The organism is Acidobacteriaceae bacterium (assembly GCA_035944135.1).
In the GTDB taxonomy this organism is placed as follows: domain Bacteria; phylum Acidobacteriota; class Terriglobia; order Terriglobales; family Acidobacteriaceae; genus Granulicella.
Window position 1 is genome coordinate 922745 of the sequence record DASZBM010000002.1, and the last position, 115343, is coordinate 1038087.

Below are 115343 nucleotides of genomic sequence, written 5' to 3' on the forward strand. Positions count from 1 at the left end.
AATCACGATCTCCGGGTTCTCAAAGACGTTCTCGGTGACCGGATGGAGGCTGGGATATCTGACGGCGTCGGAGCGGTGGATTCCGGCGATCGGGTACTTCCACGACCTGACGTATGTCTGTGCGCCATCGCCGTTCCAGTACGGGGCTGCGGCCGGGCTGCTGCAGTTGCCGCAGAGCTTTTATCACGAGCTCTCAGTGGAGTACCAGGCGAAGCGCGACAGCTTCTGCGCGGCGCTGTCGCGGGCTGGGCTCACGCCGTCCATTCCGGCGGGAGCGTATTACGTGCTGGCTGATGTCTCGCGGGTGGAGGGTGCGAACAGCAAGGCGAAGTCGCGCAAGCTGCTTGCGGATACGGGACTGGCTGCTGTCGCCGGATCGGCGTTCTTCGGCACTGAGCCGGATGGACGGAATCGCGGCGACCACCTGCTGCGGTTCTGTTTTGCCAAGAAGGATGAGGATTTGGCCGAGGCGTGCCGCAGGCTGGATACGTATCGCCGGTGAGGGGTACCCCCCTCCCCCCTGTTTTTGCGCAAAATCTTCAGACCATTGAGTTTAGGTCCGGACTTAATGTTGTTGCAGAGGCCAGACGGACGCGCCGAGCCACAGCCGTGCCCTCTCTGAGCAGGGGACTTGTCAAGCTGACGATCTGGGAAGAATGTAGGCATCTTCCCGATCAAAAGAGAAAGGACGGCGATGATCGCCGCCCTCCGGTCTGTTTGCTGTGTGGCCGCCTAACAACCCGCGACGATGGATTCGTCGTACGGCAGAGTCAGGAACCGGCGCTGGCCGCAGCGTCCGCCGGCGATGGAGGGGATGAGCATGACTTCGTCGCCGTCCTCGAACTGGTGGCTGTCGCCGCCGAGGAAGCGGATGTCCTCGTCGTTGACGTAGACGTTGATGAACTTGCGGAGATTGCCGTTGTCATCCTTGACGTTCTGGGCGAGCGCGGGGAATTTCGCGTCGAACTCGGCCAACAGACCGCGAAGGTTTCTGGCCTCGCTGGCGAAGGACTTCTGGCCATCGGTGTGGCGGGCAAGCGCTGTAGGCAAAGTGATCTTTACGCTCACCGGGCACCTCCTGCGAGCTCGAACTCTTCCTCGGCATCGGCACTCACGTTCGCCAGCGAACCGTCGACCTCGCGAAGGTACTGGTCGAATTCAGCGAGCCGCGGCTTGACGGCGCGATCCTGGTGGAAGCGACCCGCGAGGGCGTCGGTGGTCTTGAGGCCGTTGCCGGTGATGCAGACGACGGTGAGGTCATCAGCGCCGATGCGGCCCTGCGCGATCAGCTTGGCGGTGACAGCGGTGGTGACGCCGCCGGCGGTCTCCGTGAAGATACCTTCGGTCTCAGCGAGCTCCTGGATGCCGGAGACGATCTCGACGTCGGAGACGTCCTCCGCGAAGCCGCCTGTGGACTGGATCATCTTTGCGGCGAGCGGCCCATCTGCGGGGTTGCCGATGGCGAGCGAGCGCGCAATGGTAAGCGGACGCTGAGGCTCTATGTCTTCACGTCCGTTCTTGACGGCCTGCGAGATGGGCGAGCAGCCGGTCGCCTGCGCGCCAAAGAACTTCACGTCCTTGGGCTCGACGAGACCGAGCGCGACGAGTTCGTCGAAGGCCTTTTTGATCTTGCGGATCAGCGAGCCGCCGGCCATCGGGCAGACGACGTTGTCAGGGAGGCGCCAGCCGAGCTGTTCGGCGATCTCGTAGCCGACGGTCTTGGAGCCCTCGGCGTAATAGGGGCGGAGATTGACGTTGACGAAGCCCCAGTTGTACTCGTCGGCAATGAGCGTGCAGAGGCGGTTGACGTGGTCGTAGTTGCCATCGATGCGGACGAGGCGCGCGCCGTAAATTTGCGTGTTCAGAATCTTTGCGGGCTCGAGATCGGCGGGAACGAGGATGCAGGCCTTGAGGCCGAGGCGCGATGCCTGCGCGGCAACGCTGTTAGCGAGGTTGCCGGTGGAGCTGCAACCGACGACATCGAACCCGAAGGCCTGCGCGTTGGCGAGCGCGACGGAGACGACGCGGTCCTTGAAGCTGAGCGTGGGAAAGCAGACGGAGTCGTTCTTTACGTAAAGATTATTGGAGCCGATGCGCTGTCCCAGGCGCTTGGCGCGGACGAGCGGCGTGAAGCCTACGGGAAGATCGGGCTGGAAGCCCGCGGGGATGGGCAGCAGTTCCTTGTAGCGCCAGATGTTTGCCGGACCAGCGGCTACGCTCTCGCGCGTGAAACGGCCGCGAACCGATTCGAGATCGTAGTGCACTTCGAGAGGAGCCAGGCAGTCATCGCACGCCGATAGGGGCTGGTTGCCGAAGCTCTTGCCGCACTCATTGCAGCGAAGTTCGTAGACGGTACAGGAAGACTCCAAAACGCTCATCAACCACACTCCCGGTGGGCTTATGAGGGGTGTTACGCTGAGACGTTTCTCTTTCGTTGGGAAATCACCGCGTTCGGTGGAGGGAATATGAACGCGGAATGCAGGAAATTGAACCTGCTATACCGAATCTCATGTTCCCTGGATCCCAGGAGAGAGTTGACACCGGTACGCCTTTGTTCTGTCCGGTTGTCGTGGCGTCTCAGGGCTCGTCCCTCAGCCACTCTGCATGAAATTCGACCTGCCTTGCGGCAGATGGAATGTTCTGTTTGTATCACAGGTTGCGGAAGCACGCAAATCCACAAGCAGTTACATGGAAGATTCGGGGACGATCGCCTGGACGCCGTCGGCAAAGGCGGCTGGGTCAAACTCGGTGCGGACGATCTCGTCTGGGCAGTCGGTGAGGTTGGCGACGCGCCAGTTGCAGACAAAGGCGACAAGCTGCTCGGGCTGCGCGGTCTTGATCTCGCTGCAAAGCTTTTCGGCCTGTTCAATGCCGCCGTCGCCTTCGACATCGATGAGGACGAGGTCGTACTCGCGGGCCCAGAACTTGTCGAGCGATTCCTTGAAGCTGAGCGCGGAGTCGACATCAAAGCCCTTGAGACGAAGAACATGGTCGCGAAGCGGGCGAATCGTGTCTCGCGTGCAAACGTGAAGGATGGCGCGTTTTCCCGACCCCTTGGACATTGTTCTCCCTTGCCACTCACAATGGCGCGCAGCTCGACCGAGCAGCGCACCTTCTTCGCTTTTTCGTCCTGAAGCTTCCGTAATGCTTCCACTTTGATCAATCGTTTGTCAATCGCGTGAGCAACCCATTTTTGCAAGCTTGACAACGCCTTCCCGGCGGAAGGAGTCTAATTTGCCGTGGTAAGGAGTTGGGATGAAACTCCTCCAGTCAATCTGCCGTGCTTTGCTCGGCGTCTTCACGTGCGACTGCTACTGGTTGTGGTGAGCGCACTCACTCCGCAGGATCATAGTTAAGGCTCTGGCCGAGCCATCTCTCTACCTCTGCAACTTCCATCCCCTTGCGTTTCGCATAGTCTCCCACCTGATCGCGGTCAATCTTGCCGAGCGAGAAGTAGCGCGCCTGCGGGTGCGCGAAGTAGAGGCCGCTGACGCTGGAGCCGGGCCACATCGCGAACGATTCCGTGAGCTTGATTCCGGTGTGGGTTTCGACATCGAGGAGCCGCCAGATGGTTCCCTTCTCTGTGTGGTCAGGGCAAGCGGGATAACCCGGTGCCGGGCGGATACCGCGGTAGTGCTCGTGGATGAGTTCTTCAGGCGTGAAGGTTTCGGCGCGGCCGTAGCCCCAGGCGTCGCGAACCTGTTTGTGCAGGTATTCCGCGAAGGCTTCGGCGAGGCGATCGGCGAGCGCTTCGGCCATGATGGCGTTGTAGTCATCGTGGTCGGCCTTGTAGCGCATGATTAAATCTGTGAGGCCCATGCCGCTGGTGACGGCGAAGGCGCCAATGGAATCGGTGAGGCCGGTCTCTTTGGGAGCGATGAAGTCTGCGAGCGAGCGGCAGGGTTCATTGCCTTCTCGATTCGCCTGTTGGCGGAGAAAGTGGAAGCGCTGAAGCTTTGTGGCCGGATCCTTGCTGTCGTAGAGCTCGACGTCGTCACCGATGGCGTTCGCGGGAAACAATCCGTAGACGCCATTTGCGGTGAGAAGATTTTCGGCGATGATGCGGTCCAGCAGGCGCTGGCCCTCGTCGAAGATCTGCTGCGCCTGGATGCCGTGGCCCTCGTGCTCGAGGATGCGCGGGTAGATTCCTTTGAGTCCCCATGCGTGGAAGAACGGCGACCAGTCGATGTACTCGCGCAAGGTGTCGAGCGGAACTGCGTTGAGCACGCGGACGCCGGTGAACTCCGGTGTCGCCAGATCTTCGCGGCGCCACTCGATGGCAGTGCGGCGCGCACGGGCTTCCTGGATGGAGACGACAGCCTGTTTGGGTGCGGCGTGACGCTTGCGGATGGCCTCGTATTCGGCTAGATGCTGCGCGTGAAAATCGGCGCGCTGCTCGTCACTGAGCAGGCTTGTGGTCACCGGAACGGCGCGGCTTGCATCGGCGATGTGAACGACGGGTTCGCTGTAATGCGGGGCGATCTTGATGGCTGTGTGTGCGCGACTGGTTGTGGCGCCGCCGATGAGTAGCGGGACCTTGAAGTGCTGGCGTTCCATCTCGCGTGCGACATGGACCATCTCGTCGAGCGAAGGTGTGATGAGGCCGCTGAGGCCGATGATGTCTGCGCGGACTTCCTTTGCGCGCTCGAGGATTTTTTCGGCCGGAACCATGACGCCGAGGTCGATGACTTCGTAGTTGTTGCACGCGAGGACGACGCCGACGATGTTTTTTCCGATGTCGTGCACGTCGCCTTTTACGGTGGCGAGCAGGATCTTGCCCTGCGCTTTGACCACGTGACCTGCGGCGGCAAGCTCGACCTTTTCGGCCTCCATGAACGGCGTGAGATAGGCGACGGCTTTCTTCATCACGCGTGCCGACTTTACGACCTGGGGCAGAAACATCTTGCCCGCGCCGAAAAGGTCACCGACCACGCTCATGCCGGCCATTAGTGGGCCTTCGATGACGAGGAGCGGGCGGCCCAGCTTTTCGCGCGCTTCTTCCGCGTCCTGCTCGATGAAGCTGTCGATTCCCTTCACCAGCGCATGGGTGATTCGGTCCTCGACCGTGCCGTTGCGCCATTCCTCGGTCTTCTTTTCAGCGGCGCTTTCGTTGGCGCTCGCGGCTTTGATCCTCTCGCCATAATCGACGAGGCGCTCGGTTGCGTCAGGGCGGCGGTTGAGGAGAACGTCCTCGACCAGCGCCTTCAGCTCAGGCTCAATCTCTTCGTAGATTTCGAGCATTCCGGCGTTGACGATGCCCATGTCCATGCCGGCGGAGATCGCGTGGTAAAGAAAAGCCGAATGCATCGCTTCGCGGACTTTGTTGTTGCCGCGGAAGCTGAAGGAGATGTTCGAGACACCGCCGCTCACCTTTGCGTTCGGAAGATTCTCTTTGATCCAGCGAGTCGCGCGGATGAAATCGACAGCGTAGTTGTTGTGCTCCTCCATGCCGGTCGCGACGGTGAGGATGTTCGGGTCGAAGATGATGTCCTCTGACGGAAAGCCGAGCTCCGTGAGGATTCGGTACGCGCGCTCGCAGATGCGGATTCTGTCTTCGTAGGTGGCCGCCTGACCTTGTTCATCGAAGGCCATGACGACGACTGCGGCACCGTACTTCAACACTGTACGGGCGTTCTCGCGGAACTTCGTCTCGCCCTCCTTCAGCGAGATGGAGTTCACGATGCCCTTGCCCTGTAGACATTTCAGCCCGGCTTCGATGACCTCCCACTTCGAGGAGTCGACCATGAACGGGACTTTGGCGACCTCTGGCTCGCTGCCGAGCAACTGCAAAAAGCGCGACATCGCGGCGACGCCATCGATCATGCCCTCGTCCATGCAGATGTCGATGACGTTGGCGCCGTTCTCCACCTGCTGGCGCGCGATGCTGACCGCTTCTTCATACTTGCCCTGCTTGATCAGCGAGGCGAATCGCGGCGAGCCGGCTACGTTGGTGCGCTCGCCGATCATGATGAAGACGCCCTGCTGCTGTGTGAACGGCTGAGAGCCGGAGAGCCGCAGCGGCTTGAATGCCTGATCTTCGGCGATGCTCAAGCAGCCACCTCGATCTTCGCGCCGAGTCTGCGCGGTGCCCTGCCTTCGACTGCCTTCGCGATTGCAGCGATGTGCTCCGGTGTGTTGCCGCAACATCCGCCGGCGATGTTGATGAGGCCATCCTGCGCAAACTGGCCGAGGAAGCGGCCCATGTCTTCGGGCTTGAGATCGAAGCCGGTTTCGGAGAGCGGGTTTGGAAGGCCGGCATTCGGGTAGCACGAGATTGCTACGTCTGCCTTGTCCGAGAGCTCCTCAAGAAACGGATACATCAGCTCCGGTCCGAGCGAGCAGTTCAGGCCAACGCTGAGCGGATTCACATGCTTAACGGCATTCCAGAAGGCTTCCGTCGTCTGCGCTGAGATCAGCGTCTCACCGCCGCGCCCGACCGCGGCAGAGATCATTACCGGAAGCTCCTTCTTGTCCTCATCGAAGACCTCACGGATGGCAACCAGTGCGGCCTTCGCGTTCAGTGAATCGAAAATGGTTTCGACAAGCAGCAGGTCCACTCCGCCGGCAATCAGGGCCCGCACCTCTTCCGCATATGCAGCCTTCACCTGGTCGAAGGTGACGACGCGAAAGCCCGGGTCATCTGCATCCGGCGAGTTTGAAAGCGAGACGGTCAGCGGACCGATAGCGCCCGCAACAAAACGCTGCCTGCCGGTTTCATTGGCGACGCGGTCAGCCCATTCCCTGCACTGCCGCGCAGATGTCTCATTGATCTCCCATGCGAGATTTTTGAGTGATTCATCTTCAATGATGCGCTGGTAGAACTCCGGATCCTTTCGGCCCCCACGCTCGCGCGGATCCTCAACGAAGAACTCGCTCTGCGTAATGCTCGTGGCCCCGAAAGTGTTGGTTTCGATGATGTCGGCGCCGGCCTCCAGAAAGCGCCGGTGGATATCGCCGATCATTTTCGGCTGCGTTATCGAGAAGAGATCTCCGTTATTCAGCAGATCCTTGGTCGCGTTCTTGAAGCGATCGCCACGGATATCCGTTTCCTTCATTCCATAGGTGCGGATTGTTGTACCCATCGCACCGTCAATAATCGCGATGCGCTCTTCGAGAATCTTCTCGAGAGGATGTCTTTGGTGGCTCATTTCCCCTCCATTCGCCGGCAACCTTCTCACAAAGCATCGGCGAGCCCGCCAGGCTCGCCGCTCGATCTGCCGCTGATTTCTATGCTCCAGCCGAGCTCAAGCGAGTACCTCTTCTTCTTCTTCTTTTGAATGCGGAAGAGCTGTCGATATAGGCACCAACAGGTCTTCCTTGCGCATGACCATGGTGGTTGCGTTCAGGCTGGCAAGTTCGAATCCGTGACCATGAGTGATGGCGTCAGTCGGGCACGCTTCCACGCAATAGCCGCAGAAGATGCACCGGTTGTAGTCGATGTTGTATACCTTCGCGTAGCGTTCCGCGGAGCTGATGCGCTTCTCGGCTGTGTTTTCCGCGGCCTCAATATAAATGCAGTTGGATGGGCAGGCCGCCGCGCACAGGAAGCAGGCCACGCATTTCTCGAGACCGTTCTCGTCGCGTTGCAGTTGATGCTTGCCGCGGAAGCGTTCCTGGAAGACGGCACCCCGCAGCGGGCCTTTGCCATCCGGATAGTTCTCGACCTCGCTTGGGGCGAAACCCTCGCGAAGCGTGATGCTCATTCCTTTGGCGATAGCAGCGGCATTACGCAGAATCGACATAGTGCAAGTATACGTCCTCTCGTGGCTCAGGATTTAGACGTCGTCGTCCTCGCCGACAGCCACGGCGGTGACGCCGCCCTCCCGCCGTGCCTTGAGATAGCCGCGGATGAATGGCTCCAGGTCACCGTCGAGCACGCGGTCGACGTCGCCAACCTCTACGCGCGTGCGCAGGTCCTTTGCCATCCGATAGGGCTGCAGAACGTAGCTGCGTATCTGGGAGCCGAAGTTGATCTCAAGCTTCGAGTCCTCGAGCTTCTTGCTCGCCGCGCGCTTTTTTTCTAGCTCGAACTCGTACAGGCGCGAGCGAAGCATCTTCATCGCCTTCTCTTTGTTCTTGTGCTGCGAGCGCTCGTTCTGGCAAGCCGCAACGATACCGGTCGGAATGTGCGTGATTCGCACGGCGGAGTCTGTGGTATTCACATGTTGACCACCTTTGCCGCCTGAGCGGTAGGTGTCGGTGCGGAGGTCGTCGGGCTTGATGTCGATCTGGATCGAGTCGTCGATCTCCGGCGACACGAAGACGCTGGCAAAGCTTGTGTGGCGGCGCTTGGCCTGATCGAAAGGTGAGATCCGCACGAGACGGTGCACGCCGGTTTCGCCAGAGAGTAAGCCGAAGGCGTACTCGCCTGTGACAGTGAACGTTGCCGATTTGATGCCCGCCTCGTCGCCGTCCTGCAGCTCGTTGATTTCGGTCTTGAAGCCCTGCCGCTCAGCCCAGCGCAGATACATCCGCATCAGCATCTCCGCCCAGTCCTGGCTTTCGGTGCCGCCGGCGCCAGGGTGCACAGTAACGATGGCATTGAGAGCGTCATTCTCTTCCGAGAGCATCGTGCGCGACTCAAGCTGTTCGACGTACTCACTGAGGGAGTCAATCTCGCGCTTGAGGTCTGGCTCGACAGATGCCTCGCCTTCACGAAGGAGCTCGAAGTAGGCCTCGACATCCTCGCTGCGGCGCTGAAGTTCGGCATCGTAGCTGAGCTGCTCTTCGAGGCGTCGCCGCTCCCGCATCAGCGGCTGCGATTTCGCAGCATCGGCCCAGACGGAGGGGTCGGCTACTTTGGTTTCGACGGCAGCTAATTCTGTTTTCAGGCGGGAGGAGTCAAAGATACTCCCGCAGATCACGCACCTTCTCGCGGACCGGGGAGTAAGCAAATTCGAGATCGTTCAACATAGTCTTAGTTTACTGTGCGATGGCTTGCCGGCGCGAGCGGATCAGGCCGACGATCACGAGCAGCGTTGTGACTAAAGCGCAGATCCAGGCGATCCAGTCACCATAACGTGTGTAGAACGTGAGATCGCCGATGTAGTTGAAGTTCGCTAACAAAGCGCCGCGTACGTGCCGCGACATCTGATCCACGACACGCCCGTACGGGTCGATGGAGGCTGTCACACCGGTGTTTGTAGAGCGCAGGACCCAGCGATGGTTTTCTATGGCGCGCATCCGCACCATGTCCAGGTGCTCCCACGGCGCGCTGGTGTCGCCGTACCATCCGTCGTCGCTCAGGTTCACCAAAACCTGGGCGCCTTTGTCTACAAACTGTCGGATTTCGTCTCCAAATACCGACTCATAGCAGATAAACACGCCATACTTTCTGCCGTGGTCTTCAAAGATGACGCGCTGTTGACCGGGGATAAAAGGAAGGCCATCCAAAAGGTGCCCTGTAAAGAAAAAGAGGGGTTTGTAAGGGACATACTCACCGAAGGGGACGAGGTGAATTTTGTCGTAGCGTCCGCCGTAGCTTCCGTCTTCCCTAAAGAAGCTGGCCGAGTTATAGAGGCTGTAAGTGCCGTCGTTATTTCTCGGCCCTAGACCCAGATCGTCCGACAGAACAGGAGCGGAGGAGGTTTGTGCAAGGTGCTCCATAAAATCCCGGTAGGCCATATCTGAATCAAGGAACGAAGCTGGCGATTCCGGCCATGCGATAAGTTGCGGAGACGAAGTTGCTCCGGACTTGACCGAAAAATCGGGATGCTGACTTAGCGAAGCGAAGGAAGACAGCATCCTGTCCTTGCTCTCCAGATGCTGCCCGGTGCCTGCACCGACGGCCAGATTTTCCTGAACCAGCACGGCAGTGGCGCCGGTCGGCGAGGTCGCGGGCTTTGGTCCATTGAATTGCAGCCATACCGCAATAGCAGAAAGCAAGCAGGCCGCGACTAGCGCGGAAAACCTTATCCCCGCGCGCAACTTAGCCGCCGGGATTGCCCAAAGCATGTTGATTGTTGCAATGACCAGGGAGAGCCCAAATACTCCGGTCCATGGCGCCATTCTGATCAGCGTAAGGTTGTCGATCTGGGAGTATCCCAAGAGGTCCCATGGAAATCCTGTCACTCGGTCCCGCGCAAGCTCGATAGCCACCCAGAGCAGAGGAGAAGTTACCAAAGCTGCAGTGACGTTCCAGGTTCTTCTGGTAACAGCGAAAAGCAGACCAAAGAGGCCGAGATATAAGCCTAGATAGAGCGCGAAAAGAACCAGAACTCCGGCCGATGCGGCCTGCGAAAGGTCGCCGTACAAGTGCATCGTCTGATAAATCCAATAACAATTTCCGAGATACCAGGCGACGCCGCAGATATATCCGAGCAGAGCGCTTTGCGCGAATCGGAGCGGCTGTCCATTGCGCTGCTTTCCAGACAGCGCTAGCAGGAGCGGAACAAGACATATCCAGCAAAAGATTCGCCGCCAGCCAGGAACGGGACCTGCCATCGGAAATGGAAGGATCTGCAAACCCGCTGAGGCTAAAGAAAGCAAGTAAAGATGCAGCGGGATCCTTCGCACGCCCAGAGTCTATCACCTGACACCGGAGTTTCTATTCGAGCACCCAGCGACAGAATGCGTGCATCACAATTAGCAATAGTTTTGAAAATCTTGTAAGTTACAAGATGCACGCGGCCTAAATTGTTTCATTGCTATATACGTTCCATTTGTAGAGACGTGACACTTATCACACTAAATCGCGTGATCGTAGCGGCTTCAGCGCTCCTATCACCATCCAAAAAGAGGACAACTTCATGGATGTAAGTCGCATACTTTCCGAGATTGATGCCGAGATTAACCGCCTTCAGCAGGCCCGCAGCGCTTTAACTGCAATCGCCGGTAGCGGGACGGTCGCCGTTCCAAAACGCGGACGGCCGAAGGGGAGCGTAAATAAGAAGACCACGACGACGACAGGCGCCCGTCGGAAGCGGAACCTTTCTCCCGAAGGCCGTAAGCGCATCGCGGAAGCGATGAAGCGTCGCTGGGCAGAGCGTCGCGCGGCATCCCCGAAGGGTGGAAAGAAAGAATCTTCGAAGTAAATACAGCGTAAAGTCTGCGGGGAGCCTGACCGGCTTCCCGCATCACTTAATGATCGGATTTCAGCGGATCGCAATAACTTCGCGCGTGTTGTCCTTCCCGAGAAAAAATCGGCTACTGCTGAATTTTTCTATCAGTTTTTCAATGTCACGGGGCTGATAGATCTGGCGCACGGGATAATCGCCGGCAGAGGTGACGTGCAATTGGTCGCTGTCCGTTAGCTGATACCGTGAGAACGTCGTGTCCGGGCCCTCGGCTTTTCCATGAAAGAGCGCCAGTAGTCTCCCCTGCGGCCGCAGCACCTTGTGCAGACGTTCAAACATCGCCGGCACCAGCGGCCCTGGCAGATAGTTCGCCGTATCCCATAACAGGATGACGTCAAAGTCCCGTCCGGAAAAGTCGAAGCTGGATTTCACGAACCCTGCGACATCATATACATCCGCACCATCGTCAGACGGCAACTTCCATTCCGGTTTATTGGCGTCCTGAACGACATTGGCCATATAGACGCTGTGACCCAGCGAGGTCAGAAAATTAATGTTTGCGGGAGAAGTTGTTCCGAAGTCCAGCACGCGCAGACTCTCGCTTGCCTTCAAGAAGGCCAGTACGTCCGCCCACCCGCGTGATGGTCGCACCCGATCTGCGCTATGCCCGCCAGATCCCGACGTGCGGTCCTTGCCAAATCTGCTGAACATCGTTCGAGCCTCATTTTGAACGGCCTGGCTTCCACCGCACTATACCTCAAGAGTATCAATGGATTGGGGCGTTGTGGTCCTTTGACTCGTATAGTACGTCTAAACGCAGAGTGACCTACGCACGTCAAATGAAAGCCAGTCTCACGCGGGCCAGCATCCTCACCATGATGTTCGCGATGCTGATGTGGAGTGGGGGGCTTTCTCAATCTGCCCGCGCTCAAGCAGGACCGTCGACAGCCGATCCCGGAGAAGCATTTCCGGCGGGCACACCCAAGTCATGGGCCGAATCCGCCGTCCGGCACCAGCTTGCGATCATCAAGGATGACACTCATCCGATGCGCTACCTCATCCGCAAAGTCGACCGCAAGGGAGACATCACGCGGGAGGTCATCGAGAGCGCCCAGGGAAATGTTGCGCGTCTCGTTCAGCGGGACGGGAAGCCGATCAGCGCAGCGGAAGACACAGCCGAGCGCTCACGCCTGAACAGCATTCTCGACTCACCCGGCGAGTTCCTGAAGCATCAGCAGCGCGAGGGTGCCGGGAAAAATTACGCTCTGCAGGTCATCCAGCTGATGCCCTCCGCGACGCTCTACTCCTATACGCCCGGCCAGCCGCAGCCGCCGGGTGCTACATCGCGGCAGGTTGTCATCGACTTTCGTCCGGACCCCGCGTTTCATCCGCCAACGATGGCGTCAGAGCTGCTCACCGGCCTTCAGGGCCGCGTCTGGATCGATGCCCGGACAGGAACGATGACACACATCCAGGCAAATATTACCCGTCCCGTCAACTTTGGCTGGGGAATCGTCGGTCGAGTTTATCCTGGCGGCCGCCTCGAATTCGAACAGACCTTCGTGGATGGAAAGCGCTGGGCCTATTCCCACCTGGATGAAAACGTGACGGTGCGCGAGGTGATGGTCCGGACCGTCAATGACAAGTCCAGGATGAGCGCCTGGAACTTCCAGCTGCTGCCCGCGCCGATGTCCTATCAGGACGCCGTGCATGCTCTACTCGCCGAGAAGATTCCACTTCAATGACATTTACGCCTGCAGCCGTAGCCGGCGAACCGTCACTCGCTCAATCCGCTCGCGATCGATCTCGTATCCTCGTCCTGGTTTGTTCCATGGGACATCGATCTCGCCCTTGGGCGACACTGTGACGGCGGGTTCAATGATGTCCTCGCTCCAGTAACGGCTCGATGCGGAGACATCTCCTGGAAGCGAGAAGTTAGGCAGTGACGATAGCGCGATGTTCTGCGCGCGTCCTATGCCAGTCTCGAGCATGCCACCACACCAGACCGGGACTCCGTGCTGCTGCGCGACGTCGTGGATCGCAAGCGCTTCGGTGAAGCCGCCCACCCGCCCTACCTTGATATTGATGATCCGTCCGCTGCCGAGCTCCAGTGCTGCCTGCGCATCGCGCCTGTTGCGAATACACTCGTCCAAACAGATTGCGGTCTTCAGTTTCTTCTGAAGCTCGCGGTGGAAGTAAAAGTCGTCGTACCAGAGAGGCTGCTCGATCATCAGCAGGTTGAAACGATCCCACGTTGCGATGCGATCGGCATCATCAAGCCTATAGGCCGAATTCGCATCACAGCTCAGCATTATTTTTGGCCAGCGTTCACGAACGCGCTCGAAGACTTTTTCATCCCAGCCCGGCTTGCATTTGAGCTTGATCCGCTGATAGCCGGCGGCGAGCTCGGTCTCGATCTTTTCCATCTGTTGCTCGATGGTCGGCTGGATTCCGATGGAAACGCCGCAAGGAATCGTCTTGCGCGTTCCGCCCAGCAGCTTTGCGAGCGGCACGCCCTGCCGCATCGCGTCGAGCTCCCACACGGCGTTTTCAAGGGCGGCTTTCGCCATCCGATGCCCGCGCACCTGCTCGAAGATGGCAGGGCAGTCGCGACCGCTCTCGAGCTCAGATTTCAACAGGCGCGGCGCAAGTTCTGTTTCCGCGATGTGCCAGGCGGTATCGATCATCTCGTCGGAGAAGTAGGGATGCTCACCCGCGACGCACTCACCCCAGGCGGATAACTCCTCTGCTTCAATCTCCACCAGCAGAATTCGCCGCCCCGTAGTTACGCCGAAGCTGGTCTCAAACGGATGCGCGAGCGGCATATTAATCTCACGCAACGTCAATGCCTCAATCTTCATGGATATCCCTTCTCTGCCCTTCTCACTTTTTGCTGGCGGCCTTTCAGAACCCGCACGGTTCATCCCATTTGCCCAGCAAGAAAGTACCATCTCCGTCTGTATTCCTTCGATAGCCAAGAACTGAATGCCCGCGCGCGAATGCATCTTCCAGCGCGGCCGCGTTGTTGGCCTGGACCCGGCGCGCCTCTTCACGGTGTGCAGGCGAAGCCTTCCAGTCGTAGATCTCCGCCGGCACACTCACCTGTTCCAGGACCTCAAACTGTGGCTGCTCACCCGCGAGCACGCTGCAGACGCGCTTCGAGCGCAACCACCACTCCGCGTAGACGCGGTCCGTCGGCAATCCACCCTGCAGCGGCGAACTGGACGGCCCATAGAAGTTTCGTTTGTAGCGCCGCACGATCGCGCCCAGCCGCACAATGTTCAGGTGCGCATTCTTTATCTCCAGGGGGTCGAACGTCCACTCCATCAGCTCGAAGCCTCGACTTAGCGCGTCCTCACGCTGCGCCAGCTTGAGCTTTCGTCCGAGGCCCAGATTGCGAAATCCTGGCAGCACACCCACCATGTGCGAGTGCAAATAAGGACGGCCGTGCCGATAGCCCGGAAGCGCCATCGCGAATCCAGCCATAGTGCCGCCCGCGAATGCGCCCATCACCTGACCACCGATGCGCGAGGCCAGCAAAAACATCCGCCGCGGAATGATATCCCCGGGATCGTAGCCCCACACTGCAGTCTCGATTTCAACGCAGGCGTCGAATTCCGCAAGCTCCGTCAGACACCGTATTTCAACAGCGGTGGTGGCCTGCAACGCGTGTTCGTCCGTACCGGTCAACGCTTCTCCTCCAAATCTTTTTGTGTGTTCTTTGCTCTGTCCCACAAAGCCTCAAGCTGTTCTGCAGACATCGCCTCCATCCGCGCGCGCCCGCCCGCCTCCTGCTCCATTGCGGCAAACCGCTGCCGAAACTTCGCATTCGTTCCCCGAAGTGCAAACTCCGGATCGACCCGCAGATGCCTCGACAGGTTTACTGCTGTGAACAGCAGGTCGCCAAGCTCCTCCTCGACGCGGCCAGTCCGCGCACCCGCTGCAAGCTCCTCGCGCAACTCATCGGTTTCTTCGGCCAGCTTGTCGAACAGCCCGTCAACATTCGGCCAATCGAACCCAACCTTCGCCGCCTTGGAGCCCAGCTTGGAAGCCTCGAGCATCGCCGGCATCGACCGCGGCACGTCGGCCATCATCGAGTGCGGGCGTTCCGCTTCATCTCTCGCACGCTTCTCCTCTACCTTGATCTGTTCCCAGTTGCGCAGTACCGCATTCGCGTCCGTCGCCTCGACCTCACCGAACACATGCGGATGCCGCCGAATCAGCTTAGCGCTCAGATTCTCCGCTACATCCTCGAGCGTGAAATAGCCGGCTTCGCTCGCCATCTCGGCGTAGAAGAGCACCTGCAGCAGCAGATCGCCGAGCTCATCCTTCAGCCCCGGCCAGTCCCTCCGCTCGATCGCGTCAAAGACCTCGTAGGTCTCTTCAAGTGTATGGCGCTTGATCGTGTCGAAGGTCTGCTCGCGATCCCACGGACACCCACCAGGCGCACGCAGCTTCGCCATAATCGCCGCAGCCTTGCCCAGCGCAGCCGCCGTTTGAGCTTGTCCCTTAATGTCAATGGCTTGAGTCACATCCTTCAGCTTACTTGACTTGGCCGGTCCGCATCCGTCCTGCATGTCTCGCGTCTAATCTTCAGAGCCCTCCTTCCAGGCAGCCGCAGGCTCGCCGCTCTACACTTGATCTTTGGACCTGAACCTCTGCAATGGATCTCCAGCAGAAAATTCGCACCCTGCCCACCGGCCCCGGCTGCTACCTCTACAAGAACGCCGAGGGCGAGGTCATCTACGTCGGCAAGGCGAAGAACCTTCGCGCCCGCGTGCGCAGCTACTTCCTCGCCGCCTCGCAGGCCAACGCAAAGACCGGATCGCTGATGCGCGAGGCCGTCGATCTTGAATACATCACTGTCGCCAACGAGCACGAAGCGCTGGCGCTCGAAAACAACCTCATCAAGCAGCGCAAGCCGCGCTTCAACATCCTGCTGCGCGACGACAAGACCTACCCTTACATCAAGCTCACGCTCGCCGATCGCCATCCTAAGGTCTTCGTCACACGCCGCCTGCGCAAAGATGGCTCCGCCTACTTCGGCCCGTACTTTCCCGGCAATCTCGCGCATCGCCTGGTCGACGTCATCCACCGCAGCTTCCTCATCCCAAGCTGCAAGGTCGACCTCAACCGCTACCACCCGCGCCCATGCCTGCAGTACTACATCAAGCGCTGCCTCGGACCGTGTGTGGACGGACTCATCTCGACCGATGACTACCGCCAGGTCATCCGCGACGTGCAGCTTTTCCTCGACGGCAAATCCGACGAACTCGAGCGCCGCCTTACCAAACGCATGGAATCAGCTGCCGAGAACATGCAGTTCGAGCTCGCCGCGCGTCTACGCGACCAGCTCGTCACCGTGCACCAGGCTGGCGAGCGCCAGCGCATCGCCTCCGCTGACTCCTCCGACGACGCCGACGTCTTCGGCTTCCACTTCGAAAGCGACATGCTCGCCGTGAATCTCTTCCACATGCGCGGCGGCAAGATCGTCGACCGCCGCGACATGTTCTGGGAGGACCTGCCGGAGTTCGAGTACGACACGGTCGCATCAATCAGCGAAGAAGACGCGGACGCAACGGATCTCGTCAACGAGCCGCACCTCGAACCCAACCCGAACTACCCCGCACCCGAAGTCTTCGCGGACTCCGAAGAGTCCGATCAGCACTCCATCCTCGCGTCGCCATTCGAGTCGGATATCCCCTCCGGCGAAGTTGTCTCCGCCAGCTGCGCAATCCCCGAACTCGCGTCTCGAACCGCAACCCCGGCCGCCACCAGTTTCTCACCGTCCGCATTCTTCTCCGCGCTTCTGAAACAGATCTACCTCGATCAGGCTTACATTCCGCGCCACATTTACGTGCCCGTCGATTTCCCCGACCGCCAGCTGCTCGCCGACGCTCTACGCGAGCGCTCCGGACACAAGATCGAGATCGGCGTCCCGCAGCGCGGCGACAAACGCTCCCTCGTGGACCTCGTCTGCCAGAACGCGAAGCAGTCCTTCGACCAGCGCTTCCGCGTCCTGCAACCCTCCATCAAGGCCATGCAGGAATCCCTGCAGGACGCGCTGACGCTCGCCGAGCCGCCCGCGCGCATCGAGTGCTTCGACATCTCCCACATTCAGGGCGCCGAGACCGTTGCCTCGCTCGTGGTGTGGGAAAAGGGCGCGATGAAGAAATCCGACTACCGCAAATTCAAGGTGAACAGCGTCGCGGGCGTCGATGACTTCGCCTCCATGCGCGAGGTCGTTCTCCGTCGCTATTCGAAGTTCGCGAACGGCGCAACGCCGACCGGCAAAGACTCTACCCTTCCCTCGCTGGTGCTCATCGACGGTGGCCTCGGCCAGCTCCACGCAGCCGCATCCGCGCTCGAAGAACTCGGTCTAACCACTCAACCACTAGCGTCAATCGCCAAGCGCGAAGAGATCATCTATGTCCACGGCCAGGAAGATGAGCCCGTTGTCCTTGATCGCCGCTCGCCTGTCCTGCACGTCATTCAAAAGATTCGCGATGAATCCCACCGCTTCGCCATTACCTACCACCGCAAGCGCCGCGAGATGCGCGACCGCGTCAGCGAGCTCGACGAGATCCCGGGCGTAGGTCCCACCACACGCCAACGCCTCCTCACCCACTTCGGCTCCGTCCGCGCCCTCCGCCAGGCCGCGGAGAAGAACCCCGACGCCCTTCTCGCTGTCACCAACAAAGCCACGGCCGAGAAGATCAAGCGCTTCTTCGCTGGCGAATCGGAAGCTCCCGCCGGCAACAGCGCGCTGGTCCAGATCGAACCCTAATCCGGCTGGCTGCCTCCGAAGGTATTGCAGGCGCTGGGATCGCCGCTGTCGAATCCACGCTTGAACCACATGTCTCGTTGCTGGCTTGATCCGTGGGTCCACGTCTCAGGACTCACCGCGCGTCCAGCCATCTTCTGCAGATGATCGTCGCCCACGGCCGCAGCCGCACTCAGCGCCGCATCCTCATCGCCCGCCTGCACAATCCCGCGCTCCTGCGCCGAGTGCCCCCACACGCCCGCATAGCAATCCGCCTGCAGCTCGGTGTCTACAGAAAGGTGCAGCCGCTGCGAAGGCTCCTGCTGATCCAGCTGCTGGACCTTCTGCTCCGTACCGATCAGGTTCTGGACATGGTGCCCCAGCTCATGCGCGATCACGTACGCCTGCGCGAAGTCGGCGGTACTTCCGCCGAACTTCCTTAGCTCATCCCAAAAGTCCAGATCGATATAGACCTTCTGATCGTTGGGACAGTAGAAAGGCCCTGTCGCGGCCTGCGCCGTCCCGCACCCGGAGTAGGTTGCTCCGCGGAACAGCACCAGCTTGGCGTGTCTGTACGGCGGCCAGCCCTTCTGCTGGAAGATTTGTGTCCATGTCTTCTGCACGTCGTCCAGCGTGAACGAGATTAGGTGCGCGTCGCGGTCCTCGGCAGCACTCTGCTGCACCGGCTCGCCAGGCGTCTGTTGCTGAACTTGTTGTGTCGGGGCTCCGCTTCCGAAGAACGCGCCCAGGAAGTTGTGCCCGGTAATCAGGCTGATGACAAGCAGCACAAGGAAGCCAACGATCCCGAGCCCACCACCGCCGCCGATGCCAAAGCCGCCACCGCCAGAATCGCCTCTGCGATCCTCGATGTCGCTGCTCATTCCGCCTGATTGCCAATCCATACGTACACGCCTCCCTGTCCTAGGATGCACGACAGGTATGGGGCCTCACAGCGTCGAAAAAGCGTCGGGCTACCTGGGCTTTTTAGGTCAGGGCGATGCTTCCGACGGCGGCAACAATGATGGCAACGACCATCAGCACGAACCAACCGATTTTGCTACGCGAAATCACGAAGAGACTCCAGTGGAAAACTTGCCTTCTCAACTGCCTCTTCGTTGTATTCCCTACACCAAGGTCACGGTACTCCCCATTGGCGACATCCCGTTCCCTACCCGTGTCATGCCCTTTGGGTGTTACTAATGGACCACGCCCGCCTGATCCATCGGCCAGTACACAAATGCAGCACGGCCATAGATTAAATCGCGTGAAACCGGCCCAAAGTCGCGGCTGTCGCTCGAAATCGACCTGTGGTCCCCCATCACAAAGTACTCACCTTCGGGTAATACCATTTCCGGCTGAGAGCGGTCGTCCCTGTACCACACGGGCACATAGCGCTCCTTCAGCTGCTTGCCGTTCACATACACCACGCCGTGATCAATCCGGAGATCATCGCCCGGAAGCGCGATAACGCGCTTGATATAGCTCTTCGTCTGGTCATGCGGATACCGGAAGACCACCACATCGCCCCGGTGGATCTCACCAATCCGGTACGCAAATTTGTTGATGAACAACCGGTCCTGGTCTTCAAGCTGCGGAAGCATGCTCGTGCCTTCCACTCGCACCGGCTGGTACAGGAACAGGATGATAAACACCGAAACCAGGACGGAGATGATCAGGTCTCTCGTCCACGGCCGCCATCCATTCTCCGGGCGACGACGCCGTCCACGCACACTCTGGGTCGGCAGCGACACCTCCTCCGGAGTCACACGCCTCTCATTGAGATCAGTGATCTCGTCTTGCATCTTCCTGTCAATCTCCAGCCGCCGCTGATGGCGCTGCGCAGCCACACTCTAGTTTAGACGTACTTTTCCCGCTTTCGCCTCAAATCGGCCCTGTCGCACACTCGCTAGTGCCCTTCCGGCAGCCCCAGGCCCGGAACCATCCCCTTCGCATCCAGCCCATCCGGCGACCACGCATCCACAATCGTCTTCGCCAGCTTCGCAATCAGCATCTCCGCTGAGTTATCCACCGTCCAGCTGTGGTCCTCGTTGTCCCACGTAAAGATCGAGATCACCATCGGCCCGCTCTTTCCCGCCACCAGAGCCACATCGTTCCGCACCGCATTCAGCGACCCGGTCTTGCTCGCCACCGTCTGGTCTCCGCCGTTTGGCAGATATCGCGGGATGGTCTCGCGGTAGAACTGGTCCTTCAGCATCGTTAGCGCGACGTCGCACACCGCCTTGTCCTTGTCGTCCATCGGAGCCCAATTCGCCAATCCAGTCGTCTGTCCGCTAGCCGACGCATCGGTCCTCCTCAGATGACACTCCCCAATCTGCTCCAGCAGCTCCGCCATCTCCCGCGCCGTCGTCTTCCCCAGCCCGAACTTCGCATAGTCCGCCGGCAGCGGTCCCGTCGCCGGCTTCATCACCTTCTTGTACAGGTGCGTGTTCTTCAGCCCCAGCGACTCCACCCGCGCATTTACCGCATCCACGCCAAATCGGTCGATCGCCAGATTTGTCGCCGTGTTGTCACTCACAATCACCATCATCGTCAGCACATCCTTCAGCGTGACAGTCAGCGGCGTATCGAAGAAGTGCAACATCCCCGAACCGTCCACCGCCTCGCCGGGCTTCAGCGTGAGCTTCTCGTCCCAGCTGGCCTTGCCTTCGCGCACATCCACCATCGCGTTGTAGAGAATCGCCAGCTTGATCACGCTGGCCGTCTGCACGGGCTCGTCCGCGTCAATCGCGATCTCACGGCTCGTGTTCAGCTGCCGCGCATAGACCGCGACCTTGCCATGATGCGCCTTGATCAAATCTCCCAGCGCGCTGTTCAGGCCGTCATCGCCGCTCTGCTGCGTCCACGCCGAGCCCACGCCCACCAAAATCATCGCCACCAAACCTGCCAGACAGCCCCGCCGTCTCTTCATCCCTGTGTGCGCCTCCGCTACATAACATCTCCCGAGCAGAGTACATCGAACCTTGCCGTATCCCGTCCAAAGTGTTTGCGTTCACCCTATGCGGTTTTGATTTAGAATGAGCAGTAACGGAATCCTATGGCAACGTTAACCATGCCGTCCCCGACTTCCACTGAGAAGTCGTTTTCATACCCCCTGAGCGACCTGCAAAGCCTTACCACTGAGCTCCCGAATGAAGCTTCCGTTGGCCTGGATACCAAGTCAGCCATCGAGATCGCCCGCATCATCGCTCACGAGGACGCAAAGGTCGCCGCAGCCGTCAAGAAGGCGCTCCCCGAGATCGCCATGGTCATCGACACCGTCGCCCGTTCCCTCCGCGACGGCGGCCGCCTGATCTACGTCGGTGCCGGCTCCTCAGGCCGCATCGCTGCCCTGGACGCCTCCGAGTGCCCGCCCACCTTCTCCACCGCCCCGCAGCAGGTGCAGTACATCATGGCTGGCGGACCCAAAGCCCTCGCCTCCGCCTCCGACGTCAACGAAGATTCCCCCGAACTCGGCCAGCGTGACATCGCCCGCCGCCGCCCCACACGCAAAGACATCGTGATTGGCGTCTCGGCCTCGGGCCGCACGCCCTACGTGATCGGCGCCGTCGACTACGCCCGCGCGCGCGGAGCCAAGACCGCCGCCGTCACCTGCAATCCCAACTCCGAGCTCGCCCAGGTCGCCGATATCACCATCTGCGCCGAGGTCGGCCCCGAGGTCATCTCCGGCTCCACGCGCATGAAGGCTTCCACCGCGCAGAAGATGATCCTCAACATGATCACCACAGGCGCCATGACGCGGCTCGGCTACGTCTACGACAACCTGATGGTGAACGTGCACATGAAGAACGCCAAGCTTGTCGAGCGCGGCATCGGCGTCCTCATGAAGCTCTGCAACATCGACCGCGAGACCGCCATCCGCACCATCAAGGCCGCCGGCAAATCCATCCCTATCGCGGTCGTCATGCTGAAGGCCAACGTCGACAAGATGGAAGCCGTCCGCCGCCTCCAGAAATCCGACGGCAACGTCCGCCTCGCCATCGACGACTCCCGCCTCGAACTCTAGTACCCCAACGAAATCCGCGTGCCACCCGCAAATCCTGCGGCCTACCCGGAAATCCGTGCCCACCCGTCAATCCGGGTGGCCTACCCTTTCGCCGCGCGAAAGGGTGGGGTGTCGCGCGTTAAGACGCGCGATGTCTTTTGTACCGGGTAATACTGCCGAGCGACGGCTAAGATAGACACGCCCACAAACATGCCTGTTCCTACAAGCCATCGCGACAATCTATCCCCGCGAACCGGCCACTCTCTCCTGCGCTCCATCCGCATCTGGCTCGCCGTCGTTATCCTCGGCCTCTTCCTCAGCGGCATCACAGCCTTCCCTCTCCAGCACGAGCTCGACGTCGTCGTCCGCATCGCCACACACTTCCAGCTCGCCGACCACGCGCCTCCACTCAACGCCTGGTTCCTCCGCGTCGACCACGCCCTGGCCGACACCAACGCCCGCTACCCATTTCTCGCCTACGGCACCGACTGGCTCGCCTTCGCCCACATCGTCATCGCGATCGTCTTCGTCGGTCCCTATCTCGACCCGGTCCGCAATAAATGGATCGTCACCTGGGGCCTCATCAACAGCGTCGGCGTCTTCTTCCTCGCACTAATTGCCGGTCCGATCCGCGGCATCCCGCCCTACTGGCGGCTCATCGACTGCAGCTTCGGCGTGGTCTGCGGAGCCATCCTGCTCAAGGTTCACTCGGACATCCGGCGGCTCGAAGCATCTCGAGCCTGACCTCTACTGAGCCGCTGCCGCCGTAAACCTCGCCAGGTCGTGTCCGCTGTCGTCCTGCAACTCCAGTTCCCCGTCCGAGATCTTCCACTGCCGCACCTTCTCCAGCGCGTCAACCAGCTTGTCCTCCGTGTCTGATCCACCCGCACACGCCATCATTGTGCGCGCCGCCCCCTTGAATCGCAGGTGCACTCCGTCCAGTTCATACGGTCCGAGCAGGTTGTTGCACCCGCCCGATCCCGACATTCTGTGGGTGACCGGATTCAGCATGATGAAGGCCGTCCGCGGCGACGTGTGCTCAACGCTGCTACCTTCCACCCAGGTCAGCTTCCACTGCGTTCGCTCGAGCGGCGCAGCCTGCTTTAGCTCCTGTGCATGAACGACGCCCGCCAGCGCCAATGCGAGCCCCGCCTGCACCGCCAGACCCGGAATTTTTGTCCGCATATCAGCCTCCCCACGGCGTAATCTCAATGTCTACTCCGGGCACATGGGCTCCTCGTGATCGGCCAGAACCTGCAGCAGGTTCGCCATCCTTCACACCTTCGTCTGAGGAGGTTCGCTCGATGCAGTCCACCAAAACCACGCTCACTCTTTCGACGGCTGGACTCCTCTTCTGTCTCGCCTGCAACTCTCCCGTCGTGTCCACGTTCGCCTCGGACGGCCCGGCCATGACGACCGATGCTCCCGCGGCCCAGGCATGGACACAGTTCACCGACCCCAACGAGCACGCCTTCACCGTGGACGTGCCTAGCGGCTGGACCGTGCGCGGCGGCCTCTTCCGCTTCGGCTACTCCGACGAACGGGTCATGGTCGACATGCGCTCGCCGGACGGCCATATCAACATCCGTCTCGGCGACGTCTCCCTTCCCAACTACGCCCTGCCGACGCCTCCCTACCATACCCGTGAAGGTGAGGTGTACGATCTCGGCGCCCAGGCCCACCTGGTCGTCGCCCGCTATCGCACCGGGCCCGAGTTCGCCGTCCTCTACGCTCCGTCACGCTTCAGTGCGGTCTGCCACAACCCGCAGTCGGACACATCTTTCCCAGAACTGTCCATCCCGGATGCGGTGCCCATCCCCGCGAGCGCGCAAGCCTCCAGCGGCCAGATCGTCTATCGCTGCCAGGGCGCGGACGGCCCGCTCGTTGCTTTCGCGTATACCAAAACCGTCCTAACCGGCTCCATCTGGCAGGCCAGCAGCGTCGCCAGCTTCTCCGCCCCACCGGACAAAGCAGCCGAGGCCCGCAACCTGCTGGTCCATTCCGCGCAATCCTTCCGGCTGAGCCCTCAGTGGATCGACTATCAAAAGCACATGGACGAAGAAGGCATGCAGTACCAGCGGCAGCGCCAGCAAGGCCGGATGGTCGCGCTGCAACAGCAGGTCCAGCAGTTCGAAGCCAAAATGCGCGCCATGCAGGACCAGGTGAACTCCTTCGAAGCCCACCAGGCCGCCCAGGCAAAACAAGTCGAGGGCTTTACTGACGTCCTGAACGGCGTCACACCCACCACCAACCCGCTCACCGGCGAAACCCGCAAGGTCTGGACCGGAACGCAGGACAACTACTGGGTCAACGGCGTCGGCCAGGTCGTCAACTCACACGATGCCCCCGCGCCCGGGTACACCCACCTCGATACCCCGCATTAGCCCGCCCGTCACTTGACAGAACGGCCCTCCAGGGACCGGCCCAAATCGGCCCTGTCCAGCGCTGCGCCAGCGGTCCATCGCTATTGGCAGAACACCGCAACAACGGTTCCAGTGCCGGCGTGCCCAGGCGAAGGTCCATATCCGGGGCTCGTCTTCACCACAATAATAGCCGGCACATTGCCTGTAATCGCGCTGCCGGACTGGCCGACGGAACTCGACACGATCACTCCCATATACGAAGGAACGCTCGACGGCGGACCAGAGCTATTCCCCGTGCCACTACTCCACCCGCCGCCGCAACTCTGCGGAGCCGTGCTGGCAAAGCCCTTGAACGCATTCGGTGCAGGTCCACCACTCAGCGAGTTGTCCTTCGCCCATTGCGCGCTCCAGAACTCCACCTGCGTGCCTGTCGCCGCATTCAGATTCCCGACAATCATCGACCCCTCCGCCAGGAACGCGAACAGAATTACAGGCTCGGAAACCGTCGACGGCAGATAGTACGCATCGCCGGCGAAGTTAGCCGCCACAGTATCCGGTCCCAGCGGCTGATTCACAAGAATCATGCAGCTCGCCGTTCCGGTCCCATCCGTGGTGCCCGAGCACGTCTGTGCGCTTCCTCCGGTCCCCAGCGTAATCGAGACAGTACGTCCCGCAATTGGCGTTACGCCATCCTCCTTCAACACAGCGGCAAACGTAGTCGAGTGACCATTCGCAATCACGGTCGGACTGGTCGCCGTGAACGCCACAGTGTCTTCCTCTTTGGTCACCGTAAACGGAGTCGCCGCCGAAGCCGGCACATAGAATCCGTCTCCCGCAAAGCTCGCAGTCAACGTATATGGACCCGCCGCCTGGTTCGGCGTCAACGAACAAGTTGCGTTTCCGGAGCCATCTGTCATCGCCGAGCAAGTCTCAGTGCCACCGCCCGAACCCAGCACAAACGTCACTGTCTTATTCGCGAGCGGGTTTCCATCGGTCGTCAGTTGCGCCTGAACCGTCGCCGCATCGTCATAGTCTGAAGTCGTGGCGTTCGCAGCCGTGAATGCAATGGCAGCCTCTTCATGCGTCACCGTGAAGGTGGTGGACACGCTGCTTCCCGCATACGATGAGTCCGCAGCGAACGTCGCCGTCAGCGTGTACATTCCCGCTGGTTGATTTGGTGTCACCGAGCACGACGCGATCCCCGAGCCATTCGTCATCGCCGAGCATGTCTCCGTGCCGCCGCCTGTACCAAGCACAAACGTTACTGTCTTCCCGGAAAGCGGACCCCCGCCGGTAGCAGTCAGCACGGCCTGCATCGTCGCCGTGTCGCTGTAGTCCGAGGTCGTCGCGCTCGCACCGGTGAACGCAATCGCGGACGCAGGCTCAATGTTCACGTCAAAGTTCGCCGAAGGGATTCCGTTCGTTACTACAACCAACTCACTCGCGCCCTGCTCAATACCTGCCGGTACGTCGAAGCTGGTCGAGATGACCGTCGAAGTATCCCCTACTGCCTCAACCCCCATCCGGCTGTGGCCATGCGTGCGCGCATAGACAACATCTCCAGTTCCGTTATTCGTGATCCGCACCAGCGGGTAGTTCGTCGACTCCTGGACATCGTCGCCATAAGAGCCACCCATCGACAGACCGTTGAACAGGTTTCCCGAGATCGCATACGTATTGCCCAGCCCAAGAACGTTCGGCGGCGGCGACGTAATCACCGGCCTCCATGCGTTCTGATAGGTGCCGATGTTCTCGTAAAGATAAACATCGCTCCCGCCATGCGTATACAAAATCTCCCCCGTCGGCAACACTAGCATTCGGCCGTGATACGCGGCCTCGCCGCTGACATTGGGGCCTCCGCTCGTGCTCACCGGGTTCAGCGCCCCTCCCGACAGGGTGAACTCGAAGAATTGCGCTCCCGCAGGGAACGACGTTCCCGACACTCCCGGCGACGCCTCGACCAGCACATTGCCATCCGGCAAAATGGACGCCGGTCCATCAGGAACCGTCAACTGTATCCCCGAGTTCTGTGAAATCGAGCCCAGCGGAAACGATGTAGCCGTCGCCCATGTCTTCGCATTGGTGTCATACGTTGCATTTTGCCCGGATACATTGCCCCCGAAGTAAACCACCACGCCGTCAGGCCGCAACACCGCCGGCCCAACCTCGCGCGAGCCCGTGCCCGTCGACGTAATATCCGCCAGATTCACCGGCGTGTATCCGGGACTGCTCCACGTTAGCGTCGCAGGATCGTAAAGCTCGTAGGCGCTTCCGCCCCCGGTACTAAGGTTCGCCGTGTTATTCGCATCCACCGTCAAGACCGTCCCGTCCGGCAGGATTGTCCATCCCTCCTCGTCGTTGCTGTCCAGCTTGCCACTCGCGGCAACCAGCGTCAGTGTCAAAGCGTTAGGGTCCAGCTTGTAGATCGTGCCCGAGGAATCAATATCGGCGATCAAGGTTGTTCCATCCTGAAGAGTGATCGACTGATTGTCGCTCCCCACATAAGCCGCCGGAACCGAAATGGGCCCCGACCACTGCCCCGTTCCACCGTTGGCTGTGGGATCGAACACATAGCCCAGCGTGGTGGGGCAGTTCGTTACCGGTGGCGGCGGGGTCCTGCACCCCAGATAGCCGTTGTTATATTCGCCGCCAATGACGAACACCCGGCCGTCCGGCAGCACCCCGGAAGCGTAATAAAGAGGACCATATCCCGGCGGATTAGGACTGGGCTGCGGAAGACTCTGCAACGCAGTCCACACGCCGTTCGCGTAGCTGCCGTTCTTCGGCGTCAGACGATTCCACGCGGTGCCCTGTTCCCCCGCCTGGCACATCACCGAGCCATCGGTCAGCAAGAGACACGTACTCGCATTCGGCGCCCCGCTCAGCGCCGTCCACTGTGCATGCGCAAAGCTGCGCCCAGCCGTCAGAACGAACAGAAGAAATGCAAGCTTGGAAATCAGCCGCACACAATCTCGTTTCATCGCATCACCTCTGCGTTGAAGAAACAAGCTGTGGCCCGTTGGGAGTGTGCAGACTTGAACACATTTTCACTGAAGTGTCAAATCTAAACGGAGGGTCGTCTCACGAAAACATCAGGCTGCGTTCGGCATGGCTACAACGCCTTAATGTGCCACGCGGTCGGCGCCAGCAATGATGAACTGCGATCGGGGGTCGCCGGCATTTTCCCCGAATCGGACCTGGCATCCGAACCTATCCGCCGTAACTAATTGGAAAGAATGGCTCCTGAGGTAGGACTCGAACCTACAACCCTTCGGTTAACAGCCGAATGCTCTGCCATTGAGCTACTCAGGATCAGGTGGCAACAGCAGTCTTACAGTGTGAGGAACACGTCGACTGCTCTTGTTTGTTATAACAAATGCCCTTACCGATGGTCAAAGCTTGAAACGCACTACGGAAACAGCATCACTGCAATCGAATAGGGCGTAAACGGACCTGAATCCTTCGCGTCGCAGGCCCCAACCACAGCCGAATGGTACTTCCCGGTCGCCAGCCGCTGGCGAAGCGTCTCCGGCAGCCGGTCCAGCGAGGCAGTCGTAAACCGCATCACAAACCACGGCTTCCGCGCACCCGCGTAGCCCGTTTCCATCTCGCATGTCCGCCGCGCATCGTCGACGTTAGCAAGCAGGTACAGCCTTGACTCTGTCCGTAGAAGCGAAGCAACGGCGGTCTCCTGCTCCTGAAAGCTCAGGCTCTCCACGCTGCGATCGAAATCCTCCACCGCATAAAGCTGCTCGCCCCGCCGCACCACACTGATTCCAACCGAATTCACACGAGGGTCGAGCAGATTCGCCCGGTGATCCGGCGAGTGCATCCACGCGTCATGAATCGTCGGCGCATTCCACGCCTCGGCGACGTTCTCCGCAATGACGGTGAACTTTGCACCTGCGATGTGTCCGCGGCCAGCCAGATCAAGCTCCCCCGGATACTGGTGCGAGATCGATTCCCTCGCCGCCATCTCGCCTGCGTGCCTCTGGGCTGCGCGATACAGCGTCTCATCCCACTTCAGCGGCGGCAATCCACGCTGCTCGCGCTCCGCATTCGCCGCGCTGAACAGATACTGTTCAGCTACCGTCCCCCTGGCTTTGGGTGAAGAGGGCATCGCTGCCACAGCAGGCAGGAGAGTGACTGCCAGAATTGATAGAGCGCGGAGAGCCATTGCTCGCATTAACCCCCAGTGGTCGAGAAAAGTAGCGCCTTTTCATCTCACCACGCAAGAGTTCGTCGGAAAACTCCCCGAAGGTAGTACCGTTACCTTCCGTCCTGAACCAGGTCCGGCAAGCGCTCGCGATATCGAACCATGAGGTTCAACAGCTTACGTGCCTCCCAATACCTCGGCCCGAAACGCTTCGGATCGGCGAGCGTCCGAAACAGCCAGCCCAGATACAGCTTGTCGGCCCACACCGGAATCCCCACCTGGTCACCGCTGAGGAATGCAATGGCTGCTCCGATGCAATGAATCGCAGGCCGATAGGACAGTCGCTGTTTCAAGTAGAGGCCGAGCCGCTCCTGTGTTCCGCCACCTACGGTCACCAAGACGTGCTCCGGTCGCAGACGTTCCAAAAGTTCCAGCAGCCTTGGATCCTCAATCTCCTTGCCGTACATCGGGGCGAGATAAACGCACTCCTCCGGCACCTCGATGCCCTGCATCTTCAGCCACTCGATGTTTCGAGCCGCGCTTACGGGACTAGCCATGATCCACACAACATTCCCCGGCCGGTGCATTTCCGATCTTTGCAGCAGCTCTCGCAGATACAGCAGACCGGATAGCCTTTGAATCTTCTCCCGCGATATCCGGTTCCAGATCATCACCATGAACGCCGAGTCTGGGATGCACACGTCGGCATTCAGCAATGCTTCACGGTAGCCGGCGTTGCGGTCGATGTCCTTGAGGGCGGGCGCGGCAGGGACGACCAGCAGCCCGCCGCGTTCCATTTCTGTCACGGCATCCGAAACCGATCCGCCAAAGAAATCGACGCCCAGAATCGTCACCTTCCGGTGCGCAACGAACTCCGCCATTCCTATTTGCCCGAAGCCCCGCGTTCGATCTCGCCTTCGATCCAGCGGTAGGTCTTCTCCATGCCATCGCGCAGTTTCGTCGAAGGCTCCCATCCGAGGCGTTCCAGGATGAGCGTGTTATCGCTGTTGCGCCCGTTCACGCCCTTGGGCGCGCTCAGGTTGTAATTCCGCTTCAGCTTGATCCCTGCAATGTCCTCGACGATGTCCACGAGCTGATTGATCGTTACAAGCTCGCTCGAGCCGAGGTTGATTGGCTCATCGATGTCGCTCTCCATGATCATCTGCGTGCCTTCCACGCAATCGTCGATGTACATAAAGCTTCGCGTCTGGTGTCCATCTCCCCAGATCTCGATATCGTGTTTACCCGAACGCTTCGCTTCGATCACCTTTCGGCAGATCGCCGCCGGCGCCTTTTCGCGCCCACCGTCCCAGGTGCCGTGCGGCCCATAGACATTGTGATACCGCGCGACGCGCGCCACCAGGCCGAAGTCTTCCTCAAAGTGCCGGCACATGCGCTCGCTGAAAAGCTTCTCCCAACCGTAGCCGTCTTCTGGCAGCGCCGGGTACGCATCGCTCTCCTTCAACGCCACCACATCCGGATTCGTCTGCTTCTCACCGTTGTACACGCATGCTGAAGACGAGTAGAAGAATCGCTTCACACCTGCATCCTTCGCCGCAATCAGCATGTGCGTGTTCGTCAGCACGCTCAGCATGCACAGTGCCTTGTTGTTCTCAATGAAGCCCATCCCGCCCATATCAGCGGCGAGTTGATACACGAGTGACGCACCCTTAGCCGCGACATGACAGCTCGCCTGGTCCTTCAGGTCCAGCGAGAGATTCTCCACACCCTCCGTCACCTGGTACCACTCATCCAACGGTTTCACATCAACGGCGCGCACCACCTCCACGCCGTTTTCCAGTAGGCTCTTAACCAAGTGGCCGCCGATGAACCCACCCGCACCACAGACGACCGCCTTCTCGCCCTTCAAACTCATTCACTCTCCGCGCCTGCGATTTCTGGCTGCTCCGCGTTTCTCATCATTCTATCGCGGCCGTTTGGGCTCGCGTCGGTTCCCGCTCTGTGGGATGCTCCCTCGCCAATGACTTCAATAATGACCGCAACGTCACCGCCACCCAGACATACTGCGAGTCCGCCGGCGCATCGAAGCAGGGCCGCCTCGCTGCGCCGAAAGCTTCGCGCGAACCCGATGGTTGCCGCGGGTGTCATCCTGCTGACACTCTTTACGCTGTGCGCAATCTTTGCTCCGCTGCTGGCACCGCACGATCCCGCACAGCTCGACCTTGCACAACGCCTTCTTCCGCCTACACACGCACACTGGTTCGGCACAGACGAACTCGGCCGTGACGTGTTCTCGCGCACGCTCTATGGCGCTCGCGTTTCGCTGCTTGTGGCGATCTCGGTTGTCGGCTCCTCGCTTTTTGTCGGCGGCATCCTCGGCTGCATCGCGGGCTTCTACGAAGGATGGGCCGACACCCTCATCAATCTCTACCTGACCAACGCGTTTCTCGCGCTTCCTGGCATTCTTCTCGCCGTTGCGATCGTTGCCTTCCTCGGCCCGAGCCTGATCAACCTGATTGTGGCGCTCGCGCTTGCCGGGTGGGTCAACTACGCACGGCTTGTCCGCGGCCAGGTCATGGCGATGAAGCAGCGCGAGTTCGTGCAGGCCGCGCGCTCGCTCGGCGCCAGTGATGTGCGCCTCATGCTTCATCACATCCTGCCGAACATCATTCAGCCGGTGCTCGTACAAGCCGCGATCGGAATGGCTGGCGCGGTGCTGGCCGAAGCCACGCTCAGCTTCCTCGGCCTCGGCGTTCAGCCGCCCACGGCCACCTGGGGCGCCATGCTCAACGACGCCCGCTCTCATCTCTTCGAGTCGCCTTACCTCGTCTTCTTCCCTGCCGCCGCCGTCGCTCTCTGCGTGCTCGCCTTCAACCTCGTCGGTGACGGCCTCCGCGATCTCCTCGATCCTCGCACTCGTATTCGCGAAGGGCTATGAGTGCATGATCGGTGTGATCTCTGACACTCACGGCCTTCTGCGACCCGAAGCCCTTGACGCGCTCCGCGGCGCAGAGCACATCCTCCACGCCGGCGACGTAGGAGACATCACGATCCTCGACCGCTTGCGATCCATTGCTCCCGTGACCGCCATCCGCGGCAACATCGACACCAGCGGCCCAACCGCGCAGCTCCCCGCCACCGAAGCCATCGAGCTCCACGGCCACCTGATCTACATGCTGCACGCAATCGCCGATCTCGACCTGAAGCCCGAGGCCGCCGGCATCTCCGTCGTGATCTTCGGCCACTCGCACAAGCCGTCAACCGACATCCACAAGGGCGTGCTCTATCTCAACCCCGGAAGCGCCGGCCCGCGGCGTTTCAAACTTCCGATCACCGTCGCGCACCTGCACCTCGACGCGAAACCGCGCGCGGAGATCATCCCACTCTCAATTTCGGGTTGAATTACATCTTTGCGATCGCTGCCTTGGGATCCGCCACCGGCTTGGGCTGCTCCTTGGGAACCGGCCGCTGTCCCACAACCGGCGCCTCAGGTGCCGGTACCGGATGCGCTGCAGTTTTCGTCCACGTCAGGGTCACGGTGGAAAGAATGTCCGCCATCCGCTGGTTCAGGGTTTCCAACTGATGTTCGGTAATCTCCTCCGCTCCGCTTGAAATCGCACAGAACGTATTGATCTCCATGTCGAACCGGTAGCAGGCTCCCTTGCGATAGGCGGTGTAAACCTCGTCGCGGGCCTCCACGCAGATATCCCCATGCTCATCATGGCCATGTGTAAACCGCATCCCGCCGATGTCCTGCACGTCCGTGGGAAGGTTCGCCGGCGCCGCCTCCCGGGCACACTCTTCATCGTTCGTATGCGGGGTCACGCTGTAATAGAACACCGCCCCGCTCAGCGTGGAGTACGGATACGGATTGAAGTCCAGGCTCGCGACACCCCGCACCCTCGCATCCGGCGCAGCAGACCGCGCATCGTTATGGAACGTGCTCACAAGCCCGTCCTTGCGCGTCAAACTCCATCCGGGTGGAACCTGAAACTTGACCCCAAAGTGTCCGTCCTTGAAGTCGCGAGGAGCCGCGGTAGCAGGCGGCGCGGTGGGAATCGTTATCTGCTGCCCCACACACGGAAGCGCAGCCACACACGGAATTGCAGCGAGGGCGAGGCCCAGGGAGAGTGTCGCAGAAAGACGCATCGCTCTTATCGTCGCATTCGGGGATCGGTGAACCAATACATCCAATCGGTCAGCAAATTTACTGCGACGTAGGTCAGCCCGACCGCCAGAATGCACCCTTGTACGAGAGCATAGTCCCGATTCGAGATCGCCGAAAGTGTAAGTCGTCCCAGGCCTGGCCATCCGAAGATCGTCTCCGTGACAATTGCTCCTGCAAGCAACGAGCCAAACTGCAGACCCAACACCGTCAAAACCGGGTTCAGCGCATTCCTCAGTGCGTGACGGTACACCACAGTTTGCTCCGAAAGTCCCTTGGCGCGCGCGGTACGAACGTAATCCTGACCTAACTCTTCCAGCATCGATGTCCGCACCATCCGGGTAAGAATTGCCGCCACTCCCAGCCCCAGCGTGATCGCCGGCAGCACGAGATGTTTCAGGAAGTCGACTCCACCGACGCCCGCGCCCGAGACGGGCAACCACCCCAGGCCGATCGAAAATATGACGATCAGAATCGGTCCGAGCGCAAAATTCGGAAAGCTCAACCCAAACAGGCTCCCCACCCCTATCGTTCGGTCCTGCCACGCATCCCGCTTCCTCGCGGAATACACGCCTGCTGGAATCGCAATGCCCGCGCCCAATAGCATCGCCGCGGCGGTCAGCGCGATCGTGTAGGGATACCGCTGCAAAATGAGGTGAAGCACCGAATCATGCAGCCGCAGCGACTGCCCCAGGTTGCCATGCACGATCCCCCGCCAATAGTGCATGTACTGCTCGCCCAGCGGCGCGTCGAGCCCGTATGAGTGCCGCAGCGCTGAAATGTCCGCCGCCGTCGCTCCCTCGCCTAGCATCTGCACAATCGGATCGCCGGGCACGAGATGAATCAGCAGAAACACGACAGTCACGACCAGCCACAGCACCGGCAGGGTCGTCAGCGCACGCTTCAACAAACCGCGTCCCACGCGTCGCACGGCTCGCGTCTTTTTATCCTGAGCGGTCCCGTTCGCCACCGTCATGCCTTCGTTCCCACCGTCCGCGACTCTTCCCTCAATGCGTTCTCCGCCGCAGGATCCAACTCCTGCACGCGAACCTTGGCGATCCTGCGCCGGTCCACTTCGACCACGGTAAACCGGCGTCCGCCAATCTCTACGCTCTCGCCCGGCGCCGGAATATGCCCCAGCCGCGTCAACAGCAACCCTGCCAGTGTTTCGACACCCGCCGCCCGCGGCAGGCGCCAGTGAAGCTGCGTCACCAGGTCCCGCAGGCTCGCATTGCCATCCAGCAGGAGCCCTCCACCCGGCGCCGCCAGCGGAAGCACCTTCGCCGTGTCGAACTCATCTTCCAGTTCGCCGACGATCTGCTCCAGCACGTCCTCCGCCGTTACCATCCCCAGCGTTGAGCCGAACTCATCCACGACAATCGCAAGCTGCCTCCTGCGCTCCTGAAATTCCTTCAGCAGCTCCACTGCAAGCTTCGTCTCCGGAACAACTTGAACATCGCGCATCACCTGCCGGAGCGTCAAGCCGGACTCCGCGGTGTTCCCCATCGACTGGGCCACGCTCCTGAAGTGCATCAGCCTCGCCACGTCCATCGCGTGCACCAGGCCGATGATATGGTCGCGCCCGCGCTCGGGGTCATACACCGGCACACGCGTATGCTGCTCTTCGACAATCCGTCCGCTCGCCTGCTCCAGCGACATATCGGCAGGAAGCGAGAAGATCTTCCCGCGCGGCGTCATGATCTCGCTTACCATCACGTCCTTCAGCTCGATCGCCCGGTGAATCATCTCCTCCTGAAACTTCGGCAGCAGGCCCACGCGACGCGTCGCCGTCGCCATCAGCTTCAGCTCTTCGGGCGAATGCGCAGCCGTTTCTCCCCGCAGCGGCGCACGGAACACTCGCAGCACGATCCCCGCCGATGCGTTCATCACCGTCACCGCCGGTCGCGTCATCCGCAGGAAGACATCCACCGGGCCGGCTACCGCCAACGCAATCCGCTCCGCACGCTGCAGCGCCAGCGCCTTCGGAACCAGCTCGCCCAGCACCACCTCGAAGTACGTGATCAGCACAAACGCGAAGACGATCGCCAGGCCGTGCACAACAACTGGCGACTTCAACTGCGGAATCGACTGTAGCCGCGCGAACACATGCGCCAATCCTTCCGCGATCACCGGTTCGCCCAATGCGCCCAGTGCCAGCGCGGCCAGCGTCACACCCAGCTGCACGGCAGACAAAAACTCGTCGAGGTGATGCTTCAGGTGCAGTACCGTGCGGGCACCGGGCTTGTTTGCAGCGATAAGCTGCTCCACCCGCGTTTCGCGCAGGCCCACCAACGCGAACTCCGCAGCCACAAAGAAACTGTTCGCCAGAATGAAGAAGGCGATCAGACTCCCGTGCACCAGCAGCCACTCAAGCATCTGCCTTAAGCCTAGACGCAGAAAAGCCCGTGAGCAATGCCCACGGGCCTGAACAATTTATTACTAGCTTGCCGACTCGCTAACTGGCTGACCCGCTGTCTTGACATCCAGCACGCGCTTCAGCGTCTGGTCGATGTGCTCCTTGGGCACATAACCGACAATCTGCTCGGACACCTTTCCGCCCTTGAACAGCAGCAGTGCCGGAATACCGCGGATGCCATATCGTCCCGGCGTCATATTGTTCCGGTCGACGTCCATCTTCATCACCTTCAGCTTGCCGTTGTATTCCTCGGCGACCGCATCAACAACTGGGGCCAGCGCCCGGCAGGGGCCACACCACGCCGCCCAGAAATCCACCAATACCGGTGTCTCCGACTGAAGCACCTGCTTCTCAAAATCGGCGTCGTTTACCTCGGTTACAAACTGTCCTGCCATCGCACTCTCCTTCAAAATCTCGGCTCTGCCCTCGCAGAGCCGCTCATCAACCCACTCATAATAGATGCCCACCCGTGGAAAACGATGCAGGATGTGCAAACAAAGGGGTTAGAGCACCTCGCGCTCGACCCCGCCAGCAATCCTCACGGGCACCAGTTCCACCGCCTCGCCGACCACCTGCCGCAGACGCGTCTCTGCCTCCAGCAGCGTCGTCTCAGCCGCCAAAACCACCAGCACCGACGGCCCCGCTCCGCTGAGCGCCACACCTGCAATCTCGCGTTCTTGCGCCAAGGGTAAAAGCTTCTCCAGCAGGCCACATGCCTTCATCCGGTACGGCTGATGGATTCTGTCCTCCATCGCCACGCGGAGGAGGTCCAGCCTCCCCTGCGCAAAGGCTGCCGTCAGCAGCGCCGACCGCTGCACATTAAAAACCGCGTCCTCCCGCGAATAGGTGTCGGGCAACATTGCGCGGGCCTTCTTCGTCGCCAAGCCTTCGCCGGGCATTGCGAGAATCATCTGCCATGCCGGATCGCCGGAAAACGTGGCCGCGGTCAGCCCGTTTTTCTCCGTTATGGCCGACGCCGTAAATCCGCCGTACCAGCACGCCGCTACATTATCCGGATGCCCCTCGCGCTCCGCCGCCTCGCGCAAAATCTCGGCGTCGGTCCACCCAAGCGCACCGAAGTGCGCAGCCAGCGCCACCCCCGCACAGATCGCGGCCGCGCTCGATCCACAGCCCATCCCCAGCGGAATCTCGTTATGAATTCTCAGCCGCAGACAAGGCGCTTCGACCCCGGTCTCATCCATCACGCTGCGAAATACATCCAACATCAAGTTATCGGCAACCACGCCAACAACATCCGCATTTCTCCCTGTAGCCTCAAGCTGCCACGTGGGCGCGATATGCGCTTCCACCGTCAGCCACATCGATAGCGCCAGCCCCACCGCATCGAACCCCGGTCCCAAATTCGCCGAAGTCGCCGGCAGCCGCAGCAGCATCCCACGCTTCTCCAACTCGCGTCCACTCAAGCCAACTGCCCCGCTTCTTTCTCAAGTGCCCGCAGCACAGCATCCGGGTCGGCATCCAGCACCAGCGGCTCCCGCTGCAGCTTCGCAAAGCCAGCTCGCTCCGCCGCCGACGCTCCCGCCATCTCCTCATCCGTCAGCAGATCGCCGCGATGGAACTTGATCGTGTACTCCGAATCCTTCAACGTGTGTCCCGTCAGCAGCAACACAGCAGTCTCTTCCTGCCCCACTCTCCCATCGGCCACCAGCTTCTTCAAGCCGGCCAGCGTAACCGCTGAGGCCGGCTCGCAGCCAATGCCCTCGGCCCCGATTTCCGCCTTCGCCAGCGCAATCTCGCGCTCGCTCACTTGCTCCACCCATCCACCGGTCGCGGCAATCACCTTTGCCGCCTTCTTCCAGCTCGCCGGGTTGCCAATGCGAATCGCACTCGCCCGCGTGTCTGCCTGCACCGGCTCAAGCTGTCCCTCTCCGCCGCGCTGCATCCAGCGGTACAACGGATTCGCGCCCTCCGCTTGGACAACACTGATCTTCGGCACCCGCTTGATGAAGCCCAGGTGCTTCATCTCCAGAAATCCCTTGCCCAGCGCCGAGCTGTTCGCCAGGTTCCCGCCCGGCACAATCAGATGCTGAGGCACCTGCCACTCCAACTGCTCCAGAATCTCGAACGCCGGCGTCTTCTGCCCCTCCAGCCTGTACGGATTCACCGAGTTCAGCAGATAGATCGGCGCGCGCTTCACAATCTCCGCCAGCACCTTCACGCAGCCATCAAAATCCGTCTTCAACTGCACGGTCGTCGCGCCATAATCCATCGACTGCGACAGCTTCCCCCAGGCAATCTTGCCCTCAGGAATCAGCACCAGGCTCTTGAGACCCGCGCGCGCCGCATAAGCCGCCATCGCCGCGCTGGTGTTTCCCGTCGACGCGCACGCCACCCACGTGAACCCGCGCGACACAGCCACACTCAGCGCCGCCGTCATCCCGGTGTCCTTGAAGCTGCCCGTGGGGTTCATTCCCTGATGCTTGGCCAGCAGCCAGTTCAGTCCCAGCGAGCTCGCCACACGAGGCATCTCATACAACGGCGTATCGCCCTCGCGAAGCGTCACCACCCGATCCTCGGCGACAATCGGCAGCAGCTCCCGGAAGCGCCACACGCCGCTCTGGTCCACGGCCATCGTCGAGCTCTTCCGCTCCTGCCACAAATGCTTCAGCGCCAGCGGGTTCGGCCGGTACACCGGCTTATCCGCCTCCGGCGCCCCCACGCTCCACGCGTACTCCACCTCAAACAAGTCGCCGCAATCCACGCAGCGAAAGTTGCTCTGTGCCTGCGCCCCGTCGATGCGCACGCCACATCCCGTGCACAGCAGCCTGTGAACCGATAAACTCATGTGTCTCTCTAGAGTACCGTAGCTACATGCTTCGGGCTCTCTTCGCCGTTATCGCTTTCGCCGTTTTTGGCCCAACGCTCTACGCACAAAAGCAGCTCCAGCTCGCATGCGCCGCTGACCTCCAGCCGGTTATGCCCGCACTCGCCGCGCGCTACGAACACGCCACCGGCGTCCACCTCGTGACGGCCTTTGGCTCCTCCGCCACACTCGCCCAGCAGCTTGCCAACGGCGCGCCGCAGGACGTCTTCCTCTCCGCCGACACCGCCCACGCGCAGCAACTCGTCGACTCCGGCATCGCCCTCGGGCCGCCAACACCTTACGCGCACGGCGTCCTCGTCCTCTGGGCGCGGACCGACTCTCCCCTTCAACCCATCTCGCTGAACACACTCAAAGACCACCGCCTCACCCGCTTGGCTATCGCCAACCCCACACACGCACCCTACGGTCTCGCCGCGCAGCAAGCCCTTCAGCACCTCGGCCTCTACGCGCAACTTCAACCCAAACTCGCCATCGCCGAAAACATCGCCCAGACCGCGCAGTTCGCCGAATCCGGCAACGCCCAGGCCGCCCTCATCTCGCTCACCATCGGATCGAGCGATCACTTCCACCGGCTCGGCACCTTCGTTCGCGTTCCCCCGGACGCCTACGCGCCCATCCAGCAATCCGGCGTCATCCTCAAATCCAGCAAGCAGCAGGAACTCGCGCGCCAATTTCTCGACTGGCTCACCAGCTCGGCCACCCAGCAGCAACTCAAATCCTTCGGCCTCGATCCCGTGAGGTAGTTATCGCTCGCACAACGCAGCGTGTACGATGGCCCGCATGACCGGCAGCCGCATCCTCATGGACACCTTCGGCATGATGATGCAGCTCGGCGAGATTCCTCCACCAGCCTAAGGGCCACAGCCATTACCAATGATCAGTAACTGGACGAAGCGCAAGAAAATCATCGTTGGATTTCTAGCCGTTACCACCATTCCGATGGCGGTCATCTTGCCCAGACTCCTTCTCGAGCTCCATAGCGCGAATAGCGCATTTCGTAACTTTAGCGGCGCACTAATCGCGAAAAACTATGGTGAGGCATACGCCCTGACTTCACCGGAGCTTCGATCCACCACAGACTACAAATCATTCGTGGAGATACATCATGGCTTGAACTCACGGCTAGGAGATCTGACTGAAATTGCGATCGACCGGTCCGAGGTCAAAGATAAAGGGGATGGATGGTACGCGATTTTAGACGCTCAAATGATCTTCGCTCGTGGGCGCCTCCCGTTTACCTTCATCCTTAAGAAAGAACACCGCGAGTGGAAGGTTTACAGCTACCACGAACAGTAAACGGGTCAGCACCAAAAGGTGTTCTTAGCTCGATACAAGGTTCGGGTCCAAACCGCGACCCGCTACACTTCCCCTTATGGACCTCGCCGCGCTCGGCCTCACCCTCCGTCTCGCGACCGTCACCACGCTTTGTCTCCTGATCCTCGGCACGCCCCTCGCACTTTGGATCTCGTCATGCCGCACGATTTCCCGCCGCATCGTTCAAGCCGCCGTCGCGCTCCCGCTCGTCCTCCCGCCCACTGTCCTTGGCTTCTATCTTCTCGTCTGGCTTGGCCCCGCCAGAGCCCCCGGCCGAGCACTCATTCACCTGCTCGGCCACCCGCTCGCCTTCACCTTCAGCGGACTCGTCGTCGGCTCCGTCCTCTATAGCCTTCCTTTCGCCGTACAGCCGCTCGTCCTCGCCTTCTCGCACGTCGACCGCAACCTCACCGACGTCGCCTCCACGCTTGGCGCCTCGCCCCTCACCGTCTTTCGCCGCGTGATCCTCCCTCTTTCGCGCACCGGCTTCCTCACCGCCGCCGTCCTCACCTTCGCCCACACCGTCGGCGAGTTCGGCGTCGTCCTCATGCTCGGCGGCGACATCCCCGGCCTCACCCGCACGCTCTCCATCTCCATCTTCGACCAGGTCCAGGAGCTCAACTACGCCGCCGCCGATCGCACCGCTCTAGCGCTCGTCGCAATCTCATTCCTCGCCCTCCTGCTCGTCTACGTGCGCAGCTCCAACCCGCAGGCCATCGAAGCATGACCACTCGCAGCTGCATGAGCATCGCTCCACCACGCGCGTGGCACCACAGGCTCGACCTCGATTGCACGCTGGGCAGCTTGCACCTCGACCTCGCGCCGCTCGAATTCGCGGCTCCGTGGAGCATCCTCTTCGGCCCTTCCGGCAGCGGCAAGAGCTCCGTTCTCCGAGCGATCTGCGGTCTGCTTCCGCACGCGCATCCGACCCTTCTCCGTTCCAGCGAAGACCACGAAAACAACCTCACTCACCTCCCGCCGCACGGTCGCTCCATCGCCTACGCCCCGCAACAACCCGCGCTCTTTCCGCACCTCACCGTGCGCGACAACATCGCCTTCAGCTCCTCGCTCCATCCACCCGCAAATCCGCAACTCGCCGAAGACGCACTCGCGCTGTTCGAGCTCCACCCCATCGCCCACCGCACCCCCGCGCGTCTCTCCGGCGGCGAGCGCCAGCGCGTCAATCTGGCCCGCGCCTTCGCCCGCCCCAACACCCGCCTCATGCTGCTCGACGAACCCTTCACCGGCCTCGACATCAAGCTGCGCGACCAGCTCATCCCGCGCATGAAGCAGTTCCTCGCCGCACGTTCGATCCCCTGCATCTCCGTCACACACGATGTGGACGAAGCCCTGCTGCTCGACGCCGAGGTCTTCCGCATCGACGCCGGCCGCATCCTTGCCTTCGGGCCGGCCCGCATAATCCTCGCCGACGAGCGCGCCCGCCTGCTCAACGCCCTTCGCTAGCTCCTCTCTCCCCGGCACCAAACCACGTTCGCTCCGCTGGATTTCCCCCAGCGACCGTGTATCTTGTCCTCAATCTCCAATCGGGCCCTGTTGTTCACTCAAAATTCAGCCACAGGCCCACCCATGCTCGATGTTCACGCGCCCCACGACTCCGCCCACACCTGGACTGACTTCTTCATCCACATAGCCACCATCGTGGTCGGCCTGATCATCGCCATCGGTCTCGAGCAGACAGTCGAGATGATCCACCGTCATCGTAAGAGCGTTGCAGCTCAGCAGTCCCTCCACGATCAGAGCATCGCAAATCGCGCGCTGACGCAGCATGACCTGAACGTCATTGCGGAATGCCGAAGCCTTATTCGCAAGAACATGGACGCTCTCGACACCGCTCGAGGCCAATCGACCCTCTCAGTCGCATCCTTTACACCGTTCCTCGCCTCAACTTACACACCGTCGCCCGAAAATAACGCGTGGCTTGCTCTACGCGACACGGGCGGACTGGAGTTGCTACCGCCGAAGCTCGCCCAAGCTTACGGCAAGGTCGATTACATGCGCTCCATCGCGGCATCCTCCAATGAGCTCATCATCACGCGGAGACAGGATGTCCAGGCTATTCTCCATCTCCACAACAGCCCCGCACAGCTCACCTCTGAAGAGCGCGAGCAACTCCTCATCGCCTTCAGCAAACTCGACCAGGCAATGGTGGAGATGCGCAATGCCCTCCTGATATTCAGCGGAGGCAATGAGCTGGCTCTCGCCGGAGCTGAAATTTCGCCCGCATCTGAAGCCCCCATCTTCCGGCAACTGCCGCAGCAGTAATCCGTCAGGAACACCCATGATTGATATCCACACGCCCGACCAACGCACCCACACCTGGACCGACTTCTTCATCCACATCGCCACCATCGCCGTTGGTCTTCTTCTCGCCATCGGTCTCGAACAAGGCGTCGAGTACATCCATCACCGCCGCCAGGTCTCCGAAACCCGCCAAGCTCTCCGCATCGAGCGCGAGACCAATCGCCAGGCCTATGCGCAGGTCGTCAAGGAATTCCGTCGTCAGAACGCGGCTCTGCTCAACAACCTTCTTGTCCTGCACCTTCTCCAGCAGCATCCTGGAGCCCCGGCGGAGCAGCTTCCCGGAATCCTCGTCTGGCACGCGATCAGGGTTACCTTCGCAGAATCCGCATGGAAGACCGCCGAGCAGAGCAGCGTCACCGCGCTCATGCCGCAGGACGAGGTTCGCCGCTACGCCTTACTCTACGAGCGAATCGAGAACGCGAACCGGAACTTCGATGCTGTATGGCCGGCCATCATCAGGGCCCGGCTTTACGGCCTGGAGGACCCCGATCCGTCCCATCTCAGCCCGGCTCAAATCGCCCAGGAGCTCGACGACACACGGGCTGCGCTCGTTCAGCTCTACACCCAGGCCGCCGCCCTCGTGCAGCTCGTCACCGCCGAGAACGACTTCGGGCCGGGCCTCACGAAGGAAGAGCTCAACTCCGATATGCGCGTAACCGAGATCGAACAGGATCCACGTTTCGCCGCCGCCATCGCCCGCACGAACAGCCGTCTGCCGGCAGACAATCGCATTCCCATTCCTCAGTCCGCCTCCGGCTCAAAGTAAAGACCTCCAGCCACTCACGGAGTCACACCCGCATGATCGACGTCCACGCCCCACACGAACGCACTAACACCTGGCGCGACATCTTCGTCCATCTCGCCATCGTCATCGTTGGCATCCTCATCGCCATCGGTCTTGAGCAGACGATCGAATTCATTCACCGCAGCCACCAGCGCCACCAACTCGAAGCCGACCTTCACACGGAAGCCGAGAATAACCGCGCTATCATCGCGCGCGATCTCCGCCTGCAGGATCTCGAGCCCTGGTTCGAGCAGGTCATCAACGCAGTCGACTCCGCGATGCCGCAGCAGGGAAAAATTCACATCACTCTTCCCCTCGCACCCTGCATCCCCGGCTCCGTCGGTACATCCACCGAGCGCTATTTCGCTCCGTCGGAAGCCGTCTGGACAACCGCCAAGGAGAGCAGTCTCGTTGATCTCCTTCCCGTCGAGCAGGCCCGCATGTTCACCCGACTTTCGCACAATTACGATCTCCTCGGCGACAGCCGCAACGAGTTCTATCACCACTGCAGCACTATCGGCGCCATGCAGCACCGCTTCGCTCGGCTCTCCCCAGCTCCCCCAGCCACCGCCGTCTGGACGCTCTCGCCCGACCAGGCCGAGCGTCTGGCACAGGTCGCCTCCGATGCTCGCACTGCCATCAAGGGTCTCTGCTTCCGGCTTCGCTGGTCCGATGTTTACGAGCAAGGCATCCTCTCCGGCGAAACCCGCGCCGACCAGCGAATGATGTCCATGAACCAGGAACGCTTCGAGGATAATCAGGACGCCATCCAGTAGCCGCTCACAGCCACACGCAACGAGGACCGATGATCGACATCCATCCGCCCCAACACGCGCCCATGACACGCCGCGACTTCTTCGTCCATCTCCTCATCGTCGTCCTCGGCATCCTCATCGCCATCGGTCTCGAGCAGGCCGCCGAAGTCATCCACCATCACCACCAGCGTCGGCAATTGGAAGAGGACCTCCGCACGGAGGCGCAGCGCAACGTCGGCACAATCGACGCTAACGAGAAAAACTTTGCAGTCTACATGGCCTGGTATCGCGACGTTCTGAAGGCCGGGAGAGAGGCGAAACCTATGGGTGAATTCGTTAGCTTTGTCATTCCGCCTAGAGTCGACCCCAGGGTCGCCCAGCGACCGATGGACAACGTTTGGCCTGCCGCAACGGCTTCAGGCGCCGTGGCTGTGCTGCCCCGTGAGGAAGTCGAGACCTTCGGAAGAATCAACACCTATGCCGAATTTGCCGATCAAATCGCGGGAGCTCGTCAGGCAGCACTCCTCACCGAGAACGCAGTCCTCAGCCGTCTTGGTCTCAGCCTCGCTCCAGGTACAACCTTGCGAATGACCGCGCAGGACCGGGATGAACTGATGCGCGCCGTCGCAACTCACCTTGAAGGCTATCGCGAGCTAGCCGTCGCAGATGCCACGTGGCAAGGCTGTTCCGAGGCAGTCCTTCACGGCGTCAACTCTATCGATGGTTTTTACCCCTACATCGCGCGGGCCCAGGCCAGCCAACCAAAATGACCGCTCATCATCCGCCCGTCCCCGTCTCATCAGCTCCCACACGCCGCCTTGGAGTTCTCCAGCAATGATCGACATCCACCCACCGCATCACGCCGCCATCACAAGACGCGAGTTCTTCATTCACCTCTTCATCGTCATCCTCGGCATCCTCATCGCCATCGGCCTGGAGCAGGCCGTCGAGGTCTTCCATCACCATCAAGAGCGCCAGGCCCTGATCGATGACTTCCATCGCGAGTGTGCCGACAACCTCAAAGTCTTCGATTTCGATCTCGACGTCATTCACCACGAGTTTGCCTGGGAGCACGCCTCGCTCGCAGCGCTGCGCAATGCCCAGCCGCACGGCGGATACGTCACCGTCACCATGCCTCAACCACCTGCGCAGAACAATCTCCAGTCGCCATCCCGCTCCGTCTGGTCCGTCGCAAAGACCAGCGGCAAGGTCGACCTCCTGCCGGAAAACCTCGCCGAAATCTTCGATCGCGTCGATACCGAGGGCGCGCATTGGAACGATGTGGTCCAGCCCGCCACCACCGCTTTCCAGCGCTTGAAGAGCTTCGGCGATCGCACCGGTTCCCCCCTCAACACCGGAGCGACCATTCACCTCACCCTCGCCCAGCGAGACGACGCCGAATCCATCTTCGACGATCACCTCGTGCAGTTCGAACAGGAGAGGATCTGGATCGCCTGGTGGAAGGGCGCTTCCATTAGTGTCCTTCGCGGCGTCCAGTCCCGCGCTGACATGGCAGAAGACATCAAGCGCGCCAACATCGCTTCCCGTCAACAGTAACGTTCCAGTCATTCGGAGAGCTGCATGATCGACATCCATGCCCCGCACGAATCCGTCCACACCTGGCGCGACATCCTCATCCACCTCGCAATCGTCATCGTCGGCATCTTCGTCGCTATCGGCCTCGAGCAAACCGTCGAATACTTCCACCACCTCCACCAGCGCCACCAGCTCGAGGACAATTTGCGCGACGAGCTCCGCGTCGACCTCCGTCACGACGCCAATGACTTCCGGATTCTCGCCGACATTCGCGCCTATACCGTCGAGCTGAAGTCCGCCGTTACCGCTCGGCGCACTGGCAAATCTTCACCCCAGCCGCCCGCAGCAAATGATCCCCGCCGCCACCGGATTCCACTCGCTCCCTCCATTGCCATCTGGGATGCCGCTAAGCTCGACGCCACCATCACCCTCCTTCCCTCACGGGACATCAACATCTTCAACGGCGTCGTTCTCCAGCACGACCTCACCTTCGCGGCGCTCGACGACTTCCAGCACGCTGCCTTCGCGCTCGAAAGCTTCGAAGAGCGCTTCATCGACGCTCCCGGCGCCTTCGACATGGGCTACCCCGCACCTCCGCCCAACCTTGACGCCATGTCTCCCGCCGACCTCACGCAGTACGAGACCCTCCTCGCCGCCTACATCAAGGCCGTAGACCGCATCAACGTGCGCGTGCACTTCTTCGATAGCGTTATCCGCGCCGTCTTGGACGGTGCCACTGACCGCGACGACCTGACTCGCCGCGCCTTCCCCGACGGCAAGCCGCCGTCCCTCGACATCCCGCCAACTACAGAGAGCGCCCAACCATGATCGACGTCCACGTCCCGCACAAATCCGAACACACCTGGACCGACTTCTTCATCCACATCGGCACCATCGCTGTGGGCATTCTCCTCGCAATCGGGCTGGAGCAGGCCGTTGAACTCATCCACGAGCGCCATCAGGTTCACGAGCTGCGCGAGGGAGCCATCGCCGACGCCCGCATCTACCTCCACGACGTGGACCAGAATCTTGCTGCCGACACTCGGCAGGTCGAAGATCTCACCCGACGGATCCAGGAGGTTCGGTCCGCACTCGACGAGCATCAGCCGTTGCCGCCACCCGCCTATCGTCCGGCGCTCACCATCAGCACCATTCGGCTCGGCAATCTCGCGGCTGCCAAAGCAAGCGGTCTCTTCCATCTGCTCTCGCAGGATGAGATCAACAGTGCTGGAGACGCCGAAGTCGGTGTGGTCAAGGCCGAAGCACTCAAGGAGCGTGCCTTGGAAGCTGCCACAAGGCGCATAGCCTTCGAGCAGCGCTTCCAGTCCAACTTTCCCTCCGGTCCGTCCGATTTCTCGCACATTACGCCGTCACAGCTCGACGAATATCTCGGCCTCCTGCTCGACGAACGTGTCCGGCGCACTGAGACGATCACTTACCTCGAGCTGATGCACCGCGGCACGCTGGCGTACCTGAACGGCCAACGCAGCCTCGAAAAACTCCGCGAAGCTCAAGAGCCAACTTCGCACTGAGCCGCGACACCATCACCAACCTCGATCCACCTCATCGCGCCGCGATGCAAACCTGCGAAGCGCCGCGACGTTAACGGCTCCCAAATAGCTACCGAATTCCGATCATCTTGTGCGTCTGCAGACTCAGCCGCCAGACTGGATTCTGCTGGCAGAAATCAATCGCCGCCGCGAGCGATGCCTTGCTGTCCGGCCCATCCATCGGCTGAATAAAGAAGTGCTTGAACCCGAGCTTCAAATACTCATTCGGATCCGTCTCCTGCGGATACACGACCTTCAGCTCATCCCCACGCGTCACCACCAGCCTTGCATTTGCCTTCGGACTCACACACACCCAGTCCACACCCTCCGGCACAGCAATCGTCCCATTCGTCTCTACCGCAATCCAGAACCCGCGCTCATGCAGCGCCGCAATCAGCGCCGCATCCAGCTGCAGCAGCGGCTCGCCGCCGGTGCACACTACGAATCTCTGCCCACCGGCATTCTTCGGCCACTTCTCCGCAACTGCATTCGCCAGCTCTTCCGCTGACGCGAACTTCCCTCCGCCATCGCCATCCGTGCCGAAAAAATCCGTATCGCAAAACTGACACACTGCCTGCTCACGATCCTGCTCGCGTCCGCTCCATAAATTGCATCCGCTGAATCGGCAAAAAACCGCTGCGCGCCCGGCATTCATGCCCTCGCCCTGCAACGTGTAAAAAATCTCTTTCACCGCGTATGCCATCAGCTCTTCCGATACCTAACCGGGTCACTCGCGGCATTCTCCGCAAACCCCTTCAGCCGCAGCAGACATGCATCGCACGCGCCGCACGCTTCCCCTTCATCTGACGCGTCATAGCACGTCACCGTCATCGCATAGTCCACGCCGAGCTCCAACCCCTTGTGCACAATCTCCGCCTTCGTCATCGCAATCAGCGGCGTATGAATCTCAACCCGCTTCCCCTCGCTGCCAATCTTCGTCCCCAGGTTCGCCATCGCCTCAAACGCCCGAATAAACTCCGGCCGGCAGTCCGGATACCCGCTGTAATCCAGCGCATTCACGCCGATAAAAATATCCGTCGCCGCCAGGCTCTCCGCCCACGCCAGCGCCAGCGAAAGAAACACCGTGTTCCTCGCCGGCACATACGTCACCGGAATCCCCTGGCCCATCTCCTCCACCGACCGATGCTTCGGAATCTCCGCATCGCCCGTCAGCGCCGACCCGTCAAACGCACTCAGATCCACCTTCAGCACAATGTGCCGCGCCACCCCGGCCGCCGCGGCCACCCGCGCCGCCGCCCGCAGCTCCGCCTTATGCGTCTGTCCGTAATCAAAGCTCAGCGCATAAACACTGAACCCCTCCGCCTTCGCAATCGCCACAACCGTCGTCGAGTCCAGTCCTCCGCTCAACAACACAACTGCTTTCTGTTGGCCGCTTCTGCCCATCCAATCAGTTTACCGTCCTCAACACGAGCGCCTAAACTTATAAGAAGACGAGCCGAAGTGGCTCCTGATACAAGATGGAAATTTTCAAAGAATTTCGCTTCGAAGCCGCGCACCGCCTGCCGAACGTCCCCGCCGGCCACAAATGCGCGCGCCTGCACGGCCATTCCTTTCACGTCGAGATCCACGTCCGCGGCGACCTCGACGAAACCCTCGGCTGGATTTGCGACTTCGCCGACCTTAACAGCGCCTTTCGTCCTCTCTACGACCAGCTCGATCACAACTATCTCAACGACATCCCCGGCCTCGAAAATCCCACCAGCGAAGTCCTCGCACGCTGGATCTGGCAGCGCCTCGAACCCACCCTCCCCAACCTCAGCCGCATCGTCGTCCGGGAAACCTGCACCAGCGGCGCTATCTACAACGGCCCAAACCGCTGACCCCCTGAAACAAGAGAATTTGCCCTCACGCATCTTCTCCTTGAATCGCGCGCCATTAGGACGCCAGGAGGACTGGGAGGATTCCCCCGAAGGCTATCCGAAGACCGAACGCTACAAGTGGTGGCGCTGGCACGATGCCTACAGCGTTGAAGATCCCGGTTTAGTCAGCACCATCGACAAAGGCATGGAGATACTGAACCTGTAACGCTTACGCAACCCGACTTACGGGCTTTGCTTGCACGAGAGCACTTCCTTGTTCTTCACATACGTCTCGCAAAGCCCCACCATTCCCTTATTCGGGCAACTGTAGTTCCCTCCACTGCCTGTGCAATGCCCATTCCTTAAAATGTGGTCGACGACCGCGGGCACCAAGGCGCCGCAGCTTGCCACCGCCCCATTCTTGAGCATCGTCTCGCACAACCCGTACATCCCGTTCAGTGGACACAGAAAATCGCTTTGCTGCTCGCTGTCGGCCGTACACCCGCCTTGGGTCAAGGTGTTGTAGGCCACCTGCCTCTCCCTGGTCACATTCTGTCCCTGCCCGCTCACCTGGCCGGTTCCTGGGTTATACGTTGTCTGGAAATCCAGCACGCACGTCGTCCCATCATGGCAGCCGAAATCAATGCCGTTAGGCGGAAGACTGAGTGAGAGTTGAGGAAACCATATCTGCCAATTCCACTGGTCCGACCAGACATCAATGTCCACGAACACCTGCGGATTGATTCCCGGTGTCACTGTAAACCCGAGGTTGTAGACAGGATTCCCCACACTGAAATGGCTGTTATCCGTTCCCCCTGCCGCGCTCACTCCCACCGATATTGTCTGCGGGCTGTGTGTTAGCACCGTCTGCCGGTTTTGCGTCTCATCATGAAACGTAAACTGCAGCTTGTCAGAGTGCAGATTCAGCTTTGCCGCCGGCAGCAGCTGGCCGCCAGCTACGCCATAATTCAGTAGTCCGCCCAGCAGATCTAACCCATTCAGTATGAGCACCGAGTTGATTCCGCCACTTCCCGGAGCCGGCGGCTGAAACTTGCCTCCTGTGAAAGGCGCAGGCAGATAATCCGTGAAGTCCACACCTAGACTGAATCCGGGGTCGACGCTCAAGCCCGGCAGGTTCAAGTCAAAACCCGCGTCGAACCCAATCTGCGCCACGATCTCCTTCGCATCGAACATCTGGCCCTGCGAAAGTCCCGTCGCCGCAAAATCGTTGACATTGCCTTCGATCGGCACGAAATTTGCCGTCACCGTGCCCGTCGCGGAATTCTGCGCATTCACCGCGCCGTGGTATTTCAGATCCATTTGGATCGGGAAGCGCAACCCGAACCCATAATTGAATCCCGCATGAAGCTCTAGTCCGTACGTCGACGAGCACCCGACAATGCACCAGTTGATCGTCACCTGTTCGCCCCAGCTCCACTCATAGTCATTGCCTATCGTGAATCCGGTAAGAAAGTAATCCGTCCCCAGATCGGCATCGCCCGCCTTATCCGCACCCGCGCCGGCACTCACCGAGTGCGCCGGAACCACCCTCAGCAGCTTCGGAAAATTCGGCACACTGCCATTCGCCGGCACGCCGTTACGCAATAATTGCTGCGTCGCGTTCATCTCCCCGGCAGTCCCCGTCGCCAGCACCGTCTCCTTCGGATGCGCATACTTCGACGACGCAGCGTTCGGCACAAACATCACCTCTTCAAACTGCTGCACCCCCGAGTTGATCAGCTCCCCCTTCAGGTCGTCATCGGTCAGCGTCGCCATCCGCGCCGCCTCAGCCTCTCCAACCTGCGCCACAATCGCCGCACGCTGCGTCGGGTTTGCCAGGGCACTCTTTAGTTGCGCAATCCCTTTATTCGCATCCGCCTGTTCCAACGCAATGTTGCGCTGATAGGCCGCCGCCGCCGCCTGCCGCTTTCCCGGATCAGCCACATAACGCGGACTTCCCCGCGTGCCGAACTCCGTCAGTCGCTCGTTCGTCGTGCTCCGCGTGAAACACGCCACACCCGCGCGCGCCAGCTGCGCCTTCGCGCTCGCGTCCGCGCATTTGCCCGGAAGAATCCGATACGTCAGCACATGATGAATCACCAATCCCTGGTCGACCTCGCTGATCTCCGACGTGTTCTCGCGCACCTCCACGTGCTGGGGCATCGCACGCAAACGGTCCGCCACATTGAACAGCGCCTGCGGATTACTCAACATCGGTTGGAAGTCGACCTTTGCTTCACCCAACGTCACCTGTGAGTTCGAGCGCAGACTCTCCAGCGCATACGTCCGTACCACGTGCAAACGCTGCATCGTCTGCGCATGAGTGCCGCCGGTGAGAACGACAGAGTTCGGAACCCTCCCCACATTCATCGCGCGCGCCGGCGCTTGCCGCACATTCGGCTGCGGCGTCGCGCCTGCCTCTGGCGGCGTTCCTGGGTTCGGCCGCACGATCGGCGCCGGATTCGGCGTCCTCGCCTGTGGCGCGGGACTCACATTCCCCGGCGCAGGTTCCGTTGCATTCGCTGCCGGCTCTCGGTTCATGCCCGGCCCTCGCGGCGGTCCCGCAACAAAAATCCTCGCCGCGTCAATCTCCATCCCATGCAGCGCGCCGTAAACCGTCGCGCTGGCGCCCCGTACCAGAGCACTCACTGACGCAGGCTGTCCTCCCTGGCACACAGTCACAGAGTTGCTGTACCGCACCGTGACGGTCTGCGTCCCGTAGCTGATCTGCAGCGTGCTGCCGTCCGGCACACTCGATATCTGCCCAGTAAACTTGCCTTCCCCCGGCCCGCGGTTCATGTTGCTGCACGCGGTCTGCGCGAAGCCCGCTGTACTGATGAGTGTGGGAGTCAGGAGCGCGCAAAACAATGACCTCACCAATGCTGAGGACAGTTTTCTCATGTTGCCTCCTCTAGTTCTTCGTCAGCAGAACGCAGCGTATTCGCTCGCGCCAAGACTCAGGAGGGCCCATCGAACGCAGCGACTTTACACCTAAACCCGCCGAATCGCCTTAGAAAAAATAGAGGGGCGCATAGAACGGCAAACCGCCGCATCGCCTCGTATCATGAGGGCAAGCTCCCGGAGGATCCTTGATGTCCGCCGATTTGGCTCACCCGCCTGCGTTTGTCGCCGCCGCCGCCACCCCAGACACCCGCGAAGTCGCGCGCACGTCCTCTGTGCCTTGGTACATCTGGGCCGGAGCGCTTGCCGTTACCTCAGCCTCCATCGGCGGCCAGTGGGACGTCGCCTGGCATCGCTCCATTGGTCGCGACAGCTTCTGGACACCCGCGCACATGGCCATCTACGCCTGCGGCGTCATCGCAGGAATCGTCGGCCTCTACCTCGTGCTCACCGCAACCTTCGGCAGGTCCGCCTATGCGGCGCGCCTGCGCGAGTTCTCCGTGAACGTCTTCGGTCTGCGCGCTCCGCTCGGTGTCTTCCTCGCCGGCTGGGGCGGCGTGGCCATGCTTACCTCCGCGCCGTTCGACAACTGGTGGCACAACGCCTACGGCCTCGACGTCAAGATCGTCTCTCCGCCGCACACGCTCTTGATTCTCGGCATCCGCGCCATCGACGTCGGCATGATGTTCCTCATGCTCGCGGCCATGAATCGCGCCTCCGATGCCGGCGACGCGAACTTCAAAACGCTGCGTGCGCTCTTTCTTTATCTTGGCGGCTTGCTGCTCGGCGGACAGATGTTCTTCATCACCGAGTACACGCTGGACTTCATGCTGCATCGCGTCCTCGCGTACCTCTGTCTTGCTGTCGCCGTGCCGTTCGTGCTCGCGATGATCTCCCAGGCCTCGCGATTCCGCTGGGCCGCAACAACCATCGCAGCCATCTACGCCGCATCCATCATCGCGTTCATCCTCATCTTTCCGCTCTTCCCCGCGCAGCCGAAGCTCGGCCCGGTCTACTTCCCCGTCACGCACCTCGTTCCGCCCAAGTTCCCCATCCTGCTCATCGCACCGGCGCTCGCGCTCGATCTCTTCTGGCAGCGCACAAGGAATTGGAAGCTCTGGCAGATTGCGCTGCTCTCCGGTGTCATCTTCGTTGCGGTGCTCGTCGCAGTCGAATGGCCCTTCGCAAAATTCCTCATGTCCCACGCCAGCCAGAACCGATTCTTCGGCACCATGTACTTCGACTACGGCACGCCTCCCAACAGCTACGAGCGCCTGCGCCGCTTCTTCCATCCGGATTCCGGCATGACGCTTTATCTCGGCCTGCTGCGCGCTTCCCTCTTCGCCGCCATCTCCACCTGGCTCGGCCTCCTCTTCGGCCGCTGGATGCGTGGAGTGCAGCGATGATCCTCGCCAACTACAAGCGACTGCTCTTTGCATTCATCGCCGCGCTGCTCTTCGCCAGCAGCGCCTACGCGCACGTCGGCAACAAAGACATCTACCAGACCGTCACCGTTGGCCCTTACAACCTCTTCATCACCATCCGCACACCGCTCGTCATCCCCGGCGTAGCCATCATCGAAGTCCGCTCCAGCGGAGCTCCGGTTAGCACCCTGACCATCACCCCACTCCCGCTCACCGGTGAAGCATCGAAGCACCCACCCACTCCGGACGCAATGAAAGTTTCGTCCAGCGATCGCCAGTTCTTCACCGGTTCGCTTTGGATCATGGAGTCCGGCTCGTGGCAGATCCGCTTCGGTATCGATGGCGCCGCCGGAAACGCAACCGCCAGCGTGCCCGTCCCGGCCGTTGCCCGGGGTGTGCTCCGCATGCAGCGCCCGCTCGGCCTCATGCTCGGCCTGCTCGGCTGCATTCTCGTACTCGGAATCGTCGGGATCGTCATGGCAGCCGCGCGCGAAGCACGCCTAGTTCCCGGTGCCACTCCGAATTCCGCGCGACGCCGCCTCGCTCTCATCGCCGGTGCAGCCGCCTTCATCATCTGCGTCGCGATTATCTACCTTGGCGGCAAGTGGTGGAACGTCGAAGCTGCAGATTACGCCGCGGACATACATCACAACTCCGAGCTGCGCGCCACGCTGACCGGCAATCAACTCGCCCTCCTGATTGGAGATCCCGACCCCCAACCTGACGGCCCATGGAAGCCCGTCAAGAACTCCAATCTCCTCACCGATCACGGGCACCTCATGCACCTCTACGCAATCCGCTGGCCGCAGATGGACGCAGTCTTCCACCTCCATCCCGTACCCACCGGCAAGAGCGGCTTCACGGACCCTCTCCCTGCGATGCCGCCAGGCACCTATCACCTCTATGCAGACGTCGTCTTCCCCAACGGCTTCCCCGAAACGGAAACCGCAAACCTCACCGTCCCAGCCGGCATGCCCGCATCGCCACTCGGCAGCGAGGATGCAAGCGCCACGCCGCCGCCACTCTCCTCTGGTGAACTCGGACCCGCCTGCAAACTCCCCGACGGCTACACGATGGCCTGGGACAAACCCGCAACCCTGTCCGCAAACACTCCCTACGATCTCGTCTTCCACCTGCTCGACCCGCAGGGCCGCCCGGCAACCGACATGCAGCCATATCTCGGCATGGCTGGACACGCTGCCTTCGTCAAGACCGACGGCACCGCCTTCGCCCACACCCATCCAGAAGGCTCCGCCGCGATGCCGGCCGTCATGCTCGCCAATGAGTCCGACTCGATGGCCGGCATGCCCGACACGATGAACATGGCCGCCGAGGCAATCTCCTCCACCGTCGCCTTCCCCTACGGCTTCCCCTCCGCCGGCCCTTATCGCATTTTCATCCAGATGAAGCACGGAAACACCGTCGAGACCGGTGTCTTCGACGCATCCGTTCACTAACTCAATCCCGTCCGCATCCAACACACAGTGCCGCTCCCACTTCCATCACCCATCCTGCCCATGCTCGCCAAGCGCGTGGACGAAATCCCCTCCAACGCCGACGCCTGGGTCTTCGAACCCAAGTGGGACGGCTTCCGCACCGTCATCTTTCGCAGCGGCGACGAGCTGCTCATCCAAAGCCGCGACGGCAAGCCCCTCGATCGCTACTTCCCCGAGCTCCGCGATCCCCTCCTCAAGCAACTCCCGCAGCAATGCGTCCTCGACGGCGAAATCGTCATCGCCAGCGACGGCGGTCTCGACTTCGATGCCCTCACGCTCCGCATTCACCCGGCCGCCTCGCGCGTAAAGACACTCGCCGCGCAGCTTCCCGCCTCCGTCGTCTTCTTCGACCTGTTGCAGCTCGACGACCGCGACCTCCGCAACGAGCCCTTCACTACACGCCGCGCCGAGCTCGAACGCATCCTCAAAAACCTCCGCGCTCCCCTGCACCTCACACCCGCAACCCGCGACCGCGACACCGCGCAGGACTGGTTCACGCGCTTCGAAGGCGCCGGTCTCGACGGCGTAATCGCCAAGCCCATCGCCGGCCCTTACACGCCCGACAAGCGCACCATGCTCAAGATCAAGCACGAGCGCGACTGCGATTGCGTCGTCGCCGGCTTCCGCTGGCACAAGGACGGCCAGGGCACCGCCGTCGGCTCACTTCTGCTCGGCCTCTATGACGCCGCCGGCAAGCTCCAGCATGTCGGCGTCTGCGCCAGCTTCACCGCCGCCAAACGCAAAGAGCTCGTCAAGTTCCTCGAGCCCTATCGCAAAGACGCCTTGCGCAACCACCCATGGGCAGACTGGCAAAGCGGAGTCGCACAGGCCAGCGGCCGCATGCCCGGCGGCCAATCGCGCTGGAGCGCAGGCAAAGACCTCAGCTGGGAGCCGCTCCGCATCGAGCTCGTTGTCGAGGTCGCCTACGAGCACATGCAGGGCACTCGCTTCCGTCACCTCGCCCACTTCCGCCGCTGGCGCCCCGACAAGCCCACCGCCACCTGCACCTACGAGCAGCTCGAAGTCGTCCCACCCCTCGAACTCATGACCATCTTCCCCGAGCGCTCCTAACCCGCTCTTCCTAACTCCTCACCCCTAACTCCTAACTCTCTTTGCGCCACTCCCGCGTCGGATCATCATCCGGATCAGGCACACCCTGCGTCGGCCGCAACGCCTCCGGCACATGCCGCAGGTTCACGCGAATCCGATACCACACATACGAAGCCCCGCGCATACGGTCCACCAGCACATCATCCACCGCCAGCAACGCCGCAGCCTCGGCGTGCTGTTGTTTCCAACGCTCCAGTCCCGCCTCCGCCGCAGCTTTGTCCGGACTCTGCGCCACCACGATCAGCGGCATCTTCGGCACCCGCCCCGCCCGCTTCGCCTTCGGCTTACTCTCAGTCCCCTCCTGAGCCGCCGCGGGATCGCCGGTCACACCCTCGGCCGCACCCGCCGCAGCTTTCTTCCGCTTCGACTGCCCGCGAAACCGATGCGCTCCAAAGCCCTCCTCCATCTGATCCGAAAACTTCTTTGCCTTCGACGGAGCCACACGCCTGCCTTCGCCTTCCTGCTTCACAAAGTGCGGCGGCCACGGCGCATCGCCAATCCCCTCCGCCTCATCGCGCGCAGCCATCTCCAGCAGCGCATCCAGCACACCCGCATGCTCATCCATCGCCGCGTGCGGATCACCCACCTTCGCAAACCGCTCCGGCACCGTCAGCACCGTAAACTCCGCCGGATCGCACACCATCACCTCATCCCAGCGCAGCGGCGTACTCACCCGCGCATCCGGCAGCGGGCGCACTGAAAACGCAGAGCACGTCGTCCTGTCCTTCGCATTCTGGTTGTAATCCAGAAACACACCGTGCCGCTCTTCCTTCCACCACTTGCTGCTCGCCAGCGAACACCGTTTCTCCACCGCCCGAGCCAGCGCCAGCGCAGCCCGCCGCACCTCCGTAAAGCTCCAACTCGGCTCAATCCGTATGTTGATGTGCATTCCACGCGATCCGCTCGTCTTCGGCCACGCCACCAGGCTCAGCTCATCCAGTAGCGCCTTCACCTCCATCGCCACCGTGCGCACATCCGCCCACTCCACCCCAGGCTGCGGATCAAGATCCACGCGCAACTCATCCGGATGATCCAGATCCGCCGTGCGCACCGGGTGCGGATGCAGCTCCATGCAGCCCAGGTTCACAATCCACGCCAGCCCCGCGGCATCATCCACCACCACCTCGTCCGCCGTCCGTCCTGACGGAAACGACAGCGTCACCGTCCGCATCCACTCCGGCAAATCGCTCGGCGCACGCTTCTGATAAAACGGCTCCGCCTCCGCGCCATTCACAAACCGCTTCAGGACAATCGGCCGATCCACAATGCCACGCAGCGCACCCGGAGCCACTGCCAGGAAGTAGCGCACGATGTCCAGCTTCGTCAGCTTCACGCCCTTGCTGAAGTAAGGCTTCGACGGGCTGCTGATCCGCACCGTATGCCCCGCAACCTCCAGCAACTCGGAATCATCCGCCTTCGCCATCTCTCCCCTTCCTATCAGCAATCTCGCTTACCGTACCGCCTGGTGTCCTAGGGTACCGGGAAATTTCAACGCTGCGATTCGTTGACTTATTTCTATCCACGGGCCTACAGTGCCACTCATTTCCCAACCCATCCATAGGAGGAGCTGCATCATGAGCGCTACCACCCGCTTCAGCAGACCGGGATTTCCGGGCCCAATCTTCTCCGGTCACGTTTACAAGATCACTGATCCCACGAGCTTCTTCCTGCCCATTCTCGGTGGGCAACAAGGCCCGCCCCAGCAGGGCTTCCAGCCCTGGTCCGGCTTGGAAGTCAGGACGTGGTCGGTCAACGACCTGATTCCGATCCCCTTGCCCGGTGGCTCAGCCCTGACCCAGGCCGACGGCAGCTTTGGCATCACCCAGCCCCCGCCAAACGCCACCGTGCCCGGCGGCACACCCTCGGACGTCCGGTTCATGCTCGTCGTCACAGAAGGTTCGTTCCCCTTCCGCCCGCTGTACCGTTCGGACCTCAGCCTGAGCGTCGGGACTGCCGAGACCACCGAGCTCAACATGTACCTCCTGCCTGAAACAATCGACGTGAAGAACGGCATCACCGCCGGCAACGTCAGCACTGTGCTGAAGGGCTCAGCGCTACCGGGCAACACTCAGATCACGGCCAATCCGAGCGGACTCTCCTTCTCGGGATCGCAATCCGGCGCGGACGTAAAGTTTGGCATCTCCATCGTCCCCGACAGGTCGTTCAACCTCAGCACGTTTCTTGACCTTGCGCTGAGTTCGTGGAATATCCATGTCGGCTGGCCGGCCGACTGGTGCACCAACGCCGACGACATTCTCGTTGAAATCGTGAACGGTCTGCAGGGAGCCGCGACCTCAATGAATTCAGCCGTGCTCACCGACATGGAGAAGTTCTTCGCCGCTGAAGAAGGCATCCCCCTCGGTACCGGCGGCTCCATCCCCTCCATCGTCAAAACGTTCTTCAACTCCGACGTGTCCGTGACCTTCATGGACATCACGTTTCCCACGCAGCACACCTGGTCCATATCCAACACCACCGACTCGACCGTCGTGGTTACAGGCGATCTCTGCGTCGGCTACCCCCGCCACCTGTCATCGGATCCGTCGACCATCCCGGTGTTCGAGGCGATGCGGTTGTCCCGGGCACTGCGCCCTGTGCTCGTCTAGGCTCTTGCCTCTGCTTTTGCTTCTTGCCCGGATCACCACAAAACCGGGTGCCCCATTCATGCGCGGTCTTTTCGCGCATGAGTGGGGTCGAAGTTTCACCCCACCTTCATCAACTCCCGCCGCATGCATTTCTATCTTGCACCGTCCCCATTTCATCTGTACCTTCGCTTTCATCGATTTCCCATCCATCTCCAGACCACGCACGCAGAGGTCTCATGCCCACCACCGCATTGCGGTCATCGTCCGCCGAATCATCCGGCCTCGTCCAGGGTCTCGGCTTCATCCCGGCAACGGCCATCGTCGTCAGCACAATCGTTGGCAGCGGTGTCTTCCTCGTCGCCAGCGCCATGGCGCAGGCTACTGGCTCGCTCCGTATCATCCTTGCCGCGTGGGCTCTCGGCGCCGTCATTGCGCTGTGCGGAGCATTCTGTTTCGCCGAGCTTGGCGCTGCGCTGCCTGAGGCCGGCGGTCTCTACATTTACCTCACCCGCGCCCTCGGGCCCCTCTGGGGATTCCTCTTTGGCTGGATGAACTCGATAGTTGCACTTCCGGTCGCGGTCGCCGCGCTCGCCGCAGCCTTCGTGCGCTTCGCAGGCTTCATCTTCCCCGCCATGATCGCCCCCTGGCTCACCTTCCATTTCGCCAGCCATGTATTCACACTCTCCAAAGCGGAGCCTTCGGCAGCCGCGGTTGTCCTGCTTCTCACCGCGCTCAACTACCTCAGCGTTCGTGTCGGCGGTGCCGTTCAACTGATATGCAGCGTCATTAAGGTCGGGTCCGTCGTCGCCATCGTCATCGCAGGGATATTTTTCGCCAAACCGGCCGCCTATCTCGTAAGCCATCCAGCTGCACTCGGCATAGGGGGCACTCTCACAACCCTGGTCTTAGCGCTCGTGCCTGTCATGTGGGCCTTTAACGGCATTCAAAACCTCGGCTACATGGGAGCCGAGATACGCAACCCCGCCAAAAATATTCCCCGCGCTCTGCTCTGCGGAATTTTGATCGTAAGCATCCTGTATTTTCTAGCGAATTTCACGTACTTCCGCGTACTCTCCGTCAGCCAGGTCGCCTCCTCGCAGCACGTCGCATCGGACGTCATGCAGCTTGTCATCGGTTCGGGCAGCGCGATCTGGCTGACCGTTGCGATCGCAATTTCAGTGCTCGCCACGCTGCATGCCGTCATCATGACGGAGGCACGCATCCCCTACGCCATGGCGCACCGAGGCTTGTTCTTCAAGCTCGCTGGACGGCTCCAGCCGCGCTTCCGCAGCCCCTCCGGTGCTCTGCTCCTCATCGGCACACTGGGCATGCTCATGGCTCTCACCGGCACCTTCGAGGAGCTGTTCTCGCTCTACATCTTCGTCATGTGGATCTTCTTCGCGCTCGGCGGCCTCGCCGTCATCCGCCTCCGCGCCACCGAACCCGACCTCCCGCGCCCCTACCGCGCCTGGGCCTATCCGCTAACGCCCATCATCTTCGCCGTGGCCGATCTCGCCGTCACCGTCAGCCTCTGGATCGCCCACCCCATCCGCTCTTCCCTTGGCCTCCTCCTCATCCTCGCCGGAATCCCCTTCTACGCCTACTGGCGACGCAATCAGGTTGCAACCCCTCCATCCCTCGAAAAACCCATGCCACCTCTCGAAGAACCCACTCCCGCCCTCTAACCTTTCGCGAACGCCCTAAGAAGCGTCATCCTGAGCGCAGCCATTCACGCTCGCGGGAATGGCGAAGTCGAAGGACCCCGACACCGTCAGCGCTACCGATACAGCCAACCCTTTCAACCACGAAATCCACAAACCCGGGTGGCCCAGGTTCCCGACGAGCGTTCTTTCCTCGTTGGGGTGGCTAGGCAAGGAACTTGTTTCTCGCCCGGATCACAACATACCCGGGTGCCCCATTCATGCGCGGCGTCGGGGTCGCCGGCGAGTTTGCTCGCTGGGGTGACAGAGCGCATGAGTGGGCCCGCAAATCACCCCAGCTTCACTGGCTCCCGCTCCAGCCCCACACCAAACCTCTCCTCCACCCCCCGCCGAATCCTGTCCTGCAGCCGCTCAATATCCGCCGCCGTCGCCCCGCCCCGGTTGATCAGCGCCAGCGTGTGCCGCGACGAGATCCCGGCCGCTCCATCCGCAAACCCTTTCTCAAAACCAGCCCGCTCGATCAGCCACGCCGCCGACAGCTTCACCACCCCATCCCCAGCCGGCCAGTGCGGGACCGCCTCGGTTCCAACCCCCGCCGCCACCGCCACCTGACTCAACCGCCCGGCCTCGACCACCGGGTTCTTGAAGAACGATCCCGCACTCCTGCAGTCCGGATCCTTTTCCACAAGCAACATTCCCTTGCTTTTACGAATCTGCCGCACAGCGGATAAAACAGCTTCTAAATCAATAGTTTGTGTCGATTGAGCAAAGTATCGCTTGACGTCCCCGTAAGTAACTTGAGGCGTACCCGAAGGATGTAACCGAAAGTCCACCCGGGTCACTACATACCGTTCCGGCTCGTCCTTATTGAATAAGCTCTTGCGATAGCGGAACTTGCAGGCCTCCCGGTCCAGCTCCACAAACTCGCCAGTCTTCCGGTCAAAAGCCCGCACCAGAACGATGGTCTCCGCGACCTCCTGCCCATACGCCCCGACGTTCTGCACCGGCGTCCCGCCCACGCTTCCCGGAATCCCCGCTAGGCACTCCACCCCCTGCATCCCGGCCTTCACCATGCCGTCGACGAACTCATCCCAGACCTCACCGGCCCCCACTTGGAACAGCCCCTCGCCGCAATCCCGGATGCCCCGGATGCCGATCTGCACCACCAGCCCCGGAAACCCCGCGTCGCTCACAAGCAAATTGCTTCCGCCGCCCAACACGAAAAGCGGCAGCCTCCGCTCCTCAGCCCGCCGGACGGCCTCCGCCACATCCGCTTCAGTCTCCGCCACCGCAAAGAACCTCGCCGGCCCACCCACTCCCAGCGTCGTCAACGGACCCAGCGCCACATTCTCCTGAATCTTCACGGTTCGAGACTAAATGACAGGCTGTCACTCTCACCCCGCAACTCACCTCCAGAAACTCAAAGCTAAACCTCCAATTCCGTCTGCTCGCGCCCAATCCCTTGACGCAACCGGTAGAATAGAAATAGAGAACAAGCGGTCGGGCTGACCGGCAACCGCGCATGGCATCGCGCAACAGAAGTCCAGACCCAACTCACGTGTTCTGAAGACTTTGCGCAAAAAGTACGGGGGGGACCCCCTCTCCCGCAACCAGAATTTCCGAAGGAGTCACCGACAAATGTACCCAGAGCTGATGGTCATCCCCATGCGCGAGGAACTCACCCGCGCCGGTATCGAAGAGGCCCGCACCGCCGAAGACGTCGACAACGCCCTCAAGCAGCCCGGAACCACCCTGCTCGTGGTCAACTCCATCTGCGGCTGCGCCGCCGGCAAGATGCGTCCCGGCGTCCGCCTGGCGCTCCAGCACGCCACCAAGCCCGACCACGCGATTACCGTCTTCGCCGGCCAAGACCGTGACGCCACGGAGCGCGCCCGCAGCTACTTCCAGGGCCAGCCGCCCACCTCCCCCGCCATTGCCATCCTCCGCGACGGCCAACTCGTCTACCTGATGCAGCGCTCCGCCATCGAGACCTCCACCGCCCCTGCCATCGCGCAGGAGCTCACCCGCGCCTTCGACGCGTACTGCGCTAAGTCAGCTGTCTAAGCTCACGGAACAACCCAGCCAGGGGGTGGACGCTAGTCCATCCCCTGACTTTTTCCACAAGCGTTACTCAAGCTCTCGCCCGTGTCCGCCGATGGAGCAGATGTATGACTCCATTGATTCAGGTGATGCCCGTAACGTCATTCCGGCCCGGCAATGTCGCTCCTCAGCCCAAGTCTCCTGAAACCAGGCCTGACGCTCAATTGCTTGTCGGCCCGAGCCCAGCGATGGCTCGACTGTGGGCTCAACTCCGCATCCTCGCTCCCCACTTCCGCGTCGCGCTGCTGACCGGTGAGGCAGGCTGCGGCGCGGATGCGGTCGCACAGGCCCTGCACGACCTATCGTCCTTTGCCGGCACGCCCCTCATCCCTCTCCGTACTGCCGAAGCCGAACGCCAACTCCGCCGCCCCACTGCGCTCCTCGGCAGCGCAAACCGAGGCGCCCTTTTTCTTCCCGATATCGATCGCCTCTCGGCGGCGGGACAGCAGATGCTGTTGCGGTTGTTGAGATTGCGAAGGCATCGCAGGATTGCGATCATCGCCTCGACGAGTGCGGATCTTCGTTCCTTGATGAGCGCAGGCACATTTGATGCCGAGCTGTTCAGCCACCTGAGTGCGCTTCGTCTGCAGATTCCCTCGGTGCGCGAGCGCGTGGAGGACATTCCGCTGCTTACGCATCAGCTCTGTCAGGCGGAGGCCACGCGCCAGGGACGGCGCACTCCCTCCTTTGAGCCGGGCTTTCTCGCAGCGGTCACGGAGTACGGATGGCCGGGCAACTTCCAGCAGCTGCGACCGGCTATGGCATGGATGGTTGAGCATAGCGAGGGATCAATCGGTCCTGCGGACCTGGCTGCTGCGATCGCGGAAGTGCGTACCGAACCCGTGCCGGAGGCTCCGGTCCGCATGGTGCCACTGGATGAGATCGTCCACGAGCACGTTCGCGCTGTTCTGATCGGATGCAATGGCAACAAGTTGCGGGCGGCGGAGGTGCTCGGGATCAGCCGCTCGACTCTATACCGAATGCTCGAAGCTACCTCTATCTCCGGCGCGTCGAATTCCCTGGCGCTGCTGGCGAGCTAATGGCGTGATGCACGAAGGCCTCTGATAGCCTTCGAGCATGAGCTCGAAAGATTCGGAGCAGAATATGGCCGCCGGGCTACGGATTGCGGTGCTCGGCGCGGGCAAGATGGGCGGCATTCTGTTGCAGGCGTTCGTCCGCACGGGCCTGTTCCCTGCACAGCAGATTGCGGCTACGGTGGCGCACGAGCTGCGTGCCGAGGCGCTTACGAAGCAGTTTGGCCTGGCAGTGACGACAGATAACCGTCGAGCGGTTGAAGGCGCAGACATTGTCCTGCTCGCAGTGAAGCCGACGCAGGTGGTTCAGCTTGTGCGCGAGGTGAGCGGTTCGCTCAAGTCCGGCGCGTTGATCATCTCCATTGCGGCGTCAGTAAAGACCGGCGCGATCGAAGATGCGTTAGGAGGATCGCCGGCGGTGATTCGCGCGATGCCCAATACGCCTGCAATGCTGGGCGCGGGAATTACCGCGTTGTGCCGCGGCCGTTTTGTTACGGACGAGCAGCTTGATCTTGCACAGCGAATCTTTTCGACGGTGGGCCGGACGGTAATTGTTGATGAGCGGCACATGGACGCCGTGACTGGGTTGTCAGGCTCCGGGCCAGCGTTTCTTTACATCATCCTGGAATCGCTGGCTGAGGCTGGCGTGAATGTCGGCCTGCCGCGTGAGATTGCAACGCAGCTTGCGGCGCAGACGGCTTATGGCGCGGCGAAGATGGTGCTCGAGACGGGATCGCATCCCGCGCTGCTGAAGGACGAAGTCACGACGCCCGCCGGTTGCACGGTCGATGGCATTCTGGAGTTGGAGGAGGGTGGGCTGCGCGTGACGCTGATCAAGGCTGTAAAGCGAGCCACGGAACGCGCACGGGAGCTTGCAGGCAACTGAAGCGTACGCCCTCAGCGAAGAACTGCGAGCAGGAAGCAGACCATCGATGCGGCAAGAACGACGACGCGTCCGCGGTGAAGCGTATCCCAAGTGTTGTGCTCGCGCAGTGAGGCTTCGGCGGAGCAACTGCCGTGCAGCCGCATCATCCGGTTATTGATCGGCACAAGAAACATGAGTGTCAGGACGATTACTGCAAGCCAAAGTGTGCTGGCTGCGATCAACAGATGTTCGCCGACGCTATGGCGGCGAAGTACCGCTTCCGCGAGGAGCAGCACGAAGCTAAGCGCATACCAGAACGGCATTGCAGCACCGAGCCTTTTCGCAAAGAGGCTGATGGTCTTCATCCTGAGACCGCTATCAAGTCTTTCAAGGATCGGATTTATGAATGCGGAAACCGTGAACTCGGCTCCGATAAGAAGACCGACGCTCAGCGTCGTCACAAGATCCAGGTAGATCATTCCATTTCTCCTGCACTGTGAGACGCGCGCGACTTTATACTGACTCATATGTTTGTACTGACAAATTTGTCAGTATGACCGTTGTTGCATGCAGGAGAAGATGAAGAATGGCCGTTTCCAAGAAGGAGATGTCTCAATGCCCTATTGACGCGATGCTTTCGGTGATCGACGGGCGTTGGAAGGGCACGATCCTGTGGAGATTGTCAGACGGACCGATGCGCACCAGCGAGCTGCGTCGCAGTATCCCGGAGATCACCGAACGGATGCTGATCCGACATTTGCAGGAGCTGGTGCAGGACGGCATCCTGATTCGCCGTCAGGAGACGACGGTGCCCCCGTGCGTGCGCTACTCCATCTCGAAGTATGGGATTACGCTACTGCCGGTGCTGGAGACGATCTGCAGTTGGGGGGGTAAGCATCTGCAACGGGTCAATCGAGCGACGGGGGTGCGCTCGCGCAACTAACAACTGCTTTAGGCGGCGACCTCTTCCGGCGGCGCGCTTTCTTCAATTTCGATCTGTTCCAGACTCTTGCCTTTGGTTTCCGGCAACATTCGGGCTGTCACGAAGAAGCCGATGAGGCTGGCAACGGCCGCCGCGGCTTCAGCTCCCGACAACCCCTTCCAGTGCATCAGGAACGGAAAGAGAAAAACGCCGAGAAAGCCGCCGAGTTTGCCCATTGCGGCGGAGATTCCATGGCCTGTTGTGCGTACGCGCACTGGGAAGATCTCGGACGGATAGACAAAGGTTGTGGCGTTTGGCCCAAACTCCGTGAAGAAGAAGCTGAGACCGTAGATGAGAAGGAATGGGATGGTCATCGCCTCGATGTTCGGAATGAAGGCGAGCAACGCGAACGTAATGGTCATGACGGCGAAACCGAGCAGTTGGATGACCTTGCGGCCCAGCCGATCCATAGTGAAGACAGCGACCGCGTACCCTGGAGCGGCAAACACGACGAAGATTACGAGCTGTGTCAGCGTCTTGCGCAATAAGGAATGGTCTCCGTGCAGCGCGGCAAGCACGAGCGGACTGGAAACGGTATTTCCGTAGTAGGCGGCATCCATCAGAAACCACGCAGCGCTCGCACCGATCAGGCGCCGGAGTAGGCGTTTCTCGCTAATGAGCCGATGGAAGCCCTCCCAGAATGAAAATACTTTGGCAGGGCGGCTGAAGCGAGTGGAATCCACAAGACGCCGGTTACCTGCTTCAAACCTGCCGGTTGCCGCCAGGAAACGGGGAGTCTCTTTGAGGTTGCGCCGGGACCAGTAGACTCCGAGCGCGGGGATCGCGCCAAATCCGAGGAGAAGTCGCCAGATGAGCGCATGGGAGAGATGCGTAGTGAGGAGTGCCGATGCCAAGAGCGGGCCGAGGATCAAGCCGACGGCCTGCATGGTGAACACGAGCGTGACAAGCAGGCCACGCGAGTCCTTTCCGGCATATTCGGCCATAATCGTCGCGGAAACCGGATAGTCACCCCCGATGCCGACACCAAGGAGGAACCGAAGTCCGATGAGCCACCAGATATCTGGCGCAAACGCACAGCCGAGAGCGCCCGCGGCAAGCATCAGAACTTCGAGGCCGTAGATTCGCTTTCGGCCCAACATGTCCGCGAGCCGTCCGAAGAGAATGGCCCCGAAAGCAGAGGCTAAGAGTGCGCTGGATTCCACCAGCCCCTCTTCGAGCCGGGTGACGTGCCAGATGGGCCGGATGAGGGCCATGACAACGCCGATGATGAAGAGGTCATAGGCGTCCGTGAAGAAACCCATCCCTGAAATGAACAATATCTTCCAGTGCTGCCGGGAGATGCGTGCGTTATCCAGATCGCTGAAGTCTGCCGTCGAACGCAGGTGCTCCATGCAGTCGTTCCTCAATTCCTGGAGTTATAGGATGCCCCGCGACGCGGCCGCGGCCAAACCTGAGCCGGTTTGACCTCGATCGAATCAGGTTATGGGCAGCCAGTACATAATGCCATCAATTGGCAGGTCGTGGCGCAGCCAACTAGAACGAGAGTCAGTAGAACTATCGAACCGATCCAGGCGTTCACTTCGTTGCGTCTGGCATGAGATTTGATGCAGTCTTCTTCTCGAGCTCAGGGTGCGGGAAGGGGTTGCGCGGAAGCATCTGATCGCGCATAGCTGCGTTGTAGAGAAAGATCGCTTCGACAACGGCCGCTTGCTTGAGATCATCCGGTGAGAGGCGCTCGTAGGTGTCCTGATTGGTGTGAACGCTGCGCGTCTCGTAATCGCGTGGATCCTGAATGAACTGGAAGCCGGGCAGACCGACGTTGTCGAAGCTGTCCTGATCTGATGAGCCGCTGGGGCGCATAGTGACGGTGGTAACGCCGAGGTCTTTGAGGGGCGCAATCCACTGCTGAAAGATGGGGACTGCGGCAGCGTTGCCGTCCGCGTAGATGCCCTGCAGCTTGCCACCGCCGTTGTCGAGGTTGAAGTAGGCAGAGAATAGCGAGAACTCTGGTTTCGGCGTGATAGGACCGGTGATCTGGCGAAGGAAGACGGGCACGGCTTCCTGCTCGGGCGTGGTTGCGTAGCCGATGGTGGCGAGGTGTTTATCGACATAGCCGAGCGAGCCGAACTCGCCCTGCTCTTCACCTGACCATAGGGCGACGCGAATGGTGCGACGCGGCTGCACATGCAGAGCGGTGAGAATACGCATTGCTTCTATCGCAATAATTGCGCCTGCGCCGTCGTCGGTCGCGCCGGTGCCGGCGATCCAGCTATCGAGGTGACCGCCTGCCATCACGATCTGATCTCTGAGCTGTGGATCCGTTCCGGGAATGTCGGCGATGGTGTTGTAGCCCTGCTCGTGGTCGCCGGTGAACTGCGTCTGCACGTTGAGAGCGAGGCTGACGGGGACCTTGTGCTCGAGCAGGCGCGAGATGCGACCGAAGGCTTCGTCGGCCAGAACGACGGAGGGGATGGGCTGCTTGTGGTCGGGCATGTAAACGCGCTGGCCCATTGCCTCGTTGTTGTCGTCTTTCATGATGCCGCCGTCGCCGCCGTAGCTGGAGACGAGGATGGCAGCTGCGTGCTGGTCGGCAAAGAACTTAGAGATCTTTTCCTTGAAGTTGACTTGTCTGAAGACGTCGGACCAGAAGTCCGGAGTGCTGGGAGAGACGTGCTGCTCCTGGAAATCACCGTTGAGCGGATAGTCGAAGATCTGCTGAAGCTTGGTGTCGTCGTAGTGTTCGAGCAGTGGCTTAGGACTGGGGTTAATCTTCGGTGCCCGGCCATAGAGAATGATCTTTCCGGCGAGCTTTCCTTTCCATGTGTCGAAGTCCTTCTCGTCCCGGAGATACGGAACCGCGATGACGTCGGCTGTGACGAGACCGGGGGTCGCGGGCGACCAGGGCGTCGCCTGCGCGATGAAGACGGCCGTGTCGGGCTTCGTCATGTCGGCGGAGGTTGCGATCTGGCGCCATCCCATGCCGAAGTCGCCCCAGCTTTCGAGGCGAGCGTTGGAGCAGCCCATCGCCGCAAGCTGGTCGCGGGTCCATGCATTCGCCTTGGCCATGTTCGGCGAGCCGGTGAGACGCGGACCGATGTCGTCGAAGAGGGCGGTCGCGTAGTCCATCACACGCGAGTGGTTGAGACCTTCGTCGCGAATACGCGCGTACATTGCGAGGTCGAGAGTCTCTTTATCCGGCTGAAGCTCGGGATGAGTGTAGTCGTAACCGCGAGGCGCGGGTCTTGGAGCGGGTGCAGTCTTGTGGTGTTCACCTTCGGACGCCTGACAAATGCAGAAGGTCAACAGAGCTGCGATGGCGCGAGTCGCCCAAAAGGTTTTACTCAAAATCATCTTTCGTCTCCAGCGAAGTGATACGCGCGTCCTTGCGTTGCAGTTCACATGACAGGGACGATCATCGCCCGCAGGTAGTCGCCGACACACTCGTACAATCAAATCATGGGCACCGCGCATTCCGAGCGCAATCGGCGATCACTCTCCATGTATGCGGCAGGTGTGCTCGGATTCATGATCCTGGTGATTTTGTGGGGAGCGGTGGTGCGCGCGACGGGGTCGGGCGCGGGCTGCGGCGACCGTTGGCCGCTTTGTAATGGTGATTTCTTTCCACATCATCCGCGGATCACGACTGTGATCGAGTACACGCATCGCTCGATGAGCGGGATTTGTACGGCACTGGTTGCGGTGTTGATTGCCTGGACGTTTCTGGGGAGGCCGAAGGGCGATCGCGCGCGGAAGGCGGCAGTGTGGTCGGGAGTGCTGCTGATCACGGAGGCTCTGCTGGGCGCGGTGCTGGTGCTGGGTGGGTACGTGCAGAGCAACGCGTCAGACATGCGAGTGCTGGTGCAATGCATTCACTTCACGAACACGATGCTGCTGCTCGCGGCCCTGACACTGACGTGGTGGTGGTTGCGGAGGGACTCGGCGGGCGGAATTGCGAATCTGGACGGAACGCGTACGGCGGCGTGGCTGGCGATCGCGCTGACGATTATCACGGGGGCGACGGGCTCAGTCGCGGCGCTTGCGGATACGCTGTTCCCTTCACCGTCATTGCGGGAGGGTTTCGCGCAGGATTTCGCGGCAAATGCACCGCTGCTGGTGCGCATGCGGTGGCTGCATCCAGCAGCGGCGGTTCTGGCGCTGGTCGCGGCGATTGTTCTTTGCCGGTATGTCTCTCGAACAGGCGCGCGATGGATTGCCGGGTTGCTGTTGCTGCAGGTTGTGGTTGGGGCGGGTGACCTGCTGGCGCTTGCGCCGGTGACTCTGCAGGTGTTGCACCTGCTCGGCGCGGATCTTTTCTGGATCGCGCTGGTCGCGGTTGCGTCGGAGTTAATCTTCGCGGTCAGGCCGGTCCGCGCGACGGCGGAGCCGGCCATGATCTCAGCGCAGCGTTTGTAAAAGGCCGGCTAGCGCGGGGGGTTGGACTCACTTTCAGGCTTGCCGTCGATCTCGTGGGTCGCCTTTTTCGTGCCGTGCACAGTGTCATTGCCTACGGTCCGGCCGGCGTCTTCCGTCTTGTGGGTCGCGACGACCGTGCCGTGTGCGGTTTCATGCCCGGCAGTACGGGTGCCTTCGGCAGTCTTGTGAGCGGCGACCTTTGTGCCATGTTCGGTATCGCGCGTCGCTGTCCTGGCGCCTTCGGCGGTTTTGTGAGCAGCAACCTTCGTGCCGTGCTCGGTGTCGCGAGCGGCAATCTTGGTGCCCTTCGCGGTGTCGTGGCCCACCGTCTTACCGGCGTCCGCGGTGTCATGACCGGCGTTCTTCATGTCCTGTCCTACGGTTTGAGCGTGGACAACCGGGCCAAAAGCGAAGACGCCAAGCGCGGACGCCAACAACAAGCTCTTCAATTTCATCGTGCTTCTCCTCCGTGTTTCGTTTCTTAGACGCAGGATGGGGTGACGGCGGCAGTGGGACATGTAGACTGCACGGGTTTCACTCTACCAAGAAAGCGCTTACATTGGGCTGGTGAAGCAAGGGGACGTTCCTGTATAGTTGCTCCGTTCCCGAAGCCGAGCATCTCGCGCAGATTTCAGATGAGATTCTTCGCGGGCACAAACAAATGCGCCACGGGCCTTGGCCCGTAGGCTCCCAAGGTGATTCATGCAGCCATTGGCAGCGATGCTGCTCTTTCAGAACCGGCAACTTACGCATCTTTCGCCGGTCGACATCATCATCCTCCTCCTGTACTTCGCGGTGGTCGTATTCATCGGCTTCTACGTAAAGGGGTCGACGAATACCAGCGAAGAGTTCTTTCTGGCCGGCCGCGAGATGACGGCGTGGATCGCTGGATTGAGCTTCGTGTCGGCGAATCTTGGCTCGCTGGAACTGATGGGATGGGCGGGCTCGGCGTACCAGTACGGCATCCTGGCGACGCACTGGTACTGGATTGGCGCGATACCGGCGATGCTCTTTTTGGGCATCGTGATGATGCCCTTCTATTACATATCGAAGACGCACTCGGTACCCGGCTACCTCCAATTGCGGTTCGGCGAGGGAGCGCGGGGACTCGCGGCGATCTCGTTCGGTTTCATGACGATCCTGATGTCCGGCGTGAACATGTACGCGATGGCGCTGGTGATGAAGGTCATCCTTGGATGGGACATCAACTTCTCCATCTGGGTGGGGGCGGCGACAGTCGCGCTGTATGTGATGTTGGGCGGATTGCGGTCCGCGATCATCAATGAGGTGCTGCAGTTCATCCTGATCTGGGCGGGCGCGGCGCTGATTCCGATCCTGGGGTTGATCGAGGCCGGCGGCTGGACGAACCTGAAGGCACAGATCGCAGTCAACGTGGGAAATACCACCTACACGCATATGTGGTCGACGCTCGGGCACTTCAAAGACAACCCCATGGGAATTAACTGGGTCGGCATCGTCTTCGGGCTCGGCGCGATCATCTCGTTCGGCTATTGGACGACGGACTTTCTTGTCGTGCAGCGCGTGCTGAGTGCCCACAACCTGCGTGCGGCCAAGATGGCTCCGGTTCTCGGTGCGGCGTTCAAGATGGCCGTGCCACTTATCGTTATTGTTCCGGGCCTGCTAGCGCTCGGCGTGCTACGTGACCCGAACACGCATCAGATTATTCATCTCGTTGGTCAGGACCAGGTGAGCGCGGCGCACCCGTACAGCTACAACGAGGTGCTTCCGCTGATGCTGATCCGGTACTGCGGACCCGGTCTGCTGGGCCTTGGCATTACGGCTCTCGTTGCGGGCTTTATGAGTGGTATGGCTGGCAATGTTTCGGCGTTTTCGACCGTGTGGACCTACGACATCTACGGCGCGTATATGAACAAGAAGGCGCCGGATAAGCACTACGTGCTGATGGGCCGCTGGTCGACGATTGTCGGCATGCTGATCTCGATCGGAACCGCGTACCTGGTGATGAATGCGGCGTCGATCATGGATTACGTGCAGGCACTGTTCAGCTTCTTTATCGCGCCTTTGTTCGGCACGGTCATTCTGGGCATGCTGTGGAAGCGGGCCACGAACTGGGGCGGCTTCCTGGGATTGCTCGCGGGTACGGCCTCATCGATTGGGATGTGGGTCTACACGAACTTCGGCACTGCGGCACACAAGGCAGACGCGCTGGCACATATCGCACTTTCGCGCGATGCGCAGCCGATGGCCAACGACATGTTCCGGGCGTTGTGGAGCTGGATCATCTGCGTTCTGGTTACGATCATCGTCAGCTACATGACCACACCCAGGCCCGAAGCCGAACTGAATGGGCTTGTGTACGGCGCAACGGTGATTCCGGACGATGGCGCCACCACAATCTGGCAAAAGCCGATATTCTGGGCCTGCGTCGTCGCGGCGGTGTTCGTCGTGCTAAACATTATTTTCTGGTAGAAAAGCGACAGATTTGGGACCGTTCCGGGGATAATATTTCTGGACAACAAACAAGCTGGCGATTGGTAGATTTCGCACGGAACGGAGGGACGCGATGGCACTGGGTACAGGACGCGGAGAACGGCTCTCGATTTGGTTCTTTGTAGGGATCATGACGCTGTCCTACGGCATTGTGCTGTTTCCGTATGGGGCGTGGGAGTGGTTCGGGAACCATGAACCGGGAACGGTGTTGAATAACCTGCACCCGACGTTCTGGTGGGGCCTGCTGCTTCTGCTGTTCGGTGGCTTCTATACATTTCGCTATCGTCCGCGGCCCGGTGACAAGGACGTCGCCTGAGCGCATCAAGGGGTCTGAGCGCGGCCAATTGCCGCATTACGAGGAGTTCACAGCAGTATGGGTAGAGAGATGACAATGGGAGTCGTGGTCGGCAACCGCGGCTTTTTCCCGAGCCACCTGGCCACGAGCGGACGGCTGGAGATTGTCGCTGCGCTGGAGGCTGCCGGCATCAAGCCGATCGTGCTTTCGCCAGAGGAGACCGCGCATGGGGCCGTTGAGACTTATGAGGATGCGAAACGGTGCGCTGAGCTCTTCAAAAAGCACGCAAATGAAATCGATGGCATCATCATTACCCTGCCCAACTTCGGCGAGGAGCGTGGCCTGGCCGACACACTACGGCTGGCTGATCTGCGTGTTCCCGTTCTGATTCAGGCCACGCCGGATTCGCCCGGCAAGATGGGCATTGCCTTTCGTCGCGACAGCTTCTGCGGCAAGATGTCGATCTGCAACAACCTGAAGCAGTACGGCATTCCCTACACGCTGACCACACTGCACACGGAGGCACCGGACTCCGCGGAGTTCAAGGCAGATCTTGCCTGGTTTTCTGCGATCTGCCGAATTGTGCGCGGCTTCCGCAATCTGCGGCTGGGCGCAATTGGCGCTAGGCCGGCCGCGTTCAACACGGTGCGGTACTCGGAGAAGCTGCTGGAGCGATCCGGGATTACAGTGGACACGCTGGATTTGTCAGAGGTGTTCGGTGGTATTTCTCGTCTGAAAGACAACGACGATGCGGTGCAGCAGAAACTGGCCGCGATCAAGGGTTACATTCCAATCAACAACACGCCTGAAGAAGCGCTGCTGAAGATGTCGAAGCTCGGCGTAGTAATCGACAAGTGGATGAGTTCGCATGAGCTGACCATTTCTTCAGTTCAGTGCTGGACGTCGATGGAGGAGTTCTTCGGCGTGGTTCCCTGCACCGTGATGTCGATGATGAGCGAGAAGCTGATCCCGTCGGCATGCGAGGTGGACACGTTGGGCACGCTGTCGATGTACGCTTTGTCGCTGGCGAGTGAGACGCCTTCGGCGTTGCTGGACTGGAACAACAACTACGGCGAAGACCCGAACAAGGCGGTGTGCTTCCACTGTTCCAATTTGCCGAAGCACTTCTTCCGTGAAGGCGTGAAGATGGACTACCAGCTCATCATCGCCGGCACGGTGGGCAAGGAGAACACACACGGCACACTGGACGGGACCGTGAAGGCCGGCGATATGAGCTTCGCGCGATTCTCTACCCTGGACCTCGAGGGCCGGATCGCGGGCTACTGCGGGCAGGGACGGTTCACGGACGACCCGCTGACGACTTTTGGCGGCGCGGGTGTTGTCGAGATTCCTAATCTGCAGAACCTGTTGCATTACATATGCGAGAACGGGTTTGAGCACCACGTTGCGGCGAACTTTTCGCATACGGCGGATGCGGTGTACGAGGCTGCCAGCAAGTACCTCGGGTGGCGGATGCATCGACATCAATAGATTTCCTAGTGCAGCAAGGGCCGCCAATCGGCGGCCCTGCTCTTTTGAGTAAACCATTCAATTACTTCGGTTTTAGGCGCGTTCTGCGCGATGCGCTACCCTTGAAGGAGTATGGCGGCTGGAGCAACAGCGATACGACGGCGGACAGTCAAGCGGAAGAAGGGCGCGGTAGAACCCTCCGTGAATCCGCTGGAGAGTCGTTATCTGAACCGGGACGAGACGTGGCTTGAGTTCAATCGCCGTGTCCTGGAGGAGGCGGACGATCCTACGAATCCGCTGCTGGAGCGAGTTAAGTTTCTAGCGATCACAGCCAGCAATCTTGACGAATTTCTCGAGATCCGCGTGGCCGGCATCCTCCAGCAGATCGAAGAGGACCTGGGCTCCTTTCAGGCCCTGGACGACACAGGATTAACGCTTGTGCAGCGGCTTAAGCGCCTGGGTGAGCACTTGCATGAGTTCACGCGCGAGCAGGCAGTTGCATGGAATGATCGGCTCGCACTGCAATTGGACGCGGCGCAAATCCGGATCGTGCGCTGGCGGCAGCTCTCGCGAGCAGATCGCGCGTTTGCAACGCGTTACTTCGAAGAGCAAGTTGATCCGCTGCTGACGCCGGTGACGATCGATCCTTCGCATCCGTTCCCCCGAGTGCTGAACAAGGCTTTGTGTCTTGCGTTGCTGCTGAGACTGAAGCGTCGCGCCCGCTCCACGACGCCGCCATCGTTGGGCGTAATTACGATTCCGCGTTCGCTACCGACGCTGATTCAGTTGCCGAACGGAAATGGCAGGCATGATTTTCTTCTTCTTGATGAGCTCATCAAAGCGCACGCCGACCGGATGTTCCGTGGCTACAGAGTGCTGGGTATGGGCGCCTTCCGCGTGACTCGCAACAGCAATTTGTACTTGGAAGAGGAAGAGAGCCGCACGGTGCTGGAGAGCGTTGCGGAGGAGTTGCATAACCGGCGCAAGGGTGATGTGGTGCGCATGGAGATCGACTCGGCGGCGTCCGATGAGATTGTCGAGAGATTGAGCCTCAACTTCGAGCTCGACCCCTGGCAGATATTCGCGACGGATGCGCCAGTCAACCTTTCGCGCGTGATGGATCTGTATAACGCGCTCCATATGCCTGATCTCAAGTTCCCGGAGTTTCATGGACGACGCGTGCGATTGAGCAAGAACTCAAATGACATCTTTGACGAACTGCGCAAGCGTGATCTGCTCTTTCATCATCCGTACGACAGTTACAGCGCGGTCGAAAATTTCATTGAGGCCGGCACGACAGATCCGAACGTCGTATCGATCAAGCAGACGCTGTATCGCACGAACGCGAACTCGCCCATCTTTCGGGCTCTGACAGAGGCCGCGCAGAGGATCGATGTAACCGTGGTCGTTGAGTTGATGGCGCGATTTGATGAGGCGTCGAATATCCGCTGGGCGCGCGAACTGGAAGACGCCGGCGTGCAGGTGTACCACGGAGTTTTCGGATACAAGACGCACTGCAAGCTCGCGATGCTCGTGCGGCGCGATCCCGATGGCGAGTTGCGCAGTTATGTGCATCTTGGCACCGGCAACTACAATCCGGTGACGGCGCGGTTCTATACAGACATAAGCCTGCTCACTGCCCGGCCAGAGATTACTGAGGCAGTGCAACGGGTGTTCCGATATCTGACTGCCGAGTGGGACGCGGGACCCGAGGCGTATCGGCCACTGCTGGTAGCTCCGGTAACTTTGGCGACTGATTTTCTGGGGCTGATCGCGCGAGAGACCGAGCACGCAAGAGCGGGCCGTCCTGCGCGGATCATCACGAAGATCAATGCGTTAGTAGATCTGAAAACGATCGACGCTTTGTATGTTGCATCACAGGCGGGAGTCGAGATTGACCTGATTGTGCGCGGAATGTGTACTTTGCGGCCTGGAATTCCAGGTCTCAGCGACCGGATTCGCGTGCGCTCAGTCGTGGGGCGGTTCCTCGAGCACAGTCGAATTTTCTGGTTCCAGAACGGTGACTCTCCTGAAATTTTCTCGGGCAGCGCAGACTGGATGCAGCGAAACCTGTACGAGCGCTGCGAGGTGGTCTTCCCTGTTCTGGATGCTGCTCTAGCGAATCGCCTGCGCAATGAAATTCTTGAGGCTTACCTGCGCGACGATACGAAGGCGCGGCTGATGCAGCCGGACGGCTCTTACATTCGTGCACAACGCAAAGGTGCCGGATTCGCCGCGCAGGATTGGCTCATGGCTCATGCGCTGGAGGCCGAGGCTGAACTGGCGGTTACGGGGTAGTGCCGAGATCCGGCTGGACGGTCATCACGCTGTCGATCCATGGTGCGTAGTACGAGATGCGAGTGTTGTAGGTTTCGTCGTCGTAAACGAAGTAACGATAGTTGGCGAGCGGACCCACGGCGTACAGTCGCCACATCAGTCCAGCGAGGGTCCACAAGCCGTGCACTTTCATCAGAACGGGGCCACCTTCATCTCCGTTGCCGGGCATGCCTTCGAGCGGAAGTGCCTCGCGCTTTGAGTGAAACTGCAGCTTGATCCAATGACCGTCTGCGCTTTCGATGCGCGTAAAGGCGCGTCGCAGTTCGCTGCGATGGGGCGAGGTTGAGTATTCACCGATGAGGCCGTTGCCTGCTGCTCCCTTGCCGATGATCTCCGCATCTTCATTTCTCTCGTCCTGACCGCGGTAGAGCAGAGCCGGCTGAACATCGCTGACTGGATCCTTCAACTCGATCATCGCGATGTCATCGAGGTCACGCTCGAAGAGCAGCAGCGGCGTCGCGTCGCCGGAATAGAGTTCTTTTGGAGTGGGTTTGTAACCGGGATGGATGACGATGCGCGCGACCGGCCGAGTAATGCCGTTGATGGTGACCTCGTGGATGTCTTTGCCATCGACAGCGCTCGCCAGCGTGACTACCCACGCGGGAGCGATGAGGACACCGTGCCCTTCGACGGGAAGATCAGCGAGCGCCGGAAACACTGAAGCTGCGATTTTGTATCTGTCGTCGGGCACATCATGCCGCATGATGATCGCCTGCGCGGTGCCGCAGACAAACGCCAACCCAATCGCCAGCAGACGAGATGCCTTCACGGGAGAACTCCTGGATTGCCCTCAGCATACGCTCGCCGGGCTGTCGTCACTCTAACAATTTCTTGAGCTTGCGTGGCAGCTATGATGAAGTAAGGAGGCTCTCGCCCGCGTGCCTAATTTGAAGCTTTATCTCCCCTGTTTCGCGCTTGCGCTCACCACAGCATGGTGTCCTCCTCGATCGAGCGCGCAACAATCCCAGGCGCACGACCCGTTTGAGAAGAACCTGGAGGCACGCACGGCGGTCAAAGTGCTGCCGAATGGCCTCACGCTTGTCCTTTGCGAGCGTCACGAAGCGCCGGTCTTCAGCTTCTTCACCGAAGTGGATGCGGGCTCGGCGAACGATCCCAGCGGAGAGAGCGGCCTCGCCCACATGTTCGAGCACATCGCCTTCAAAGGGACGACCGAGATCGGGACGAGCAACTACGCGGCCGAGAAGGCGGCGCTGGATAAGGTCGAGACGGCCTACTCGGCCTACGACGCGGAGCTGCGCAAGCGCGTCGGCCAGGATCCGGCCAAGCTGGCGACGCTGAAGAAGACTTTTGACGACAGTGTGGCGGCGGCGGAGAAGTATGTAATTCCGAACCAGTTTTCCGAGATCGCTGAAGAGAACGGCGCTACGGACGTAAACGCGTCGACGGCCGAAGATACGACGCAGTACTTCTGGTCGATGCCTTCGAACCGGCTGGAGCTCTGGGCGTACCTTGAGTCGAGCCGCATTGGTTGGCCGGTAGCACGCGAGTTCTACAAAGAACGCGACGTGGTGCAGGAGGAACGGCGCATGCGCGTCGATTCTTCGCCCGAGGGCCGTCTGGTGGAAGAGTTTCTCGCGGCTGCGTATATGGCGCACCCGTACGGCCGGCCTGGCGTCGGATGGGAGAGCGAAATCTCGCAGGTGTCTGCGACTGAAGCGGACGCGTTTCACAAGAAGTACTACGTGCCGTCGAACATTGTGGTCGCGGTTGTTGGGGATTTCAATATCAAGACGGCGCTTCCGATGCTGGAACGGTACTTCGGCGCGATCCCTGGAGGACCGGCGCCAGAGGGCATGACCACCATTGAGCCGAAGCAGACCGCCGAGCGTGACGTGGTCATGCACGAGGCGACGCAGCCCATCTACCTTGAGGGCTACCATAAGCCGGACTACCGCTCGCCTGATGATGCGGTGTACGACGCGATCACAGATATCTTCTCGAATGGCCGCACCTCGCGGCTTTATCGCTCGCTTGTGCGCGACCAGCGGATCGCAGTGGTTGCGGAAGGATTCAGCGGATTTCCCGGAGTGAAGTATCCGGGTCTGTTCGCGTTCTATGCTGTGCCGATGCAGGGCCACACTGCCGAGGAGATGGCACCTGCGATTCACAAGGAACTCGAAAAGCTGAAGACGACGGACGTCTCTGACGCTGAGCTTGAGCGATTCAAGACGCGCGCACGAGCCGACCTGTTGCGTTCCCTGGGTGACAACTCGACGCTCGCGAATATGCTGGCCGACTACCAGACACGCTACGGCGACTGGCAGGAGATGTTTGGCGAGCTCGACAAAATTGATGCGGTAAGCAAGGCGGACATCCGGCGCGTGGCGCAGCAGATCTTTGTCGACTCAAATCGGACCACTGCACGAATCGAGTTTGCCCCGCCGCATCCACCATCGCCGCCTGTCGAGCCGACACCTCCTCCCGCAACAACCGCGCCTGCGACGACTCCGCTTCCGCCGCCGAGCACAACGCCTGATCAGCCTTCGCAGCCCAAGCCTGCTCAGCCGAACACGCCGGCGAAACCAGTGACTCCGCCAACAACGAATCCACCGGCAAACGCGCCGAAAACGCCACAAGGGTCAGCGGGCAACGGAGGTGCGCAATGAACATCCGCACCTCTCGTGTTTACCTTGCGACTGCGCTGCTCTTGGTTTGTGCTTTCGAACCGGCGCTGCTGCCTGCTCAAACCGCACAACCGATGCAGAATCGACCCGGCACAGAGCCGTGGAAGTCGATTCCGATCCCGCCATTGAACGCCTTCAAACCGGCGGAGCCCACGCGCGTAACGCTTCCCAACGGCGTCCAGCTCTTCCTCGTCGAAGACCACGAACTGCCCTTCATCACGGGCTTCGTGCGCATTCGCGGCGGAAGTCGCGACGAGCCTACAGAAAAAGTGGGCCTCGTCTCGCTCTACGGCCAGGCGTGGCGTACAAGCGGAACTGTAAGCACGTCAGGCGATGTGCTCGATGATCAGCTTGCCGCCAAGGCAGCCAGCGTCGAAACTGGCGGTGCACAGGCGTCTACGTACGTGAGCTGGAACAGCTTGGCGAAGGATTTTGACCCGGTCTTCGCGACTGCACTGGACGTGCTGCTGCATCCGAACTTCCAGCAATCGAAACTTGACCTCGCGAAACGGAGCGAGCTTACGGGCATCCTCCGGCGTAACGACGACGCCTCGGCGATTGCCAGCCGCGAGGCGATTGAGATCGCCTACGGTTCGACCAATCCTTACGGACGCGTCCCGGAGATCGCAACCGTATCGGCCGTCAAGCTGGATGATTTGAAAGCGTGGCATGAGCGGACCGTGGTCGGCGCAAATCTGATTGTCGGCGTGATTGGAGACTTCAAGATTCCGGAGATGGAGGCAAAACTCCGCGCAGGCTTCTCGTCGATTCCGCAGGGCACCCAGTTCCCTGCTGCGAAGATCGATTTCAGCGAGCCGAAGCCGGGCATTTATTTCGCAAACAAAGGCGACGTCGATCAGTCGAATGTCTACATGGTCGGCCTCGGCACAGAGGAGCGCAATCCGGACTTCTATGCGTTGTCGGTGATGAACGAGGTTTTCTCGGGCGGCTTCGGCTCGCGCGTTGTGCAGGAGGTTCGCACAAAGCTTGGGCTGGCCTATGAGGTCGGCGGCAGCTTCGGCGCTGCGTATGACCATCCAGGGCTGTTCGCTGTGGGTCTGGGAACGAAGAGCTCTTCGACGGATGCGGCGACCAAAGCGACCCTGGACGAGGTCCGAAAGCTCCGGACCGAACCGCCGACCGAGGCCGAGCTTCGCAAAGCCAAGGACGACCTCCTGAACAGCTTCATCTTCAACTACGATTCGCCGGAGAAGGTGCTGGGACAGCAGATCACGCTCGCGGTCTACGGATACCCGCCGGACTTCCTCGAACGTTACCGGGCAGGAGTCGAGCGCGTGACGGCGGCTGACGTGGCTCGGGTCGCACAGAAGTACGTACAGCCGGAAAGGCTGGCGATTGTGGTTGTTGGGAACCAGTCAGAGATAACGCCGCCGTTGAACCAGCTCGGGCCCGTGACGCCGCTCGACATCACGATTCCGGGAGCACCGCCGCAGGCCTCCGGCATGCAGTGAGGTTGGGGTGCCGGCTGAATTATCAGCGAGCAGGCGGGCGAGTTTCGGTTCGGAATCCCGCAGCGCTGCGCTCTCGGTGGCGCCAGTGCGACCACCCGAGGAACCAAACTACCGCGAAGGCAATCGCGATGATTGCATTGGCGATGCCTGCTCCGTTGATCAGTCCCTCGAAGTTCGGGGGCGCCCAGGGCTTCACAGTCGCGGCGACCACGAAGGTCATCGCGGCGGTCGCCAAATCGGCAATAACCATAGCCCAACACACCGGCGTGAGCATGATGGAGCGCACCACGGTTTCGGGCGCTCTTGCAAACCACCAGCTCGCGCCGACGACGTTCGATAAAGTAAGAAATGTGAACCACAGCATGTAGACGTCAATGATCGTTCGCGCCCATGCGCCGCCATCCATTGCCACCGGCCATCCGGCACCCTGCATCGATCACCTCGCTATACCGCACAGTCGCAGCCGCTCTCGCTGCCGCGCAGATGCACAATCTGACGAGCCCCAGCTACAGCTCGTCACGATACCAGAATTCGCACCGAACTCGCGGTAAACTAGAAATTGGCGTTCCCGAAAATCTCCTTTCACGCCAGCGGGAGTCCACTTATGCCTCACAAGAACGGTCACAACACTAACGGCTCCGCCGCTTCGCTTCGCCTGAAAACCGGGCTCGCCGAGATGCTCAAAGGCGGCGTCATCATGGACGTTATGAACGTCGAGCAGGCCCGCATCGCGGAAGAGGCAGGCGCCGTCTCCGTCATGGCGCTGGAGCGCGTTCCGGCCATGATTCGGGCCGAAGGCGGCGTCGCCCGCATGGCGAACCCCAAGCTTATCAAGGAGATTATGGCCGCGGTGTCAATTCCGGTCATGGCGAAGGCGCGCATCGGCCACTTCGTCGAGGCGCAGGTTCTGCAGGAGCTCGGCGTCGACTTCATCGACGAGTCCGAGGTCCTGACTCCGGCGGACGAGCAGCACCACATCGACAAGCACGCCTTCACTACCCCGTTCGTCTGCGGTGCGAAAAACCTGGGCGAGGCGTTGCGTCGCATCGCGGAAGGCGCGGCCATGATCCGAACAAAGGGAGAGCCCGGGACGGGCGATGTGGTCCACGCCGTCACCCACATGCGCACCATCGTGCGTGAAATCAAAGCTCTCACTGTCCTCGACGAGACCGAGCTCTATGCCGCCGCCAAAACCCTGCAAGCTCCGTACGAGCTCGTTCGCATGGTTGCCGAGACCGGTAAGCTGCCCGTGCCGAACTTTTCTGCCGGCGGCATCGCCACACCCGCCGACGCTGCGCTCATGATGCAGCTGGGCGCCGAGACAGTCTTTGTGGGCTCCGGCATCTTCATGAAGGAGCGCGCCACCCCACTCGACGTCGAAGTTCATAAGGATCACACCGTCTTCCCGAACCACAAAGACTATGAGGCGGCCGTCGCCAAAGCACAGGAAGAACGCGCTGAAGCGGTCTCCCGCGCCAAAGCGATCGTGCTTGCAGCCGCACACTTCAACGATCCAAAGATCGTCGCCGAAGCCAGCGAAGCTGTTACCGGGACGATGAAGGGCCTTGCTGCCGCCGGCATCGAAGAGCGTGATCGCATGCAGACGCGCGGCTGGTAGTCGTTTTCAGCTTAGCCAAGCGCGACTGGTTCCAGAAGGCGGCTGGTGTCCATCTTTCAGTGAACGAAAACGCTTCCCATCAGCAGCGCGGCAAACAGCACGACAAACGCTCCCGTCACCTTGGGGAACGACTGCTTATAGGCCGCTTCACCCATCGCAAACAGCACCGAAATCACAAATAGGGCCACAGCAAGCAACGTCAACATCAGTGGTTTTTCTCCCGCGCGAAACGATACGCAAACCCGTCAATGATCCGCAAGAGTACCGTCGTGGGACTCGAAAGCCACACTGCTACCCTTGAAGGGTGAGCACCAATTCTTCCCGGACCGGCATCAAGACTGGCGTAAAGATCGGCGTCCTCGCTCTCCAGGGCGCCTTTGACGTCCACGCAAAGCGGCTCGCCGAACTGGGCGCCTCCGCGCACCTCGTCCGCAAGCCGGACGATCTCGCCGACCTCGACGGGCTGGTTATCCCGGGAGGCGAATCCAGCACCTTCCTCAAGCACCTCGAACGCGCCGGCTTCTACGACGTCCTTGACACGTTCGTACGCTCCAGGCCCGTCTTCGGAACCTGCGCCGGCTGCATCCTGCTTGCGAAAGAGGTCACGAACCCGCCGCAGCGCAGCTTCGCCGTACTCGACATTGCGGTTGAGCGGAACGCATACGGCCGGCAGAATGACTCGGTCATTCTCAACGCGCCCACCATGCTGCCCGGAGGCCCGATGGAGATGGTCTTCATTCGCGCGCCACGAATCAGTCACATAGGGCCGGGCGTTGAAATCCTTGCCCGCCGCGATGATGATCCCGTACTCGTTCGCTCTGGGCGCATCCTCGCTGCGACGTTTCACCCAGAGCTCTCCGAAGACCGCCGCGTTCATCAACTCTTCCTCGACATTGTTCTCGAGAATCGCGCGACCTGATTCGGCCTTGTTGCAAACTACAATCACCTCATGCTCTCCGCGCAGGCGATCCCGCCAGCACTCCGCTTCTGGCATCTGCCTGTGGACGGCTCGTGGCATGGGCACGCGCTCGACTCGCATCTGCTGCTCAATCTATGGATTGCTCTGGCGCTGTTCGCGTTTGCGAATCTGCTGCTGATCGTCGGTGTGCTCTCGCGTCGGCGGGCGCATCGCCCGATCCACAAACTCACGCTTGAGTACCTTCCTCTGCTGGCGTTTGCCGCAACATTTTTGTTGCTCGGAAGCCGTGCGAGCTCGCTCTGGGCGACGCAGCGCTATACAGGCGCTGCGCCGGACGCCCTGCAGGTTGAGGTCACCGGGTTGCAGTTTGCCTGGTACTTTCGCTACCCCGGCACAGATGCGACCTTCGGACGCACGCGCAATGAGCTCGTCAACGCCGCTGAGGGCAATCCAGTAGGTCTTGACCCGGCCGACCCGCATGGCGCTGACGATCTCGTTCGACCTCAACTCGTGCTTCCCGCCGGGCGCGAGGTCGACCTTATGCTTCGCGCGGTGGACGTCATCCATGGCTTCGCAATTCCCGAGATGCGCCTGAAGCAGAACGCCGTTCCCGGCCAGACGCAACATATTCACTTCACGCCGGAGCGCCCGGGCGACTACGCGATCCTGTGCACGCAGGTCTGCGGCCTTGGCCATTACCGCATGCAGGCGATGTTGCGGGTCCTTCCCGCAGCAGACTTCAATAAGTGGCTCACGGAGCAGGAACGCGGCCTGACCGCTGAGGTGCAACCATGAGTGCGCCCTCGCAGAGGCTCCGCACCACGCCCGCGCGCGTGCATCGCATTGGTCGCGCCCTTACCTCCACGACGCACCGCAATATCGGCTTCGGTTATCTCGCGATTTCGGCCACGGCACTCATCTTCGGCACCATCCTCTCGTGGCTGATGCGAATTCATCTCTCCTGGCCTGATTGGAAGCTTCCGCTGCACGGGCCGATTCTGCCAGAGGACTATCTCGCGCTTGTCACGATGCACGGTACGCTGATGCTCTTCTTCGTCCTGACGGTCGCGCCGCAATCGGGTTTCGGCAATCTGATCCTTCCTGCGCAGATTGGAGCGCGTCGGATGGCCTTCCCGCGCCTCAATGCTCTCGGCATGTGGACGACGGCCGCGGCTCTCCTCGTCCTTCTCTGTGCGTTCCTTGTGACCGGCGGTAGTCCTATTGCAGGCTGGACATCCTATCCTCCTCTCTCGGTTACGCCACTCGCAGGCCCCGGCGAAGGAGCTGGGCAGGATGTCTGGCTCGCAAGCATCGCGCTCTTCGCGATTGGCGGAACTATCAGCGCGGTTGTGATGCTCACCACCATCGTGAAGCTCCGCTGCCCAGGGATGACCTGGCTCCGGGTGCCGCTCACCGTATGGGGATGGTTCACCGCCGCACTGCTAGCTGTTCCGGCATTCTCCGTTCTTCTCGCAGCAATAGTCCTCTTGCTTTGCGATCGCCATCTCGGCAGCGCATTCTTCATCCCGCACGGCGACGTCATCAACTCCACACTCGTCTCGCATCATGGCACCGGCTCGCCGTTGCTATGGCTGCATCTCTTCTGGTTCTTCGGCCACCCGGAGGTTTACATCGCCATCCTTCCCGGCATGGGCCTTACCTCGATGGTTATCGCAAACTTTTCGCGGCGGCGTGTCTTCGCCTACCGCCTGATGATCGCGACTACGCTCGCCATCGGCTTACTTGGACTGCTCGTGTGGGGTCACCACATGTTCGTTGCCGGGATGAATCCCTTCGCCGGAACGGCATTCGCCGCTGCCTCACTCGCGATCGCCGTCCCCGCGACAGCAAAGGTACTGAGCTGGATTGCGACATCCTGGCGTGCGCGTCCGTGGTTGTCCACTCCGATGCTCTTCGCGCTGGGATTCGTGTCGCTCTTCATCGCCGGCGGTCTTAGCGGAATCATAGTTGCCCAGCCCATCCTCGATGAGTATCTGCACAACACGTTCTTCATCGTCGGCCACTTCCATCTCATCATGGCGATGGCCGGAGTCTTCGGCCTCTTCTGCGCGACGTACTACTGGTTTCCTTTGCTCGCGCAGGGTCGCATGCTGTCCGAACGACTAGGAAAATGGCACTTCTGGCTCACGCTGCTCTTCACCTACACCACGTTCCTTCCTATGTATTTCTCTGGTCTGGCCGGCGAGCCGCGCCGCTACGCGCAGCTCACCGGGCTCAACCCGCCCGCACAGGCACTTCTCGGCGCGCATCAGGTGCTTCAGTTCCACATCACGGGCGGAGCCTTAGCCCTCGGCTTCACGCAACTCCTCTTCCTGTTCAATATGGTGCAGTCATTGCGTTTTCCCTCGATTCGGACCGATAACCCATGGTCTGCGACGACGATGGAATGGGCTCCTCAGGCGATGCTCGAACCTTCGCCCGACCTCCCAGTGCCGGTGGCTTATAACCCTCCTTGTCATTACACCGACGACGGGACCTCCTTCACGCCACAATGGGAGTGTCCACAGCCATCCACCGCTGAACAGGAGTAAGCTGTTGTTGCCCGTTGATTCCGGCATCAAAACTGTCCTATGCCGACGATCCTTACACCTCCCGGAATTTATCAGCCCCGGCGTCCCGGGCGTCCCGGCGACCTTGGTGAAGGCGATAGTGGGTCTGGCCGTCGTCCGCCAACTGATAAGCGCACCGGCGGAAATGGTGACGGCGATAACTGGAGTGATCGTCCTCAAGGTCGCCGCGGCCCCCGCGAACGCTTGTCCCGTGCGCGCATCGGCCTGTTCTTCGCCCTCGGCGGCGACCTCATGTTCTTCATCGCGCTGGTCAGCGTCTTCTTCGTCGCGAAGACATCCGGCCATTTCGACGCCTACAGCCGCTTCATCAACGACTGGCTACCCACAGCGATCCCATCGATCCTCTGGCTGAACACCGCAGTCCTTCTCGTCAGCTCCGTCGCAGCTGAGATAGCGCGGCGCAGCATGTTCCGCGAGACAGATCTCATGGACGAATGGTTCGGGTTTGGCCGACCGACCTCGCGCCGCGCGGCCATCTGGCTCTCAGCCACACTCGCCCTTGGCACACTCTTTCTCATCGGCCAATACATCGCCTGGTCGCAGCTCGCGGCACAACACGTCTTCTTCAACTCCAACGCGAGCAGCCACTTCTTTTACCTGATCACAGTCGCACACGCCGCACACCTTTTCCTCGGGATCACAGCCTTGGTCACGGCTCTCAGCTTCCTGATTCGCTCGCGGCAACTGGCCACGCGCCAGGTTGTCGTCGATGCAACAGTCTGGTACTGGCACGCAATGGGTCTGCTTTGGATCTTCCTCTTCGCGTTGCTGGAGTACGGTCAGTGACCCTGCGCCGTTTGCAATTACTACCGACGATCGCCGCCATCCTGTTTGTCTGTACGGTCCCACCAGCCTTCGCCCAAGGATGCGCGCAATGTCTCGACACGACGCGCGCTACCCCTCCGCCGGTGCAGGCTGCTTATCGCCACGCAATCCTGTTAATGTTGGGCGCAGCCTCGACTCTCTTTATTGCCGGCGTCATCCTGCTCCGCCGCGAACCTTGATATATCAACGGGATCCCGTCACGCCTTGACGTTCGTGAAATGCCGGGACTCGCATTCGCGGATTTGCTTAGGTCAAATGGACTTTCTGGCGGACAGGTATTGTTTGCATAAGTCCTTGGGCCAGGTGGGCAGTGAGGTAGAAAAAATCCCCGCATCCTTCCGGACGCGGGGAGGAGGTTTACCCAACAACCCAGGTTAGAAGCTCATCTTCACCGATGCCTGCAGCACGCGTGGGCCACCTACGCCGTTCACGACGCCGGCGCCACTGGCGAGGACCGAGGTGACCTTGCCGAAGGTACCCGAGGTGATCGCGTTTGATGGGTTCGCAAACTCCGGGGTATTGGTCATGTTGAATGCATCGAAGCGGGCGTCAACGCTCCAGCTCTCGTGGATTGGGAAGGTTTTGGAGAGGGAAAGATTGTCAGCGAAGTAACCCGGTCCGCGAAACTGATTGCGGTTCGTGTTGCCAAGGACGCAAGGGTTGGGATTGGTGCTTGAGTATGGTGTGCAGGTGGGCGGTGTAAACGCCGCGGGAGTAAACCACGTCGGCGAGCCTGCCACGATGGCGCTGGTGTGGCCGTGAGTCACGTTATAGGTGCCGGTCAGGTTGGCCGTCTGCGTAACGCCTGAAGTAGCGCTGTTCGCCGTGACAGAGAAGGGCAAGCCCGACACTCCCTGAATAATGGCGGACAATCTCCATCCACCCAGCGTATAAGCGCCAACGCCAGATTTCATGTACTTTTGGCCTTTGCCTATTGGAGGTTCGTATGTGATGGTCGACGAAAGATTATTAGTACGGTCGAAATCCAGGACCGAGTAATTCATGTGTGGGTTCGGAGCCGTGAGGCCATAGAACAAGGCGCCTGTCTGCGCCCCAGTGACATAACCTGACGCCTTGCCCCAAGTGTAGGCCACGGTATAACCGAAGCCACTATGGAACCGACGGTTGAACTGTACCTGCAACGATTGGTAGTTCGTCGAAGTGCCGACCATGAACTGCGTCACCGCAGCCGTTTTGCCGAACGCTATCGCCAGTGGCTCGTAAGAATTACCTTGGCCGTAAATGCTCGGCAGATTGATGTTTTGCTCGATGCTGATGCGCGTGCCGTGATTGGCGACATACGCCAGTTGCAGTGAGGAGTCATGCGCTAACGCTTGTTGTACTACGGCGTTCCAGGAACTTACGTAGGGATTTTTGAAGTTTAGCGGGATGTACAGGTTCGCTAACCCGATCGTTCCGTTCGCGGCAGTTTCGGTCAGCGTGCCGTTGGATCCGAAGGCTGCGGTCGGAGTTGCCGGGACGCCCGTTACGAAGTTGACGACGCCGCCGATAGGGTTAAGGGCCTGACCGTAGGTCGCGTTATTGTTGTAAAACGTGCTCGTCTTGATGGGGTAGTTGTATGCATACGTGTTGTCAATGAACGGCACATAGCTGACACCGAACCCGGTGCGAACGACGAGCTTTTCATTGACGCGATACGCGACTCCCAGGCGCGGCGCGAAGTTCTTGTAGTTGCTTTGCATGCCGAGGTTCGACGGATTTCCGTCCTGACCGGCGACGACGAGCTGATTGTTGTTCGGGTTGTAGTTCACGAAACCGCCCGGCTTGCGAGGTGTGGCGGGTGGGTAGAGTTCCCAGCGAAGGCCCAGGTCCAGCGTGAGTTTGGGCGTCGCCTGCCACTTATCCGAGGCGAAGAAGAACAGCCACGTCTGGCGGTATGCGGGAAACGTGCTGTTGGTGTCCTGGCCTACCTGGAAGGGAACGTCGAAAAGCACCGTTGCATAGTCATTGGCCTGGCCGGTGGCGCCGCCATTGAACGAGGGCGCACCCGGAGCGGAAGTGGCGTTCTCATTGAAGTAGAAATTGCCAGCGGCCGCGTTATTGTTGCCCTGCAATAAGTCGTCGCGGATACGGCGTATGTCCGCGCCAAATTTCATCTGGTGATTGCCGATGATCTTTGTCCAGTTATTGGCGAAGTCAATGTTGGATTCCGCGCGTAGCCAAGGCAGTGAGGCGGAGTATCCGATCAGGGGGTTGGCGAAGTTGGGTACATTGAACGCTATCTGACCACTGGTTGTTAGCGTGTTGTTCGTGCCGTTCGGACCGTTGCCAGGGATACCGAGTGTGCGCGCATCGTTCGCACCGTAGTCCGTCTGCGTCGCGAAATTGCGTAGATGAGCGACACCGGCACGAGCTTCCGTGAACAAAGTCGGCGAGAAGATGTGATCGTAGTTGACGCCGGTGCTGTACGCGTTTTCAATACCGGTCGCCTCAAAGCCGCCGCCGGCCGGGCCACCGAGGAACGCGCCGAAGAGCGGCGCCTGGAAGGTGTTGATGTGCTGGTGGCTAAAACGGCCGCTCAGGTGATCCTTGCTGGTGATGTTGTAGTCAGACTTGATGTCGTAGCTCCACATATCCTTGTGGAAAGGCAGGTTGGCGGAAAAGTTGTTACCGGTGGCCCCGTTCAGATACGCGGCTGAATTGAGATTGGTTTTGGGATTGCGCGCCAAGGCATCGATGGCCTGAAACACCTTTAGCGCAATAGGACTGATGCCGGGGTTCGATAATGGAATCAGGTTGCCTGCAAACGCGGTGCGCCCTACACCGCAGTTCGTTGGATTCGATCCGCCTTGGCAGTCGACGGTGTCACCGGTGTTCGGGTCATAAACCTGGCCTTTGTAGCCGGCCAGACTGAGCACATTATTGCTCACGTTGTAATAGGGAACGGTCGTGGTGGTGTTCGCTTCTTCGTGGTCAGAGACGCGCAGAAGATCGCCGAAGATGAACAGCTTGTTCTTGAGGATTGGACCGCCGAGACTACCGCCCGTGTAGTTGTATACGAGACGCCCGTTGGGGCCGGTCTGAAAGTACGAGCGCGCATTCACACCGTTGTTTTCCATGTTTTGGAAAACGTTGCCGTGCCAGTTGTTCGTTCCCGATTTCAACGTCACATTCACGACCGTGCCCACGGCGCGTCCGAACTCGGCTTCGAAGTTGTTGGTCGTGATATCGACGTTCTGGATAGCGTTGGCAGGCGGCACCAGGATGATATGGATTCCGGTGCGCTGATCGTCGTCGATGCCTTCAATCTGGTAGAGGTTCACGTAGGACGACTGCCCATTTGCGTTCGTAGAAAGATCGTTGTTCGCGTTGTAAAACTGCGAGTTGTTGAACACGATAGGCGCCATGCCTGGCACGGTATTCAGCAGTGATTGAAAGCTATTGCCGCTGCTGAGCGGGAGATTGCTGATCTGATGCTGCTCGATCGTGGTCGAAATGTCGGCTCGATCGGTCTGCAGAGCGGGAGGCGCGGTGGTGACGGTGATCTCCTCGGAAGTGCTGCCGTTCGCCAGAATCGCGTCAACGCGTTGGGTAGTGTTGGTCAGCACGGCGATATTGTCGTAGGCCTCTTTCTTGAATCCCTGCGCGGTGATAACCACGCTGTAAGTTCCGGGCTCCAGGTCAGGCTCAGTGAAGTTGCCGCTCTCATTCGTGGTTGTGTTATGCGAGACGTTTTGACCAGTGAGACTAATTACGACGGTGGCGTTGGGTACCACGGCTCCGGTGGCGTCGGTAACTGTGCCGACGATAGTCCCTGTGACTGCCTGTGCCAATGCTCGCGGCGCAGCGGCCAGCACACACAGCGCGAGCGGTAGAACGGCGAGTGTCCTTCGGATGGACTTGAAGTGCATTACGGTGGTCTCCTTGCGAAACAGATCAGCTGTGAATCGTAGTTCATTGTGGGTCTGGCGGAAGTTGAGGGTATCTCAGACCTTTGCTCTCAGCCCTTCTCGTAGTTCTGCGTGTCATCGAAACGCGCTCCCGAGAAGTTGAGTCTTTCTACGAAGGATTTATCTCCACATACGAAAAGCCGCCCACAGAAGCCAATGCCGATTGGCTACAGTGGGCGGCTCTATCTAATCTCTGCCGCGAAGTGAAACGTTAGGCTATCGCTCTCTTCGATGTCAACTGGTTTTTTGCGCACGAAGAGCCAGTTGGCTGCACCCCTTCTGGCTGCGAAGGCCGTTCAGCGTTTCGCTTCGCTTCCCTTAAGCCTAAGGGGCATCCGATCACGCGACACAGCCAGGTGAGTAGCGTGAAGGAATTACTTGCCAGGTTCTTCTTGCCACCAACTCCCAGCACGATTTGAAGATTGCGGCGTTCCGATCCTTAGGTCCAGAACAGCAAAGATGTTCATCTTTCTATTAATAAAGACGGGATCAGAAGCTGAAAGTCTGCTGGGATGGCTTGTCGAGCAGCGCAGCCTCAGCCTTTCGAGATCACCACGGAGTTCCCTTCCTCTTTGATCTGGAAGAATTCAGACTTCTATGAGAACAGCAGCCGAACGCGCGGGAATTTGCAGCGCTCCATTCGATGACTTTCCGTCAGGTTGCTCCGGTGTAGCTTCGATGAGGGTGCCCGGGTTCGATAGGGTCACCTTGGCGGTTAGGGCCGCGTCGGAGCTGAGGTTGATGACGACGACAGCACGCTTACCGTTCTCTGCGAGAAACACCGAGTAACGATGCTGACCGTCGGAGCTGACCTCCGCGCCTAGATTATCGCGGAAGGCGCCGTCCCAGAGATACGCCTTGTACTTGCGGCGCAGGTCGTCAATCTTCTTGCCGTAAGCCATGGTCATTGGAAAATCGTGCAGATGGCCCTTGTAGAGGAAGGGTTCGTACTGGATAACGCAACGGTTGAGCAGGATGTTGTTCAATTGCTCCCGATCGTCGAATCCGCTGACACCCGCAATCATCAGCGAGTTGCGCGTATCGAGGAACTGGCAGATTGGCGTTGCGCTCACGCCTGCTTCAGAAACGGGAAAGTATTGCATGAGCCAGTCCTGCGGTCCCTCACCGGCGAAGAGGAAGTCGGGGCTGATTTTGTCAGCCGCGTCGCGAAGTGAGGCTGAGAGCGGAAGATCGCCAGCATAAATATATCCGGGCGGATTGTAGCCGTGCCCTGGCGCAAAGTTGTAGATCGCCCCCGAGTGATGGCAGATTTCATCCCAGAGCCAGCCGGTGGAACCGAGCGCGAGTATCTTTTGAAATTCTCTTAGTGCGATCGTGCGATAGCGCGGGTCGGCAAAGTCCATCACCGCGCGGCGGCGCGTGTTGATGCCCGCCAACTGCGTGGGAGTTACGTAGTTGTAGCCACCCTGCTCATAGCGAATGCCGTAGGGATCCTTGGCTTCATATTTGTAGAGCTCCGTCTTGTACCAGTCTGTAGTCAGATCGGCCCAGTTCAGTTTGCCGAAGAGGATGACGTTGACGCCAAGCGACTGCACCTTCGCGATCGCGTCGTGGAAATCCTGCCAGGTGCCGAGATTCGGGTCGGTGTCCTGCGAAGGATCGTCGCGGTCCTGGCCTCCGATATTCCATCCGATGAGCTGCACTGCCTTTACGCCGTACTTCGCATACTCCTCCCCGTACTCCACAAATTTCTTGTAGGAGATGGTGTAGTCCTCTTCCGGCGTATTCATGCGCAGCATGGTCCAGGAGTGCACATCCTGCGCCCATGCCGGGAGGTGCGGCTTTTTGAACCATGTGTCGCGCCACTGGCGATAGACGTCAACTGCCGCGTGCCAGTCGCCCTTGTAGCCGCGGACGACAATCGGCGCAAGCGTTTTGCTTGAGTTGGGTTGGACATACGCGAAGTGACAGGTGCGGAACTCCAGATGTACGGGAAAGCCCGAGAACTCATCAGTCTTGGGCACCAATGCCCCGTGCACTACACCTGGATGTTGCTCAAATGTGTATTCCAGGTAGTAAGGCAGCGTGGGATCGGACATCTCAAAATAGAGACCCTCGGTGGGTGCCTGGATGAGGCAGAACAGGCTGCGATTGGCACCGAACGTCTTGGTTGGAACGTCGACACCCCAATAACCCTTGGCATTGCCGAAGTTCGGATACAGCTCGTCGTTCCCGAGATTCCCGTACCACATGGTTCGCGCCGCAATAGAGGAGTCGCGAGCAGGCGGATTCAGGTCGCCGAAGTAAGGGAAATCGATCGTTTCGATCGGGTGAGGCGATTTGTTCTCGACGGTGGCGTCGAAACTCAATTTGCCCCCCTTTAACGTAACCGTTGCAGCAAAGTTGATGGGCAGGACACCGCCGTGTTCGCTCGCAAGCTCATTCCAGACGATCCGCACCTGATCGTCTGAAATTTTCCTGACGCTGACTGGGCGCTGCTTCTGACCGAGAACGAAATTCGCGCGGCGGCCGGGTACCGGGACCAGCATCCGAAACGATACGCCAAGCGCGGGACGTCGCTGGACTATCCAATTCGTTGGCTTGTGCTCCATGCGCGTGAGCGCTCCGGACCCAGGATCGAACGCGACCATGAACACGTCGTCCTGCAGAATGACTTCGCCTGAGGCGTTAGCAGCAGCCTCGGCGCTCATATCGATGTCAGCCAGTGCGGCCAATGCCGTAAAGCCGGCAAGTTTATTGAAGGTGCGTCTATTCATAGTTTGCCTAGAGGGATAGTATGGGGTCGAACTGGGGACCGGTATCTCATTTGGGAAACCGATCTGATGCTGAGAGTATAGATTGCTCGATTGATGTTCGTAATTCTGGTCTGTATGATATCAGACAACTGGCAATCAAAATTAGCTGAGTTCCCGATTTTTCAACGAGGTCCACATCATTTTGCAACCCTCCGCGCACCCGGTACTGGGATTCGTGACCGTCGCTTTCAGCGGCATGATGACGGCCAGTTTCGCCGCGCCGATGAAGCTCTCGCGTCGCTGGTCATGGGAAAACACTTGGCTTGTCTATGCAACGCTGGCGCTGGTGCTGATTCCAGGCGCGCTCATCGTTTGGAGCATCCCGCACCCCCTAACGTTCTACACATCCCTTTCGCCGCGGCAACTGCTTCTGCCCTTGCTCTTTGGTTTCGGCTGGGGGATCGCGCAAGTGACCTTCGGTCTCTCCATCGTTCGTGTAGGTATGGCCATGGCCTTCGCGATTGTGATCGGGCTCAGTTCCCTCCTGGGCAGCGCTATCCCTCTCGCGGTCTTTCATCCCGAAGATCTACTCGGCAGGGTCGGCATCGCGCTCTTCGTGAGCGCGATCCTGCTAGCCGTCGGTCTCGTTCTGTTCGCAAAAGCTGGCCGTGAGCGCGAACTTCTTTCTGGAAACAAATCGACGGCAAAGCAGGCGTTTCGCCTGGGTATCCTGCTATGCATCTTTACGGGATGTTTCGGCTCCATGATCAACATGGGCTTCGTTTTCGGCAGCGGCATCGCGCAACAGGCAACCGCCAACGGCGTTTCGCCGCAGAAGGCGACGCTCGCGGTCTGGTTTGTGGTGCTGGGCGCCGGATACATTCCAAATCTGTTTTTCACTCTCTATCTGCTGAAGAAGAACGGCACGTGGAACCGCTTTGTTCAGTCTTCGGGGCGTGAGATGCTACTCGCGCTTGCGGCAGCGGTGCTGTGGCTCTTTGGCATGCTGGGGTACGGCGTGGGCGCTAGCATAATGGGAAAATTCGGGAATTCTATCGGCTTCGCCGTGTGCATGGCTGCGCTGTTACTGTGGTCGAGCGCGCTTGGCGAAATGACTGGCGAATGGCGTGCGGCGCCTCCTTCCACGTTGCGGTGCATGCGAATCGGCCTGGGATTCATCATGCTTGCGGTCATCACCCTGGGTTTCGGAAGTCTATTTCGCTCGTAACGATACTTTGAGGAGATTCATGCGAATCAGGAAGGTATCTTCCGAACTATATCGAATCCCCGTTCATCGCGAGATGCACGACGCCATTCGTCACTTCAGCCATATGGACGTAGTATTCGCCCACGTAGAAACCGACGAAGGCCTTGTGGGGAGCGGCTTCACCTACAGCATCATTCCACACGGCGCACGGGAGATTTGTTCGGTCATCAATAACAGCTTCGACGAACTGCTTAAGGGCATGGACCCTCGCGACCATGAGCGCGTGTGGAACAAGATGTGGCGAAGTGTGGACTGGGTGGGACGCGGCGGCATTGCGGTACTGGCGGTTGCTGCGGTAGACATCGCAATTTGGGACTTGAAGACGAGGCTGGCCGGCATGTCGTTGCATCGCCTGCTTGGCGGCGCGAAAGATCGCATTCCGGTCTACAACACGGACGGAGGTTGGTTGAATCACACGATCGACCAACTTGTCGAAGAGACTAAGAAAATTGTCGCTGCCGGCTTCCGTGGGACGAAGATCAAGGTTGGCAAAGACGATCCGGCCGAGGATGCGGAGCGCATCGCTGCAGTACGCGAGGTGCTCGGGCCTCATCGCAACCTGATGGTCGATGCGAATGAGCGCTTCACAGCCGCCGAGGCCACCAAACGGGCACGCATGTGGGAGCCGTACAACCTCTTTTGGTTTGAGGAGCCGCTGCCGGCGGAGGACATTCTGGGCCACGCGACTGTACGTGCGCACACGTCTATCCCCATCGCGATCGGCGAGTCGCTATTCTCGCGTTTTCAGTTCCGCGACTACGTGGTGAGCGGCGGTGCTTCCATCCTGCAGGCGGACGTCTGCCGCTGCGGTGGCATTACCGAGTGGCTCAAAATTGCGCACATGGCGGACTGCCACAACATGCAGATTAGCCCGCATTTTGTAATGGAGTTGCATCTCCCGCTGGTCGCGGCGATCCAGAACGGCCTGTTCGTCGAATACATCCCATCGCTCGATCCAATTCTCACCGAACCGCTAAAACTCCAGGATGGATACTTTCATGTCGGCGATACGCCGGGCCTCGGCGTGAACATTGACTGGGAGAAGCTGAAGAAGTACGGAGTTGCATTGTGAGAATCGACGGTCATCAGCATTTTTGGCGCGCTTCCCGCGGCGATTATCACTGGATGAGCGAGAGCGTGGGCATCCTGTGCCGCGACTATATGCCGGAAGACCTGCAGCCTATCCTCGCGCGCCATCGCATCGATCGCACCGTGCTCGTGCAGGCTGCTCAGACAGTGGCGGAGACAGACTTCCTGCTTGAGCTTGCCGCACAGCATGAATTTATTGCCGGCGTTGTCGGCTGGCTGGATATGGATAGCCCAGAGTTCGCGCAACAGTTCGCGCGCTACCGCAAGAACCCGAAGTTCATAGGTCTGCGGCCGATGCTGCAGGACCTCCCCGAGTCGAATTGGATCTTGCGGCCTCAGGTTCTCCGATCCCTGCAGATCGTGGCGGACGACGATTTTCCATTTGAGTTTCTCACCTACACCCGGCACTTGCCGTTTGTACTCGATGCTTTGGATAAGGTTCCTTTGCGGCGCGCAGTGATCGATCACATTTCGAAGCCGGAGATCGCAAAGCGCGTGATGGAACCTTGGCGATCTCTGATGGCGGAGCTCGCCGATAGGGGGCTCTATTGCAAGCTCTCCGGCATGGCAACAGAAGATGACCACGACAACTGGTCGGCACAGTCGTTACAGCCGTACATTCAGCACTCGGTGGACTGCTTCGGTTGGGACCGCATCATCTTCGGCAGCGACTGGCCGGTTTGTCTTCTTGCGGGGAGCTACGATGACGTCGTCGCAGCGTTGAAGGCCGCTCTGGCAAACCGGATGGATGACGACACGGAGCGCAAACTCTTTGGTGAGAATGCAAGAAAGTTCTACAAATTGACCGTTTGAGAAAATGGCATGGATTCGAAAGTCGGAGTAGCGTTCGTCGGTGCGGGCATCGTGGCGGAAATGCACGGACGCGGTGTGTCCGCAAGCACAAGCGCCAGGCTCATCGGTGTATACGACGTGAATGCAGGCAAGGCGGCGGCTATCGCATCCAGGTTCGGGGGTCGCCAGTACGAATCACTCGAACAGCTTCTCGCCGACCCGGAAGTGCGTGGTGTACACGTCCTCACTCCCCTGGAAGATCACGTCTCCACGGCCGTTGCCGCGATGCGCGCTGGCAAGGACGTGCTTCTGGAAAAACCCGTGGCCTCTTCACGAGCAGACATCCGCACGCTGCAGAAGGTGGCAAAGGAGCAGGGGCGCATCTGCATGCCCGCGCATAACTACATCTATGTTCCTTCACTACGGAGAGCCAAGCGACTCATCGAGAGCGGCAAACTCGGCAAAATCGCCAGCCTGTTTGTGTTGTACAACGTGTTTCACTCTGAGGAGATCGCCGCAATCTATGGGGGCGTTCTGCGTGCGGTTTGCATGCACCACGCCTACTCGTTGCTATATCTTCTCGGCAGACCGAAGCGCGTTGCCTGCCTGACGTCGAGCGTCCACTACGAGCGACTCACATGCGAAGATCAGGCGATGATCACGTGCGAAATGCAAAATGGTGCTATCGCCAACCTCTGGTGCAGCTTTGCCGCGAACGATCCGACAAACGATCCGTGGACTGTGATCTACAAAATCCTCGGCACAAAGGGCGGTGTCAGCTACTCGTGGAATGAAGCGCAGTTTCAGGACGATGGCGGTCCGGCATGGGGCTTGCCATGTTACGAAGAAGGCTTTGTAGAAGAGATCGATTTCTTCGTTAAGGAATGTATCGCTGGCGGAAAAGCGCCGCTCTCCACCCTGGACGATGCCGCAGACGCGCTCACTATTCTTGAGGCCGCTCAGGGCGCCGCGGATCGATTCTCGAGCGCGGAGCCCCTATTTTACGAAGACCCCACCGCATAGGAAGGAAAGAGGAAGGCATGCGTCTGGTCCAGCTAAGCAGCAACGCGGTTCGCCGGGTGGCTGTCGTCGAGGAGCCGAACCTGCATTTTCTTAGCGGCGTTTCCTCCATCTATGAGCTTGCGCTGCAAGCGATTCGAAAGAAGGCAAGCCTCTCAGCCTGCATTGCAGAGATTCGCTCGAATGACCCGCTCGCGTATGACGAAGTTTATGCGAACCGCTCGTCGTGGAGCCTTCTGCCCGCCTTCGATCACCCGTACGAGGCCTCGCGCTGTCTTGTTTCTGGCACTGGACTTACGCATTTGGGAAGCGCAAAAGACCGCAACGCAATGCACAATCTGCAGCCCGATCAGTTAACCGACAGCATGCGTATTTTCCAGTCGGGACTCGAGGGTGGTAAGCCGGAGGAGGGTTGTATCGGCCCGGCCCCGGAATGGTTCTACAAAGGCAATGGAAATATCCTGCGCGCACATGGAGAGCCGTTGATTGTGCCGCCCTATGCCGAAGATGGTGGTGAAGAGGCCGAGGTCGCGGCATGCTACGTCGTATCAGAAGACGGCACTCCCTTCCGCGTGGGTATGGCGACGGGAAATGAGTTCTCCGATCATGTCTTCGAAAAGAAGAACTACCTGAATCTGGCTGGTTCCAAGCTGAGGACCTGCGCGTTAGGTCCCGAGCTTGTCATCAATCCGGATTTTAATTCTGTGCCTGGTACAGTGCGCCTTCAGCGCGAGGGACAGACGATCTGGTCCAGCTCGATCCGAACTGGTGAAAACGAGATGTGTCATAGCCTGAGAAACATAGAACACCACCACTTCAAATTTGAACGGCACCGCACACCTGGAGATGCGCATGTCCACTATCTTGGCGCTGGTCTACTCAGCTTCGGAGCAGGCGTTCGTCTGCAAGAGGGCGACGTAATGGAAATCGCCTACGACGGCTTTGGAAGACCGCTTCGTAACGCCGTCCATTGGTTTCCGCAGGAAAATAATACCCTCGTAACTGTAACGCCCCTCGGATAAGAGGGCTGACCGGGTGTTATTGCTTCTTCCCGGCCTTTGATGACTTCCCTGTGCTCTTCTGCACGGTCGCAACCTTCCATCGTGCGAGAGAGGACTCGTCCATCAACAGAAAGCGCTCAAGCGTTTGCATCAGCTCTTCAAGCTTGTTATGCAGGTGCTTGCGCATGGCGGCATCAGCAGCCTCTTCAGATCCTTCGGCAAGAGAGCGCGCTAGCTGTTCATGCCAGTGAGCCGGCAATTTCCTTCCACCGTACAGTTGATGGTCATAAAACCAGTTGAAAACGAGCAACTGATTCTTTGCGATCTCCCCCGTCAGGTAATGCAGCTTCGTACCTTCGGCAATGCGCATATGGAAGCGCATGTGTGCTGAGCGCCACCGATAGAGCACCTTCGGATCAGGCTCCGTGGCATCCGGATCAGACTCGTGCATGGCCTCGTGCATCCTGTCCAACTCCTGGGCCAATGCTGTCAACTCCTTGTGCTCTTTTTTCGTGGCAACACGGGCATACAGTCGTGCGGCTTGCGTCTCAAGTCCTTCTCGAACAGCCCAGAACCCGCGGATATCCTCGGGTGACGGAATCCTGACCTTAGTGCCAACGCGCGGAGCGTTTTCAATCAGATATTCATTCTCCAGACGGCTCATCGCTTCGTTGACCGGGACCAGACTCATGCCGAGATTGGCCGCAAGATCGCGCCGGGAGATCGAAGTGCCAAACGTATATTCGCCGGTCAAAATGCGCTCGCGAACATAGTCGTATGCCCTCTTCGACAGTTCTTTGCGCTTCTTATCCGACTCCATTGTGTGACCCCACATCAAGTTGGATTACGTTGGCTTTTGATGTCATTATATCGGTAAGGTGAAGTGTCAGATGGTCGTTTTCGACGCGAATGGCGGCAAGCGCCAATGTTTCGGGCGGGGACCGATCGGAACGATTCTCGCATAGGACCAGACAAGTGGGCTGCCTCAGATTCGATATCTCCCACAACGTCTTCCTCCACTCGCACTGTCAGGTAATCCAACCGCGCAGTGAGGGCTCGGGATGCGGTATTTCATGCAGATCCCCTCAACGCACGAAAGTAAGCCAGTGTCTCAGTCTGAATGCCCCTGAGACACCATTTACTCACCACTTCATTAACCCCGAGAGTTCGCACTTTTTCCCGAAAGCCCATTATTGTGAACACAGCGTCTACAAAGCGACGAACTGTTCCGGCCGGTCCAGCGCATATCCGATACCTTGCCAGGGGACTAGGTCACGGCTGTGATAGACGGTCCGGAAAATATTCAAACGAACTGGTGAAGGGTAGTAGTCATTTCACATTCGGACCACTGAAGTGCCCGGATTCATCCCGCCAAGCACCGGATTCTGATAGCTTTGAGCGCATGCGGCACATGTACCCAGCAGCAGCCCTGTACACCAGACCATCGCCCAAATTCACACGAATACCAGCTCATTCGAATTGCTACAGTAAACGATAAACAAAGACCTCTTGGCGACTACCGCCGTGAACAACCGACAAACCTTGAGAGGAACCTGGGATGAGGAACACCTGGCGGTGTCTCGCGTTATGCATGGCGGCCTGCAGCGCTACCTGCGCAGCCCAGGACGCCGGTCACGCCCAGGTGCACGCGGCAAACGATGCGAAGGTAGCGCAATACATCATCGACCCCGTACTTGAACCTGCACTTTCGCACGCCGACAAACTCGCCCTCGCGCGTTCGCGCATCCGTCACGTTTTTGTTCTCTTCCAGGAAAACCGCAGCTTCGATTTTTACTTCGGGACCTTTCCAAACGCCGACGGACTCTATTCGCAGTCGTCACAAGAAACAGCCGGCTTCGTGCAGCCCATAGTGAATGTGGACGGCACCATCGGAACCATCTCGCCGTTCCGCATACCAGCTTTCGTGAAGACAGCTACCGGAGCAACGATCCCGCTCTATCCCGCAGACATTTCCTCGGTCAACCACGCGCATACCGCGATCGCTCGCAAGCTTTCGCTCGATGCTCACCTCGTTCCTCACAACGATCAATATGCGCTGACCGAAGAAGGCGTCACAATCGTCAAAGGCAAGCCCAACCACGCGCCCACTCTTGAACGCAAACAGTTCGGTGAGCTCGTCATGGCGCACGTCGACTGCGACACAGTTCCTTTTCTCTGGCAATACGCAGATCGCTTCACTCTCTTCGATCACTTCTTCGACACAGTCATCGGGCCTTCCGGGCCGAACGCGGTTGCCATGATCGCGGGCCAGACCGGCGAAACCCAGTGGATGTTGCACCCGGAGCTCGCCAGTCCGAAGGATGGAACCGCTTTGCCGATGGTCGTGAACGCTCTTCCCTACTGGGGATCACTGCTCGACCCGAACAAGACCGAGCCGCAGCCTGTTCCTGCCGCGCACCCACTGCCCAATCTCACCTTCGCATCGCTTCCGCTTTCGTTCATGGGCAGTAGCATTCACGAGACAACTGCGCATGACGGCAATCCAAAGATGGACCTCGGCGACGTGCAGGCCGACATCGAGAAGATCGCCGGTCACGGAACGACCGCCGTTCCTTGGCGCTGGTATCAGCAGGGCTACGATCATGAGCCGAACGATCCCTCCGGCGACGCCAACCACAAAGGCTACGTCGTGCACCACAACGGCCCGGCGTATTTCGGCTACGTCTCCAACAACCCCGAAGTCAAAGCGCATCTGCGTGGTTTGGAAGACTTCTTTATGGACGTAAAGAAGCGCCGCTTGCCCGCGGAAGGCGTCTTCTACGTGCGCGGCGGATATGGCAATCTGCACAATCTTCCGCCCGCCGATCCCAACCCGCGCCTCGCCACAATCTACGCCGGCGACGACGACCACCCCGGCTACTCGGACTCGCAGATCAGCGAATCGTTAATCGCCGAAGAGATCGATGCAATCGCCAAGAGTCCCTACTGGAAAGATTCCGTCATCCTGATCGCCTACGACGAATCGGACGGCGAATACGATCACGAGCTCCCGAAGGTGCGCTCGCACGATGCGCACGGTCTTCCGCTCGACCAGGGCCCGCGTATCCCATCCATTCTTATCTCCCCCTACGCTGTCGCGCATGGCATCTCGCATGAGATGGAAGAACACAGCTCCATAATCAAACTCGTGGACGAGATCTTCGGTCTCGTCCCACTCGCCGACCTTCCGGATGAAGAGCGTGGGCGCGCGATCGGCAAGGCTAAGTTCGGACAGGACCAGCTCGGACCCGCCGACGACAAGGTGCCCGGTGTCGGCGATATGCTGTCCGGCCTCGACGATCTTCGTCTCGAAGGTAAGCAGCCACCGTTGCGGCCGTCCTATGCGATCATTCCGCGCAGAGAAATCAATCACTATCCGCACCACCAGGGCGAAGGCTGCAAGGCACTCGGCATCACTCCAACAGATTGGGGGCGCCCCAATCCCGTGCCGCCAGACTTCAACCCTCGTCCTGATTCACAGCCCGGCATCCCCTCTTCTGGGAGCTGGCGCCCGTGAAAAACCTGCTGTGGGCCCTCGTTCTACTCGCGAGCACCGCGGCAGCCCAGGCATCGCCCGCGCCTTCGACGCTCGCGCGGGTACGCGCCTCCGGGATTGTCCACTGCGGGGTTATCGAGGATGACGCGGAATATTCCAACGAGGACGACCACGCCTCACGCGCCGAATTCGATGACAACCTGTGCAAGGGCATGGCCGTCGCGGCGCTCGGCCTAAACGCCAAAGTAGAGATACTCCGCTTCCTGGACGAAGACTCCGCCGTCGCCGCGCTGAAAAGCGGGAGCGTCGACCTTATAGCAACTCTCAGCTCGAACTCCGCCCACACATCCGACACAAGCCTTCTCCTTTCCCTTCCTGTCTTCTACGACGGCACCTCCTTGCTGACGGCGCGTTCGCTCCACATCAACAGCGTGCGCGCTCTCTCCGGTAGAAAAATCTGCTTCCTCGCCGAAACAGAAACCGAGCTTGCACTGCAACAATGGTTCGCCGCCCATCACCTCGACCTCCTTCCGTTCCCATTCCAGGAAGAGGGCGAAATGGAAGCCGCCTACGTGACCGGCAACTGCGCCGCAATCGCATCTGATCGAACGCGCCTGTCGCTACTTCGCGCATCGCTCGGCAAGCTCGCATCACAACACATCCTTCTGCCCACGCTGCTTTCGCTGCATCCGCTCGCAATGGCCACACGCTCCGACGACCCCACGTGGTCGAGCCTGACCAATGCACTCATCTCCGTTCTTCTCGATGCGGAAGATCTCGGCATAAGCTCGCATGATCTCGCTTCGGCAGAAGCCGCATCCAAACTGGCGGTCCAGACTTTCCTGCAATCCGCCCGCGCCTTCGGCGGCACACTCGGCCTTCGCCCAACATGGGCCGCTGACGTCCTGCAATCCATCGGCAACTATGGGCAGGTCTACGACACCACATTCGGTCCCGGATCGCCGCGCGCTCTGGACCGCTCCGTCAATCGCGTTCGTGACCGCGGCGGTCTGCTCGCTCCCGCCAGCGTGCCCTGAGCATTCCACCAGAAGGAGATCGCATGCACCCCGCCCGTCGCGCCGTTTTGCTCTCATTACTCGCCTGCCGTCCTGCGATACGGATTCGGTGGACGAGACGTCGAAGGCGCGACCGACTGGTTGAGCTGGCGCAAGAGGCTTCGCTGGGGAGGCGGTCACCTGGTTTGTAGACGCCGGCTCGGAGGTCCAACAGCAGAGCTAGATGAGGCGATACTGTGGTAAGTCGTTCGGTTTACGCGCTGAACGTTCTAGAATGAAATGCTTCGCCCTGGACACGTCCCGCCTGTGATGACGGTGGATAGGTCGCCTACGCTCTCAACGGCGCAGGATTTTCATGGGTCTATCGACACGGCGCCTGTACCGCGTATCCAGCGATCAGCATGTCGAATAGTGATTCTCCAACGTAAGTCGACGTGGTCTGGTTATATGCGGATCGACAAATATATAAACATATTTCCCCGACGATCTGACCGACAAAATGGTCCCAATCGAGAGATTGGGTTTATTAGTTCACCGGTATTAAGTTTCTTCCTTCCGTCTTTCGATGATGTTACCTCGAGGCTGCTGCTTCGAGGCTGCTAATGGAAATTCCAGCGCGCTGACAGCTCAAACAGACGTGCTTTATGATGTTCGACTAAAGATCGAGAAAGTTCAGGGTCATGCAGCATGAAGCGGACCGGAATATGGCAAATCGCACGCTGGGCGGCTGTTCTGGCTGTGGTTTTGGTCGGATCCGCTGGTGCTATCTATGTCTTCCTCGAGGGCGTTTCTTCGGTCCGGGCAGGTTCTGAAGCCGATTTGGCGCAGGCAGCACGCGACGCCTATAACGCGAAAAAACTGAAGAATTACCGTTTTCCATACGGGCCTGGCAAAACCTTTTTGCCGTCGAACTTCAGGACGGACGACGGCCAATTCATCGATCCCAAGAGCTATCCAACAGCTGAATACTGTGGGCATTGTCATCAGGCGGCGCTGCTGCAGTGGCGTCAATCAGCTCACAGCAACTCCGTTAGGCCACCTTGGTACCAGCGGAACGTGAACCTGCTCGATGCGGAGAAAGGAATTCCTTCCAGCCGACATTGCGAGGGCTGCCATAATCCACTGGCACTGGCGGCCGGCGACCTCACGGACGGAGTTCAACGAGTCCACAGCTATGACCAGGACGGGATCACGTGCTCGGTGTGTCACTCGATCCAGAGCGTGGACACGCGTGGAACCGGGAGTTTCGTACTCGGTGCCCCGGCAGTCCTGCTGGATGAGAACGGACAACCGATCGAGCGGCCCGTGCAGGACGCAGAGATCCTCGCGCATCTCGACCGCCACTCGGCGGCGGTGATGAAGCCGTTCTACCGGACAAGTGAGTACTGCGCCGCATGCCACAAGGCGGCCCTGCCGCGTGAGCTGAACGATTACAAGTGGCTTCGCGCAATCTCCCTCTACGATGAATGGCAGAACTCCTCGTACTCGAAGGAATCACCGCTGCCGTTTTATGAGAAGCCGCTTTCGACCTGCCAGACCTGCCACATGCCCCGTGAGCCACTGGGCGCAACGCGGGATTACGGGGCGAAGAAGGGCGAGCTTGCATCCCACCGATGGCTTGGGGCGAACACAATAATTCCGCAGTATTACTCATTCGATGAGCAAGCGAAGCGCATCGTTGAATTTCTGCAGAACAATGTCTTCAATCTCGACATCTTTGCGTTGGAGACCGGAGACGAAAACAACTCGACACTCATAGCTTCGCTTGGGAAACAACCCTTCACATTGCGCTCGGGAGAGCATGTGGTTCTTACTGCGGTTCTGCAGAACAAAGGCATCGCCCACTCGCACGTCCCAGAGCAACGTGACATGTATGAGAGTTGGGTGGATTTCCAGCTGAAAGATCGCAGCGGGAAGATTCTGTGCGAGAGCGGCTATCTCGCTCCGGATGGAGAGCTCAACCCGGAAGCGCATAGCTTTACCAACCGGTTGATCAACAAGCAGGGCACGCTGAACGACCTGCATCAGGTTTGGGATAACAGGGTCACGGCTTTCAACAACACTATCCAGGCGGGCAGATCGCAATTGATTCGGTACGGCTTTAGCGTCCCGGCCAGCCAGGATTTCACGGTAGAGATCAAAGTTCGGTACCGCCGCTTCGACCAGCACTTTATGGACTTCGGCATGAGTAAGCCGATGGGCGAACACTATCACATGCCGGTAGTAGACATGGTCTCAACGACACGTACGTTTCACGTCGGCGACAACCCGGCGACGGCGCCTTCGCCGACCGACAATCCGGAATGGATGCGGTGGAACAACTACGGGATTGGGCTACTAGACGCCCAGCAGTATGCGGCCAGCGTGGCAGCCTTCGAGCACGTAGCAGAGTTGCGTAAGGACTATGCGGATGCGCAGATCAATGTCGGGCTCGCCTACATCCAGTGGGAGAAATATGACGATGCCCTCTCCTATCTGAACAAAGGGCTGGAGTTGGCACAGGGTGACGACCGGGCGACGGCTCGCGCGCTGTATTACATTGCGTTGGTACAGCGGAACCAAGGCAATGTCGATGATGCGATTGTCAACTTGAAGAAGGTGGCTGACCTGTATCCGCGATCCCGGGATGCGCAACGCGAACTCGGGTTCTCGTACTACCAGCTTCACCGGTACCACGAGGCTGAGGCACGTTACCTGATGGTGCAGGCGATCGACCCGGATGATTTAGCAGCTCACTACAATCTTGCGATTCTCTATCGCCGGCTTGGGATGAAGGATAAAGCGGCGGCCGAAGCTGCTTACTTCGCTGACGAGAAGGACGATCCAACGGCGATCACATTCGCCTTGCAATACCTGCGCAAGAACAATGAGGTTGCGCGCGAGACGAACCCCTGGCATGTGCACGAGTTGATGTCGCCTGCAGCTTCGGCGGACAAGAAGGAGCAGGCTGCACTCGTTGCGAAACCCTAGCGCCGCGACGCACGGATCCAAGTCAAAAACAGCCAGTGTTTCACTGCGTGTGGGTTGCTGGAGGCACCGCCTTGCTACCCATGGCAACGGTCTTCAGCACTTTGCCGCCCTCTTGAACGACGTATAGAGAATTTGCGGCGAGATCATTCAGTGTGTCATGCGTTCCCGACGGCCAGAGGATCTCGACTGCGTCGACTTTGGCTGCACCATCCAGGCCGAAATGGACGCGCAGATCATTCTGGGAGAAGTAGCTGCCGCCGCTGCGTACCTCTTCCACTTGCCGCAAAGGCTGCTTGCCTATCCCTGACTTCTCCTGTGGGGCTGTGGTTGCGGTCACGGTGATGCGTGCACCTACACCGGTGCGGTTGCTCTTGGTTCCAACGAGCCTCAACTTGATCCAGTTACGCGCGATGGTGGAGTCACAGCGCAGGAGTTGAGGTGGTGCATTGACACAATTGACGACGACATCCATATCGCCATCATTGTCGTAATCGCCGAATGCGCAGCCACGTGCCGGTGCCGCATCGGTGACGCCACTTCCAGCAATATTGGTAACCTCCTCGAACTGGCCGTTGCGAAGATTCCGGTAGACGTACTTGTGCTCCGCGTAAGGGGCGTCAAGGTGCGAGGTATCGACTTCCGGGTAGACGTGACCATTTGAGATAAAGATATCGAGCCAGCCGTCGTTATCAAGATCGATGAAGCCGACTCCCCAGCCGAGATATCGTGTGTTGATACCAAGGCCGCTAAGGTAAGTGTGATCCTCGAATGTGCCGTCGCCGAGGTTCTGGTAGAGAGAGTCCGTATCTCCGGCGAAGTTTGTCTTCACAATGTCGAGCAGGCCATCGCGGTTGAAGTCGCCAACGGCCACCCCCATTCCGGCCTGCGGCTTCCCGTCGGGCGAATAGGCGACCCCAGACTCGATTGCAACGTCTTTGAAGGTGCCGTCCTTCTGGTTCTGATACAGCGTGGCCGCGGTCGAGTCATTCGCCACATAGATGTCGGGCCACCCGTCGTTATCGAGGTCGGCGACCGTGACACTCAGGGCGTACGTTCCGATGGTGCTCCACATGCCTGCTTTTTCGCTGACGTCTACAAAGGTCCCGTCGCCCCGGTTGTGATACAGGATGTTCTTTCCTCCTTCAAGGCCCGGTGGACCACATGCGACCTGAATTCCCTTGTAGGAACAACCGGCGGCCTCCGGCAGCGGGGCGGTCTTTATATCGAAGTCGATGTAGTTCGCGACGAAGAGGTCAAGGTGGCCATCCTTGTCGTAGTCGAGGAAGGCGCAGCCCGTATTCCAACGTGTCCGGGACTGCGCAAGACCCGCCTTGACTGTCACGTCGGTAAATGTGCCGTTGCCATGGTTCTTGTATAGGATGTTCTGCCCGTAGTAGCTCACGAACAGATCGTTCAATCCATCGTTGTCGTAATCTCCGACACAACAGCCCTGGCCCCAGCCGCTGCGGGTCATTCCACTCTTCGCCGTAATATCGGTGAATGTTCCGTCACGATTGTTTTTAAATAGGCGGCTTATCGGTTCCTGACCCTTCGGAAACTCACCATCCAGCCGAGTGCCGTTGACCAGAAACAGGTCGAGCCAATCGTCGTGGTCGAAGTCAAAAAACGCAACACCGCAACCGGTGGTCTCCAACAGATAACGGTTCTTGTGCTCATTTCCAAAGACGGTTTTAGCTTGTAACCCACTCTGCTTCGCGCCATCGACGAAGCTGTAGCCCAGTGGTGTTCCAACAACGGGAGAAGGAAGCGAACGGGGTGCGGGCCGGGGTTTTGCATCGAAGACCGGCCGAGACCCTATGTTCTGCTGCTGTATTTGCTGAGCCGGTGCCGCCAGCTTCAAGACGTCTTCGAACGACAGCACGAGTGCCGTCCGCGAAAGCGACTGGATAAATCCCCGCCTTGACCACATTCCGTTCACTCTCCCATTTCCGGCTGCGCACAAGTATAGGCAGCGACGTGTACGTTCTCAATGACTTGGAATGTGCCAAATGATGAGCGTTCCGTTACCCTCACGCAAGGTATAACGGGTGTCGACTTTTACATTGCGCATCCGGTCAACGATTCCGGTTGCTGGCCAGGTCACCGACAGGTCATCCACGATCGTTGCTGACCCAAGGCCGATATGCTGCTCGATTGGATTACCGCCAAAACTTGAACCAAAGCCTACCGTGCGAAAGATCTGGCGTCGCTTGCCATGCGAGTCGCGCACAGTGACATCGATTACAGCACCGAAGGCGAGACGATTCGACCGTACGCCTTCGAGCTTCAGCGTGATCCAGTGATTGCTATTGCCAGGATTCTTGTAGAGCGCGCTCTGAAAAATGTCGCTCGGCAGTGCGCCGCCCATCTCTTCGAACACGTCTTCAAACCCTGTGCGATGCAGATCGGCGAAGGAGACCGCGTGGCCCTTCTGCAGATTTCCGAAATTGCCGGCCGTGGTTACATCTTGAAAGGTCTGGCCGTTGTTGTTGCGAAACATGCGGTTCGGCAGGAGTGCTGTAAGCGTGGAGTCGCCGGTCCCTAGGTAAACGTCAAGCCACCCATCATTGTCGAGATCGCCGAAGCTCGCGCCCATGGTAAGGATGGCGCGGTTGAGATGCATCTCGTCCGTCACGTCACGGAACGTACCGTCGTGCATATTGCGATAGAGCCTTGGCAGTTCCGCATTGGTGCGCCGTCCCAACTCGAAGGAGCCTACATCCGCGTTTCCCGGGGTGAAGTAGCCTGCTACAAAGATGTCGGGCCAGCCGTCGTTGTCGTAATCAAAAAACCAAGTGGCGAAGCTATCGTGCTGTTTGTCGACTCCTGCTGTAGCGGTCACATCTGTGAAGCGCCAACCTTTACGGAGATCGTGCGGGTCCTTCGGCCCATCATTACGGAAGAGATGATTGCGGCCGTTCATCACGGATACGTAGAGGTCAGGACGCCCGTCACGGTTATAGTCTCCCCAGGCCACGCCTTTTACGAAGCCGAGATCCCCGATGCCACTGGCCTCGCCGATCTCCGTAAATGTGCCGTCGCCATTGTTGTGGAAGAGTAGCGAACGATGCGGATCGCTGGGCTTTGACTCATACCCGATGAACAGATCCAGCCAGCCATCGCCGTCGAAGTCCGCCCAAGCCGCCGTCTGTGTTGGGCCGCTTACTAGCAGGCCTGCCTCTTCGGTTACATCGTCAAACGTGCCGTTGCCGTTGTTGCGCAGCAGCGAGAGAGGGTAGGCTCCAGCTTTACCCCACCAACCGCCGCGAAGTACTAATACGTCCGGATGACCGTCATTGTTGTAATCAGCCAGCACCAGATTTAAGCCGCCTGTCTCTCCTATCAGGCCGGCGCGACGCGTAACATCGCGGAACGTACCGTCGCCGTTATTATGAAACAGGTGCATCTGGTCATTTGGCCCACACGAGCTAACCATCACATCAAGCCAGCCATCCCCATCGAAGTCCTCCACCAGGACGCCACCCGCGTGGCCAGTGACGTCCAACCCTTCCGACGCAGCAATCTCGGGGAATTCCGGAAACTTTGCATCCGACGCAAACAGACTCTCTGGCATGAGCCATCTAGCGGGTACATCCTTCGGGTATCTGCCTAGCTGCATATAGGCGACATTCAGCAGCCACTGCGATTGCGCATCATCCTGATCTATCTCGAGCAGCGCAGTGAGCTCCCGGACTGCTCCTTCTGCTCCACGCGTCATCTGGTGTTTTGCGCTGGCGCGCAGCGGGAAGAGGCACGAGGTTTGTCCGTGCATCTCGAGACAGTTTTCCTGTTCCCCCAGACGCAGATAAGCCAGCGCCATAAGGGCGCCGAGCTCATGCATCTCCGGCTTCGTCATGGAGGTGCTGCTCGACATCCAGGCTGCCCGCACTGTCTCCAGTTGCGCTATGGCGCCCTCATTGTCGCCGGAGTAAAGCATCTCGCGAGCAAGCTGTTCGCGCACGACGGTGGCGTCGCCCAGGCTTAGAGCGCGTGACTTCAGCAACTCCTGGTAATAGTTCACACGGAGCGCGGCCTTGTTTGTATCTGTCTTCCAATCTGTCGCGGCAAAGGCGGCGCGCAGACGTTGCGCCATGCGCATTGTGCCCGGAGACTGATAGATGGGGTCCGTATCAGCCGTTTTGGAGGGCACGCTGACGGAGCCGATCGCCGGTGCCTGCATCTGATGCGACATCTGAGCGTGCAGAACCAGCGACGAGGCGAGAAAGAAAGCTGCGAGTAATGTCACCGGCAAAGGGAAGAGCTTTCTCATGACTGGGAGCTTAGTGCGGTTCATCGCCCGTCGGTTGGCTGGCCGGGTGCAAGCGTTGCACCGCGGCAAACTCGCGGCTGGCATCTTCTTTCCTTCCGACGGCGCGGTAGGCTTGGCCAAGCAGGTTACGCGTGACGTAATTGGACGGGTCCATCGCGCGTGCATGCTCCAGCATCGTCACAGCGCCGACCGCATCGCCCTGCCTCAATCTTGTTTTGCCCAGCAGGATATAGGGCCCGGTGGAGTGGGGTTCAAGAAGAATGTCCTCCTCGAGGACACGGCTTGCGTCCTCCAACTTCCCTTCGCGCAAATATGCATCGCCCAGGCGGTCGTACACAGATCCTTCCATCGGATTGCGGGCGCGCTCCGCTTCGAATTCAGCGATAGCAGCATCCGTGTGTCCAGCGGCCAAATCGAGTTCGCCCAGGAGTTCATGCGCGAGCGGAATCGCCGGATCGATTTCCAAAGCTTTGTGTGCGAACTGGTCGGATATGGGAAGGTAGTCGCGTCTCAATAACATTCGCGCGGCGACGAGATAGCCCGCCGCACTGTCAGGAGCCACGCGAAACTGGTTGGCGAAAGCTCGGCGAGCGTCGTCCCAGCGCGACGTGTCCATGTAGCAGAGGCCAAGGATGTAATTCGGATCGGTCTCACCGCGGGTGGAGGCGGGCGACTGCTCGAGCAGAGGAATTGCGTCTGCCGGGTGACCCAGGCGGAACAGCACAAGTCCCCGCATCTGAGCGGCTTCCATGTCGCCGGGGTCTGCCGCAAGAGCCGCAGCCAGCGCAGCGTCGGCGCCGTACAGATCACCCTTGGCGTATAGCGCGAGCCCTTGCAACCGGTCCAGGCCACGCACTGCCGCTCCCGAAGCGCGCACCCGTGCCACTGCAGCCAGTGCCGCATCAGGATGTCCCGTGTCGATCGATTTGCGAATGCTTTCTGGCGAGTCCAGGGCAGCCGCGGAGGGCGCCGCAGGATTCTGCGCCATATCTATAGGGCCGTAGAGACTCAAGCAAAGCAACAGCAGGAATTTCCTCACCACGTACCTCTCCCGCGGCTTGGATTGTACGTTGTGCGCGCCAGAAAGAATAGGAGAGGAGACCTCGTCCCCTCCCCTATGGGTGCCTGTCGAGCTTAGAACTGCAAGCGCAGCGTGAACTGCAATTGCCGCGGTTCCGATCCGTCAGGGAATGGTCCGCCACCGATCTGACCGGCATTGCTTGAGTCGATCGTGCCGTTGGGGGTTCCGAAGTTGATGTGGTTGAAAGCGTTATACGCATCCATGCGGAACTGGGCCGTGTAGTGTTCGTAGAAGGTGAAGTTCTTCATCAGCGACATATCCGCCTTCCAGAAGCCAGGGCCCCAGGCGGTATTGCGACCAACGTTGCCGATGGTATCGGCGGCTGGCTCGGTGAAAGCACCACCCAACGTCACCGGATCGTAAGCGCGCACAGTGCTCACACCGGGCGTGCCGCTGTAATGCTTCTTCAACGCGCTTGCGTTGCCGTTCACTTCACAAGGTGCGTTGCCCGGAACGTCGTTCCCGCATTTCGAGTAGCCCAGCGTGAACGGAAGCCCGCTGTGAATCAGCACGATTGGACTGATTTCCCAACCGCCCACGATGTAGTCGGCGGCCCTGCTGTGGTTGAGGTACATGCCTTGCCTGCCGAACGGCAGCTTGTACAAGCCATACGCGGTGAACGCATTCCGGCTCACCGCGCTGTCGTTGCCAATCACAGCGGCCTTGTTCCAGGTCGCGAAGGACGACTGCGAGGACAGCGCGTGCTGGTACGCATACGCCAGGTTGTAACTCAGACCATGCCAAGGTGCCTGGGCCAGGCTCACCTGCAGCGCGTTGTAGTGGGTGTCCTGATCATCCCCGTAGTAACTGATGTCTTGATTCCACATGCACGGTCCGCCGCACGCCGGCAGGCTACCCCCGACATACCGGCGTAGCTGATTCTGCACGTTGGTAGCGCCCTGCAAAGAACCTGAAACCGGCACTCCACTGACGCAGTTGCCCGCTGCGGCCGCGCAATAGAGCTGAATCAGGCCCTGATGGAACACGTTGTTGCTGTCCGTGTACGGTTGATCTCCAGGCTCGTTGTCATAGTGAAGCGCAATCTGCTGGCCGCCGCTGACGATGGAGCTGTACTGCGCGGGCAGGAAGAGCGCCTCTTCGTTCGGATTTGTGTTGTTGCCGTCGCCGTCGCTCAGCGTGTGCGTGCCCTTGTTGCCCACGTACGCTGCGGTGATCGACATGGTAGTCGTAATCGCCCGCTGCACTGAGATGTTCCACGCATCCAGCGTCGGCAGACGTTCGGTGAACGGACGCGCTTTGACGTTGGTGAACTGGCCCACAGTCAGGCCCACAGGGTTCGACGGCGTCTGCGTTCCCGGGACAATCGCCGTGATTGGAATCTGACCACTGGAGTTAGGCTGCACCGGGCTGTAGTTCGTCAAGCTCGTTGCACGGCCGCCCTGCGTGCTTGCAGGGTTATCCAATTGGAATGCGTAGGTCGCATAATTCCCTGGCGAATTGATGGACTGGTTCGCCAGAACAGGGATGTTCTGCGTCACAACATGACCGAATGTCGAACCGAAAACACCCAGGTCAAAGCTGCGCCCATAACCGGCGCGGATGACCGTCTTCGAACCGATTTGGTACGAAAGGCCCATGCGCGGGTTGAACGGAAACTTCGGAGCGGCTACGCCCATATTCAGGGGAACGCTGCCTGCTCCGGCTACGTTGATATCGCCGGTAGACAGGTTCAGCAGTGCACCATTGTCCGTTCCGTTTACCCGCTCCGGAGCGTAATACTCATAACGCAGACCGTAGTTCGCGGTCAGCTTCGGAGTCACCCGCCACGTATCCTGTGCGAAAAAGAAGTCACGTGGCTGAAATTCCTTGGCATTGGTCTCGTTGGAAGTACCCACGTACCGGTTGTATGCGGTCACGTCACCCAACACAAACGTTGCAAAGCCGAGACCAGTGCCGCCCGAACCGTTCGAGGTTGGGCCGGAGCCGAAGTTGTTCACGCCCGTGCGGTCGTTATCAGAGGGCACACGCAGGTTCCGCGCGTAACGCAGGTCGATACCAAATTTGACTTCGTGCGTGCCGAGTACTCGAGTCCAGTTGTTTACCAACTGGAACTGATCTTCATGCTCCTTGAGCGGGCAGTTGCAACGGTCCACGTTGAGACCTGCGCCGTATTGAGCGCCGGCTGCCTGACCGTTGTTGCCGCCGGAGTCACCCGGAGCCTTCGCGCCGGAGATTCCGATGTCGGCAACATCCAGATCCGGCGCGCCGAACTGCTGCGCGATGGTGTACCCGCCCCCACTGAGGTTCTCACCCAGGATCGGAAGATTGGAATTGCCTTGGTCATATTTCGATGTGTTAATGCCGTAGCGGAAGTAGCCCAGACGGACCTCCGTCAGCCACTTCGGCGATATAGCAAAGTCCATGCCCATCGCCAGCGAATCGTTGCTGCCGGCGGACGTGCCCCCGTAGCCACCGATGCCGAAGCCTGCACCGCCGGCATTGCCAAACAGTGTTTTGCCGGTCAGGGTGTCGGTAAAGCGGCTGAAGCGCACGAAGGCGTGGATCTTACCGCTTATCTGCGAGTCGCCGCGAACGTCCCACTGGTTGCTATTGAAGATGCCGGTGCCGGTCCCAGAGTAGTTGTTGGTTAGCGTGGCCTGGTTGATGTTTGGGGCATATGGCTTCAGCAGCGCAAACAGCTTCATCGCCGTCGGCGAAATCAGCGACGCCGGAATCACGTTGCCGGGCCAGGGCGATCCGTTCGCCACCCCGTTCACCGTCGCGCCCGTGTTGTTGTAGAGCACGTGACCCGGACCTGCCGCGAGGTATTCACTGAAGTCGCAACCCGGAGTCGCGACTCCGTTCACAACGGGAGTCACCGTACCGAGACAGGAGTTGATCACGTTCTGCGTAGGCACGGTCATGTTCGCGCCCGTGCCTACCTTCTGGCGCACGCCCTGGTAGTCGCCGAAGAAGAAGAGGCGATCCCTCCAGATCGGACCACCGATAGATCCGCCGAACTGGTTCTTAAGTGCTTTGGGGAACGGCTGGCTCCTTGGCTGAGTAAATGGGTCAACAGCCAGATTGGCGCCGCTCTCGCGATTGTCGAACAGCGTTCCGTGGAAGTTGTTCGAACCTGACTTGGTCTGGACGGTAATGACCGAAGATACTGCCTTCCCAAACTCAGCGTCGAAATTTTGCGTCGTCAGTTTTGTCTCCGACATGGAATCGGAGTTCGGATTGATGACGATGATTCCGAGGATCGCGTCCTGATTATCCGTGCCGTCCAGCGTATAGTTCACGCCGCCAAATGCCTGTCCGTCGATCTGGATCTGCTTAGAACCCTGCGGATCCTCGCTGGCGGCGTGCGACCAGCCTAGTTGCTGCGCACCGGGCAGCAGCAGTTCTAGGTTCGTGAAGTTGTGGTCCGGAATCGGTAGGCTCTCAATCTCTGGCGCGCTAAAGATCGTCGAGACGTCTGCCTTGTCTGTCTTCAACTGCGGAACAGCATCCGCATTCACTTCGATCGTCTCACCACCGCCGCCAACAGCAAGCTGTGCGGTCACCTTCGGCGCCGAGTCGGCGAACACCTGAATATTCGTCTGCTCGAAATTCTTGAAGCCCTGCGCGCTGACCTTCACGTTGTAGTGATCCGGAATCAGTTGCTGGGCCGTGAACTCGCCAGCCGAATCGGAGGTAAGCGTCGTGCTGGTTCCCTTCTCAACATCTGTGATCGTGACGGTCGCATTGGGAATCGCGGCGCCGCTCGTATCCTGCACCGTGCCCTGAATGCTTCCATAGACCGCCTGCGCTCGCGCTTGCGTGCCCAACACACTCACGGTAGTCAGCGTTATGCCTGCCGCCAGCAACAGCCCACTCTTCTGCAGCCATGTCCCTAACATCGCGTGCCTCCTGAGCAAATCCGTCAACATTCATCGCGGGCCCGAGTTCGCGTGTCTTGTGCTGCTCGTTAGGGCGGAATTCCTCCCGTTCAACCGGTCCCGTGCGCTCTCCCAACTCCAGACGAGCACAATTCGGTGTTCTAATTTTCGATTCACATTACGCTCGCCACCCGGAAGTCTGTCAACACGTTTCTGCAACGAAGTGCATTGTGTTTCTCCATATGGAGAATGGGAAGTGAAGATTCGACCCTACGCAATATGGAAGTGAAAGTCTGTCCATATTCTTGGTGCAGAACCTGACGTCCTGTGGCGCGGAGAAGCCGCTTCTCCAGCGCATTCAATTCACCGGAAGACGACTCAACGTGATTACAGATTGCTCAGCAAATCAAACGAACTGTACTATCGGTCGCGTCCTAACCGAGGAGCCCTGCATGCACTCACGTCCCTTGTTCCGGTCCACTGCACGTCGCCTGCGGTTTGCCTGTTTCTCTGCTGCTATTTCGGCTTTACTTGGCTTCAGCATCCTGCCCGCTCCCGCGCAGGATCGCACTCCAAGATCATCCGAAGTCACGCACGCCGCCGACCCCTGGTATCGTCACGCGCTGGTCTACGAGATCTATCCCCGCAGCTTTCAGGACTCCAACGGCGACGGAATCGGCGATCTCAACGGCATCACGACGCGACTGCCATACCTGCACCATCTTGGCGTCGATGCGATCTGGATCTCACCCATGTACCCATCGCCGCAAGTGGACTTCGGTTACGACATCTCGGATTACGAGGCAGTCGATCCTCAGTACGGCACCCTCGCCGACATGGACCATCTCATTGCCGCCTCCCACAAGGAAAACATTCGCGTTCTGCTTGACATGGTGATGAACCATACCTCCGACAAACACAAGTGGTTTATCGAGGCCGCCAGCTCGCGAACCAATCCAAGACACGACTGGTATGTGTGGAACGATGGCAAGCCCGCAGACGCGCCCGGCGTTACAGCCTACGAGCGCAAGTACGAGCACGAGGGCCGCGTTCCGCCCAACAACTGGGTCTCGCTCTTCGGCGGCAGTGCCTGGGAATGGGTGCCTGCCGTGCACCAGTTCTACTATCACAAGTTTTACAAGCAGCAACCGGACCTGAACTGGCGCAATCCGGAGGTCGAGAAGGCCATGTTCAACGTGATGCGCTTCTGGCTCGATCGCGGTGTCGCCGGTTTTCGTCTCGATGCCATTCCCACCTTGTTTGAAGATCCACAGCTGCGTGATGAGCCGGACCTTGGCGGCACAAACGCGCAGGGCGATCCAAACCTCAATGACGAATACACGAACATGTTGCCCGAGGTGCACGACGTGCAGCGCCGCATGCGCAAGCTGGTCGACAGCTATCCGGGGGACCGCGTGCTCATCGGCGAAACCTACCTGCCGAACACGCGTGAGCTATTGAAATGGTATGGCGGCGACAAGCAGGACGAGTTGCAGCTTCCCATGGACACGCTCGTTGGATTTCACTCCGAGGGTGGCGGCCCCAGCTCTGCGAACGTGGCTCTCGACCTTACCCACTTCCGCACAACTCTGACGGACATGCAGACCGAACTGGGCAGCAATTGGCCACTCCTGGTCTTTGACAATCACGACAACCCGCGCAGTTGGGATCGCTTCGGCGACGGCAGGCACAACTTCGAGATTGCCAAATTGATCGCCACCGTGTTGCTCACCACCCGCGCCACCGCGCTCACCTACTACGGGGCGGAAATCGGCATGGTGACTTCGACGCCTCCGCGCAAAGAAGACGTGAAGGACCCCATCGGCATCACCGGTTGGCCGAAGGAAAAAGGCCGTGACGGAGAACGCACGCCCATGCAGTGGACACCGGGACCACAGGCCGGATTCAGCACGAACCCGCACACATG

At 59.9% G+C, this 115343-nt stretch carries 97 protein-coding genes, 1 tRNA gene and 1 riboswitch (2 of these 99 running past the window's edge); of the genes, 52 read left to right on the forward strand and 46 right to left on the reverse strand.

Translation table 11 applies throughout. The features are described 5' to 3' along the window. On the forward strand, positions 1 to 502 hold the end of the coding sequence (locus tag VGU25_06545) for an aminotransferase class I/II-fold pyridoxal phosphate-dependent enzyme (protein ID HEV2576851.1). It extends 698 nt beyond the left edge of the window; 502 of the gene's 1200 nt are visible here — the last part of the coding sequence; its start codon lies off the left edge, out of view; the stop codon is at positions 500 to 502. Between the two features lie 230 nt (positions 503 to 732). Here the strand turns inward: VGU25_06545 and VGU25_06550 are convergent, their stop codons facing one another. The 9 genes from VGU25_06550 to VGU25_06590 all read right to left on the reverse strand — a co-directional run bounded on the left by VGU25_06550 (position 733) and on the right by VGU25_06590 (position 11726). Then, entirely contained in the window at positions 733 to 1068 is a 336-nt protein-coding gene (locus VGU25_06550; protein HEV2576852.1) for a MoaD/ThiS family protein, read from the reverse strand. Continuing rightward, positions 1065 to 2378 (reverse strand): threonine synthase, encoded by a 1314-nt coding sequence (thrC, locus tag VGU25_06555; protein ID HEV2576853.1) that lies wholly within the window; start codon positions 2376 to 2378, stop codon positions 1065 to 1067. Before thrC (VGU25_06555) ends, VGU25_06550 begins: the two co-directional genes overlap by 4 nt. A 126-nt stretch (positions 2379 to 2504) precedes the next feature. Continuing rightward, positions 2505 to 2611: riboswitch (SAM riboswitch) on the reverse strand. A gap of 73 nt (positions 2612 to 2684) precedes the next feature. Then, positions 2685 to 3062, reverse strand: a complete 378-nt coding sequence (locus tag VGU25_06560) for a hypothetical protein (protein ID HEV2576854.1) — start codon at positions 3060 to 3062, stop codon at positions 2685 to 2687. Between the two features lie 271 nt (positions 3063 to 3333). Beyond that, entirely contained in the window at positions 3334 to 6045 is a 2712-nt protein-coding gene (gene metH, locus VGU25_06565; GenBank protein HEV2576855.1) for a methionine synthase, read from the reverse strand. A gap of 2 nt (positions 6046 to 6047) precedes the next feature. After that, complete coding sequence (locus VGU25_06570; protein ID HEV2576856.1) at positions 6048 to 7148, reverse strand: homocysteine S-methyltransferase family protein; 1101 nt, start codon at positions 7146 to 7148, stop codon at positions 6048 to 6050. Positions 7149 to 7244: 96 nt separating this feature from the next. Then, positions 7245 to 7742: an NADH-quinone oxidoreductase subunit I gene (locus VGU25_06575; protein HEV2576857.1), complete on the reverse strand. Its 498-nt coding sequence runs from the start codon at positions 7740 to 7742 to the stop codon at positions 7245 to 7247. A gap of 33 nt (positions 7743 to 7775) precedes the next feature. Beyond that, a protein-coding gene (gene prfB / locus VGU25_06580; GenBank protein HEV2576858.1) for a peptide chain release factor 2 occupies positions 7776 to 8913 on the reverse strand; the annotation gives its coding sequence in 2 pieces (ribosomal slippage) (positions 7776 to 8843 and positions 8845 to 8913; 1137 coding nt in all). Between the two features lie 9 nt (positions 8914 to 8922). Then, positions 8923 to 10443: an apolipoprotein N-acyltransferase gene (gene lnt, locus VGU25_06585; protein HEV2576859.1), complete on the reverse strand. Its 1521-nt coding sequence runs from the start codon at positions 10441 to 10443 to the stop codon at positions 8923 to 8925. Between the two features lie 650 nt (positions 10444 to 11093). Next, on the reverse strand, positions 11094 to 11726 hold the full coding sequence (locus VGU25_06590) for a class I SAM-dependent methyltransferase (protein ID HEV2576860.1): 633 nt from the start codon (positions 11724 to 11726) through the stop codon (positions 11094 to 11096). Positions 11727 to 11854: 128 nt separating this feature from the next. On the opposite strand from VGU25_06590, the gene VGU25_06595 reads away from it, so the two are divergent. Next, a complete protein-coding gene (locus tag VGU25_06595) occupies positions 11855 to 12760 on the forward strand; it encodes a hypothetical protein (GenBank protein ID HEV2576861.1) in 906 nt (301 codons plus the stop codon). 3 nt (positions 12761 to 12763) lie between these two features. On the opposite strand, the gene menC is transcribed toward VGU25_06595, so the two are convergent. From menC to mazG, 3 genes are read right to left on the reverse strand one after another with little or no spacing between them, the layout of a single operon-like run. Next, complete coding sequence (gene menC, locus VGU25_06600) at positions 12764 to 13876, reverse strand: o-succinylbenzoate synthase (GenBank protein ID HEV2576862.1); 1113 nt, start codon at positions 13874 to 13876, stop codon at positions 12764 to 12766. A 43-nt stretch (positions 13877 to 13919) separates the two neighbouring features. Then, positions 13920 to 14705, reverse strand: a complete 786-nt coding sequence (locus VGU25_06605; GenBank protein HEV2576863.1) for a GNAT family N-acetyltransferase — start codon at positions 14703 to 14705, stop codon at positions 13920 to 13922. Beyond that, complete coding sequence (gene mazG / locus VGU25_06610; protein HEV2576864.1) at positions 14702 to 15592, reverse strand: nucleoside triphosphate pyrophosphohydrolase; 891 nt, start codon at positions 15590 to 15592, stop codon at positions 14702 to 14704. Before mazG ends, VGU25_06605 begins: the two co-directional genes overlap by 4 nt. Positions 15593 to 15678: 86 nt before the next feature. Between mazG and uvrC the strand changes: the two genes are divergently transcribed. Next, entirely contained in the window at positions 15679 to 17802 is a 2124-nt protein-coding gene (gene uvrC, locus VGU25_06615; GenBank protein ID HEV2576865.1) for an excinuclease ABC subunit UvrC, read from the forward strand. Here uvrC and VGU25_06620 read toward each other — a convergent pair. Further along, complete coding sequence (locus VGU25_06620) at positions 17799 to 18680, reverse strand: neutral zinc metallopeptidase (GenBank protein HEV2576866.1); 882 nt, start codon at positions 18678 to 18680, stop codon at positions 17799 to 17801. The genes uvrC and VGU25_06620 overlap by 4 nt on opposite strands. A gap of 37 nt (positions 18681 to 18717) precedes the next feature. Here VGU25_06620 and VGU25_06625 point away from each other — a divergent pair, with 37 nt between their 5' ends. Continuing rightward, positions 18718 to 18978 (forward strand): hypothetical protein, encoded by a 261-nt coding sequence (locus tag VGU25_06625; GenBank protein HEV2576867.1) that lies wholly within the window; start codon positions 18718 to 18720, stop codon positions 18976 to 18978. Here VGU25_06625 and lepB read toward each other — a convergent pair. Together lepB and VGU25_06635 are read right to left on the reverse strand one after the other, a co-directional pair. Then, entirely contained in the window at positions 18975 to 19580 is a 606-nt protein-coding gene (lepB, locus tag VGU25_06630) for a signal peptidase I (GenBank protein ID HEV2576868.1), read from the reverse strand. The genes VGU25_06625 and lepB overlap by 4 nt on opposite strands. Positions 19581 to 19684: 104 nt before the next feature. Next, the gene (locus VGU25_06635) at positions 19685 to 20707 is read right to left on the reverse strand and encodes a serine hydrolase (GenBank protein ID HEV2576869.1); all 1023 of its coding nucleotides are present in this window, start codon (positions 20705 to 20707) and stop codon (positions 19685 to 19687) included. 126 nt (positions 20708 to 20833) lie between these two features. On the opposite strand from VGU25_06635, the gene murQ reads away from it, so the two are divergent. Next, complete coding sequence (gene murQ / locus VGU25_06640; protein HEV2576870.1) at positions 20834 to 21802, forward strand: N-acetylmuramic acid 6-phosphate etherase; 969 nt, start codon at positions 20834 to 20836, stop codon at positions 21800 to 21802. Between the two features lie 189 nt (positions 21803 to 21991). Next, complete coding sequence (locus VGU25_06645) at positions 21992 to 22525, forward strand: hypothetical protein (GenBank protein ID HEV2576871.1); 534 nt, start codon at positions 21992 to 21994, stop codon at positions 22523 to 22525. A 3-nt stretch (positions 22526 to 22528) separates the two neighbouring features. On the opposite strand, the gene VGU25_06650 is transcribed toward VGU25_06645, so the two are convergent. Further along, positions 22529 to 22966, reverse strand: a complete 438-nt coding sequence (locus VGU25_06650; protein HEV2576872.1) for an META domain-containing protein — start codon at positions 22964 to 22966, stop codon at positions 22529 to 22531. A gap of 119 nt (positions 22967 to 23085) precedes the next feature. On the opposite strand from VGU25_06650, the gene VGU25_06655 reads away from it, so the two are divergent. Next, the gene (locus VGU25_06655; protein HEV2576873.1) at positions 23086 to 24165 is read left to right on the forward strand and encodes a hypothetical protein; all 1080 of its coding nucleotides are present in this window, start codon (positions 23086 to 23088) and stop codon (positions 24163 to 24165) included. 80 nt (positions 24166 to 24245) lie between these two features. Here the strand turns inward: VGU25_06655 and VGU25_06660 are convergent, their stop codons facing one another. The 5 genes from VGU25_06660 to VGU25_06680 all read right to left on the reverse strand — a co-directional run bounded on the left by VGU25_06660 (position 24246) and on the right by VGU25_06680 (position 30176). After that, positions 24246 to 27125, reverse strand: coding sequence for an Ig-like domain repeat protein (locus VGU25_06660; protein HEV2576874.1), 2880 nt, complete (start codon positions 27123 to 27125; stop codon positions 24246 to 24248). A gap of 256 nt (positions 27126 to 27381) precedes the next feature. Next, positions 27382 to 27456 (reverse strand) — tRNA-Asn (locus tag VGU25_06665). A 97-nt stretch (positions 27457 to 27553) separates the two neighbouring features. Further along, positions 27554 to 28321 (reverse strand): CAP domain-containing protein, encoded by a 768-nt coding sequence (locus VGU25_06670; protein ID HEV2576875.1) that lies wholly within the window; start codon positions 28319 to 28321, stop codon positions 27554 to 27556. A gap of 92 nt (positions 28322 to 28413) precedes the next feature. Then, on the reverse strand, positions 28414 to 29181 hold the full coding sequence (locus tag VGU25_06675) for a WecB/TagA/CpsF family glycosyltransferase (GenBank protein HEV2576876.1): 768 nt from the start codon (positions 29179 to 29181) through the stop codon (positions 28414 to 28416). Positions 29182 to 29183: 2 nt separating this feature from the next. Next, the gene (locus VGU25_06680) at positions 29184 to 30176 is read right to left on the reverse strand and encodes an NAD-dependent epimerase/dehydratase family protein (GenBank protein HEV2576877.1); all 993 of its coding nucleotides are present in this window, start codon (positions 30174 to 30176) and stop codon (positions 29184 to 29186) included. Between the two features lie 117 nt (positions 30177 to 30293). Here VGU25_06680 and VGU25_06685 point away from each other — a divergent pair, with 117 nt between their 5' ends. Together VGU25_06685 and VGU25_06690 are read left to right on the forward strand one after the other, a co-directional pair. Next, on the forward strand, positions 30294 to 31199 hold the full coding sequence (locus tag VGU25_06685) for an ABC transporter permease (protein ID HEV2576878.1): 906 nt from the start codon (positions 30294 to 30296) through the stop codon (positions 31197 to 31199). A gap of 4 nt (positions 31200 to 31203) precedes the next feature. Continuing rightward, entirely contained in the window at positions 31204 to 31662 is a 459-nt protein-coding gene (locus tag VGU25_06690; GenBank protein ID HEV2576879.1) for a metallophosphoesterase family protein, read from the forward strand. Between the two features lies 1 nt (position 31663). On the opposite strand, the gene VGU25_06695 is transcribed toward VGU25_06690, so the two are convergent. The 6 genes from VGU25_06695 to thrC (VGU25_06720) all read right to left on the reverse strand — a co-directional run bounded on the left by VGU25_06695 (position 31664) and on the right by thrC (VGU25_06720) (position 37648). Further along, on the reverse strand, positions 31664 to 32410 hold the full coding sequence (locus VGU25_06695) for a hypothetical protein (GenBank protein HEV2576880.1): 747 nt from the start codon (positions 32408 to 32410) through the stop codon (positions 31664 to 31666). Between the two features lie 5 nt (positions 32411 to 32415). Then, positions 32416 to 33357 carry an ABC transporter permease gene (locus tag VGU25_06700; GenBank protein HEV2576881.1) on the reverse strand — a complete coding sequence of 314 codons (942 nt, stop codon included), beginning with the start codon at positions 33355 to 33357 and terminating at the stop codon, positions 32416 to 32418. Between the two features lie 41 nt (positions 33358 to 33398). Continuing rightward, positions 33399 to 34802 (reverse strand): hemolysin family protein, encoded by a 1404-nt coding sequence (locus VGU25_06705; GenBank protein HEV2576882.1) that lies wholly within the window; start codon positions 34800 to 34802, stop codon positions 33399 to 33401. Between the two features lie 63 nt (positions 34803 to 34865). Further along, positions 34866 to 35237 (reverse strand): thioredoxin, encoded by a 372-nt coding sequence (gene trxA / locus VGU25_06710; protein ID HEV2576883.1) that lies wholly within the window; start codon positions 35235 to 35237, stop codon positions 34866 to 34868. A gap of 108 nt (positions 35238 to 35345) precedes the next feature. Beyond that, positions 35346 to 36236: a homoserine kinase gene (thrB, locus tag VGU25_06715; protein HEV2576884.1), complete on the reverse strand. Its 891-nt coding sequence runs from the start codon at positions 36234 to 36236 to the stop codon at positions 35346 to 35348. A gap of 26 nt (positions 36237 to 36262) precedes the next feature. Further along, the gene (gene thrC / locus VGU25_06720) at positions 36263 to 37648 is read right to left on the reverse strand and encodes a threonine synthase (protein ID HEV2576885.1); all 1386 of its coding nucleotides are present in this window, start codon (positions 37646 to 37648) and stop codon (positions 36263 to 36265) included. A 26-nt stretch (positions 37649 to 37674) separates the two neighbouring features. On the opposite strand from thrC (VGU25_06720), the gene modA reads away from it, so the two are divergent. The 11 genes from modA to VGU25_06775 all read left to right on the forward strand — a co-directional run bounded on the left by modA (position 37675) and on the right by VGU25_06775 (position 45930). Next, on the forward strand, positions 37675 to 38430 hold the full coding sequence (modA, locus tag VGU25_06725; GenBank protein ID HEV2576886.1) for a molybdate ABC transporter substrate-binding protein: 756 nt from the start codon (positions 37675 to 37677) through the stop codon (positions 38428 to 38430). Between the two features lie 130 nt (positions 38431 to 38560). Continuing rightward, positions 38561 to 38983 (forward strand): hypothetical protein, encoded by a 423-nt coding sequence (locus tag VGU25_06730; GenBank protein HEV2576887.1) that lies wholly within the window; start codon positions 38561 to 38563, stop codon positions 38981 to 38983. Between the two features lie 76 nt (positions 38984 to 39059). After that, a complete protein-coding gene (modB, locus tag VGU25_06735) occupies positions 39060 to 39728 on the forward strand; it encodes a molybdate ABC transporter permease subunit (GenBank protein HEV2576888.1) in 669 nt (222 codons plus the stop codon). After that, positions 39725 to 40465: an ATP-binding cassette domain-containing protein gene (locus VGU25_06740; protein ID HEV2576889.1), complete on the forward strand. Its 741-nt coding sequence runs from the start codon at positions 39725 to 39727 to the stop codon at positions 40463 to 40465. The genes modB and VGU25_06740 overlap by 4 nt, the downstream gene beginning before the upstream one ends. A 123-nt stretch (positions 40466 to 40588) precedes the next feature. Then, positions 40589 to 41284, forward strand: a complete 696-nt coding sequence (locus VGU25_06745; protein HEV2576890.1) for a hypothetical protein — start codon at positions 40589 to 40591, stop codon at positions 41282 to 41284. Between the two features lie 16 nt (positions 41285 to 41300). Then, positions 41301 to 42089, forward strand: coding sequence for a hypothetical protein (locus tag VGU25_06750; GenBank protein ID HEV2576891.1), 789 nt, complete (start codon positions 41301 to 41303; stop codon positions 42087 to 42089). A gap of 32 nt (positions 42090 to 42121) precedes the next feature. After that, positions 42122 to 42883 (forward strand): hypothetical protein, encoded by a 762-nt coding sequence (locus tag VGU25_06755; protein ID HEV2576892.1) that lies wholly within the window; start codon positions 42122 to 42124, stop codon positions 42881 to 42883. Positions 42884 to 42912: 29 nt separating this feature from the next. Beyond that, entirely contained in the window at positions 42913 to 43632 is a 720-nt protein-coding gene (locus VGU25_06760) for a hypothetical protein (GenBank protein ID HEV2576893.1), read from the forward strand. Between the two features lie 64 nt (positions 43633 to 43696). Further along, positions 43697 to 44419 carry a hypothetical protein gene (locus VGU25_06765; protein ID HEV2576894.1) on the forward strand — a complete coding sequence of 241 codons (723 nt, stop codon included), beginning with the start codon at positions 43697 to 43699 and terminating at the stop codon, positions 44417 to 44419. 24 nt (positions 44420 to 44443) lie between these two features. Continuing rightward, positions 44444 to 45226, forward strand: a complete 783-nt coding sequence (locus VGU25_06770) for a hypothetical protein (GenBank protein ID HEV2576895.1) — start codon at positions 44444 to 44446, stop codon at positions 45224 to 45226. Further along, on the forward strand, positions 45223 to 45930 hold the full coding sequence (locus VGU25_06775) for a hypothetical protein (GenBank protein ID HEV2576896.1): 708 nt from the start codon (positions 45223 to 45225) through the stop codon (positions 45928 to 45930). The genes VGU25_06770 and VGU25_06775 overlap by 4 nt, the downstream gene beginning before the upstream one ends. A gap of 88 nt (positions 45931 to 46018) precedes the next feature. On the opposite strand, the gene queE is transcribed toward VGU25_06775, so the two are convergent. Beyond that, the gene (gene queE, locus VGU25_06780) at positions 46019 to 46651 is read right to left on the reverse strand and encodes a 7-carboxy-7-deazaguanine synthase (GenBank protein HEV2576897.1); all 633 of its coding nucleotides are present in this window, start codon (positions 46649 to 46651) and stop codon (positions 46019 to 46021) included. Then, complete coding sequence (queC, locus tag VGU25_06785; protein HEV2576898.1) at positions 46651 to 47352, reverse strand: 7-cyano-7-deazaguanine synthase QueC; 702 nt, start codon at positions 47350 to 47352, stop codon at positions 46651 to 46653. Before queC ends, queE begins: the two co-directional genes overlap by 1 nt. A 74-nt stretch (positions 47353 to 47426) precedes the next feature. Between queC and queD the strand changes: the two genes are divergently transcribed. Beyond that, positions 47427 to 47789, forward strand: coding sequence for a 6-carboxytetrahydropterin synthase QueD (gene queD / locus VGU25_06790; protein ID HEV2576899.1), 363 nt, complete (start codon positions 47427 to 47429; stop codon positions 47787 to 47789). Between the two features lie 19 nt (positions 47790 to 47808). After that, the gene (locus VGU25_06795) at positions 47809 to 47994 is read left to right on the forward strand and encodes a hypothetical protein (protein HEV2576900.1); all 186 of its coding nucleotides are present in this window, start codon (positions 47809 to 47811) and stop codon (positions 47992 to 47994) included. A 17-nt stretch (positions 47995 to 48011) separates the two neighbouring features. Here the strand turns inward: VGU25_06795 and VGU25_06800 are convergent, their stop codons facing one another. Then, positions 48012 to 50669, reverse strand: a complete 2658-nt coding sequence (locus tag VGU25_06800; protein HEV2576901.1) for a hypothetical protein — start codon at positions 50667 to 50669, stop codon at positions 48012 to 48014. Between the two features lie 191 nt (positions 50670 to 50860). Between VGU25_06800 and VGU25_06805 the strand changes: the two genes are divergently transcribed. The 3 genes from VGU25_06805 to VGU25_06815 are packed head-to-tail and all read left to right on the forward strand — an operon-like array spanning position 50861 to position 54660. Next, entirely contained in the window at positions 50861 to 52075 is a 1215-nt protein-coding gene (locus VGU25_06805; protein HEV2576902.1) for a hypothetical protein, read from the forward strand. Beyond that, positions 52072 to 53550 carry a hypothetical protein gene (locus tag VGU25_06810; protein ID HEV2576903.1) on the forward strand — a complete coding sequence of 493 codons (1479 nt, stop codon included), beginning with the start codon at positions 52072 to 52074 and terminating at the stop codon, positions 53548 to 53550. Before VGU25_06805 ends, VGU25_06810 begins: the two co-directional genes overlap by 4 nt. 27 nt (positions 53551 to 53577) lie before the next feature. Next, a complete protein-coding gene (locus VGU25_06815) occupies positions 53578 to 54660 on the forward strand; it encodes an ATP-dependent DNA ligase (protein HEV2576904.1) in 1083 nt (360 codons plus the stop codon). 31 nt (positions 54661 to 54691) lie between these two features. Here the strand turns inward: VGU25_06815 and VGU25_06820 are convergent, their stop codons facing one another. After that, positions 54692 to 56122 (reverse strand): DNA primase small subunit domain-containing protein, encoded by a 1431-nt coding sequence (locus VGU25_06820; GenBank protein ID HEV2576905.1) that lies wholly within the window; start codon positions 56120 to 56122, stop codon positions 54692 to 54694. A gap of 151 nt (positions 56123 to 56273) precedes the next feature. Here VGU25_06820 and VGU25_06825 point away from each other — a divergent pair, with 151 nt between their 5' ends. Then, positions 56274 to 57305: a hypothetical protein gene (locus VGU25_06825; protein HEV2576906.1), complete on the forward strand. Its 1032-nt coding sequence runs from the start codon at positions 56274 to 56276 to the stop codon at positions 57303 to 57305. Positions 57306 to 57520: 215 nt separating this feature from the next. Next, a complete protein-coding gene (locus tag VGU25_06830) occupies positions 57521 to 58969 on the forward strand; it encodes an amino acid permease (protein ID HEV2576907.1) in 1449 nt (482 codons plus the stop codon). Between the two features lie 305 nt (positions 58970 to 59274). On the opposite strand, the gene VGU25_06835 is transcribed toward VGU25_06830, so the two are convergent. Then, positions 59275 to 60309: a UDP-N-acetylmuramate dehydrogenase gene (locus tag VGU25_06835; protein ID HEV2576908.1), complete on the reverse strand. Its 1035-nt coding sequence runs from the start codon at positions 60307 to 60309 to the stop codon at positions 59275 to 59277. Positions 60310 to 60583: 274 nt separating this feature from the next. Between VGU25_06835 and VGU25_06840 the strand changes: the two genes are divergently transcribed. The 3 genes from VGU25_06840 to proC all read left to right on the forward strand — a co-directional run bounded on the left by VGU25_06840 (position 60584) and on the right by proC (position 62965). Continuing rightward, entirely contained in the window at positions 60584 to 61009 is a 426-nt protein-coding gene (locus VGU25_06840) for a BrxA/BrxB family bacilliredoxin (protein HEV2576909.1), read from the forward strand. Positions 61010 to 61113: 104 nt separating this feature from the next. Then, positions 61114 to 62085, forward strand: a complete 972-nt coding sequence (locus VGU25_06845) for a sigma 54-interacting transcriptional regulator (GenBank protein HEV2576910.1) — start codon at positions 61114 to 61116, stop codon at positions 62083 to 62085. 37 nt (positions 62086 to 62122) lie between these two features. Beyond that, complete coding sequence (gene proC, locus VGU25_06850) at positions 62123 to 62965, forward strand: pyrroline-5-carboxylate reductase (GenBank protein ID HEV2576911.1); 843 nt, start codon at positions 62123 to 62125, stop codon at positions 62963 to 62965. Between the two features lie 11 nt (positions 62966 to 62976). Here the strand turns inward: proC and VGU25_06855 are convergent, their stop codons facing one another. Next, positions 62977 to 63423 (reverse strand): DUF1772 domain-containing protein, encoded by a 447-nt coding sequence (locus VGU25_06855; protein HEV2576912.1) that lies wholly within the window; start codon positions 63421 to 63423, stop codon positions 62977 to 62979. A gap of 107 nt (positions 63424 to 63530) precedes the next feature. Here VGU25_06855 and VGU25_06860 point away from each other — a divergent pair, with 107 nt between their 5' ends. Beyond that, positions 63531 to 63887, forward strand: coding sequence for a helix-turn-helix domain-containing protein (locus tag VGU25_06860; protein HEV2576913.1), 357 nt, complete (start codon positions 63531 to 63533; stop codon positions 63885 to 63887). Between the two features lie 8 nt (positions 63888 to 63895). Here the strand turns inward: VGU25_06860 and VGU25_06865 are convergent, their stop codons facing one another. Then, positions 63896 to 65278 (reverse strand): MFS transporter, encoded by a 1383-nt coding sequence (locus VGU25_06865; protein ID HEV2576914.1) that lies wholly within the window; start codon positions 65276 to 65278, stop codon positions 63896 to 63898. A 184-nt stretch (positions 65279 to 65462) separates the two neighbouring features. After that, on the reverse strand, positions 65463 to 67238 hold the full coding sequence (locus tag VGU25_06870) for a M20/M25/M40 family metallo-hydrolase (GenBank protein HEV2576915.1): 1776 nt from the start codon (positions 67236 to 67238) through the stop codon (positions 65463 to 65465). A gap of 105 nt (positions 67239 to 67343) precedes the next feature. Here VGU25_06870 and VGU25_06875 point away from each other — a divergent pair, with 105 nt between their 5' ends. Continuing rightward, positions 67344 to 68300 carry a COX15/CtaA family protein gene (locus VGU25_06875; GenBank protein HEV2576916.1) on the forward strand — a complete coding sequence of 319 codons (957 nt, stop codon included), beginning with the start codon at positions 67344 to 67346 and terminating at the stop codon, positions 68298 to 68300. 8 nt (positions 68301 to 68308) lie between these two features. Here the strand turns inward: VGU25_06875 and VGU25_06880 are convergent, their stop codons facing one another. After that, complete coding sequence (locus tag VGU25_06880) at positions 68309 to 68755, reverse strand: hypothetical protein (GenBank protein HEV2576917.1); 447 nt, start codon at positions 68753 to 68755, stop codon at positions 68309 to 68311. 247 nt (positions 68756 to 69002) lie between these two features. On the opposite strand from VGU25_06880, the gene VGU25_06885 reads away from it, so the two are divergent. The 4 genes from VGU25_06885 (at position 69003) to ppk1 (ending at position 74835) form a co-directional block, all read left to right on the forward strand. Continuing rightward, on the forward strand, positions 69003 to 70751 hold the full coding sequence (locus VGU25_06885) for a sodium:solute symporter family protein (protein HEV2576918.1): 1749 nt from the start codon (positions 69003 to 69005) through the stop codon (positions 70749 to 70751). A 94-nt stretch (positions 70752 to 70845) separates the two neighbouring features. Next, positions 70846 to 71088: a hypothetical protein gene (locus VGU25_06890; GenBank protein HEV2576919.1), complete on the forward strand. Its 243-nt coding sequence runs from the start codon at positions 70846 to 70848 to the stop codon at positions 71086 to 71088. Between the two features lie 57 nt (positions 71089 to 71145). Continuing rightward, entirely contained in the window at positions 71146 to 72558 is a 1413-nt protein-coding gene (locus VGU25_06895) for an L-fucose/L-arabinose isomerase family protein (protein HEV2576920.1), read from the forward strand. A gap of 111 nt (positions 72559 to 72669) precedes the next feature. Continuing rightward, the gene (gene ppk1, locus VGU25_06900; protein HEV2576921.1) at positions 72670 to 74835 is read left to right on the forward strand and encodes a polyphosphate kinase 1; all 2166 of its coding nucleotides are present in this window, start codon (positions 72670 to 72672) and stop codon (positions 74833 to 74835) included. On the opposite strand, the gene VGU25_06905 is transcribed toward ppk1, so the two are convergent. Further along, a complete protein-coding gene (locus VGU25_06905; GenBank protein HEV2576922.1) occupies positions 74825 to 75643 on the reverse strand; it encodes a hypothetical protein in 819 nt (272 codons plus the stop codon). The genes ppk1 and VGU25_06905 overlap by 11 nt on opposite strands. Positions 75644 to 75752: 109 nt before the next feature. Between VGU25_06905 and VGU25_06910 the strand changes: the two genes are divergently transcribed. Then, positions 75753 to 77501: a pitrilysin family protein gene (locus tag VGU25_06910; protein ID HEV2576923.1), complete on the forward strand. Its 1749-nt coding sequence runs from the start codon at positions 75753 to 75755 to the stop codon at positions 77499 to 77501. Next, entirely contained in the window at positions 77498 to 78991 is a 1494-nt protein-coding gene (locus VGU25_06915; GenBank protein ID HEV2576924.1) for a pitrilysin family protein, read from the forward strand. Before VGU25_06910 ends, VGU25_06915 begins: the two co-directional genes overlap by 4 nt. 22 nt (positions 78992 to 79013) lie before the next feature. Here the strand turns inward: VGU25_06915 and VGU25_06920 are convergent, their stop codons facing one another. Next, a complete protein-coding gene (locus tag VGU25_06920; GenBank protein HEV2576925.1) occupies positions 79014 to 79424 on the reverse strand; it encodes a hypothetical protein in 411 nt (136 codons plus the stop codon). Positions 79425 to 79595: 171 nt separating this feature from the next. Here VGU25_06920 and pdxS point away from each other — a divergent pair, with 171 nt between their 5' ends. Further along, positions 79596 to 80609: a pyridoxal 5'-phosphate synthase lyase subunit PdxS gene (gene pdxS, locus VGU25_06925; protein HEV2576926.1), complete on the forward strand. Its 1014-nt coding sequence runs from the start codon at positions 79596 to 79598 to the stop codon at positions 80607 to 80609. Between the two features lie 56 nt (positions 80610 to 80665). Here pdxS and VGU25_06930 read toward each other — a convergent pair whose 3' ends face one another. After that, positions 80666 to 80815 carry a hypothetical protein gene (locus VGU25_06930; protein HEV2576927.1) on the reverse strand — a complete coding sequence of 50 codons (150 nt, stop codon included), beginning with the start codon at positions 80813 to 80815 and terminating at the stop codon, positions 80666 to 80668. A 98-nt stretch (positions 80816 to 80913) separates the two neighbouring features. Between VGU25_06930 and pdxT the strand changes: the two genes are divergently transcribed. The 4 genes from pdxT to VGU25_06950 are packed head-to-tail and all read left to right on the forward strand — an operon-like array spanning position 80914 to position 84905. Beyond that, entirely contained in the window at positions 80914 to 81528 is a 615-nt protein-coding gene (pdxT, locus tag VGU25_06935; GenBank protein HEV2576928.1) for a pyridoxal 5'-phosphate synthase glutaminase subunit PdxT, read from the forward strand. A 30-nt stretch (positions 81529 to 81558) separates the two neighbouring features. Next, entirely contained in the window at positions 81559 to 82323 is a 765-nt protein-coding gene (locus VGU25_06940; protein HEV2576929.1) for a cytochrome C oxidase subunit II, read from the forward strand. Next, positions 82320 to 84080, forward strand: coding sequence for a cbb3-type cytochrome c oxidase subunit I (locus VGU25_06945; protein HEV2576930.1), 1761 nt, complete (start codon positions 82320 to 82322; stop codon positions 84078 to 84080). The genes VGU25_06940 and VGU25_06945 overlap by 4 nt, the downstream gene beginning before the upstream one ends. Positions 84081 to 84119: 39 nt before the next feature. Then, a complete protein-coding gene (locus VGU25_06950; GenBank protein ID HEV2576931.1) occupies positions 84120 to 84905 on the forward strand; it encodes a cytochrome c oxidase subunit 3 in 786 nt (261 codons plus the stop codon). 413 nt (positions 84906 to 85318) lie between these two features. Here the strand turns inward: VGU25_06950 and VGU25_06955 are convergent, their stop codons facing one another. After that, positions 85319 to 88816 carry a TonB-dependent receptor gene (locus tag VGU25_06955; protein HEV2576932.1) on the reverse strand — a complete coding sequence of 1166 codons (3498 nt, stop codon included), beginning with the start codon at positions 88814 to 88816 and terminating at the stop codon, positions 85319 to 85321. 626 nt (positions 88817 to 89442) lie between these two features. After that, entirely contained in the window at positions 89443 to 91593 is a 2151-nt protein-coding gene (locus tag VGU25_06960; protein HEV2576933.1) for a DUF6259 domain-containing protein, read from the reverse strand. Between the two features lie 181 nt (positions 91594 to 91774). On the opposite strand from VGU25_06960, the gene VGU25_06965 reads away from it, so the two are divergent. The 5 genes from VGU25_06965 to araD1 are packed head-to-tail and all read left to right on the forward strand — an operon-like array spanning position 91775 to position 96762. Continuing rightward, positions 91775 to 92800 (forward strand): L-rhamnose/proton symporter RhaT, encoded by a 1026-nt coding sequence (locus VGU25_06965; GenBank protein HEV2576934.1) that lies wholly within the window; start codon positions 91775 to 91777, stop codon positions 92798 to 92800. 19 nt (positions 92801 to 92819) lie between these two features. Continuing rightward, the gene (locus tag VGU25_06970) at positions 92820 to 93911 is read left to right on the forward strand and encodes a mandelate racemase/muconate lactonizing enzyme family protein (protein HEV2576935.1); all 1092 of its coding nucleotides are present in this window, start codon (positions 92820 to 92822) and stop codon (positions 93909 to 93911) included. Continuing rightward, positions 93908 to 94741 (forward strand): amidohydrolase family protein, encoded by an 834-nt coding sequence (locus VGU25_06975; GenBank protein ID HEV2576936.1) that lies wholly within the window; start codon positions 93908 to 93910, stop codon positions 94739 to 94741. Before VGU25_06970 ends, VGU25_06975 begins: the two co-directional genes overlap by 4 nt. A 9-nt stretch (positions 94742 to 94750) precedes the next feature. Then, a complete protein-coding gene (locus tag VGU25_06980) occupies positions 94751 to 95743 on the forward strand; it encodes a Gfo/Idh/MocA family oxidoreductase (protein ID HEV2576937.1) in 993 nt (330 codons plus the stop codon). A 17-nt stretch (positions 95744 to 95760) separates the two neighbouring features. Continuing rightward, positions 95761 to 96762, forward strand: a complete 1002-nt coding sequence (gene araD1 / locus VGU25_06985) for an AraD1 family protein (protein HEV2576938.1) — start codon at positions 95761 to 95763, stop codon at positions 96760 to 96762. 16 nt (positions 96763 to 96778) lie between these two features. On the opposite strand, the gene VGU25_06990 is transcribed toward araD1, so the two are convergent. Next, positions 96779 to 97561 (reverse strand): GntR family transcriptional regulator, encoded by a 783-nt coding sequence (locus tag VGU25_06990; protein ID HEV2576939.1) that lies wholly within the window; start codon positions 97559 to 97561, stop codon positions 96779 to 96781. Between the two features lie 738 nt (positions 97562 to 98299). Between VGU25_06990 and VGU25_06995 the strand changes: the two genes are divergently transcribed. The 3 genes from VGU25_06995 (at position 98300) to VGU25_07005 (ending at position 104223) form a co-directional block, all read left to right on the forward strand. Then, a complete protein-coding gene (locus tag VGU25_06995; protein ID HEV2576940.1) occupies positions 98300 to 100258 on the forward strand; it encodes an alkaline phosphatase family protein in 1959 nt (652 codons plus the stop codon). Beyond that, positions 100255 to 101274 carry a transporter substrate-binding domain-containing protein gene (locus VGU25_07000; protein ID HEV2576941.1) on the forward strand — a complete coding sequence of 340 codons (1020 nt, stop codon included), beginning with the start codon at positions 100255 to 100257 and terminating at the stop codon, positions 101272 to 101274. The genes VGU25_06995 and VGU25_07000 overlap by 4 nt, the downstream gene beginning before the upstream one ends. 798 nt (positions 101275 to 102072) lie before the next feature. After that, on the forward strand, positions 102073 to 104223 hold the full coding sequence (locus VGU25_07005; GenBank protein HEV2576942.1) for a tetratricopeptide repeat protein: 2151 nt from the start codon (positions 102073 to 102075) through the stop codon (positions 104221 to 104223). Between the two features lie 40 nt (positions 104224 to 104263). Here VGU25_07005 and VGU25_07010 read toward each other — a convergent pair whose 3' ends face one another. The 4 genes from VGU25_07010 to VGU25_07025 all read right to left on the reverse strand — a co-directional run bounded on the left by VGU25_07010 (position 104264) and on the right by VGU25_07025 (position 113437). After that, the gene (locus VGU25_07010; protein ID HEV2576943.1) at positions 104264 to 106153 is read right to left on the reverse strand and encodes a CRTAC1 family protein; all 1890 of its coding nucleotides are present in this window, start codon (positions 106151 to 106153) and stop codon (positions 104264 to 104266) included. 57 nt (positions 106154 to 106210) lie between these two features. Further along, positions 106211 to 108493 carry an FG-GAP-like repeat-containing protein gene (locus VGU25_07015; protein HEV2576944.1) on the reverse strand — a complete coding sequence of 761 codons (2283 nt, stop codon included), beginning with the start codon at positions 108491 to 108493 and terminating at the stop codon, positions 106211 to 106213. Positions 108494 to 108503: 10 nt separating this feature from the next. Beyond that, complete coding sequence (locus VGU25_07020) at positions 108504 to 109532, reverse strand: tetratricopeptide repeat protein (GenBank protein ID HEV2576945.1); 1029 nt, start codon at positions 109530 to 109532, stop codon at positions 108504 to 108506. A gap of 95 nt (positions 109533 to 109627) precedes the next feature. Further along, positions 109628 to 113437, reverse strand: coding sequence for a carboxypeptidase regulatory-like domain-containing protein (locus tag VGU25_07025; protein ID HEV2576946.1), 3810 nt, complete (start codon positions 113435 to 113437; stop codon positions 109628 to 109630). A gap of 431 nt (positions 113438 to 113868) precedes the next feature. Between VGU25_07025 and VGU25_07030 the strand changes: the two genes are divergently transcribed. Then, positions 113869 to 115343, forward strand: partial view of an alpha-glucosidase gene (locus VGU25_07030; GenBank protein ID HEV2576947.1) — the 5' portion only. Its footprint extends 376 nt past the window's final position; 1475 of the gene's 1851 nt are visible here — the first part of the coding sequence; the start codon lies at positions 113869 to 113871; its stop codon lies off the right edge, out of view.

Excerpts from the sequence above, each read along its gene's own strand:
- VGU25_06840 (HEV2576909.1), top strand. The coding sequence starts at position 60,584 with ATGTACCCAGAGCTGATGGTCATCCCCATGCGCGAGGAACTCACCCGC.
- VGU25_06765 (HEV2576894.1), top strand. The coding sequence starts at position 43,697 with ATGATCGACATCCACCCACCGCATCACGCCGCCATCACAAGACGCGAG.
- VGU25_06865 (HEV2576914.1), bottom strand. The coding sequence starts at position 65,278 with ATGGAGCACCTGCGTTCGACGGCAGACTTCAGCGATCTGGATAACGCA.
- queD (HEV2576899.1), top strand. The coding sequence starts at position 47,427 with ATGGAAATTTTCAAAGAATTTCGCTTCGAAGCCGCGCACCGCCTGCCG.
- VGU25_06595 (HEV2576861.1), top strand. The coding sequence starts at position 11,855 with ATGAAAGCCAGTCTCACGCGGGCCAGCATCCTCACCATGATGTTCGCG.
- VGU25_06745 (HEV2576890.1), top strand. The coding sequence starts at position 40,589 with ATGCTCGATGTTCACGCGCCCCACGACTCCGCCCACACCTGGACTGAC.
- VGU25_06945 (HEV2576930.1), top strand. The coding sequence starts at position 82,320 with ATGAGTGCGCCCTCGCAGAGGCTCCGCACCACGCCCGCGCGCGTGCAT.
- VGU25_06880 (HEV2576917.1), bottom strand. The coding sequence starts at position 68,755 with ATGAAATTGAAGAGCTTGTTGTTGGCGTCCGCGCTTGGCGTCTTCGCT.
- lnt (HEV2576859.1), bottom strand. The coding sequence starts at position 10,443 with ATGGCAGGTCCCGTTCCTGGCTGGCGGCGAATCTTTTGCTGGATATGT.
- trxA (HEV2576883.1), bottom strand. The coding sequence starts at position 35,237 with ATGGCAGGACAGTTTGTAACCGAGGTAAACGACGCCGATTTTGAGAAG.
- ppk1 (HEV2576921.1), top strand. The coding sequence starts at position 72,670 with ATGGCGGCTGGAGCAACAGCGATACGACGGCGGACAGTCAAGCGGAAG.
- VGU25_06775 (HEV2576896.1), top strand. The coding sequence starts at position 45,223 with ATGATCGACGTCCACGTCCCGCACAAATCCGAACACACCTGGACCGAC.
- VGU25_07010 (HEV2576943.1), bottom strand. The coding sequence starts at position 106,153 with ATGTGGTCAAGGCGGGGATTTATCCAGTCGCTTTCGCGGACGGCACTC.
- VGU25_06955 (HEV2576932.1), bottom strand. The coding sequence starts at position 88,816 with ATGCACTTCAAGTCCATCCGAAGGACACTCGCCGTTCTACCGCTCGCG.
- VGU25_06810 (HEV2576903.1), top strand. The coding sequence starts at position 52,072 with ATGATCCTCGCCAACTACAAGCGACTGCTCTTTGCATTCATCGCCGCG.
- VGU25_06875 (HEV2576916.1), top strand. The coding sequence starts at position 67,344 with ATGGGCACCGCGCATTCCGAGCGCAATCGGCGATCACTCTCCATGTAT.
- VGU25_06750 (HEV2576891.1), top strand. The coding sequence starts at position 41,301 with ATGATTGATATCCACACGCCCGACCAACGCACCCACACCTGGACCGAC.
- VGU25_06995 (HEV2576940.1), top strand. The coding sequence starts at position 98,300 with ATGAGGAACACCTGGCGGTGTCTCGCGTTATGCATGGCGGCCTGCAGC.
- VGU25_06680 (HEV2576877.1), bottom strand. The coding sequence starts at position 30,176 with ATGAGTTTGAAGGGCGAGAAGGCGGTCGTCTGTGGTGCGGGTGGGTTC.
- mazG (HEV2576864.1), bottom strand. The coding sequence starts at position 15,592 with ATGCAGGACGGATGCGGACCGGCCAAGTCAAGTAAGCTGAAGGATGTG.
- VGU25_06825 (HEV2576906.1), top strand. The coding sequence starts at position 56,274 with ATGAGCGCTACCACCCGCTTCAGCAGACCGGGATTTCCGGGCCCAATC.
- VGU25_06855 (HEV2576912.1), bottom strand. The coding sequence starts at position 63,423 with ATGATCTACCTGGATCTTGTGACGACGCTGAGCGTCGGTCTTCTTATC.
- VGU25_06695 (HEV2576880.1), bottom strand. The coding sequence starts at position 32,410 with ATGCGTCTTTCTGCGACACTCTCCCTGGGCCTCGCCCTCGCTGCAATT.
- VGU25_06575 (HEV2576857.1), bottom strand. The coding sequence starts at position 7,742 with ATGTCGATTCTGCGTAATGCCGCTGCTATCGCCAAAGGAATGAGCATC.
- VGU25_06650 (HEV2576872.1), bottom strand. The coding sequence starts at position 22,966 with ATGCGGACAAAAATTCCGGGTCTGGCGGTGCAGGCGGGGCTCGCATTG.
- proC (HEV2576911.1), top strand. The coding sequence starts at position 62,123 with ATGAGCTCGAAAGATTCGGAGCAGAATATGGCCGCCGGGCTACGGATT.
- pdxS (HEV2576926.1), top strand. The coding sequence starts at position 79,596 with ATGCCTCACAAGAACGGTCACAACACTAACGGCTCCGCCGCTTCGCTT.
- VGU25_06670 (HEV2576875.1), bottom strand. The coding sequence starts at position 28,321 with ATGGCTCTCCGCGCTCTATCAATTCTGGCAGTCACTCTCCTGCCTGCT.
- menC (HEV2576862.1), bottom strand. The coding sequence starts at position 13,876 with ATGAAGATTGAGGCATTGACGTTGCGTGAGATTAATATGCCGCTCGCG.
- VGU25_06770 (HEV2576895.1), top strand. The coding sequence starts at position 44,444 with ATGATCGACATCCATGCCCCGCACGAATCCGTCCACACCTGGCGCGAC.
- VGU25_06625 (HEV2576867.1), top strand. The coding sequence starts at position 18,718 with ATGGGGCCTCACAGCGTCGAAAAAGCGTCGGGCTACCTGGGCTTTTTA.
- VGU25_06830 (HEV2576907.1), top strand. The coding sequence starts at position 57,521 with ATGCCCACCACCGCATTGCGGTCATCGTCCGCCGAATCATCCGGCCTC.
- VGU25_06620 (HEV2576866.1), bottom strand. The coding sequence starts at position 18,680 with ATGGATTGGCAATCAGGCGGAATGAGCAGCGACATCGAGGATCGCAGA.
- VGU25_06885 (HEV2576918.1), top strand. The coding sequence starts at position 69,003 with ATGCAGCCATTGGCAGCGATGCTGCTCTTTCAGAACCGGCAACTTACG.
- VGU25_06730 (HEV2576887.1), top strand. The coding sequence starts at position 38,561 with ATGATCAGTAACTGGACGAAGCGCAAGAAAATCATCGTTGGATTTCTA.
- VGU25_06960 (HEV2576933.1), bottom strand. The coding sequence starts at position 91,593 with ATGAATAGACGCACCTTCAATAAACTTGCCGGCTTTACGGCATTGGCC.
- VGU25_06940 (HEV2576929.1), top strand. The coding sequence starts at position 81,559 with ATGCTCTCCGCGCAGGCGATCCCGCCAGCACTCCGCTTCTGGCATCTG.
- thrC (HEV2576853.1), bottom strand. The coding sequence starts at position 2,378 with ATGAGCGTTTTGGAGTCTTCCTGTACCGTCTACGAACTTCGCTGCAAT.
- VGU25_06950 (HEV2576931.1), top strand. The coding sequence starts at position 84,120 with ATGCCGACGATCCTTACACCTCCCGGAATTTATCAGCCCCGGCGTCCC.
- VGU25_06895 (HEV2576920.1), top strand. The coding sequence starts at position 71,146 with ATGGGTAGAGAGATGACAATGGGAGTCGTGGTCGGCAACCGCGGCTTT.
- VGU25_06915 (HEV2576924.1), top strand. The coding sequence starts at position 77,498 with ATGAACATCCGCACCTCTCGTGTTTACCTTGCGACTGCGCTGCTCTTG.
- VGU25_06760 (HEV2576893.1), top strand. The coding sequence starts at position 42,913 with ATGATCGACATCCATCCGCCCCAACACGCGCCCATGACACGCCGCGAC.
- VGU25_06800 (HEV2576901.1), bottom strand. The coding sequence starts at position 50,669 with ATGAGAAAACTGTCCTCAGCATTGGTGAGGTCATTGTTTTGCGCGCTC.
- VGU25_06890 (HEV2576919.1), top strand. The coding sequence starts at position 70,846 with ATGGCACTGGGTACAGGACGCGGAGAACGGCTCTCGATTTGGTTCTTT.
- VGU25_07015 (HEV2576944.1), bottom strand. The coding sequence starts at position 108,493 with ATGAGAAAGCTCTTCCCTTTGCCGGTGACATTACTCGCAGCTTTCTTT.
- thrB (HEV2576884.1), bottom strand. The coding sequence starts at position 36,236 with ATGCTGCTGCGGCTGCCGGCGACTTCGGCGAATTTGGGACCGGGGTTC.
- VGU25_06805 (HEV2576902.1), top strand. The coding sequence starts at position 50,861 with ATGTCCGCCGATTTGGCTCACCCGCCTGCGTTTGTCGCCGCCGCCGCC.
- VGU25_06655 (HEV2576873.1), top strand. The coding sequence starts at position 23,086 with ATGCAGTCCACCAAAACCACGCTCACTCTTTCGACGGCTGGACTCCTC.
- VGU25_06970 (HEV2576935.1), top strand. The coding sequence starts at position 92,820 with ATGCGAATCAGGAAGGTATCTTCCGAACTATATCGAATCCCCGTTCAT.
- VGU25_06705 (HEV2576882.1), bottom strand. The coding sequence starts at position 34,802 with ATGCTTGAGTGGCTGCTGGTGCACGGGAGTCTGATCGCCTTCTTCATT.
- VGU25_06870 (HEV2576915.1), bottom strand. The coding sequence starts at position 67,238 with ATGATTTTGAGTAAAACCTTTTGGGCGACTCGCGCCATCGCAGCTCTG.
- queE (HEV2576897.1), bottom strand. The coding sequence starts at position 46,651 with ATGGCATACGCGGTGAAAGAGATTTTTTACACGTTGCAGGGCGAGGGC.
- murQ (HEV2576870.1), top strand. The coding sequence starts at position 20,834 with ATGGCAACGTTAACCATGCCGTCCCCGACTTCCACTGAGAAGTCGTTT.
- VGU25_06980 (HEV2576937.1), top strand. The coding sequence starts at position 94,751 with ATGGATTCGAAAGTCGGAGTAGCGTTCGTCGGTGCGGGCATCGTGGCG.
- VGU25_06635 (HEV2576869.1), bottom strand. The coding sequence starts at position 20,707 with ATGAAGAGACGGCGGGGCTGTCTGGCAGGTTTGGTGGCGATGATTTTG.
- VGU25_06570 (HEV2576856.1), bottom strand. The coding sequence starts at position 7,148 with ATGAGCCACCAAAGACATCCTCTCGAGAAGATTCTCGAAGAGCGCATC.
- modA (HEV2576886.1), top strand. The coding sequence starts at position 37,675 with ATGCTTCGGGCTCTCTTCGCCGTTATCGCTTTCGCCGTTTTTGGCCCA.
- modB (HEV2576888.1), top strand. The coding sequence starts at position 39,060 with ATGGACCTCGCCGCGCTCGGCCTCACCCTCCGTCTCGCGACCGTCACC.
- lepB (HEV2576868.1), bottom strand. The coding sequence starts at position 19,580 with ATGCAAGACGAGATCACTGATCTCAATGAGAGGCGTGTGACTCCGGAG.
- VGU25_06820 (HEV2576905.1), bottom strand. The coding sequence starts at position 56,122 with ATGGCGAAGGCGGATGATTCCGAGTTGCTGGAGGTTGCGGGGCATACG.
- VGU25_06845 (HEV2576910.1), top strand. The coding sequence starts at position 61,114 with ATGACTCCATTGATTCAGGTGATGCCCGTAACGTCATTCCGGCCCGGC.
- VGU25_06675 (HEV2576876.1), bottom strand. The coding sequence starts at position 29,181 with ATGGCGGAGTTCGTTGCGCACCGGAAGGTGACGATTCTGGGCGTCGAT.
- VGU25_06645 (HEV2576871.1), top strand. The coding sequence starts at position 21,992 with ATGCCTGTTCCTACAAGCCATCGCGACAATCTATCCCCGCGAACCGGC.
- VGU25_06860 (HEV2576913.1), top strand. The coding sequence starts at position 63,531 with ATGGCCGTTTCCAAGAAGGAGATGTCTCAATGCCCTATTGACGCGATG.
- thrC (HEV2576885.1), bottom strand. The coding sequence starts at position 37,648 with ATGAGTTTATCGGTTCACAGGCTGCTGTGCACGGGATGTGGCGTGCGC.
- VGU25_06920 (HEV2576925.1), bottom strand. The coding sequence starts at position 79,424 with ATGCAGGGTGCCGGATGGCCGGTGGCAATGGATGGCGGCGCATGGGCG.
- VGU25_06990 (HEV2576939.1), bottom strand. The coding sequence starts at position 97,561 with ATGGAGTCGGATAAGAAGCGCAAAGAACTGTCGAAGAGGGCATACGAC.
- queC (HEV2576898.1), bottom strand. The coding sequence starts at position 47,352 with ATGGGCAGAAGCGGCCAACAGAAAGCAGTTGTGTTGTTGAGCGGAGGA.
- VGU25_06685 (HEV2576878.1), top strand. The coding sequence starts at position 30,294 with ATGACCGCAACGTCACCGCCACCCAGACATACTGCGAGTCCGCCGGCG.
- VGU25_06755 (HEV2576892.1), top strand. The coding sequence starts at position 42,122 with ATGATCGACGTCCACGCCCCACACGAACGCACTAACACCTGGCGCGAC.
- araD1 (HEV2576938.1), top strand. The coding sequence starts at position 95,761 with ATGCGTCTGGTCCAGCTAAGCAGCAACGCGGTTCGCCGGGTGGCTGTC.
- uvrC (HEV2576865.1), top strand. The coding sequence starts at position 15,679 with ATGGATCTCCAGCAGAAAATTCGCACCCTGCCCACCGGCCCCGGCTGC.
- VGU25_06660 (HEV2576874.1), bottom strand. The coding sequence starts at position 27,125 with ATGAAACGAGATTGTGTGCGGCTGATTTCCAAGCTTGCATTTCTTCTG.
- VGU25_06590 (HEV2576860.1), bottom strand. The coding sequence starts at position 11,726 with ATGTTCAGCAGATTTGGCAAGGACCGCACGTCGGGATCTGGCGGGCAT.
- VGU25_06740 (HEV2576889.1), top strand. The coding sequence starts at position 39,725 with ATGACCACTCGCAGCTGCATGAGCATCGCTCCACCACGCGCGTGGCAC.
- VGU25_06690 (HEV2576879.1), top strand. The coding sequence starts at position 31,204 with ATGATCGGTGTGATCTCTGACACTCACGGCCTTCTGCGACCCGAAGCC.
- VGU25_06930 (HEV2576927.1), bottom strand. The coding sequence starts at position 80,815 with ATGTTGACGTTGCTTGCTGTGGCCCTATTTGTGATTTCGGTGCTGTTT.
- VGU25_07025 (HEV2576946.1), bottom strand. The coding sequence starts at position 113,437 with ATGTTAGGGACATGGCTGCAGAAGAGTGGGCTGTTGCTGGCGGCAGGC.
- VGU25_06560 (HEV2576854.1), bottom strand. The coding sequence starts at position 3,062 with ATGTCCAAGGGGTCGGGAAAACGCGCCATCCTTCACGTTTGCACGCGA.